Source organism: Lentisalinibacter orientalis (assembly GCF_040706535.1).
Classification (GTDB): Bacteria; Pseudomonadota; Gammaproteobacteria; order Steroidobacterales; family Woeseiaceae; genus Lentisalinibacter; species Lentisalinibacter orientalis.
The window spans coordinates 230,687-344,410 of the sequence record NZ_JAPDRJ010000004.1; the positions used below are offsets into that span (position 1 = coordinate 230,687).

Annotated in this window: 101 protein-coding genes, 2 tRNA genes, 1 other RNA gene, 1 pseudogene and 1 riboswitch (2 of these 106 only partly in view); of the genes and pseudogenes, 74 read left to right on the forward strand and 31 right to left on the reverse strand. The window is 67.9% G+C overall.

All coding sequences use genetic code 11. The features are described 5' to 3' along the window. Positions 1-615, forward strand: partial view of a 3-methyl-2-oxobutanoate hydroxymethyltransferase gene (panB, locus tag ACJMK0_RS15000; RefSeq protein WP_405239425.1) — the 3' portion only. It extends 216 nt beyond the left edge of the window; only the last 615 of its 831 coding nucleotides appear in the window; its start codon lies off the left edge, out of view; it ends in the stop codon at positions 613-615. A gap of 32 nt (positions 616-647) precedes the next feature. Beyond that, positions 648-1,496 carry a pantoate--beta-alanine ligase gene (gene panC, locus ACJMK0_RS15005; RefSeq protein ID WP_405239693.1) on the forward strand — a complete coding sequence of 283 codons (849 nt, stop codon included), beginning with the start codon at positions 648-650 and terminating at the stop codon, positions 1,494-1,496. A 16-nt stretch (positions 1,497-1,512) separates the two neighbouring features. On the opposite strand, the gene ACJMK0_RS15010 is transcribed toward panC, so the two are convergent. The 3 genes from ACJMK0_RS15010 to queG form a co-directional block, all read right to left on the reverse strand. Next, the gene (locus tag ACJMK0_RS15010; protein WP_405239427.1) at positions 1,513-2,532 is read right to left on the reverse strand and encodes a GGDEF domain-containing protein; all 1,020 of its coding nucleotides are present in this window, start codon (positions 2,530-2,532) and stop codon (positions 1,513-1,515) included. A 123-nt stretch (positions 2,533-2,655) separates the two neighbouring features. Then, positions 2,656-3,519 carry a PPK2 family polyphosphate kinase gene (locus ACJMK0_RS15015; protein ID WP_405239429.1) on the reverse strand — a complete coding sequence of 288 codons (864 nt, stop codon included), beginning with the start codon at positions 3,517-3,519 and terminating at the stop codon, positions 2,656-2,658. A gap of 20 nt (positions 3,520-3,539) precedes the next feature. Continuing rightward, the gene (queG, locus tag ACJMK0_RS15020) at positions 3,540-4,589 is read right to left on the reverse strand and encodes a tRNA epoxyqueuosine(34) reductase QueG (RefSeq protein WP_405239431.1); all 1,050 of its coding nucleotides are present in this window, start codon (positions 4,587-4,589) and stop codon (positions 3,540-3,542) included. Positions 4,590-4,705: 116 nt separating this feature from the next. On the opposite strand from queG, the gene ACJMK0_RS15025 reads away from it, so the two are divergent. The 15 genes from ACJMK0_RS15025 to ACJMK0_RS15095 all read left to right on the forward strand — a co-directional run bounded on the left by ACJMK0_RS15025 (position 4,706) and on the right by ACJMK0_RS15095 (position 20,153). After that, positions 4,706-6,178 carry an NAD(P)H-hydrate dehydratase gene (locus ACJMK0_RS15025; protein WP_405239433.1) on the forward strand — a complete coding sequence of 491 codons (1,473 nt, stop codon included), beginning with the start codon at positions 4,706-4,708 and terminating at the stop codon, positions 6,176-6,178. Then, positions 6,163-6,660 (forward strand): tRNA (adenosine(37)-N6)-threonylcarbamoyltransferase complex ATPase subunit type 1 TsaE, encoded by a 498-nt coding sequence (tsaE, locus tag ACJMK0_RS15030; RefSeq protein ID WP_405239434.1) that lies wholly within the window; start codon positions 6,163-6,165, stop codon positions 6,658-6,660. The genes ACJMK0_RS15025 and tsaE overlap by 16 nt, the downstream gene beginning before the upstream one ends. A 136-nt stretch (positions 6,661-6,796) precedes the next feature. Next, positions 6,797-8,092, forward strand: coding sequence for an N-acetylmuramoyl-L-alanine amidase (locus ACJMK0_RS15035; RefSeq protein ID WP_405239436.1), 1,296 nt, complete (start codon positions 6,797-6,799; stop codon positions 8,090-8,092). Between the two features lie 100 nt (positions 8,093-8,192). Further along, positions 8,193-10,001 carry a DNA mismatch repair endonuclease MutL gene (gene mutL, locus ACJMK0_RS15040; protein ID WP_405239438.1) on the forward strand — a complete coding sequence of 603 codons (1,809 nt, stop codon included), beginning with the start codon at positions 8,193-8,195 and terminating at the stop codon, positions 9,999-10,001. A gap of 47 nt (positions 10,002-10,048) precedes the next feature. Continuing rightward, positions 10,049-10,969 (forward strand): tRNA (adenosine(37)-N6)-dimethylallyltransferase MiaA, encoded by a 921-nt coding sequence (gene miaA / locus ACJMK0_RS15045; protein ID WP_405239440.1) that lies wholly within the window; start codon positions 10,049-10,051, stop codon positions 10,967-10,969. Between the two features lie 128 nt (positions 10,970-11,097). Next, a complete protein-coding gene (gene hfq / locus ACJMK0_RS15050; protein WP_405222396.1) occupies positions 11,098-11,343 on the forward strand; it encodes an RNA chaperone Hfq in 246 nt (81 codons plus the stop codon). 32 nt (positions 11,344-11,375) lie between these two features. After that, positions 11,376-12,701, forward strand: coding sequence for a ribosome rescue GTPase HflX (hflX, locus tag ACJMK0_RS15055; protein ID WP_405239441.1), 1,326 nt, complete (start codon positions 11,376-11,378; stop codon positions 12,699-12,701). Between the two features lie 26 nt (positions 12,702-12,727). Further along, positions 12,728-13,879 carry an FtsH protease activity modulator HflK gene (gene hflK, locus ACJMK0_RS15060; RefSeq protein ID WP_405239443.1) on the forward strand — a complete coding sequence of 384 codons (1,152 nt, stop codon included), beginning with the start codon at positions 12,728-12,730 and terminating at the stop codon, positions 13,877-13,879. Continuing rightward, complete coding sequence (hflC, locus tag ACJMK0_RS15065) at positions 13,879-14,754, forward strand: protease modulator HflC (RefSeq protein ID WP_405239445.1); 876 nt, start codon at positions 13,879-13,881, stop codon at positions 14,752-14,754. Before hflK ends, hflC begins: the two co-directional genes overlap by 1 nt. Before the next feature lie 60 nt (positions 14,755-14,814). Continuing rightward, the gene (locus ACJMK0_RS15070; RefSeq protein ID WP_405233568.1) at positions 14,815-15,006 is read left to right on the forward strand and encodes a DUF2065 domain-containing protein; all 192 of its coding nucleotides are present in this window, start codon (positions 14,815-14,817) and stop codon (positions 15,004-15,006) included. A 31-nt stretch (positions 15,007-15,037) separates the two neighbouring features. After that, the gene (locus ACJMK0_RS15075) at positions 15,038-16,330 is read left to right on the forward strand and encodes an adenylosuccinate synthase (protein ID WP_405239447.1); all 1,293 of its coding nucleotides are present in this window, start codon (positions 15,038-15,040) and stop codon (positions 16,328-16,330) included. 11 nt (positions 16,331-16,341) lie between these two features. Continuing rightward, positions 16,342-16,650 carry a GNAT family N-acetyltransferase gene (locus tag ACJMK0_RS15080; protein ID WP_405239449.1) on the forward strand — a complete coding sequence of 103 codons (309 nt, stop codon included), beginning with the start codon at positions 16,342-16,344 and terminating at the stop codon, positions 16,648-16,650. 30 nt (positions 16,651-16,680) lie between these two features. Further along, complete coding sequence (locus ACJMK0_RS15085; protein WP_405239450.1) at positions 16,681-17,751, forward strand: patatin-like phospholipase family protein; 1,071 nt, start codon at positions 16,681-16,683, stop codon at positions 17,749-17,751. A gap of 132 nt (positions 17,752-17,883) precedes the next feature. After that, entirely contained in the window at positions 17,884-19,611 is a 1,728-nt protein-coding gene (locus tag ACJMK0_RS15090; RefSeq protein WP_405239452.1) for an OPT family oligopeptide transporter, read from the forward strand. Beyond that, complete coding sequence (locus ACJMK0_RS15095) at positions 19,608-20,153, forward strand: hypothetical protein (protein ID WP_405239454.1); 546 nt, start codon at positions 19,608-19,610, stop codon at positions 20,151-20,153. Before ACJMK0_RS15090 ends, ACJMK0_RS15095 begins: the two co-directional genes overlap by 4 nt. Positions 20,154-20,163: 10 nt before the next feature. On the opposite strand, the gene ACJMK0_RS15100 is transcribed toward ACJMK0_RS15095, so the two are convergent. Beyond that, on the reverse strand, positions 20,164-20,946 hold the full coding sequence (locus ACJMK0_RS15100) for an SDR family NAD(P)-dependent oxidoreductase (RefSeq protein WP_405239456.1): 783 nt from the start codon (positions 20,944-20,946) through the stop codon (positions 20,164-20,166). A 60-nt stretch (positions 20,947-21,006) separates the two neighbouring features. Continuing rightward, the gene (locus ACJMK0_RS15105; protein ID WP_405239458.1) at positions 21,007-21,738 is read right to left on the reverse strand and encodes a hypothetical protein; all 732 of its coding nucleotides are present in this window, start codon (positions 21,736-21,738) and stop codon (positions 21,007-21,009) included. A gap of 237 nt (positions 21,739-21,975) precedes the next feature. On the opposite strand from ACJMK0_RS15105, the gene ACJMK0_RS15110 reads away from it, so the two are divergent. The 4 genes from ACJMK0_RS15110 (at position 21,976) to ACJMK0_RS15125 (ending at position 27,988) form a co-directional block, all read left to right on the forward strand. Then, positions 21,976-23,871, forward strand: a complete 1,896-nt coding sequence (locus ACJMK0_RS15110) for an acetyl-CoA hydrolase/transferase C-terminal domain-containing protein (RefSeq protein WP_405239460.1) — start codon at positions 21,976-21,978, stop codon at positions 23,869-23,871. Next, positions 23,868-24,356 carry an acyl-CoA thioesterase gene (locus tag ACJMK0_RS15115; protein WP_405239462.1) on the forward strand — a complete coding sequence of 163 codons (489 nt, stop codon included), beginning with the start codon at positions 23,868-23,870 and terminating at the stop codon, positions 24,354-24,356. The genes ACJMK0_RS15110 and ACJMK0_RS15115 overlap by 4 nt, the downstream gene beginning before the upstream one ends. 122 nt (positions 24,357-24,478) lie before the next feature. Continuing rightward, positions 24,479-24,928, forward strand: coding sequence for a hypothetical protein (locus ACJMK0_RS15120; RefSeq protein ID WP_405239464.1), 450 nt, complete (start codon positions 24,479-24,481; stop codon positions 24,926-24,928). A gap of 268 nt (positions 24,929-25,196) precedes the next feature. Further along, a riboswitch (cyclic di-GMP riboswitch) is annotated at positions 25,197-25,281 on the forward strand. A 154-nt stretch (positions 25,282-25,435) separates the two neighbouring features. Next, entirely contained in the window at positions 25,436-27,988 is a 2,553-nt protein-coding gene (locus ACJMK0_RS15125; protein ID WP_405239466.1) for a putative Ig domain-containing protein, read from the forward strand. Positions 27,989-27,997: 9 nt separating this feature from the next. On the opposite strand, the gene ACJMK0_RS15130 is transcribed toward ACJMK0_RS15125, so the two are convergent. After that, positions 27,998-29,305 carry an ATP-grasp domain-containing protein gene (locus tag ACJMK0_RS15130; RefSeq protein ID WP_405239468.1) on the reverse strand — a complete coding sequence of 436 codons (1,308 nt, stop codon included), beginning with the start codon at positions 29,303-29,305 and terminating at the stop codon, positions 27,998-28,000. Positions 29,306-29,454: 149 nt separating this feature from the next. On the opposite strand from ACJMK0_RS15130, the gene ACJMK0_RS15135 reads away from it, so the two are divergent. From ACJMK0_RS15135 to ACJMK0_RS15145, 3 genes are read left to right on the forward strand one after another with little or no spacing between them, the layout of a single operon-like run. After that, complete coding sequence (locus tag ACJMK0_RS15135) at positions 29,455-31,440, forward strand: BCCT family transporter (protein WP_405239469.1); 1,986 nt, start codon at positions 29,455-29,457, stop codon at positions 31,438-31,440. Positions 31,441-31,448: 8 nt separating this feature from the next. After that, entirely contained in the window at positions 31,449-32,819 is a 1,371-nt protein-coding gene (locus tag ACJMK0_RS15140; RefSeq protein ID WP_405239470.1) for a porin family protein, read from the forward strand. Positions 32,820-32,838: 19 nt separating this feature from the next. Next, positions 32,839-33,936, forward strand: coding sequence for an ABC transporter substrate-binding protein (locus ACJMK0_RS15145; protein ID WP_405239472.1), 1,098 nt, complete (start codon positions 32,839-32,841; stop codon positions 33,934-33,936). Positions 33,937-33,971: 35 nt separating this feature from the next. Here ACJMK0_RS15145 and ACJMK0_RS15150 read toward each other — a convergent pair. Further along, positions 33,972-34,058, reverse strand: a tRNA-Leu gene (locus tag ACJMK0_RS15150). Positions 34,059-34,158: 100 nt separating this feature from the next. Here ACJMK0_RS15150 and rnr point away from each other — a divergent pair. The 8 genes and pseudogenes from rnr (at position 34,159) to alr (ending at position 42,026) form a co-directional block, all read left to right on the forward strand. Next, positions 34,159-36,363 carry a ribonuclease R gene (gene rnr, locus ACJMK0_RS15155; RefSeq protein ID WP_405239474.1) on the forward strand — a complete coding sequence of 735 codons (2,205 nt, stop codon included), beginning with the start codon at positions 34,159-34,161 and terminating at the stop codon, positions 36,361-36,363. Continuing rightward, complete coding sequence (rlmB, locus tag ACJMK0_RS15160) at positions 36,356-37,132, forward strand: 23S rRNA (guanosine(2251)-2'-O)-methyltransferase RlmB (protein ID WP_405239475.1); 777 nt, start codon at positions 36,356-36,358, stop codon at positions 37,130-37,132. The genes rnr and rlmB overlap by 8 nt, the downstream gene beginning before the upstream one ends. A gap of 85 nt (positions 37,133-37,217) precedes the next feature. After that, positions 37,218-37,673: pseudogene (gene rpsF / locus ACJMK0_RS15165) on the forward strand (30S ribosomal protein S6); the annotation flags it as partial. A gap of 116 nt (positions 37,674-37,789) precedes the next feature. Next, complete coding sequence (rpsR, locus tag ACJMK0_RS15170) at positions 37,790-38,014, forward strand: 30S ribosomal protein S18 (RefSeq protein ID WP_405239477.1); 225 nt, start codon at positions 37,790-37,792, stop codon at positions 38,012-38,014. A 47-nt stretch (positions 38,015-38,061) separates the two neighbouring features. Then, complete coding sequence (locus tag ACJMK0_RS15175) at positions 38,062-38,955, forward strand: YybS family protein (protein WP_405239479.1); 894 nt, start codon at positions 38,062-38,064, stop codon at positions 38,953-38,955. A gap of 51 nt (positions 38,956-39,006) precedes the next feature. After that, positions 39,007-39,483, forward strand: a complete 477-nt coding sequence (gene rplI / locus ACJMK0_RS15180; protein ID WP_405239481.1) for a 50S ribosomal protein L9 — start codon at positions 39,007-39,009, stop codon at positions 39,481-39,483. 45 nt (positions 39,484-39,528) lie between these two features. Beyond that, entirely contained in the window at positions 39,529-40,923 is a 1,395-nt protein-coding gene (gene dnaB, locus ACJMK0_RS15185; protein WP_405239483.1) for a replicative DNA helicase, read from the forward strand. After that, a complete protein-coding gene (alr, locus tag ACJMK0_RS15190) occupies positions 40,920-42,026 on the forward strand; it encodes an alanine racemase (RefSeq protein ID WP_405239485.1) in 1,107 nt (368 codons plus the stop codon). The genes dnaB and alr overlap by 4 nt, the downstream gene beginning before the upstream one ends. A 7-nt stretch (positions 42,027-42,033) precedes the next feature. Here alr and ACJMK0_RS15195 read toward each other — a convergent pair whose 3' ends face one another. Together ACJMK0_RS15195 and ACJMK0_RS15200 are read right to left on the reverse strand one after the other, a co-directional pair. Continuing rightward, positions 42,034-42,774 carry an FHA domain-containing protein gene (locus ACJMK0_RS15195; RefSeq protein ID WP_405239486.1) on the reverse strand — a complete coding sequence of 247 codons (741 nt, stop codon included), beginning with the start codon at positions 42,772-42,774 and terminating at the stop codon, positions 42,034-42,036. Between the two features lie 64 nt (positions 42,775-42,838). Continuing rightward, positions 42,839-43,666, reverse strand: coding sequence for a Stp1/IreP family PP2C-type Ser/Thr phosphatase (locus ACJMK0_RS15200; RefSeq protein ID WP_405239488.1), 828 nt, complete (start codon positions 43,664-43,666; stop codon positions 42,839-42,841). A 536-nt stretch (positions 43,667-44,202) separates the two neighbouring features. Between ACJMK0_RS15200 and radA the strand changes: the two genes are divergently transcribed. After that, the gene (gene radA / locus ACJMK0_RS15205; RefSeq protein ID WP_405239490.1) at positions 44,203-45,561 is read left to right on the forward strand and encodes a DNA repair protein RadA; all 1,359 of its coding nucleotides are present in this window, start codon (positions 44,203-44,205) and stop codon (positions 45,559-45,561) included. A gap of 13 nt (positions 45,562-45,574) precedes the next feature. Here radA and ACJMK0_RS15210 read toward each other — a convergent pair whose 3' ends face one another. Then, positions 45,575-46,861 carry an HlyC/CorC family transporter gene (locus tag ACJMK0_RS15210; protein WP_405239492.1) on the reverse strand — a complete coding sequence of 429 codons (1,287 nt, stop codon included), beginning with the start codon at positions 46,859-46,861 and terminating at the stop codon, positions 45,575-45,577. A gap of 103 nt (positions 46,862-46,964) precedes the next feature. Next, a complete protein-coding gene (locus ACJMK0_RS15215) occupies positions 46,965-47,747 on the reverse strand; it encodes a cytochrome C assembly family protein (RefSeq protein ID WP_405239494.1) in 783 nt (260 codons plus the stop codon). A gap of 235 nt (positions 47,748-47,982) precedes the next feature. On the opposite strand from ACJMK0_RS15215, the gene ACJMK0_RS15220 reads away from it, so the two are divergent. From ACJMK0_RS15220 to sppA, 11 genes are all read left to right on the forward strand, one after another. Then, complete coding sequence (locus ACJMK0_RS15220) at positions 47,983-48,690, forward strand: MBL fold metallo-hydrolase (protein WP_405239496.1); 708 nt, start codon at positions 47,983-47,985, stop codon at positions 48,688-48,690. Between the two features lie 100 nt (positions 48,691-48,790). After that, positions 48,791-50,152: a signal recognition particle protein gene (gene ffh / locus ACJMK0_RS15225; RefSeq protein ID WP_405239498.1), complete on the forward strand. Its 1,362-nt coding sequence runs from the start codon at positions 48,791-48,793 to the stop codon at positions 50,150-50,152. Positions 50,153-50,340: 188 nt separating this feature from the next. Then, positions 50,341-50,598, forward strand: coding sequence for a 30S ribosomal protein S16 (gene rpsP, locus ACJMK0_RS15230; protein WP_405222306.1), 258 nt, complete (start codon positions 50,341-50,343; stop codon positions 50,596-50,598). A 23-nt stretch (positions 50,599-50,621) separates the two neighbouring features. Continuing rightward, positions 50,622-51,149, forward strand: coding sequence for a ribosome maturation factor RimM (rimM, locus tag ACJMK0_RS15235; protein WP_405239500.1), 528 nt, complete (start codon positions 50,622-50,624; stop codon positions 51,147-51,149). A 4-nt stretch (positions 51,150-51,153) separates the two neighbouring features. Beyond that, entirely contained in the window at positions 51,154-51,912 is a 759-nt protein-coding gene (gene trmD, locus ACJMK0_RS15240; protein ID WP_405239502.1) for a tRNA (guanosine(37)-N1)-methyltransferase TrmD, read from the forward strand. A gap of 37 nt (positions 51,913-51,949) precedes the next feature. Further along, positions 51,950-52,294, forward strand: a complete 345-nt coding sequence (rplS, locus tag ACJMK0_RS15245) for a 50S ribosomal protein L19 (protein ID WP_405239504.1) — start codon at positions 51,950-51,952, stop codon at positions 52,292-52,294. 69 nt (positions 52,295-52,363) lie between these two features. Then, the gene (locus ACJMK0_RS15250) at positions 52,364-53,239 is read left to right on the forward strand and encodes a TRAP transporter TatT component family protein (RefSeq protein ID WP_405239506.1); all 876 of its coding nucleotides are present in this window, start codon (positions 52,364-52,366) and stop codon (positions 53,237-53,239) included. Between the two features lie 43 nt (positions 53,240-53,282). Further along, entirely contained in the window at positions 53,283-54,317 is a 1,035-nt protein-coding gene (locus ACJMK0_RS15255; protein ID WP_405239507.1) for a TRAP transporter substrate-binding protein, read from the forward strand. Continuing rightward, positions 54,314-54,847 (forward strand): TRAP transporter small permease, encoded by a 534-nt coding sequence (locus ACJMK0_RS15260; RefSeq protein WP_405239509.1) that lies wholly within the window; start codon positions 54,314-54,316, stop codon positions 54,845-54,847. Before ACJMK0_RS15255 ends, ACJMK0_RS15260 begins: the two co-directional genes overlap by 4 nt. After that, positions 54,844-56,106, forward strand: a complete 1,263-nt coding sequence (locus ACJMK0_RS15265) for a TRAP transporter large permease (protein ID WP_405239511.1) — start codon at positions 54,844-54,846, stop codon at positions 56,104-56,106. The genes ACJMK0_RS15260 and ACJMK0_RS15265 overlap by 4 nt, the downstream gene beginning before the upstream one ends. Before the next feature lie 79 nt (positions 56,107-56,185). Then, positions 56,186-58,051, forward strand: coding sequence for a signal peptide peptidase SppA (gene sppA / locus ACJMK0_RS15270; RefSeq protein WP_405239513.1), 1,866 nt, complete (start codon positions 56,186-56,188; stop codon positions 58,049-58,051). A 42-nt stretch (positions 58,052-58,093) separates the two neighbouring features. Here sppA and tdh read toward each other — a convergent pair whose 3' ends face one another. Further along, positions 58,094-59,122, reverse strand: coding sequence for an L-threonine 3-dehydrogenase (gene tdh / locus ACJMK0_RS15275; protein WP_405239515.1), 1,029 nt, complete (start codon positions 59,120-59,122; stop codon positions 58,094-58,096). Between the two features lie 13 nt (positions 59,123-59,135). Further along, the gene (gene kbl / locus ACJMK0_RS15280; RefSeq protein WP_405239516.1) at positions 59,136-60,335 is read right to left on the reverse strand and encodes a glycine C-acetyltransferase; all 1,200 of its coding nucleotides are present in this window, start codon (positions 60,333-60,335) and stop codon (positions 59,136-59,138) included. Between the two features lie 93 nt (positions 60,336-60,428). Here kbl and ACJMK0_RS15285 point away from each other — a divergent pair, with 93 nt between their 5' ends. Together ACJMK0_RS15285 and putA are read left to right on the forward strand one after the other, a co-directional pair. Next, positions 60,429-60,815 carry an RNA-binding S4 domain-containing protein gene (locus ACJMK0_RS15285; protein ID WP_405239518.1) on the forward strand — a complete coding sequence of 129 codons (387 nt, stop codon included), beginning with the start codon at positions 60,429-60,431 and terminating at the stop codon, positions 60,813-60,815. A gap of 49 nt (positions 60,816-60,864) precedes the next feature. Then, positions 60,865-64,038, forward strand: a complete 3,174-nt coding sequence (gene putA, locus ACJMK0_RS15290; RefSeq protein WP_405239520.1) for a bifunctional proline dehydrogenase/L-glutamate gamma-semialdehyde dehydrogenase PutA — start codon at positions 60,865-60,867, stop codon at positions 64,036-64,038. Positions 64,039-64,151: 113 nt separating this feature from the next. Here the strand turns inward: putA and ACJMK0_RS15295 are convergent, their stop codons facing one another. From ACJMK0_RS15295 to ACJMK0_RS15330, 8 genes are read right to left on the reverse strand one after another with little or no spacing between them, the layout of a single operon-like run. After that, entirely contained in the window at positions 64,152-64,703 is a 552-nt protein-coding gene (locus ACJMK0_RS15295) for a SixA phosphatase family protein (protein ID WP_405239522.1), read from the reverse strand. Continuing rightward, positions 64,700-65,251, reverse strand: coding sequence for a putative Fe-S cluster assembly protein SufT (gene sufT / locus ACJMK0_RS15300; protein ID WP_405239695.1), 552 nt, complete (start codon positions 65,249-65,251; stop codon positions 64,700-64,702). Before sufT ends, ACJMK0_RS15295 begins: the two co-directional genes overlap by 4 nt. Then, positions 65,251-65,709 carry a Fe-S cluster assembly sulfur transfer protein SufU gene (gene sufU, locus ACJMK0_RS15305; protein ID WP_405239524.1) on the reverse strand — a complete coding sequence of 153 codons (459 nt, stop codon included), beginning with the start codon at positions 65,707-65,709 and terminating at the stop codon, positions 65,251-65,253. Before sufU ends, sufT begins: the two co-directional genes overlap by 1 nt. Before the next feature lie 2 nt (positions 65,710-65,711). Beyond that, complete coding sequence (locus tag ACJMK0_RS15310) at positions 65,712-66,971, reverse strand: cysteine desulfurase (RefSeq protein WP_405239526.1); 1,260 nt, start codon at positions 66,969-66,971, stop codon at positions 65,712-65,714. Beyond that, a complete protein-coding gene (gene sufD / locus ACJMK0_RS15315; protein WP_405239528.1) occupies positions 66,968-68,281 on the reverse strand; it encodes a Fe-S cluster assembly protein SufD in 1,314 nt (437 codons plus the stop codon). The genes ACJMK0_RS15310 and sufD overlap by 4 nt, the downstream gene beginning before the upstream one ends. Further along, positions 68,278-69,039, reverse strand: coding sequence for a Fe-S cluster assembly ATPase SufC (gene sufC / locus ACJMK0_RS15320; RefSeq protein ID WP_405239530.1), 762 nt, complete (start codon positions 69,037-69,039; stop codon positions 68,278-68,280). Before sufC ends, sufD begins: the two co-directional genes overlap by 4 nt. Before the next feature lie 12 nt (positions 69,040-69,051). After that, the gene (sufB, locus tag ACJMK0_RS15325) at positions 69,052-70,500 is read right to left on the reverse strand and encodes a Fe-S cluster assembly protein SufB (protein ID WP_405239532.1); all 1,449 of its coding nucleotides are present in this window, start codon (positions 70,498-70,500) and stop codon (positions 69,052-69,054) included. Between the two features lie 7 nt (positions 70,501-70,507). Beyond that, positions 70,508-71,002, reverse strand: coding sequence for an SUF system Fe-S cluster assembly regulator (locus tag ACJMK0_RS15330; protein ID WP_405239534.1), 495 nt, complete (start codon positions 71,000-71,002; stop codon positions 70,508-70,510). Positions 71,003-71,245: 243 nt separating this feature from the next. On the opposite strand from ACJMK0_RS15330, the gene ACJMK0_RS15335 reads away from it, so the two are divergent. Genes ACJMK0_RS15335 through ACJMK0_RS15355 form a run of 5 tightly spaced genes read left to right on the forward strand, consistent with a single transcriptional unit; the run spans position 71,246 to position 74,326 of the window. Continuing rightward, a complete protein-coding gene (locus ACJMK0_RS15335; protein ID WP_405239536.1) occupies positions 71,246-72,061 on the forward strand; it encodes an ATP-binding cassette domain-containing protein in 816 nt (271 codons plus the stop codon). 7 nt (positions 72,062-72,068) lie between these two features. Then, on the forward strand, positions 72,069-72,830 hold the full coding sequence (gene mlaE, locus ACJMK0_RS15340; RefSeq protein WP_405239697.1) for a lipid asymmetry maintenance ABC transporter permease subunit MlaE: 762 nt from the start codon (positions 72,069-72,071) through the stop codon (positions 72,828-72,830). A 13-nt stretch (positions 72,831-72,843) separates the two neighbouring features. Then, a complete protein-coding gene (gene mlaD, locus ACJMK0_RS15345; RefSeq protein WP_405239538.1) occupies positions 72,844-73,314 on the forward strand; it encodes an outer membrane lipid asymmetry maintenance protein MlaD in 471 nt (156 codons plus the stop codon). Next, the gene (locus ACJMK0_RS15350) at positions 73,311-73,970 is read left to right on the forward strand and encodes an MlaC/ttg2D family ABC transporter substrate-binding protein (protein WP_405239540.1); all 660 of its coding nucleotides are present in this window, start codon (positions 73,311-73,313) and stop codon (positions 73,968-73,970) included. Before mlaD ends, ACJMK0_RS15350 begins: the two co-directional genes overlap by 4 nt. Next, a complete protein-coding gene (locus ACJMK0_RS15355; RefSeq protein WP_405239542.1) occupies positions 73,967-74,326 on the forward strand; it encodes an STAS domain-containing protein in 360 nt (119 codons plus the stop codon). The genes ACJMK0_RS15350 and ACJMK0_RS15355 overlap by 4 nt, the downstream gene beginning before the upstream one ends. 49 nt (positions 74,327-74,375) lie before the next feature. On the opposite strand, the gene ACJMK0_RS15360 is transcribed toward ACJMK0_RS15355, so the two are convergent. The 3 genes from ACJMK0_RS15360 to ACJMK0_RS15370 all read right to left on the reverse strand — a co-directional run bounded on the left by ACJMK0_RS15360 (position 74,376) and on the right by ACJMK0_RS15370 (position 77,287). Further along, complete coding sequence (locus ACJMK0_RS15360; protein ID WP_405239543.1) at positions 74,376-75,857, reverse strand: beta-barrel assembly-enhancing protease; 1,482 nt, start codon at positions 75,855-75,857, stop codon at positions 74,376-74,378. A 135-nt stretch (positions 75,858-75,992) separates the two neighbouring features. Next, a complete protein-coding gene (locus ACJMK0_RS15365) occupies positions 75,993-76,463 on the reverse strand; it encodes a peroxiredoxin (protein ID WP_405239545.1) in 471 nt (156 codons plus the stop codon). 47 nt (positions 76,464-76,510) lie between these two features. Beyond that, positions 76,511-77,287 carry a glycine cleavage system protein R gene (locus ACJMK0_RS15370; RefSeq protein ID WP_405239547.1) on the reverse strand — a complete coding sequence of 259 codons (777 nt, stop codon included), beginning with the start codon at positions 77,285-77,287 and terminating at the stop codon, positions 76,511-76,513. Between ACJMK0_RS15370 and dapA the strand changes: the two genes are divergently transcribed. The 3 genes from dapA to ACJMK0_RS15385 all read left to right on the forward strand — a co-directional run bounded on the left by dapA (position 77,195) and on the right by ACJMK0_RS15385 (position 78,518). Continuing rightward, complete coding sequence (gene dapA / locus ACJMK0_RS15375; protein WP_405239549.1) at positions 77,195-78,091, forward strand: 4-hydroxy-tetrahydrodipicolinate synthase; 897 nt, start codon at positions 77,195-77,197, stop codon at positions 78,089-78,091. The genes ACJMK0_RS15370 and dapA overlap by 93 nt on opposite strands. Continuing rightward, on the forward strand, positions 78,088-78,372 hold the full coding sequence (locus ACJMK0_RS15380; RefSeq protein WP_405239551.1) for a hypothetical protein: 285 nt from the start codon (positions 78,088-78,090) through the stop codon (positions 78,370-78,372). The genes dapA and ACJMK0_RS15380 overlap by 4 nt, the downstream gene beginning before the upstream one ends. A gap of 55 nt (positions 78,373-78,427) precedes the next feature. After that, positions 78,428-78,518, forward strand: a tRNA-Ser gene (locus tag ACJMK0_RS15385). Between the two features lie 181 nt (positions 78,519-78,699). Here ACJMK0_RS15385 and ACJMK0_RS15390 read toward each other — a convergent pair. After that, positions 78,700-79,896 (reverse strand): aromatic ring-hydroxylating oxygenase subunit alpha, encoded by a 1,197-nt coding sequence (locus ACJMK0_RS15390; protein WP_405239553.1) that lies wholly within the window; start codon positions 79,894-79,896, stop codon positions 78,700-78,702. A 371-nt stretch (positions 79,897-80,267) separates the two neighbouring features. On the opposite strand from ACJMK0_RS15390, the gene ACJMK0_RS15395 reads away from it, so the two are divergent. The 6 genes from ACJMK0_RS15395 to ACJMK0_RS15420 are packed head-to-tail and all read left to right on the forward strand — an operon-like array spanning position 80,268 to position 88,049. Continuing rightward, positions 80,268-81,179: a BKACE family enzyme gene (locus tag ACJMK0_RS15395; protein WP_405239555.1), complete on the forward strand. Its 912-nt coding sequence runs from the start codon at positions 80,268-80,270 to the stop codon at positions 81,177-81,179. Continuing rightward, a complete protein-coding gene (locus ACJMK0_RS15400; protein ID WP_405239557.1) occupies positions 81,176-82,699 on the forward strand; it encodes a carnitine 3-dehydrogenase in 1,524 nt (507 codons plus the stop codon). Before ACJMK0_RS15395 ends, ACJMK0_RS15400 begins: the two co-directional genes overlap by 4 nt. A 4-nt stretch (positions 82,700-82,703) precedes the next feature. Continuing rightward, positions 82,704-83,867: an acyl-CoA dehydrogenase family protein gene (locus tag ACJMK0_RS15405; protein WP_405239559.1), complete on the forward strand. Its 1,164-nt coding sequence runs from the start codon at positions 82,704-82,706 to the stop codon at positions 83,865-83,867. A gap of 13 nt (positions 83,868-83,880) precedes the next feature. Continuing rightward, positions 83,881-84,666, forward strand: a complete 786-nt coding sequence (locus ACJMK0_RS15410; protein ID WP_405239561.1) for a carnitinyl-CoA dehydratase — start codon at positions 83,881-83,883, stop codon at positions 84,664-84,666. A gap of 13 nt (positions 84,667-84,679) precedes the next feature. Next, positions 84,680-86,737 (forward strand): acetate--CoA ligase family protein, encoded by a 2,058-nt coding sequence (locus tag ACJMK0_RS15415; RefSeq protein ID WP_405239562.1) that lies wholly within the window; start codon positions 84,680-84,682, stop codon positions 86,735-86,737. A 37-nt stretch (positions 86,738-86,774) separates the two neighbouring features. After that, entirely contained in the window at positions 86,775-88,049 is a 1,275-nt protein-coding gene (locus ACJMK0_RS15420; RefSeq protein WP_405239564.1) for an MFS transporter, read from the forward strand. A gap of 225 nt (positions 88,050-88,274) precedes the next feature. On the opposite strand, the gene ACJMK0_RS15425 is transcribed toward ACJMK0_RS15420, so the two are convergent. Then, on the reverse strand, positions 88,275-90,587 hold the full coding sequence (locus ACJMK0_RS15425) for a multiheme c-type cytochrome (RefSeq protein ID WP_405239566.1): 2,313 nt from the start codon (positions 90,585-90,587) through the stop codon (positions 88,275-88,277). 410 nt (positions 90,588-90,997) lie between these two features. Here ACJMK0_RS15425 and ACJMK0_RS15430 point away from each other — a divergent pair, with 410 nt between their 5' ends. After that, complete coding sequence (locus ACJMK0_RS15430) at positions 90,998-93,403, forward strand: fused MFS/spermidine synthase (RefSeq protein ID WP_405239567.1); 2,406 nt, start codon at positions 90,998-91,000, stop codon at positions 93,401-93,403. Between the two features lie 160 nt (positions 93,404-93,563). Here ACJMK0_RS15430 and ACJMK0_RS15435 read toward each other — a convergent pair whose 3' ends face one another. Further along, entirely contained in the window at positions 93,564-94,748 is a 1,185-nt protein-coding gene (locus ACJMK0_RS15435) for a DsbA family protein (RefSeq protein WP_405239569.1), read from the reverse strand. A gap of 149 nt (positions 94,749-94,897) precedes the next feature. On the opposite strand from ACJMK0_RS15435, the gene ACJMK0_RS15440 reads away from it, so the two are divergent. The 7 genes from ACJMK0_RS15440 to ACJMK0_RS15470 all read left to right on the forward strand — a co-directional run bounded on the left by ACJMK0_RS15440 (position 94,898) and on the right by ACJMK0_RS15470 (position 99,832). Further along, complete coding sequence (locus ACJMK0_RS15440) at positions 94,898-96,160, forward strand: EAL and HDOD domain-containing protein (protein ID WP_405239571.1); 1,263 nt, start codon at positions 94,898-94,900, stop codon at positions 96,158-96,160. A gap of 73 nt (positions 96,161-96,233) precedes the next feature. Beyond that, a complete protein-coding gene (gene hpf / locus ACJMK0_RS15445) occupies positions 96,234-96,566 on the forward strand; it encodes a ribosome hibernation-promoting factor, HPF/YfiA family (RefSeq protein WP_405222166.1) in 333 nt (110 codons plus the stop codon). A 79-nt stretch (positions 96,567-96,645) separates the two neighbouring features. Continuing rightward, positions 96,646-96,742: signal recognition particle sRNA small type (gene ffs / locus ACJMK0_RS15450), an RNA gene on the forward strand. 44 nt (positions 96,743-96,786) lie between these two features. After that, positions 96,787-98,442 carry a DNA polymerase III subunit gamma/tau gene (gene dnaX / locus ACJMK0_RS15455; protein WP_405239573.1) on the forward strand — a complete coding sequence of 552 codons (1,656 nt, stop codon included), beginning with the start codon at positions 96,787-96,789 and terminating at the stop codon, positions 98,440-98,442. Positions 98,443-98,488: 46 nt separating this feature from the next. Beyond that, entirely contained in the window at positions 98,489-98,815 is a 327-nt protein-coding gene (locus ACJMK0_RS15460) for a YbaB/EbfC family nucleoid-associated protein (RefSeq protein WP_405239575.1), read from the forward strand. Positions 98,816-98,822: 7 nt separating this feature from the next. After that, complete coding sequence (gene recR / locus ACJMK0_RS15465) at positions 98,823-99,425, forward strand: recombination mediator RecR (RefSeq protein ID WP_405233494.1); 603 nt, start codon at positions 98,823-98,825, stop codon at positions 99,423-99,425. Positions 99,426-99,469: 44 nt separating this feature from the next. Further along, on the forward strand, positions 99,470-99,832 hold the full coding sequence (locus tag ACJMK0_RS15470; protein ID WP_405239577.1) for a histidine triad nucleotide-binding protein: 363 nt from the start codon (positions 99,470-99,472) through the stop codon (positions 99,830-99,832). Positions 99,833-99,841: 9 nt separating this feature from the next. Here ACJMK0_RS15470 and rsgA read toward each other — a convergent pair whose 3' ends face one another. Continuing rightward, complete coding sequence (gene rsgA, locus ACJMK0_RS15475; RefSeq protein WP_405239579.1) at positions 99,842-100,762, reverse strand: ribosome small subunit-dependent GTPase A; 921 nt, start codon at positions 100,760-100,762, stop codon at positions 99,842-99,844. A gap of 80 nt (positions 100,763-100,842) precedes the next feature. Here rsgA and orn point away from each other — a divergent pair, with 80 nt between their 5' ends. The 3 genes from orn to ACJMK0_RS15490 all read left to right on the forward strand — a co-directional run bounded on the left by orn (position 100,843) and on the right by ACJMK0_RS15490 (position 102,820). Continuing rightward, positions 100,843-101,424 carry an oligoribonuclease gene (gene orn, locus ACJMK0_RS15480; protein ID WP_405239580.1) on the forward strand — a complete coding sequence of 194 codons (582 nt, stop codon included), beginning with the start codon at positions 100,843-100,845 and terminating at the stop codon, positions 101,422-101,424. 6 nt (positions 101,425-101,430) lie between these two features. After that, positions 101,431-102,039, forward strand: coding sequence for a DUF938 domain-containing protein (locus ACJMK0_RS15485; RefSeq protein WP_405239582.1), 609 nt, complete (start codon positions 101,431-101,433; stop codon positions 102,037-102,039). A 124-nt stretch (positions 102,040-102,163) separates the two neighbouring features. Next, complete coding sequence (locus tag ACJMK0_RS15490) at positions 102,164-102,820, forward strand: TIGR04211 family SH3 domain-containing protein (RefSeq protein ID WP_405239583.1); 657 nt, start codon at positions 102,164-102,166, stop codon at positions 102,818-102,820. A 15-nt stretch (positions 102,821-102,835) separates the two neighbouring features. Here the strand turns inward: ACJMK0_RS15490 and ppsA are convergent, their stop codons facing one another. Next, on the reverse strand, positions 102,836-105,199 hold the full coding sequence (gene ppsA, locus ACJMK0_RS15495; protein WP_405239585.1) for a phosphoenolpyruvate synthase: 2,364 nt from the start codon (positions 105,197-105,199) through the stop codon (positions 102,836-102,838). Between the two features lie 80 nt (positions 105,200-105,279). Between ppsA and ppsR the strand changes: the two genes are divergently transcribed. The 3 genes from ppsR to ACJMK0_RS15510 all read left to right on the forward strand — a co-directional run bounded on the left by ppsR (position 105,280) and on the right by ACJMK0_RS15510 (position 107,840). Continuing rightward, the gene (gene ppsR / locus ACJMK0_RS15500) at positions 105,280-106,104 is read left to right on the forward strand and encodes a posphoenolpyruvate synthetase regulatory kinase/phosphorylase PpsR (RefSeq protein ID WP_405239586.1); all 825 of its coding nucleotides are present in this window, start codon (positions 105,280-105,282) and stop codon (positions 106,102-106,104) included. Between the two features lie 70 nt (positions 106,105-106,174). Next, a complete protein-coding gene (locus ACJMK0_RS15505; protein WP_405239588.1) occupies positions 106,175-106,648 on the forward strand; it encodes a DUF1249 domain-containing protein in 474 nt (157 codons plus the stop codon). Between the two features lie 157 nt (positions 106,649-106,805). After that, complete coding sequence (locus tag ACJMK0_RS15510) at positions 106,806-107,840, forward strand: hypothetical protein (RefSeq protein WP_405239590.1); 1,035 nt, start codon at positions 106,806-106,808, stop codon at positions 107,838-107,840. Between the two features lie 13 nt (positions 107,841-107,853). Here the strand turns inward: ACJMK0_RS15510 and ACJMK0_RS15515 are convergent, their stop codons facing one another. Beyond that, positions 107,854-110,913, reverse strand: coding sequence for an efflux RND transporter permease subunit (locus tag ACJMK0_RS15515; protein ID WP_405239592.1), 3,060 nt, complete (start codon positions 110,911-110,913; stop codon positions 107,854-107,856). Positions 110,914-110,929: 16 nt separating this feature from the next. Next, positions 110,930-113,724: the 3' portion of an efflux RND transporter permease subunit gene (locus ACJMK0_RS15520; protein ID WP_405239594.1), read on the reverse strand. Its footprint extends 421 nt past the window's final position; the window shows 2,795 of its 3,216 coding nt (coding positions 422-3,216); its start codon lies beyond the right edge, outside the window; it ends in the stop codon at positions 110,930-110,932.

Sequence of the window (113,724 nt, forward strand, 5' to 3'; positions counted from 1 at the left end):
GTGGACGACATCATCTACCACACCCGCAACGTGGCCCGTGGACTGCAGCGGGCCTTCCTGATGGCGGACATGCCGTTCATGAGCTACACGGATCCGGCCCAGGCGCTGGACAACGCCGTGCGCCTCATGCAGGAGGGCGGCGCCATGATGATCAAGCTGGAAGGCGGGGCAGGCCAGATCGAGATCGTGCAGCACCTGGCTCGCCACGACATCCCGGTCTGCGCGCACCTCGGGCTGAAGCCCCAGTCCGTGCACAAGATCGGCGGGTTCCGGGTGCAGGGCAGGGAGCCGGGGGAGGCCGAGAAGATGGTGGACGCCGCGAAACGGCTGCAGGACGTCGGCGCCGACGTGGTGCTGCTGGAGTGTGTGCCGAACGAGGTGGGCGCGGCCGTGCGCGAACGGGTGGACGTGCCCGTGATCGGCATCGGCGCGGGGCCCGAGGTGGACGGCCAGATCCTCGTGCTCTACGACATCCTCGACATCACCCAGGGCCGCACGCCCCGCTTCGTGAAGAACTTCATGGCGGGCCAGCCTTCGCCGCTGGAGGCGCTGAAGACCTACGTGGCCGCGGTGAAGGACCGCAGCTACCCGGCGGCGGAGCATTGTTTCTCGTGAGCGCGGCGGACCGGAAGAGAGGGGGCGGCACGCTGCACGAGGTCAGCACGCCGGCCGAAGTCCGTGCCTGGACCGCCGAGCGGCGGCAGGCGGGCGAGCGCATCGCCTTCGTGCCCACCATGGGTAACCTGCACGAGGGGCACCTGAGTCTGGTGCGCCTCGCCCGCGAGTATGCAGAACGCGTGGTGGCGAGTATCTTCGTGAACCCCACCCAGTTCGGTGCCGGCGAGGACTACGGCGACTATCCGCGTACGCCGGAGGAGGACCGGCGGCTGCTCGCGAGCGCCGGGGCCGACCTCCTGTTCACGCCCTCGGCGGAGACGGTCTATCCCTTCGGCGAGGACGCGGCCACGCGCCTGCACGTGCCGGGCCTGTCGGAGGATCTCTGCGGCCGCTTCCGGCCGGGTCACTTCGACGGCGTCGCCACCGTGGTCTGCCGGCTCTTCTGCATGGTGGGGCCGGAGGTGGCCGTATTCGGCCAGAAGGACTACCAGCAGTTCCTCATCATCCGCCGCATGACCCGGGATCTGTCCATGCCCATCGGCATCGTACTCGGACCGACGGTGCGCGAGCCGGACGGGCTCGCGTGCAGCTCACGGAACCGCTATCTGACCGAGGCGGAGCGCGGTATCGCGCCGCTGCTGCATGCGGTGCTGGAAGAGGTGCGCGAGGCGTTGCTGAGCGGCGAGCGCGATTTCGCATCGCTGGAGGGCCACGCACTGGCCCGCCTGGAGACGAACGGCTTCGCGCCGGACTACGTGGGCATCCGTCAGGCGAAGGACCTGGCGGTACCCTCGGCCGGGAGTCACGAGCTCGTGGTGCTGGCCGCCGCCCGGCTGGGCCGTGCACGGCTGATCGACAACGTGCTGGTGCAGGTCTGAGAGACGCTCCGGAGGATCAGTCGGAGACGTAATTCCGCCCGTGGTGTTTGGCCCGGTACAGGGCGTCGTCGGCGCGTCTCAGCAGCGACGGGAAGTCGTAGTCGCGGGCGGTCTCGCATACGCCCATGGAGACGGTGACCGCCGAGCCGGGGCTTTCTTCGGCACCGGGCGCAAGGCCGCAGACCGCCTCACGCACCCGCTCGCCGACCGCCTTCGCCTCGCCGGCGGACAGCCCGGGCAGCAGGACCGCGAACTCGTCGCCGCCGAAGCGCGCCAGCAGATCGGACGGGCGGAAATAGCCCCGCAGCGCGTCGGCCACCTCGGACAGCACCCGGTCCCCGGCCACGTGCCCGTAACGGTCGTTGAACGACTTGAAGCGGTCGACGTCGATCATGATCAGCGAGGCGGGCTCGTCGTCCGCGCGGCAGCGCGACAGTTCCCGCGGGAACATGTCCTCCATCCAGTGACGGTTGTTGAGACCGGTCAGCGCGTCCGTGGTGGCATGGTGCTCGAACTTGCGCAGCGCGCCGATGCTGTCGGCCAGGAAATTGTTGTGCTGGCGCACTCTTTCGGACAGCACGGACAATAGATTCTTGGCGAAGGCATGAGAGGCGTCGACCAGGTTCCAGAGGACGTCCTTGTGGATCACCATGAGATGAGAATCCTCGTCCGCCACCACCCAGGCGGACGGATCCCGATTCTCGATGATCGACATCTCGCCGGCGCAATCGCCCACATCCAGGCTGCGCAGCGGCGGCGCATCCAGGTGGCCGACATGCACGCTCATGCTGCCGGAGAGGACGATGTAGACCGATTCGTTGGTGCAGTCGGGTGCCAGCACCACCTCGCCCCGGGAGGCGTCGCGGCGGTCGCAGGCCTGTAGCAACTCCTGCACGGCGTCGGCATTGACGCCGTGGAAGAGCCGCAGCCCCGCGAGCAGGGAACGCTTGTAATCCGAGTTGATCGTGGGGTCTTCTCGGTCCTGGCCGTCCCTGCGCCAGTGTCCCGTGGTCTTCTGCATCAGGCTGTCAGACATAGCCGCCCGGGCCATGAGCCCCCTGTGTTCGAGGCGTCAGATATACGCCAGCCCACCGGCAAAAACAACGACCAGGCGGGAAAAAGGCGCGCCGCGTCCCCGCCGGAGGTCAAAAGTGTGAACTCACTCGCTCTCCAGCATGGATTTCATCTGTTCGAAGGTGGAGGCCTCGGCGGCGCCGGCGACCGGATAACGCAGGTTCAGCGAACGGAGATTGTCGACGATGATCCCGGCGACCGCTGCGCGCATCTCCTTCTTGTCGTCGGCCGGAATGGCGTACCACGGCGCCCAGGGCCGGGAGGTGGCGTTCAGGGCCGCCTCGTAGGCGGCCATGTAATCGTCCCAGTGCTGGCGCTCGCGCACGTCGTGGGGTTCGAACTTCCAGTTCTTGTCCTCCTCGTTCAGGCGGTCCAGGAATCGTTGACGCTGCTCTTCGCGCGAGACGTTCAGCCAGAACTTCATGATCACGGTGCCGTTGCGCGCGAGATGCTTCTCCTGGTCGGCGATGGACTCCAGCCGCTGGTCCCAGAGGCCGTGCTGGTCGATCGCGCCCGGCAGCTGCTGGTTGTCCAGGATGTCGGGATGGACCCGCACGACCAGCACCTCCTCGTACTGGCTGCGATTGAACACGCCGATACGGCCCCGCTCCGGCAGTACCCGCGTCGTGCGCCAGAGGAAGTCGTGGTCAAGTTCGGTGGAACTCGGCTTGCCGAAGCTGAAGACCTGGCAGCCGGCGGGATTGACGCCGCTCAGTACCGCGCGGATGGTGCTGTCCTTGCCCGCCGCGTCCATGGCCTGGAAGACCAGCAGCACCGCGTAGCGGTCCTGGGCGTAGAGGACGCGCTGCAGTTCCGCCAGTCTCCTCACCCGTTTCTTCAGGCGCTTTTTCGCCGAGCCTTCGCCGTCCGCTATGCGGGTGGGTGTCTCGTCCACCCGGAAGCTGCCGTCGAAGGGGACCAGATAGGGGGAGGGACTTGCTTCGAACATCGGTGTCTCCGGTGGTCTCGTCAGGACAGGGTAGCCCCATGGCGGGCGAGCGCCCAGTCGACATGCTCGCGCACCATGGCAGACGGGTGATTCGCCCGGGCCCGCAGCGCATCCAGCACCTCGGCCGTCGTCTCCGCGTTGCCGAGCGCCACCGCGACGTTGCGCAGCCAGCACTCGTGGCCGATGCGGCGGATGGCGCTGCCTTCCATGCGGGAGAGCCATTCCTGCTCGTCCCAGAGGAACGCCTCCGCGAGCGCGATACCGTCCAGGCCGTGGCGGGGAGCGAAGTCGTCCTCCCGGGTGAGCTGCGCGAACTTGTTCCAGGGGCAGAAGAGCTGGCAGTCGTCGCAACCGTAGATGCGATTGCCGATGGCGGCGCGGAATTCCTCCGGGATCGAGTCGCGCAGCTCGATGGTGAGATAGGAGATGCAGCGGCGGGCGTCCAGCTCGTAGGGTGCGGTGATGGCGCCGGTGGGGCAGACGTCGATACACGCCCGGCAGGTGCCGCAGTGATCGGTGACGGGCTCGTCGGCGGGCAGCGGCAGGTCCGTGTAGATCTCGCCCAGGAAGAACCAGGAGCCGGCATCCCGGTTGAGCAGGTTCGTGTGCTTGCCGATCCAGCCGAGGCCGGCGTTTCTTGCCAGCGGCTTCTCGAGCACCGGCGCGCTGTCCACGAATACCCGATAGCCGAACTCGCCGACCTCGCCGCGGATGCGCTCGGACAATCTCTGCAGCCGCCGGCGCAGCACCTTGTGGTAGTCACGTCCGAGGGCGTAGCGGGAGACATAGGCTCTGGACGGGTGGTCCAGCAGCCGACGCGCATCCGCGGCCTGCTCGGGCAGATAGTCCATGCGCACGCAGATGACTCGTACGGTGCCGGGCACCAGTTCCGCAGGGCGGCTGCGCCGGGTACCGTGTTTCTCCATGTAGTGCATCGTGCCGTGGCGTCCCTCGGTCAGCCAGCGGGCGAGCCGGGCCTCGTCGGCAGCCAGTTCGGGCCGTGCGATGCCGCACTGCTGGAAGCCGAGTTCCTCGGCCCACGCGCGGATGCGTGCGGCGAGGTTTGCCATCGGCGGGATGCCGTCTGTCCGGTCTGTGCTCATCGGCGGCGGGGAAGCATACGGGTGGGGGCGGTTCACTGCCTGAGCCCAGTATAATGGCGTCCATGGACCCACTATTGAAGACAATGCCGCAGAGAGTCTACGACGCCGAGGGCGTGCGCGCGCTGGACCGCTGTGCGATCGAGCGCCAGGGCATCCCGGGTTACACGCTCATGTGCCGGGCCGGCACCGCGCTGCTCGCGGCCCTGGAGGCCGAGTTCCCGGCCTCGAACCGCCTGCTGGTGGTCTGCGGGGCGGGCAACAACGCGGGCGACGGCTACGTGCTGGCCAGGCTGGCCCGGGAGGAGGGCTATCACGTGGTGGTTGCCGCTCTGGTGCCGCCGTCCTCGCTCGGCGGCGATGCGGCCCGCGCCTGGCAGGACTTCGCGGCGGAGGGCCGCGAGGCCGTGGAGTGGGATCCGGCGCTGCTGGCCGATGCGGACCTCGTGGTCGACGCTATCCTGGGCACCGGACTGACCCGGGACGTCGACGGCCGCTTCGCGGCGGCCGTGGACGCCATCAACGAGGCCGCACTGCCGGTCCTCGCCGTGGACATCCCCTCCGGGCTCGATGCGGATGACGGGCGCATCCGCGGCACCGCCGTCGAGGCCGATGCCACGGTGACCTTCGTCGGCCTGAAGGCCGGTCTCGTCACCGGCGCCGGCCCGGATCTCTGCGGCCGCTTGCGCTACTCCGATCTCGACGTACCCGACGAGTGCGACGACGCGGCGGAGCCCGTGCTGCGGCGGCTGAGCGAGAGCTCCCTGGCGCGTCTCCTGCCGCGGCGTCCGCGCACTGCGCACAAGGGACGGTTCGGGCATCTCCTGATCGTGGGGGGTTCCCCCGGCATGGGCGGCGCCGTGCGTCTGGCGGGGGAGGCCGCGCTGCGCACCGGCGCCGGCCTGGTGACGATAGCCACTCACCCCGACCATGCCGCGGTCGTCACCGGCGGACGGCCGGAGCTCATGTGCCGCGGCGTGGCGCGTGGGGATGACCTGGAGCCGCTGATCGCCCGTGCCACCCACCTGGCCCTCGGGCCGGGGCTGGGCACCGGGGACTGGAGCCGCGAGATGTACGCGGCGGCGCTGGCCTCGGGCCTGCCGGCGGTCCTGGATGCCGACGCCCTCAATCTCCTGGCCGAGGCGCCGCGGCACAACGATGACTGGATACTGACGCCCCATCCCGGTGAGGCGGCGCGGTTGCTGGAGACCGACACTGCGGACGTGCAGGCCCGGCGGATGGCGGCGGCAGTGGCGATCGCCGAGCGCTACGGCGGCGTCGCCGTGCTGAAAGGAGCCGGCACCCTCGTCGCCGCCGGCGACGGTGAACTGCCGGCGATCTGCACCGACGGCAATCCGGGCATGGCGTCGCCCGGCATGGGCGACGTGCTGACGGGCATCGTGGGCGCCCTGCTGGCCCAGGGCCTCGAGGCCCGCAGTGCGGCGGAGGCCGGCGTACTGGTGCATGCGCTGGCTGGCGACGCCGCGGCCCGCGACGGCGAGCGCGGCCTGGTCGCCGGGGATCTCATCGCCGGGATACGGGCGTGGGTGAATCCCTGACCGCCGAGCTGGCCGAACTGGCGGATAGGGCGGCCACCGAGGCACTGGGCGGCGCGCTGGCCCGCGCGCTCCGCGGGCTGGGTGAGACCGGTTGCCTGATCCTGCTGCAGGGCGAACTCGGTGCTGGCAAGACCACCCTGGTGCGCGGGCTGCTGCGGGCGGCCGGGCATACGGGACCCGTGCCCAGCCCGACCTACACGCTGGTCGAACCCTACGAGATCGACGGCAGGCGCCTCTTCCATCTGGACCTGTACCGCCTCGCGGATGCGGAGGAGCTCGAGTATCTCGGCTGGCGGGACATGGAGGGAGCGATCGCGCTGGTGGAATGGCCGGAGCGGGCACCGGATCTGGCCGCCCGAGCCGACCTCGTGATCCGGCTGGCTCATGCAGACGGCGGCCGGCGCGTGCGGATGGAGCCGGTCACTCCCACCGGTGCGCGCCTCGCGGGGGCCGTGGAGGAGTCGATTTCCCACTTCAAGTAATCGCTGTATCTGGCTGGTTATCCAGCGAAAAACCCCTTGGAATTCTGTTCCGGATGAGTATACTGGCACGGCCTTATGTCGATTGCGCACGGCGACCGGGTTTATGCAGCGAGCGGGGATTCCATTTTTCTGGTCAGTGATCTGCGCAGCCCTGTGCCTGCTGGCCGTACCCGCGTCATCCGCCACGGTTGAAGACATCCGCCTGTGGTCGGAGGACGGCAAGACCCGCGTCGTACTCGATCTCAGCGCGCCGGCGGACCACACGCTGTTCACGCTGCCCCGGCCCGACCGGGTCGTGGTCGACGTGAGCAACAGCCGGCTCGCGGAACGGCTGGCCAAGCTGCCGCAAGGCACGGGCTACGTCCGCGGCATTCGGGCCGCGCGTCGGGACGGTGACGACCTGCGCATCGTGCTCGACCTGGAGCGTTCGGTACGCCCGCGCAGCTTCAGCGCCGGGCCCTACGGCCGCTACGGCGACCGGCTGGTCATCGACCTCGCGGAGCCCGGCATCCCGGAGCCCGTGAAGACGGTGCGCCCGCGCCCCGACGCCAAGCCCCGGGACCTGGTGATCGCCGTCGACCCCGGCCACGGCGGCCGGGACCCGGGCGCCATCGGCCAGGGCCGGACCCGCGAGAAGGACGTCGTGCTTGCCATCGGCCGCAAGCTCGCCGCCCGGATCGACGCCGAGCCCGGCATGCGCGCCGTGCTCGTGCGCAAGGACGACAGCCTGATCCCGCTGCGAGAGCGCATGGAGTACGCGCGGCGCAACCGCGCCGACCTGTTCGTCTCCATCCACGCCGATGCCGTGCGGGACAAGCGCGCGCGGGGCTCCTCGGTGTGGGTGCTGTCGATGAAGGGCGCGAGCGACGAGGCGGCCCATCTGCTCGCCGAGCAGAACAACACTCACCTGATCGGCGGTGTGGCACTCTCCGACAAGGACGAGGACCTGGCCTCCGTACTGCTGGACCTGTCCCAGAACGCCTCGCTGGGCGCCAGCATGGAGGTGGGCAAGAAGGTCATCGACGAGCTGGCCAAGGTGGGCACCGTGCACAAGCGCACCGTGCAGCAGGCCGGCTTCGCGGTGCTGAAATCACCGGACGTGCCTTCCATCCTGGTCGAGACGGCGTTCATCTCCAATCCCAGCGAGGAGCGCAAGCTGACGGACCGGAATCATCAGGACCGCCTGGCCGACGCCATCCTCGGCGGTATCCGCAACTACTTCTACGCCAACCCGCCGCCGGACTCCTGGGTGGCGCAGGCCGTCCGCGACGGCCGCGAGCCCGAGGTCAAGCACGTGATATCCCGCGGCGACACGCTGAGCGAGATCGCCACTCGCTACAACGTGAGCGTCTCCTCCATCCGCGCCGTGAACAATCTCGCCGGCGACCGGATCCGTATCGGCCAGGTGCTGCGCATCCCCTCCGACGGCTGACCCGACGGCGCTCATACGAACGACCGGCCGCCTGGCGGCTGGTCGGGGCTTTGTGACAGAATCCCCCGACGGGCCAACGGTTGCGCCCGGCACCCGCATTATGGCCATCCGAGTACTGCCCGAACACCTGGTGAATCAGATCGCCGCCGGCGAGGTCGTCGAGCGGCCGGCTTCCGTGGTCAAGGAGCTGGTGGAGAACAGTCTCGACGCCGGCGCGCGCCGGATCGAGGTGGACATCGAGGCGGGCGGATCGCGCCTGATCCGGGTGCGCGACGACGGTGCCGGCATCCCGGAGGCGGAGGTGGGGCTGGCGCTCGCCCGGCACGCCACCAGCAAGATCGACAGCCTGGACGATCTCGAGGCCGTCGCCTCGCTCGGTTTCCGGGGCGAGGCGCTGCCGAGCATCGCCTCCGTGTCCCGCCTGTCGCTGACCTCCCGCGCCGCCGCCGCCGGCAGCGCGTGGCGGGTGGGTGCCGACAACGGCGCCGTATCGCAGCCGGTCCCCGCGGCACATCCGGAGGGGACTACCGTCGAGGTGCGGGACCTGTTCTTCAACACACCGGCCCGGCGTCGGTTTCTGCGCACGGAGAAGACGGAGTTCCAGCACATCGACCGGGCGCTGCGCCGTCTCGCGCTGTCCCGCTTCGACGTCCTGTTCAGCCTGACCCACAACGGGCGCAGCGTGATGCACCTGCCCGCCGCCACGGACGGCGCCGGCCGGCTGCGGCGGCTGTCCCAGGTGCTGGGCGAACGTTTCGCGGCAGAGTGCATCGAGGTGGAGCGCGAGGCGCAGGGTATCGCGCTGGCCGGCTGGCTGGCCCTGCCCACCTATTCCCGCAGCCAGGCCGATCTGCAGTACAGCTACGTGAACGGACGCGCGGTGCGCGACAAGGTGCTCATGCATGCCGTGCGCCACGGTTACCGGGACGTGCTCTTCCACGGCCGCCACCCGGCCTACGTGATCAGCGTCAGTCTGGACCCGGCGCGGGTGGATGCGAATGCCCATCCCGCCAAGCACGAGGTCCGCTTCCGCGACTCGCGCAGCGTGCACGAATTCGTCTTCCGCAGCATCGAGGAGGCGCTGGCCGGCACCCGCCCGGGCGCACGCCCCGCCGCCGCGGCCGTCGCTGCCCCGGCGACGCTGCGGGAATTCCGCCAGTCGGCCATGCCGCTGGCGGCCGCCGACTGGCCTGCCGGGGAATCGGGAGCCGCAGAGCCGCTGGCCGCCTACGCGGCGCTGGCCGGCAGCGGGGCGCCGGCCGGCAAAGACCAGTCCGGCGCCGCGGCGACGGACGGGCAGACGCGGTCTCCGGCGGCCGGCGCGGTGCCGCCGCTCGGGTACGCGCTGGCCCAGCTGCACGGCATCTATATCCTCGCGGAGAATGCCGACGGGCTCATACTCGTGGACATGCATGCCGCCCACGAGCGCATCACCTACGAGCGTCTGAAGCGGGCCTTCGCCGACCGCAACGTGGTGCGGCAGCCGCTGTTGGTGCCCCGGACCGTGGACGTCTCCCGGGCCGAAGCCGACCTGGCCGAGCAGCACGCGGACGAGTTCCGCGAGGTCGGCCTGGTGCTGGATCGCCACGGGCCGGAGTCGGTCGTGATCCGGGAGATACCGACGCTGCTCGCCGCCTCCGCGGCGGAGGAGCTGGTCCGTGACGTGCTGGCGGACCTGGCCGAACACGGCACCAGCAGCCGCATCGCCGGCCACGTGGACGAGCTGCTCGCCACCATGGCCTGCCACCATTCGGTGCGGGCCAACCGCTCCATGACCGTGCCGGAGATGAATGCCCTGCTGCGCGCCATGGAGACCACCGAACGCGCCGATCAGTGCAATCACGGGCGGCCGACCTGGACGGCGCTGGGTCTGCGCGAACTCGACCGGCTGTTTCTGCGGGGACAGTGACTCGCGCCAGTGCAGAGCGTTCCCCGGGCGGCCCCGTGATCTGCCTGATGGGGCAGACCGCGGCCGGCAAGACGGACATCGCCGTGGAACTCGCGCGCCGCCTGCCGGTGGAGATCGTCAGCGTCGATTCGGCGATGGTGTACCGGGGCATGGACATCGGCACCGCCAAGCCCCCGCCCGGCGTGCTGGCCGAGGCGCCCCATCGGCTGATCGACATCCGCGAACCGGAGGAGGCCTATTCCGCCGGTGAGTTCCGCCGCGATGCGCTGGGCTCGATCCGCGAGATCCGCGGGGCCGGCCGTATCCCCCTGCTGGCGGGCGGCACCATGCTCTATTATCGGGCGCTGACCCGGGGGCTGTCCGAGCTGCCCGGGCGGGACGCGGCCGTGCGTGCGGCCATCGACGCGCGCGCGCGCGCCCTCGGCTGGCCCGCGCTGCACGGCGAGCTGGCCCGGGTCGACCCGGAAGCCGCGGCGCGCATCGAGCCCGGCGATGCGCAGCGCATCCAGCGGGCTCTCGAAGTCTGGGAGCTGAGCGGGAGGCCGCTGTCCGACTGGCACCGGGAGCCGGCACCGCCGCCGCCTGCCGGTCGTTTCATCCGCCTTGCGCTGGTGTTCGGCGACCGGGACGTGCTGCGGGAGCGGATCCGCCGGAGACTGGAGGCGATGCTCGAGGCCGGCTTCGTCGCCGAGGTCGAGACGTTGCTGGCCCGGCCCGGGCTCACGGCCGACGCCCCCGCGCTGCGGGCGGTCGGTTACCGGCAGCTGGCGCGCCACCTGTGCGGCGAGACGACGCTCGCAGAGGCGCGCCGGGAAGCGGAGGTGGCGACGGCCCGTCTCGCCAAGCGTCAGCACACCTGGATCCGCGGGGAAGGCGACACGGAATGTCTGGACCCCCTTGATCCGGCCACGCCAGGCCGCATATCGGCAGCGATAGAGGCACACATCGGTTGTCCCGACGGGCGCTGACTCGTGGCACCCTGTGGTATGCTCCCGGTGCCTGCTTGGGTTGAGGCACCCGCACCGGTTCGCCCGCGCCCCGTACACGGCGGCGGGCCGGGGCCGGCGGGACAACGATAACAATAAGGAGTAGGAGGATGGCCAAGGGCCAGTCTTTGCAAGATCCGTTTCTGAATATCCTGCGCAGGGAAAAGGTGCCGGTATCCATCTACCTGGTGAACGGCATCAAGCTGCAGGGACAGATCGATTCGTTCGATCAATTTGTCGTATTGCTGAAGAACAGTGTCAATCAGATGGTGTACAAGCACGCCATCTCGACGGTCGTGCCGTCGCGCAACGTCCGCCTCCCTGCTGCCGACGAAGGTGGGGATGACGCCGACTGAGCGGAGCAGCACGTTCTCCCCGGAGGTTCCACTTGTTTGAACGCCCGAAGAGCGGCGAGCGTGCGATTCTGGTCAATGTTGAGTTCGGCGCCCGGCCGGACCCGGAGGAGTGCCAGGAGCTCAGGGAGCTCGCGCTGTCCGCCGGTGCCGAGGTGCTGGACACCGTCGACGTTTCCCGGCGCTCGCCCGAACCCCGCTACCTGATCGGCAGCGGCAAGGTCGACGAGCTGGCCGATCGCGTCGCGGCGGACTGCGCCGAGCTCGTGATCTTCGGTCACGATCTCTCGCCCAGTCAGGAACGCAACCTCGAGAGCCGCCTGCGTTGCCGGGTGCTGGATCGCACCGGCCTGATCCTGGACATCTTCGCCCAGCGTGCGCGCTCTCACGAGGGCAAGCTGCAGGTGGAGCTCGCCCAGCTGCGCCACATTGCCACCCGGCTGGTCCGCGGCTGGACTCACCTCGAGCGCCAGAAGGGCGGCATCGGGCTGCGCGGCCCGGGCGAGACCCAGCTCGAGACCGACCGCCGGCTGATCCAGGACCGCATCCGGCGCATCCAGGCCCGGCTGGAGAAGGTGGACAGCCAGCGCGAACTCGGCCGGCGCAACCGCCTGCGCGGCGAGGTGCCGACGGTCGCGCTGGTGGGCTACACCAACGCCGGCAAGTCGACGCTGTTCAACCGGCTGACGGAAGCCCGGGTCTATGCGGCGGACCAGCTGTTCGCCACGCTGGACCCCACGCTGAGGCGGCTCGAGCTGCCCGACGCCAGCGAGGTCGTGCTGGCCGACACGGTCGGTTTCGTGCGCGATCTGCCGCACGAACTCGTCGCCGCATTCCGCTCGACGCTGAAAGAGACGCGGGATGCGAGCCTGATCCTGCACGTGATCGATGCCAGCGATCCGCAGCGCCTCCCGCGCATCCGCCAGGTCAACGAGGTGCTGGAGCAGATCGGCGCGCGGGATGTGCCGCAGATCAGGGTGTACAATAAGATCGATATTCTCGGGCGCCGGCCGCGGCTGGAGTCCGACGATGACGGCGATCCACGCGGTGTCTGGCTCTCCGCCCGCACGGGCGAGGGTCTGGATTTGCTGCTGGAAGCTCTCCGGGTAAAGTTCCGTTCCCGCCGGGTAAGCGGCAGGCTGCGGCTCGCGCCTTCGGAAGGGCGCCAGCGCTCCGTACTCTACGGCGCGGGCGCCGTGGTGGCAGAGGAGCCCGCCGAGGACGGCGGGTGGTGGCTGGAGCTGGACATGGATGCGACAGATTTCGCCCGGTTCTGCGCCCATGAGAATATCGCCGGGGACCGCCTCGAGCCGTACCGTGAGGACGGCGGGGCGGGCGTCGAACAACGCGCGGCGTCGTGACGCCGGCAGAGGATTGAACGAAGCACATGGCCTGGAACGAATCTGGTAAGGGCGACGATCCCAAGGACCCGTGGGGCGGGAGGGATCAGGGCCCGGCCGACCTGGACAAGATCATCCGCGACTGGCAGCGCCGGCTGCGGGCCGCGTTCGGCGGCAAGGGCGGCGGCGGCGGTGGCGGCGGGCCGGGCGGCGGCAATACCGGCATCGCCATCATCATCGTGCTGGCGCTGGTAGCCTGGGGGCTCACGGGCCTGTACCGCGTTGACGAGGCCGAACGTGGCCTGGTACTGCGCTTCGGCGACTATCAGACGACGACCATGCCGGGGCTGCACTGGCATATCCCGTATCCCGTCGAGACGGTGGAGAAGGTGAATGTCGGCGCGGTCAGCCGCTTCGAGCAGACCTCCCAGATGCTCACCGGCGACGAGAACTTCGTGCTGGTGGATCTGGCCGTCCAGTACCGCAGGATCGACCCGATCGCCTTCCGGTTCAATGTGCGCAATGCCGACGAGACGCTGGACGAGGTGAGCGAGAGCGCCATCCGCGAGGTCGTCGGCAAGAGCACGCTGGACGAGATCCTGCTCGAGAACCAGGCGGAGATCGCCGACCGGACCCAGGAGCTCATCCAGCGCACACTCGACCTGTATGAGGCCGGAATCAGCGTGATCTCCGTCAATCTGCAGAAGGTACAGTTTCCCAACCAGGTGAGGGATGCCGTCCAGGATGCGGTGAAGGCGCGGGAGGACAAGGAGCGCCTGCGTCTGGAGGCAGAAGCCTACCGTAACGACATCATCCCGCGGGCGCGGGGTCAGGCCGCGCGCATGCGCGAGGATGCCCTTGCCTACCGGGACCGGCTGATCGCCAACGCGGAAGGTGAGGCGGCCCGCTTCGAGCTGCTGCTGGCGGAATATCAGGCGGCGCCGGAGGTGACCCGGGAGCGCCTCTACATCGAATCCATCGAGGACGTCCTGCAGCGTTCCAACAAGATCCTGCTGGACGCGGAGGGCAGCGGCAATCTGCTGTATCTGCCGATCGACAAACTATTGCAACGTGAGGGCCGCGGCGCTGAGGGAGACGGCGGTTCCACGGCGCAGTCGACGACGAATTCGCTGTCGCAGATGCGAGAGCAAAGCGATCCCAGAACCCGCGACGACCCCCGCGCCAGGAGGACCCGCTGATGAGTAACGCCCGATTCATCGTCGTCATCGTCCTCGGTCTGGCACTGGTGATCCTCGGCCTCTCGGTCTTCACCGTCGACGAGCGCGAGTATGCGCTCAAGTTCCGGTTCGGCGAGGTCATCGCTTCCGATTACGAGCCCGGCCTGCATTTCAAGATGCCGATCGTCAACAACGTCCGGAAGTTCCCGCGGCAGATCCTGACGCTGAACAATCCACCCGAGGAAGTGATTACCGCGGAGAAGAAATCCGTGTTCGTGGACTTCTTCGTGAAGTGGCGCATCCGGGATGCGAGGCAGTACTACGTGTCCACGGGCGGCAACGAGGTGATCGCCACGGGCCGGCTGCTGGAGATCCTCAAGGCCGATCTGCGAAACGAGTTCGCCAAGCGAACGGTGCGCCAGGTGGTCTCCCTGGAGCGTACCGTGCTCATGGACGACATCGTGGTCGCCGCGGCGGAGACGGCGACCGAGTTCGGGATCGAACTGGTCGACGTGCGGGTGAAGCGTATCGAGTTCTCCGAGGACGTGGCGGAGTCGGTGTACCGGCGCATGCGCCAGGAGCGCGCGACGGTGGCCACCGAGCTGCGTGCCGAAGGCGCCGAGGAGGCTGAACGCATGCGCGCCGATGCCGATCGCCAACGCACGATTCTCATCGCCGAGGCAAACCGGGAGGCGCAGCAGATCCGCGGTGAGGGCGACGCGATTTCCGCGGAGGTCTATGCCCGCGCCTTCGATCGGGACAGGGAGTTCTATGCTTTCTATCGCAGCATCCAGGCCTATCGGAACTCGATAGGCCTGACCGGCGACCTGCTGGTGCTGGACCCCGACGGCGACTTCTTCCGTTACCTGAACGACGCCGGCGGCGCCCAGCGCTGACCGGCCGCCGTTGCCGCTGTATCCGGGCAGAGCCGGTGAGCGCCCGAACGGAGACGCCGCATGCAATGGAGTGATCTCTGGGCGGCATTCGCCCTGTATCTCGTGCTCGAGGGGCTGCTGCCTTTCGCCAGCCCGCGCCGCTGGCGCGAGGCGCTGGTTGCCATCGCCGAACTCGACGACGGCAGTATCCGCCGGATAGGGCTGGTCAGCATGGTCGCCGGGCTTGTGCTGCTGTACTTCGTACGCTACTGAATAGGCCTCACAACCGGGGACAACGAACATCATGGGCAGAAACGTAGTCGTCATCGGCACCCAGTGGGGCGACGAGGGCAAGGGCAAGATCGTCGATCTGCTGACCGACCGGGTCGCGGCCGTCGCGCGCTTCCAGGGCGGCCACAATGCCGGCCACACGCTCGTGATCGGCGCCGAGAAGACCGTGCTGCACCTGATTCCTTCCGGCATCCTCAGGGAAGGGGTCCAGTGCCTGATCGGCAACGGCGTGGTGCTGTCCATGGATGCGCTGGTGGAGGAGGCCGACGCCCTGATCGAGCGTGGCGTGCCGGTCTACGAGCGTCTGCGTATCAGCCCTTCCTGCCCCCTGATACTGCCGTCCCACGTGGCGCTGGACCGGGCGCGGGAAAAGGCGCGTGGCGCGGCGGCCATCGGCACCACCGGCCGGGGCATCGGCCCCGCCTACGAGGACAAGGTGGCGCGCCGTGCGCTGCGGGTCTCCGATCTCTACATGCGCGAGCAGTTCGCCTCGCGACTCGGCGAGGTGCTGGACTACCACAACTTCGTGCTGAAGCACTATTTCAACGCGACGACGGTGGACTTCACCGAGACGCTGGATCGGGCGCTCGAGCTCGCCGAGACCATCGCGCCCCTCACCGCCGACGTGACCCGCATCCTGCAGGAGCTCACCGAGGCCGGCGAGAGCGTCCTGTTCGAGGGCGCCCAGGGCGCCATGCTCGACATCGACCACGGGACCTACCCGTTCGTTACTTCCTCGAACACGGTGGCGGCCGCAGCCAGCACAGGCACCGGCATCGGCCCGCGCTCCATCGACTACGTGCTGGGCATCGTGAAGGCCTACACCACCCGGGTGGGGGCGGGGCCGTTCCCCACCGAGTTGTTCGACGACCAGGGCGAGCGCATGGCGAAGGTGGGCGCGGAGTTCGGCGCCACGACGGGGCGCCCGCGCCGGGTAGGCTGGTTCGATGCCGTGGCCCTGAAGCGCTCCATCGTCAACAACAGTGTGGCGGGCCTGTGCGTCACCAAGCTGGACGTGCTGGACGGCATGGAGACCATCCGCGTCTGCACCGGTTACCGCATCGGCGACGACACCATCGACACCCCGCCGGTCGCGGTGGACCGGTATGCCGACATCGAGCCCGTCTACGAGGACATGCCCGGCTGGACGGAGTCCACGGTGGGCATCACCGACTACGACGCGCTGCCCGCGAATGCCCGCAGTTATCTCGCGCGCATCGAGGCGATCGTGGGCACGACCATCGACATCATCTCCACCGGTGCAGACCGGGAACAGACCATCGTACTGAGGCACCCCTTCGACTGAGCGAGGAACCGATGGAAGACAGTAACGCCGACAGCAGACCGGAGGTCGAGGTCATCCACAACACGGCCGAACGCCGTTTCGAGACCGAAGTGGACGGCCATCTCGCGTACGCCGATTACCGGATGGACGGCGACGTGATGCATTTCACCAGCACGCAGGTGCCGGAGGCGATCGGCGGCCGCGGCATCGCGGGCCGGCTGGTGCGCACGGGCATGGACTACGCCCGGGAACACGGCCACGGCGTCGTGCCGGCCTGCTCCTACGTGGCCGCGTGGCTCGAGCGTCATCCCGAATACGAGGACCTGCGCGCCGCGGGCTGACGGGCCGCGCGCCGGGGCAGGAACGGTCTCTTGGCGGGGCGCGCGCTGCGATTCCTGGCCGGCCCGGGCGCGCTGGCCGAGATCCGCGAGCACGGCCTCGACCCGGAGCGCATCCGTCTGCTGGCCGGTGCCTCCGGCGGCGCAAAATGGCTGGTTCTGTACGGACTGGACCGGGTCATCATGCGCGAGCTGCTGCCGCGCCTGCGGGGCGCCGTGCATCTCATCGGCTCCTCCATAGGCACCTGGCGTTTCGCCTGCTACGCCCAGTCGGATCCGCTGGCGGCCATCGACCGCCTGCGTGACGGCTACATCTACCAGCACTACAGCGAACGGCCGGACCGGGCGGAGATCACGGCGAAGAGCCGGGAGATACTCGGTCATGCGCTGGGGCCCCGCGGGCCGCAGGAGATACTCTCCCATCCGGTGCTGCGCACCCACGTGATGACCGCCCGAGCCCACGGGCCGGCGGCCTCGGAGCGCGGCGCGATGCTGACGGCGGGCCTGGCGCTGGCCGCCGCCGGCAACCTGCTGAGCCGCCGCAGCCTGCGGGCGTTCTTCAGCCGCGCGCTGTTCAGCGATCCCCGAGCGGAGGCGCCGTTCCTGCACGCCGACGATTTCCCGCTGCGGGTGCACGCGCTCACCGAGCAGAACCTGGCACCGGCGATCCTGGCGAGCGGGGCCATTCCGCTGGTGATCGAGGGCATGCGCGATATCCCCGGCGGCGTGCCCGGTGTCTATCGCGACGGCGGCATCATCGACTATCACCTCGACCTGCCGCTGTCCGCGGTCGACGGCATCGCGCTCTATGCCCATTTCTATCCCCACGTCATCCCGGGCTGGTTCGACAAGCGCCTCTCCTGGCGCCGCCCCGCGCGGGAGCACATGGACCGGGTGCTGCTGATGGCGCCCTCCGACGATTTCGTCGCGGGCCTGCCGGGCGGGCGCATCCCGGACCGCCACGATTTTCGCCGCTACGATCCGGCCACCCGAGAGCGTCACTGGAAGAGGGCGGTGGCCGAGAGCGAGAGGCTGGGAGACGAATTCGCGGAGGTGCTGGAGAGCGGCCTGGCCGCGGAGCGCATCGAGCCCCTGCTGCCCTGACTGCCCTGAGACCCGGTCCGCGCGCGAGCCGCGGAGGAGCCGCGCATGAGCCGCGCATGAGCCATGATAGACTCCGCCCCGACCGGGGTCCGGCAGAGGCCTGACAGCGGACCCCGCAGAGGAGCGATGGCCATGAACAATGCCGCGGGACCGGTGCCCATGCAGGGCGCTTATCCGGAGCTCTCCTGGCCGGCGGTGATCGTCGGCTGGTTCCTCGGCGTCATCATCGCCATCTCCATCGGCTACGCGGCGCTCATCCTCGGCTTCTCCATCGAGGGCTCGGAACTCGCCGCCATCCTCGGCTTCGGCATCCTGCGCGGCCTGCTGCGCCGGCGCAGCATCATCGAGAACAACATCGCCCAGACGGTGGCCAGCGCGGTGAACGGCGCTTCCTCCGGCATGATGTTCTCCGTGCCGGCGATCTTCATCCTCGGTCACGGCGGCGACTTCAACCCCTACATCCTCACCTTCGGCTGCATCGCCGGCGCCTACCTCGGCATCGCCTTCATCATCCCGCTCAGGAAGCAGATGATCGATTTCGAGCGCCTGACCTATCCCGGCGGCGTGGCGGTGGCCACCATCCTGAAGTCCCCGGGCGCCGGCGTGCGCAAGGCGGCGATCCTGCTGGGCGCCGCCGCCGTGAGCGCGGCCGTGCATTTCGCCACTCAGCTGACCGGCGTCTCCGACTGGGACCTCGGCTCCCGCCTGGGCATGCCGGAATACATGAACGGGGTCTGGTACCTGTCGTTGCTGACCGTGGGCGTCGCCTTCATCGCGGGCAAGGGCGGCGTCGCCTTCATCATCGGCGGCTTCGTGACCTGGTGGTTCATCGCGCCGATGCTGGCCGCCAACGGCCAGCTGCCGGTCGACCCCGCCACCGGGCAGACCATCACGGACCCGGGCTTCCTGCGCTCCGCGCTGTTCCGGCCCATCGGTATCGGCATGCTGATCGGCGGCGCGGTCATGGGCGTGGTACTGGCGTTCCCGCTGATCCGCTCGGCGGTGCGTTCCATGCAGAGCGCCGCCAAGGTCGAGTCCGCGGTGTCCGGCGACGAGATGCCGATCAAACTGCTCTACGGCGCCATCGCGGGTGCGGCGCTGCTGCTCGCAGTTATCGCCGTGTCCTCCACGGAGGCCGTCGGGCTCGGCCGGGGCCTGCTGATGGCGCTGCTCGGCACGGTGTGGATCTGGATGGCGGGCGTCATCCTGTCGGAGGCCATCGGGCGCACCAACTGGTCGCCGCTGTCGGGCATGACGCTGATCGGCATTACGCTGCTGATCGTCGCGACCAGCGGCCTGGACCGGGCGGACGCGATCGTCGCCGCCATCATGGTCGGCGCGGCCACCTGCGTGGCCATGTCCCAGGCGACCGACCTGATGCTGGACCTGAAGACGGGTTACCTGGTGGGCGCGACTCCGCGGATGCAGCAGATGGGCCAGTTCATCGGCGCCTGGCTGGGCCCGCTGGTCGTGATCGTGCTGATCTTCGTCCTGGACAACGCCTACGGCCTCGGCAGCGAGAAGCTGCCCGCGCCCCAGGCGCAGGCGCTGGCCAGCACGGTGGAGGGCATCCTCGGCGGCGACGTGCCCGTGCAGAAATACGTGGCCGGCGCGGCGCTGGGCGCCATCCTCTCGGCGCTGCAGGGCGGGCTCGGCATCACCGTGGGCCTCGGCTTCTACCTGCCGTTCAACATCGTGCTGACCTACGCGCTGGGCACGCTGCTGCGGCTGGCGTCGGACCGCAAACTCGGCCAGCGCTGGAGCGAGGATACCGGCATCCCGATCGCGGCCGGACTCATCGTCGGCGAGGCGCTGGTGGGCGTCGGCTTCGCCATCTACTACGTGGTGGCAGCGGCATGACGCGGCTGGGTTACCTGTTGCTCGCGGCCGGATTCCTGTTCGGCGCCTATTTCGCGTCCACGGATGCCGATACGACCGAATGGGCCTGGTTCCTGCCGGCCGCGCTGGCGGGGGCCGCCGGCGTGGTGATGGTCAAGCGGGCCACCCGGGCCGGGGCGACGGCGGATCACGTGCTGGAGGGCAACCGCCGCGACCTGACCGAGAGCCTGACCGGGATCTGCGCCAACCTGGAGCAGCTGTACGGCGACCGGGACTCGATACCGCCGCACAGCATGCGCTTCGAGATCGACCGGCTGTTCCGCGACGACCTGATCCGTTTCGTCGACGCCCGCCACAGCCTGTCCCATCTCTACGGGCTGCAGGTCTATGCAGACGTCATGAGCGAGTTCGCCGCGGGCGAGCGCTACCTCAACCGGGTGTGGTCGGCTTCGGCGGACAACTACGTGGACGAGGTGATGCTCTACCTTGGCAAGGCGCGGGATCAGTTCCTGCGGGCGAAGAAGCTGCTGGACGGCATCGTCGAGAACAACGGCTCGCGCTGACCCCGGTGCCTCAGAAGACGGTGTAGCCGCCGTCAAGCACGATGGTGTCTCCGGTGTGGAAGGCGGAGGCGTCGCTGGCCAGATAGGCCGCGATGCCGGCGAAGTCCTCCGGGTCGCCCCAGCCCTTCATCGGCACCCGCGATATCACCTTCTCGTTGAACCGGTCCCACTGCTGGGCGTCTGCCGTGAGTTCGCTGCGCACCCAGCCCGGGCAGATCGTGTTCGCGCGGATCCGGTGCGCCGCGAGTTCGACCGCCATGGCCCGCACCATCGAGACTACGGCCCCCTTGGTGGCGCCGTAGTGCTCGTTGCGCGCGGCACCGTGGATGGCGGCGGTGGAGGCGATGGCCACCAGCGAGCCGCCCGGCTCGCCGGCCTGCGAGCGCGCCACCATGTGCCGGGCGGCCTCGCGCAGCGTGAAGAAGACGCCGTGCACGTTGACCGCCTCGATGCGCTCGAAGTCCGCGGCCGTTATCTCGAACAGGTCGCGCCGCGGGATGCCCATGCCGGCGTTGGCGATGGCGGCGTCCAGCCGGCCCAGTTGTTCGGTGATCCGTCGCACGCCGGCGGCCACGGCGGTCTCGTCGGCGACGTCGATCACGTCGGTCAGCACACGGACGCCGGCGGCGGACAGGCGTTCCGCGGCCGAGGCGTTCTTGCCCTCGTTGCGCCCCCAGATCACCACGTCGGCGCCCTGGCGGGCGCAGCCCTCCGCCATGCCCAGGCCGATTCCCCCGTTGCCGCCGGTGACGAGTACCACCTTGCCGCTCAGGTCGAACAGATCTTTCGCCATCACTGCGCTCCCGCTGTGCCTGTCGGGCAGGCTAGCGCCGCGCGGCCGCCGACGCCAGCGTCAGTGCCCGGCGCCGGCGGCGGCCGAGCTGGCCTTCTCGTCCGCGCTGCGGGGTCCGGCGTAGCGGAAATCCGCGTAGGTCAGCAGGATGTCGCGCTCGATGCTCTTCAGGCCGAATGCGGCGCTGCCTCGCACCTCGGTGGTGACCCGTGCGGGCATGTAGGCCCGGCGGTCCAGTCGTATCATCTCGATTCGCGTGTTGAACCGCTCGATCTTCGCGATGACTTTGGCGCGGAACGGCTCGTCGCTGTAGAGGCGGAAGGACTCGACGTAAGGGACCGACTTCAGGATGGTCATCTCGCCCCGCAGGTGCTTCGCCATGTCTTCCCGGTCCGTCGCGCCCGCCGCCGGGCGGAAGCGCCACGTGACCCGCTGGTCGTCTTCCTCGAGCAGCTCCCAGCCATCCTCCGCCGCCAGGCCGTCGAAGTCGTTGTCGCCGGGCCGTCCCTCCTCGCGGGCGAGGCGCCGCTCGACTTCCTCGGCGTAGTCGCGGAACTCGGCCTCCGTGGGCTCGCGGTCGTCCACGGACACCAGCTGCCATTTCGGCTCCGCGGCCGGATCGAATCGTTCTACCCGGGTGCCGTCGTTGTCCTCGCGGGTGCGCGTGAACGCCCATTCTCCGGTCACCCGGGGCATGTTGGCGAACGCCTCGCGCGCGATCGGAGGCACTTCGGCCGCAGCCGGCAGCGCGGCAGCGGCGGCAAGGACGGCCAGAACTGCCAGGGCTGCCATGCCGGGGCGGCCCGGAACGGCGTTCTCGGCGCTTGTGATGCGGCTCGGGCGCGATTGCATCGATACCTCCGGCGGGTTTCGGGTGACCCGCATGTGTTTGACTGGCGCGTGCAGGTATTGTTCGCAACAGGATACCGGACCGATGCGGACCATTATGCGACATCAGCACCCTCGTCATCGTCGTTGTCATCGTCGTCGCCCGCGCCGCTGCGCGGGCCGCCGTCCGCGGTGCCGCCCGTGAGCGCCGTCTGGCAGGACCCGGCGGCGCTCGCGGACGCGATCATCGCGCGGGTGGGCCGCCACATCGTGCTGGGGCTGCCGGTCGGGTTGGGCAAGGCGGTCCACGTCGCCAACGCCCTGTACGAGCGAGCGGCGTCGGATTCGTCGATCCGGCTCACGATCTTCACCGCGTTGACGCTGGAGGTCCCGCGGGCGCACGGCGATCTGGAGCAGCGTTTCCTGGCGCCGCTGGTCGAGCGGCTGTACGCGGGCTGGCCCTCGTTGCGCTATGCGCAGGCGATCCGCGCCGGCACGTTGCCGCCGAACATCGAGGTGCGGGAGTTCTACTTCCGGCCGGGGGCGTATCTGGGTACCCCGTCCGCACAGCAGTCATACACCAGCATAAACTACAGCCAGGTCGTCACGGAGCTGATGCGCCTCGGCGTGAACGTGGTGGGGCAGCTGGTTTCGGCGCGCGAGGAGAGCGCCGGCCGCTACAGCCTGAGCTGCAATCCGGAGATCTCGCTGGATCTCCTGCCGGCCTTCCGCGAGGCGAAGGCGGCCGGCCGTGAGCTGACGATGGTCGCGCAGGTTAACCGGCAGCTGCCGTACATGACCGGCGACGCGGAGGTGTCGGCGGACGTATTCGACTTCGTTCTGGATGCGCCGGAATGGGAGTTCCCGCTGTTCGGGCTGCCGAATCGGGCCGTCGGGGCGGCCGATTACGCCACCGGGATGCACGTGGCGAGCCTCGTGCCGGACGGCGGCACCATCCAGCTCGGCATCGGCTCGCTGAGCGATGCGGTGGCTCATTGCCTGGCGCTGCGCAACGAGCAGCCGGCGCTTTTCCGCGCCGTGCTCGAGCGGCTGCCCGGCGGCAGCGCATCGCCCCGGCGCGCCGTGCTGCCGATCGAGACGGCACCGTTCCGCGAGGGGCTGTACGGTTCCAGCGAACTCATCAGCGACGCCCTGTTCTCGCTGTTCGAGCGGGACATTCTGCGGCGGCCGGCCGATGCCGGGGACGAGACCGTCCTGCATGGCGGTTTCTTCATCGGCTCATCGGCATTCTACGAGGCACTGCGGCGGTTGCCGGAGGAACGCCGCCGGCTCGTGAACATGACCAGCATCTCCCGGGTGAACACGCTGTACGGCGACGAGGAACGCAAGCGCCGCCAGCGCCGGGACGCCCGCTTCGTCAACGAGACCATGATGGCCACCCTGCTGGGGGCCGCCGTATCCGACGGGCTCGAGGGCGGCCGGGTGGTGAGCGGCGTAGGGGGGCAGTTCGACTTCGTCAGCATGGCCCAGGCGCTGCCCGACGGACTCTCCGTCCTCATGCTGCGCGCGCGCCGCCTGCACGACGGCAGGCCGCAGTCGAACATCCGCTGGTCCTACTCCCATGCGACGGTGCCGCGCCATTACCGGGACGTCTTCGTCAGCGAATACGGGATCGCCGCGACCCGCGGCCGACCCGATCGGGAGGTGGTCGCGGGGATGCTGGACATCGCGGATTCCGCGTTTCAGGACGAGTTGCTGGAATCTGCCAGAGCGGCCGGCAAGGTACCGGCCGATCACGCCGTTTCCGCGGATGCGCGGCGCAATACGCCGGAGGCACTCGAAGCGGTGTTCGGCGCTCAGGACGTGGCGCCCCATTTCCCGCCGTATCCCCATGGCACCGACCTGACGACCGTCGAGCAGGATCTCGCCGGGGCGCTCACCTGGCTCGAGGGCGCCACCGCGCGGCTGCCGGATCGGCTGCGTGTGGCGCTCGCGGCGCTACGCCCCGGCGGCTATCGCCGGTACGAGGATCACCTGGAACGGCTGGATCTGGGGTCGCCCGAGGGTGTCGGACAACGGATAATGCGGCGTCTCGTCGTGCTGGCACTGGACAGATCCAAGCAGGAGGGGCCATGAGCATACCCGGTCGAGCGCCCTCGCATTCCGCCGTCGAGCAGAATGTCTACAAGATTTTTCCCAACGACCTGAATTCGGAGCAGACCGTGTTCGGCGGCCTGGTGATGGCCCTGTGCGACCGCACGGCCCTCATCGTGGCGGAGCGCCACAGCGGCAATACCTGCGTCACCGCCGCGGTGGACAGCCTCAACTTCCTCTCTCCCGCACGCACCGGCGAGACGCTGGTGGTGAAGGCCTCCGTCAATCGCGCCTGGAATACCTCGATGGAGATCGGCGTGCGGGTGGTGGCCGAGAACAGCCGCAGCGGCGAGGTCCGACACGTGGTATCCGCCTACCTGACCTTCGTGGGTCTCGACGAGACCGGCCGTCCCACGGCGGTGCCGGACGTCCTGCCGGAGACCGACGACGAGAAACGCCGCTACCGTTCGGCGCAGGTGCGACGCGACGCACGGCTGCGCACGCGGGACAGCCTGCGGACCATCTAGCGGATCATCTGGCGGCCACTTCCGCCGCCGCCGTTTTTTCCAACCGTGTTATTCTCGGCGCTCCGGCCTGCCGTCGCGGACCGGACGACAACGACAACAACGAAGTATCAAGAGAGAGAATCATGCGTACATTGAGACTAACGGTTGCGGCTATCGTGCTCGCTTTTTCCTCGACGGCGATGGCCGAGCTGGAGCCCTGGAAAGACTACGACATCAGCGACTCCGTCTATCAGATCTCGGCGATCAAGGTGAAGCCGAACATGATGGATACCTACCTCGAAGGGATCCGGGACACCTGGGTGGCAGCCAACACTCTCGCCAAGGAACTCGGCCACATCGAGGACTATGCCATCTACGCGAGCCAGCTTGCCGAGAGCGGGGATTTCAATCTGCTGCTCGTGATCAAGTTCGCCGATACGGCGGCGCTCGCGCCTTCCAAGGAACGCTATGAGGCGTTCATGGCGAAGTGGAGCGAGGAGCAGGAGAAGCGCTCCGAGCAACTCGTACAGAATTATCCGGCGATGCGTGAGATCACCGGTGCCTACCTCATGCGCGAGATCACCATGAAGTAGGATCGCTGCGCGATTCCGCAAGGCAAAGGCCCCGCCAGCGTGCGGGGCCTTTCTTTTCTGGTTATGGCAAATTCCGACGTCCCGCCGCGTTGCGTAGCCCACGCGCACGACCGCACACGACATAACTCATCGCGGTCCGCCGCAGTGCTTTTCGGTATCTGCGTGTCGGCGATTTGAGACATGTTGCGCTCCACATAATCGGTGCTAGAGTCCGTCCTCAACAGACAGTCTCGAACACCGAGGTCTGCTGACGACAGAGAATCGAGTTAGTTGAAAATGGCAAACCGATCGAAAGGTCGGGACGCAAAGCCACCGGTCTACGGGCGAGAGCCTAAGACAGCGGGGTTGCCAACAGGAACAGGGCGCTCACCGGCCTCATGCCGGCGTCCCAACAACAAGAGCGTCCGTTCGCCGACCCCCGGCAGCGTTTCGATTCGACATTAGCCCGCAGCCTGAAGCTGCGTCTTCCGATCGGAGAGCCCGCCCGACACAGGCAGGAGTGCCGTTATGCGCCCATATTCCGCGCCAGCAATATTGAACAGGCTGCTGATTCTTCCCGTGATGTCGCTCGCGCTGAGCGGCTGTCTCATGGAAGAGGAAGTGGCGGAGCAGCCGATCGCGAACGACCCCGGCGGTGCCACCGGCGAGATCCTGCGTGATCACGAACTGTCGGGTAGCGTGGGTGACGGGCCCATCGTCGGTGCGACGGTGCGCATCGTTGCCGCCGACGGTACCGATCTCGGCAGCATGAACAGCGATGCCAGCGCGGGCTACAACATCACCGTGCGCACTAAGGGCAAACACTATCCGCTTTCCATCGACGCACGGGGCGGCACCGATCTGGTCACCGGCCTGGTGCCGGACTTCGTGCTGAAGAGCGTGGCGCTGGAGCCGGGCAAGAAGACCGTGTCGAACCTGAACCCGTTCAGCACGCTCGCGGCGGAACTCGCAGCCGAACTGCCGGGCGGTCTGACGAAAGAGAACCTCGCCATCGCGCTGAACCGCGTGACGACGAAGCTGAACAGCGGTCTCGTCACTCTGACCGGAGAACCGGTCATGACCCAGGCCATAGACGCCGCCACCATCGCGGAGATGGTGAAGGCTTCCGAGACGCTGGGCGAGACTATCCGACGCACCCGGGACTCGCTCATCGCCGTGGGCCGCCAGGTGGACGGCGACGCCGTCGTGGCCGCGATCGCCTCGGATCTCACGGACGGCAAGCTCGACGGCGCCGGCGGCGCGAAGGCGGATGCGCGCATCGCTGCCGTGGCGACGGTGGCCGCGACGCAGACGTTGCTGGAGGCGATCGCCAACCGCCTGCAGGTCAACGGCGTCGACGCCATGGGACCGATGGACGATTCCATCCGCCAGGTGATGCCCAATGCCGCGGGCGCCACCACGACGGAGGTGCCCGTGAGCGCCGCGGCGCTGGAGCAGGTCCGGATCGGCCTGGCGGCGGCCAAGGCCGTGATGCCCGCGCCGGAATTCGACGATCTCGAGGCGGTGCTCTCCGGCCTCGACCCCGGCATCTCGCCGAAACAGATCGAGGGCATCGTGCCCCGTGAGTCGGTGGAGTTGCTCGACAACACGATCATCGCCGTGGCCGACGGCAGCCAGGACGAGCTGGATACCGTGAACGGCACCACACGGAACGACGGCGACACGCCGTCGACGAACAGCCCGCCGACGATCAGTGGCGACCCGCCGACGGTCGTTACGGAAGGCGAGCGCTACAGTTTCGCGCCGACCGTGTCGGATCCGGACGGTGATGCCCTCATTTTCGAGATCGCCAACCGTCCCGCGTGGGCGAGTTTCGACGCCGGCACCGGCGAGCTATTCGGGACGCCCGGCGCCGGCGACGCGGGCTCTTATGCGGACATCACCATCACCGTCAGCGACGGGGAGGCGACCGCCACGCTGGGTCCGTTCGCGGTGGAGGTGCGGCAACTGGTGACCAACACCGCGCCGACCATCGGCGGCAGCCCGCCCGCATCGGTCAGCGAAGGCGCATCCTACAGCTTCACGCCGAGCGCCAGCGATGCGGACGGCGATACGCTCAGCTTCGATATCGTGAACATGCCGGCGTGGGCCAGTTTCGATACCGCCAGCGGCCGGCTCTTCGGCACGCCTGCAGCGGGCGACGCCGGTGTCTACGCGGACATCACCATTGCCGTCACGGACGGAGAGGCGCAGGCCGCACTGGGGCCGTTCGCGATCGAGGTGCGTGCGGTGGCGAGCAACAGCGCGCCCGTCATCTCCGGCAGCCCCGCCACGTCGGTGGACGAGGGGGCGGCCTACGAGTTCACGCCGAGCGCCAGCGATGCCGACGGCGACGCACTCGTCTTCGATATCGCGAACATGCCGTCCTGGGCGTCCTTCGACACGTCGACGGGCCGCCTCGCGGGCACGCCGGCCAGCGGCGACCGAGGCACCTACGGCAATATCGTGATCAGCGTGAGCGACGGCCAGGACTCGGCCTCGCTGCCGGCCTTCACGATCACCGTGCAGGCCGTGGCCACCAACTCGGCACCCACGATCTCCGGCAGCCCGGCGACGGCGGTGACGGAAGGCAGTCAGTACAGTTTCACGCCGGCTGCCAGCGACCCGGACGGCGACAGCCTCAGCTTCTCCGTCACGAACAAGCCGTCCTGGGCCGCGTTCGATACCGGCACCGGGCGCCTGTCCGGCACGCCCCAGGCCGGCGACGTGGGCACCTATGCCGACATCGTCATCAGCGTCAGCGACGGTCAGGAATCCGCGTCCCTCGGCGCGTTCTCGATCACCGTCGAGGCCATCGCCATGGGCTCGGTCACGCTGAGCTGGTCGCCGCCCACGGAGAACACGGACGGAACGGCGCTGACGGATCTGGCCGGATACCGCATCTACTGGGGCACGACGTCCGGCAGTTATCCGAACTCGGTGACCATCGACAATCCGGGCGTGACTACCTATGTGATCGAGAACCTGGTGCCGGATACCTACGAGTTCGTGGCGACGTCCTACAACACGTCGGGCGTGGAGAGCGACTACTCCGCCCCTGCCACGAAGACGGTCCAGTAGGGCGGCCCGTCAGACGATTTCGGGGCGGCGCAGGATCTCCAGCGGTATGAGCTGCTTGGTCTCGTCGTATTTCTCCAGCAGCTCGTGCTGGTCCTCGCCGCCCAGGTAGACATCCGCGATGTTGTAGCTGTAGCTGTCCTGGAATGGGAGTTCCTCCAGCGACTGCCCGTCGCTGACGTGGCACTCGAAGCGTGCCTCGGGGAACCGCTCCTCCAGCAGCTTCTCGTCGCCCGGCCCCGGCGCATGGGCGACGACGCCGTCCTCGAAGACGCGCATCATGAACTTGGCGGCGACCTTGTGATTGCCCTCCCGGTGGGGCGGCCGCGGCCGCTCGCCGAGGGCCAGGTCGATCACCACCTGCTGGTGCGAGGCACCGTCCACCAGCGCGAACAGCGGGCAGTGCGACTGGGAGATGCGGCCGTTGATCTCGAGCAGCGCCAGGTCGTCGCTGTCCCGGTCCCAGTAGAATTCCGCGTTGAACGGTGCGTCGTCATAACCGAAGCCGTCCAGGATCTCGGTGGTGATCTCCTTCATCCGCTCCTGCGTGTCGCGGGGGACGGAGGAGGGATACTGGTAGCGTGACAGCACGCTCTGCACGTGCCGGTCGCGGATGGTGTCCACGACGCCGTAGATCTCGAACTCGCCCCGGTAACGGTAGCCTTCCAGCGTGCACTGACGACCCTTCGAGATGATCCCCTCGGCGATGCAGTGGTAACCGTCGATGCCCTCGATCTCCCCCGGTATGTCCGCGAACCCCATGAGGTGATTCACCGGCTCGCCGAACAGGTGGATGTTCTTGCGGATCTTCGGCAGCGCCTTCTCGAAGTCCTTGCGGTCGTCGATGAGGAAGCCCAGGTTGGACGAATGAGCGGTGACGGGCTTCAGCCAGAAGGGGAAGTCGAGGTGGAGATCGGACAGCGGGTCGTCGGCGAACGGATTCACCGCCGCGAAGGGCGGCACGACGTCCGGCGCCACGCGCTTCTGTTCCACCCGCGACCAGTACTTGTGCTCGCATATCAGCGCGGCTTCCACACTCGGGCCGGGCTGATCCAGCCGCTTGCGGAGTATCGGCGTCATGACCGTGCTGGGAAAGTCCCAGTGGGTGATGACGGCGTCGACCGAACCGTCGAACTCCTCGAGGATCCGTTGCGCCTTCGGCAGCATCTCGTCGGTGGGGTGCAGGTCTGCCCGCGTCGCCTCTTCGAAAGTGAGTAACTGATGGAAGCAGAACTCGTCCGCCCGCGGCAGCGATTCGAGGTCGGCGCGATGGAAGTCGTCGAGACCGAATACGAAGATGTTCCTGCGTCGTTCGTTCATGGCTGATACCGTCCTGTCCGGAGTTTGTGTCGCGCTCGCGGCATCGTGGCACCAGGCGCCACAACCCTACTCTAACCGTTCCAAGGCGCGGCGCGCTGCGTTTGGTCATTGAAGGTGGAGGGGCATTTTGGGTTAACATTGTAATTCTGATGGTCTCTGAAACCTCTTCGGACCAGAGCAAGGTCCGCGTCCGTCTGAACCCGCCGGTTTTCATCGGTGCGGCCGGCCTCATACTCGTCTTCGTCCTGTTCAGCGCGATCTGGCCGCAGACGGCGAACACGGTCTTCTCCGCCATCCAGGGCTGGATCACCGACACCTTCGGCTGGTTCTACATGCTGGCGGTCGCCACGTTCGTGATCTTCTGTCTCGGCATCGCCTTCAGCGGCTACGGTAGCATCAAGCTGGGCCCGGACGACTCGCAGCCTGACTACAGCTACGGCTCGTGGTTCTCCATGCTGTTCAGCGCGGGGATGGGCATCGGCCTGATGTTCTTCGGCGTGGCCGAGCCGGTCACCCACTTCGCCAATCCGCCGACCGGCGCCGGCGGCACCGTGGAAGCCGCGCGCGAGGCGATGAAGATCACGTTCTTCCACTGGGGCATACACGCGTGGGCCATCTATGCGGTGATCGGGCTGGCGCTGGCCTACTACTCGTTCCGGCACAGCCTGCCGCTGACCGTGCGCTCCGCGCTGTATCCGCTCATCGGCGAGCGGATCCACGGCCCGATCGGCCATGCGGCCGATATCTTCGCCGTGCTGGGCACGATGTTCGGCGTGGCCACATCGCTGGGCCTCGGCGTGCTGCAGGTCAACGCGGGCCTGGCCTACCTGTTCGACGTGCCGGAGAGTGTCCCGGTGCAGATGCTCCTGATTACCGTGATCACGCTGATGGCCACGGTGTCGGTCGTCGCCGGCCTCGATGCCGGCATCAAGCGGCTCAGCGAATGGAACCTCCTGCTCGCGCTGATTCTGCTCGTCTTCGTGCTCGTTGCCGGCCCCACGGCGTTCCTGCTGACGGTGGCGGTGCAGAACACCGGCGCCTATCTCAGTGAAGTGGTGAACAAGACCTTCACGCTCTACGCGTACGAACCCAATGAGTGGATCGGCGGGTGGACGCTGTTCTACTGGTCATGGTGGATCGCCTGGTCGCCCTTCGTCGGCATGTTCATCGCGCGGGTCTCGCGGGGGCGCACCATCCGTGAATTTGTCGTCGGCGTGCTGTTCGTGCCGGTCGGCTTCACCTTCATCTGGCTGAGCTTCTTCGGTAATTCGGCGATGGAACTCGATCTCGGGGCGGCCTCCGGCGCGCTCAGTGCCGCCGTGCAGGAGAATCTGCCCACGGCGCTGTTCCGGTTCTTCGAATACTTCCCGTTTTCGCTGATCGCCTCGCTGATCGCCACCGTGCTCGTGGTGACGTTCTTCGTGACCTCGTCGGACTCCGGCTCGCTGGTGATCGACATCATCACGTCCGGAGGCTCCGACGACAATCCGGTCTGGCAGCGGACATTCTGGGCCCTGCTCGAGGGCGTGGTGGCGGCGGCCCTGCTGCTGGCCGGCGGACTCACGGCCCTGCAGACGGCCTCCATCACGGCGGCCCTGCCGTTCACGTTCATCATGCTGGTGGTGTGTTACGGCCTGCTGCAGAGCCTCAGGCTCGAGCGGATGCGACAGATCAGCCAGGACATGTCCGTCGGCATCCAGATCCGCGAGGCCGCGATTCCGTGGCGTCAGCACCTGCGCTCGATCATCCGCATGCCGAAGCGCGAGCAGGTGGCGCGCTTCCTGCGTACGACGATCCATCCGGCGCTCATGGAGGTGGCCGAAGAGCTCCGGGAAGCCGGTTACGACGTCGAGGTGACCGTCGATGACGACGAGGCGGCGCTGGCCGTCCGCCACGGCGAGGAGCGGGAGTTCCTCTACGCGGTGCGGCCGCAGACCTACACCGCCCCTTCCTACACGCTGGCCGAGACGCGGGAGCGCAAGGGCGACGGGCCAAGGCATTACTTCGGCGCGGAGGTCCATCTGCTCGAGGGCAGTCAGCACTACGACGTCATGGGCTACACCAAGGAGCAGATCATCGGCGACGTGATCTCCCAGTACCGCAAGCACAGCCACTTCCTGCAGCAGGTGCGCTAGGGCTGGCCGTGGGAACAGGCGGAGCCACGGCATACCGGCATCCCGCAACCGGTGCGGGGCGGAGGCGCGGGAGGTGGCTCCCGGGCGTCCTCTGCCTGGCCCTGGCGCTGCAGGCGACGGCCCAGCCGGCGCAGGGCACCGACGTCGACGCCCTGGCGGCCGAACTCGAGACGCTCAAGGAGCGTCTCGCCGAACTGGAAGGCCTGCGTGAACGGGTGCGGGTGCTGGAGCAGCAGCTCCGGGAAGCCCGCGCGGGGGAGGGCAGGCTGGCGGACGCCGATCAGAAGCGGGATCTGGCGGTACTCGCGGAGGAAGACGCAGCGGCGGCGGAGGCGGGCGAAGATGGCATCGGCCTCGGCGGCGCCCTGCGCTTCAACCTGTTCTGGAACGACTTCGACGAGACCGTCGAGAGCAAGCGCGGCGCGGCGGGGCTGGATCTGTTCCGGATCAGCGCCGACGGCGGTCTGCGCAACCTGCTGCTCTCCGTCGAATACCGCTTCTATCCGTTCATGCAGGTGATCCACCACGGCTGGGTCGGCTACGAGTTCGAGGACGAGAGCCGCCTGCAGGTCGGCATCACCCGGGTGCCGTTCGGGCTGCTGCCCTATGCCGCCCATAACTTCTGGTTCGGCGCGCCCTACTACCTGGGCCTGTCCGACGACTACGACCTGGGCGTGAAGTACCGGCGGACGGACGGCGCCTGGGAGTGGCAGGCCGCCTTCTTCAAGAACGGCGAACTGAGCAACCCGGCCGACCTCGACCGCTACTCCCTGGACGTGGTCTCCGCGGGCGACAGCGCCAACGAGGAAGCCAACCAGGGCAATCTCCGCGCCGCCTATACCTTCGGCACCGGCACCTCGTGCAGCCACGAGGTGGGCGTCTCGGCCCAGTTCGGAGAAATCTACAACGCGGCGACGGACAGGAGCGGCAGCCACTGGGCCGGCGCCGGCCACCTGGATACCCGCTGCGGGCGCTGGAACCTGCAGCTGCAGGCGGCACGCTATGGCTATTCGCCGAAGAACCCGCCGGGCGTGCCGGACGACACCATCCGACTCGGCGGTTTCGGCTCGTCCTACGACGTGGCCTCCCGCGCGTCGGTACTGGTGGCCAACGTCGCGTACAACCTGCCGGTGCCCTGGACCGCCGTCGACCAGGTCACCTGTTACAACGACTACAGCATCGTGGTGAAAGACGACGACCGCTTCCGGGACTCCCAGCTCAACACCACGGGTTGCCTGGTTGGCGTGGGGCCCCTGTACGTGTATCTCGACCTGATCCGGGCCGAGAACATGATCTTTTTCGGCGACGGATCCCTCGCCGGCGGCGACGAGTCCGGCTGGGACACGAGGTTCAATATCAATGTGGGCTATTACTGGTAACCGGGGCGCATCGCTCCGCATGCTTCGCCGTCCTGCGCTGGCAGGTCTCGCGGCGGTGCTGCTCGGCGCGTGGACGCCCGCCACGGCCGCGGACGACGAACTCACGGTCGTCTCCTGGGGCGGCGCCTACACGCGCAGCCAGATCCTCGGCTTCGTGCGGGACTTCGAGCAGAAGACCGGCATCGACGTGGAGATGGTCGACTACGCGGGCGGCATCGAGGAGATCCGCTCCCAGGTGCGCGCCTGGAACGTGAAATGGGACATCGTCGACCTGCAGCTCTATGACGCCATCCGCGCCTGCGATGACGATCTGCTGGTCGAGATCGACCCCGCGACCCTGCCGCCGGCGCCGGACGGCACACCCGCCGTCGAGGACTTCCTGCCCGACGCGCTGATGCGCTGCGGGGTCGGCAATCTGGCCGGCTCGACCGTCGTGGCCTGGGATCACAGCCAATTGGAGCGGCCGCCGCAGCGTCTCGAGGATTTCTTCGATCTGGGGGCCTTCCCCGGCCGGCGCGGCCTGCGGCGCACGCCACAGACGAATCTCGAGTGGGCCCTCATCGCGGACGGCGTGCCGCCGGACCGCGTCTACGAGGTGCTGGAGACCGAGGAGGGCGTCGACCGGGCCTTCGCGATGCTGACGAAGCTGAAGCCCCACATCGAGTGGTGGCGTCTCGGGGAGGAGGCGGTGCGCCTGCTCGAGACCGGCCGGGTGGTCATGACCAGCGCCTACAACGGGCGCATCCATAGCGCCGCCGAGCGGGGCGAGCCGTTCTCCATCCTGTGGGACCACCACGCCCGTTACATCGACGTGTGGGCCATCCCGAAGCACACGGAGAACCTGGAGGCGGCGCTCCGTTTCCTGCGCTTCGCCACCTCCACGCAGAGCCTCGCGGCCCAGGCCCGCTATATTCCCTACGGACCGCTGCGCCGTTCGTCGCTGGACGTGCTCGAGCCGGCGGTGAAGGTGAATCTGCCGACCGGGCCCGACAACCTGGAGCAGATGTTCCAGACGGATGCGGCCTGGTGGGCGGAGCATCTGCCCGAGCTGCAGACCCGATTCGATCGCTGGGTGGAGCGGCCGGTGATGGTGCCGAAGGAGTGGCCGGCGCGCTGAGTCCGGGCGGCTGCCGCGGGTACGGCGACCTGGAGTGGTGCCCAGGAGAGGACTTGAACCTCCACGGGGTTGCCCCCACTAGCACCTGAAGCTAGCGCGTCTACCAATTCCGCCACCTGGGCAGGCGCGGAGCGCGTAGAATGCGCCCCGACGGAGGCGCGAGACTCTACTCAAGGGCGTTACCCTTGTCAATCGCGCCCGATATCCGAACAAGGAATGATTTTGGCTAAACGGAACAGGAACAGACAAGGCGGCGGACGCCGCCGCAAGAGCGGCCAGGAAGGCCAGGAGACGAACACCTACCGGCACCCGGTGCCGGACCGGCGGCAGATTCTGGACACGCTGGAGTCGAAGGGGCGGCCCCTGCACTTCGACCAGATATCCGAGGCCTTCGGCCTCACCGAGAGCAAGCACCGTCGCGCCCTCGGTGAACGGCTGAAGCGCATGATCACCGGCGGGCAGCTGATTCTGAACCGGAATCAGGAATACTGCCTGACAGAGCGGCTGCAGCTGGTGCCCGGCGTGGTCCAGGCGCATCCGGACGGCTTCGGCTTCCTGATCCCGGACGAGGGCGGCGAGGACGTGTACCTCTCGCCCCGGGAGATGCAGGAGGTCATGCACGACGACCGCATCGCCGTGAAGGTAATCCGGCGCGACCATCGGGGCCGCCCGGAAGGCAAGGTCATCGAGGTGCTGGAGCACCGCACCCGCGAAATCGCCGGGCAATACATCCGCGAGCGCGGCATCGGGCTGGTGTTGCCCGACAACCCGCGCATCCAGCAAAGAATACTGATTCCCCGGGAAGAGGCGGCCGGCGCGAAGCACGGCGAGATGGTGGTGGCCGAACTGGTCGACTTCCCGTCCCGCCAGGAGCAGCCCACCGGCCGCATCACCCGCGTGCTCGGGGCGCCCGGGCAGCGGGGTATGGCCACCGATCTCGCCATCCACGCGCACGGTATTCCCCATCAATGGCCGGCCGGAGTGCGTGAGGAGGAGAAGGCCTTCGGCAAACACGTGCCGGCTTCGGCCAAAGAGGGACGGCGCGACCTGCGCGATCTGCCGCTGGTCACTATCGACGGCGCCGATGCCAGGGACTTCGACGACGCCGTCTTCTGCGAGCCGGTGGAGAACGGCTGGCGTCTGCTGGTGGCCATCGCGGACGTGGGCCACTACGTCGCGCGCGGCTCGGATATCGACCGGGAGGCGACCAAGCGCGGCACGTCGGTCTATTTCCCGGACCGGGTGGTGCCCATGCTGCCGACGGTGCTGTCCAACGGGCTGTGCTCGCTGAATCCCAAGGTGGACCGGCTCTGCCTGGTCTGCGAGATGATCGTGGGGCCCGGCGGCAAGGTGCGCCGCTCGACGTTCTACGAGGGACTGATGCGCTCCGCCGCCCGGCTCACTTACGAGCAGGTGGGCAACCTGATCGAGGGCGCGACGCCCCGCGATGCCGGGGTGCGCGACGAGATCGTGCCGCACATCCGCAACCTGCACGACCTCTACCGGGCCTTCGCGAAGGCCCGGGCCCGGCGCGGCGCGCTGGAGCTCGACATCCCGGCCGTCAGGATCGAGCTGGACGAGGGCGGCGAGATCGAGGCGATCCGGGCCTTCGAGCGCAACGACGCGCACCGGCTCATCGAGGAGTGCATGATCGCGGCCAATGTCGAAGCCGCGAAGTATCTGCGCCGATACAAGGTGCCGACGCTGTTCCGCGTCCACGCAAAGCCGGATCCGGAGAAATTCCAGGACTTCCGCGAGTACCTCCTCGGCCTGGGGCTGAAGGTGCCGCATCCCGAACACGTGGAGGCGAAGGACTTCGGCAAGCTGATGCAGGAGGTCCAGGACCGGCCCGACTCCCAGGCCATATCCATGGCGCTGCTGCGCTCCATGGCCCATGCCGAGTACACGCCGGAGAACATCGGCCACTTCGGCCTTGCCCTGAACGCCTACGCCCACTTCACCTCGCCGATCCGCCGTTACCCGGACCTGCTGGTGCATCGGGCCATCAAGCATCTCGCGAACGGCGGCAAGCCGAAGGCGTTCCCCTACGAGCGGGGCGACATGGAGCGGCTGGGGCAGCTCACCTCGGCCCACGAGCGCCGGGCCGAGGACGCCACCCGGGAGGTCGAGGCCTGGCTGAAGTGCCAGTTCATGGAAGACAAGATCGGCAACCGATACGAGGGCGTGGTGACGGGCGTGACCCACTTCGGCCTGTTCGTGCAGATCCCCGAGTACCAGATCGACGGCCTGGTGCACGTCTCCACCCTCGGCAACGACTACTACGAATACGACGCGGGCTCCCAGCGCCTGGTCGGCAGTCGCAGCGGCAAGGCGTACGCCCTCGGCGACGAGCTGCCGGTGACCGTCAACCGGGTCGACATGGATACCCGGCGCATCGACTTCCGGCTCGCCGACGGCGGTGACTAGCGCCCGCTTCAGCGCCGGCATCCATGCCGTGGCGCGCCTGCTGGAGGAGGACCCGGGCCGGGTCCGCCGGCTGCTCGTGGACCGCCGGGTGGACAACGAGCGCATCCGGGGGTTGCTGGAGAGCGCCGGCGCTGCCGGCGTCGCGGTGGAGCGGGTGGCACGTAACCGGCTGGATGCGCTCGCTGCCGGCACCCGGCATCAGGGCGTGGTGGCGGAACTCCGGGGCGCCTCGTCGCTGGACGAGGCAGCGCTGCGCACGCTGGTGGAGACGCGTCTGACGGCCGGCGAGACCCTGTTGCTGCTGGTGCTGGACGGGGTGCAGGACCCGCACAACCTGGGCGCCTGCCTGCGCACGGCGGACGCCGCCGGGGTGGACGCGGTGGTCATCCCGCGCCGCCACGCCGCCGGCATCACGCCGGCGGTCCGGAAGGTGGCGACGGGCGCGGCCGAGTCCGTGCCGCTGGCCCGGGTGGAACGCCTGCCGCGGGTGATCGACTGGCTGCACGACTACGGGGTGCGCGTGATCGGCACCGCGGACGGCGCCGAGGCCGGCCTCTACGACACGGACCTCACCGGTCCGGTCGCCCTCGTGCTGGGCGGCGAGGAGCGGGGCATGGCGGCGGCGGTCGCGGAGCGCTGTGATGCGGTGATCGCGATCCCGATGGCTGGCAGCGTGGAGAGCCTGAACGTGTCCGTGGCGGCCGGGGTGTGCCTGTACGAGGCCTGTCGGCAGCGCCGCTCGATTGCGTCCGAGCCGGGGCTCGGTTAATATTCGCGGCCCGCCTGAGCGCGGGAATCCACATAACCTCTTGCCGCACCGGAAGGCGGGCGGCTGTAATCCGAAAGGGGATACGATGAGACACTACGAGATCGTGTTTCTGGTCCACCCTGACCAGAGCGAACAGGTACCGGCCATGGTGGAACGGTACGAGAGCATGATCACCGACGGCGGCGGCAATATTCATCGCCTCGAAGACTGGGGCCGTCGCCAGCTCGCCCATCCCATCGCCAAGGCCCACAAGGCCCACTACGTGCTGATGAACATCGAGTGCGCCAGGGAGACGCTCGATGAGCTCACCGGTGCGTTCAAGTTCAACGACGCGGTGCTGCGCCACCTCGTGATCAAGCGCGACAAGGCCGTCACCGAGGCCTCGCCGATGGCCAAGGCCGTCGAGGACGAGAAGGCCAAGGAGCGCGAGGCCCAGCGTCGTCGCGACGCCCGCGCCGAGGCCGAGGCCCGCGCCCGGACCGCCGAGGAGGACGAGAAGGCCGAGGACGAGCAACCGGAAGAGGAAGAGGGCGAGTCTGAGGAGGCGAGCGCGGAACCGGCCTCTGCCGATGAGAGCGGCGAGGAAGCCGCCCCGGAGACGTCCACAGAAGACAGCGAGACGGCGAAAGCCGGCTCCGCCTGAACAGGAGTTTTGCCATGAGTCGCTATTCCCGCCGGCGCAAGTACTGCCGTTTCACCGCCGAAGGCATCGAAGAGATCGACTACAAGGACATCGGCCTGCTGAAGAGCTTCATCACGGAGACGGGCAAGATCGTCCCCAGCCGGATCACCGGCACGAAGTCTCATTACCAGCGGCAGCTGTCCACCGCCGTGAAGCGCGCCCGCTACCTGGCGCTGCTGCCTTACACCGACCGTCACTGACGGCCGGGCCGCCGGCCTCTGCGAGCACAAGGCCGGCGGCGGGTCTCATGCGACAGATCGCTGTCTGGATTACGGCCCGCTTCCATCGTGCGGTGCTGGTGATCGCGGCGCTGTTCCCGGTGCTGCCGGTGCTGAGCGGAGCGACGACCGTGCTGACGGTGCTTGCCCGGGGCCTGCGCGAGGGAGTTGCCGCGGCGGTGCTGGCTTCGGTGCTCCTGATCGCCGCCGTCGCGTTGATGCAGGACTTCCAGATGTCCCTCGTGTGGTATCTGGCGCTGGTGCAGGGCGGCAGTCTGGCCGCCGTCTGGCTGCTGGTCTCCACCCGCTCGCTCACGCTCACGGCGCAGGCGCTCGCGGTCCTGATGCTGGTGGGTGTCGGCGTGTTCTACGCACGGGTGGACGACGTGGCCGGCTTCTGGCGGCCGTTCCTGGAACAGTTCGCCGGCAATATCTCCGAGGCCGGCGGCATGGCCATGGACGCCTCGGCATTCGTGGCGACCGCCCAGGTGCTGATCACCGGGCTGGCGTTCGGCATGACCTGGGTCGGCACGATGCTGGTGATCCTGCTGGGCTACGCGCTGTACGCGCTGCTGCCGGAGCGCGAGCCTGTATTCGGCCGCTTCCGGGAGCTGAATCTGGGGCGCACGCTGGCGCTGGCCACTGCCGTCATCAGCGTGGCGGCGACGCTGACCGGCTCGCCCTGGCTGGTGAATTCGGCGCTGGCGCTGCTGGTGGCGTTCGTCGTGCAGGGCCTCGCGCTGGTGCACGGCCTGTTCGTGGCCCGGCAGTGGCCGCCGGCGCTGCTGATCGTGATATATGTACTGGCGATACTGCCGTCGCCGGTCTCCGGTGCCGTCATCGGGATGCTGTCCCTGGGCGGCTACCTCGACGCCTGGATAGACGTCCGCCGGCGCGTGCCGGCCGTCTCCGGGAGCGAATGAATCTGGTAACGTAGGCTGCCTGGCGCAGCACTCTGACAACGGGTGAACGGAATGGAAGTGATACTGCTCGAGAAGATCGAAAACCTCGGCACCATCGGCGACAAGGTGACCGTGAAGTCCGGCTACGGCCGCAACTACCTGCTGCCGCAGGGCAAGGCGACGCTGGCCACGAAGGCGAACGTGGCGAAGTTCGAGGCCATGCGCGCGGAGCTGGAGAAGCAGGCCGCCGACGAGCTGGACGCCGCCAAGGCGCGGGCGGAGAAGCTCGCCGACATGCGCGTCGAGATCCCGGCCAAGGTGGGTCCGGAAGGCAAGCTGTTCGGCTCGGTGGGCACGGTCGAGATCGCCGACGCGGTGACCGCGAAGGGTGTGGAGATCGAGCGCGCCGAGGTGCGGCTGCCGGAAGAGGGCCCGTTGCGCGAGGCGGGCGAGCACACCATCGGTGTGCACCTGCACGCCGACGTCGACGTCGAGATCACCGTGGTGGTGGTACCGGAGGAGCCGGAGACCGGCGCGCCGGGCGCGTAACTGCCCCAGGCAGCAGCGGTCAGCGAGGTCGGCGACGCAATTTCAATGGTCCGGGCACTGGAAGAGCAGGAGGCACGCGAGGCGGCGGAGACGCGACTGCGCACGCCGCCCCACAGCATGGAGGCCGAGCAGTCACTGCTCGGCGGTCTGATGCTGGACAATGCCGCCTGGGACAAGGTGGCGGACATCATTACGGCGCAGGATTTCTACCGCAAGGACCACCAGCTCATCTTCGACGCCATCGGGCGTCTGTCCGAAAGCGGCCAGCCCTCCGACGCGGTGACGCTGCATGAGCACCTGGACAACCGGGGCGAGCTGGCCAGGGTCGGCGGCCTCGACTACCTGGCCACGCTGGCCAACGAGACGCCGAGCTCGGCCAACGTGCGCGCATACGCGGAGATCCTGCGCGAGCGCTCCGTGCTGCGCCAGCTGATCTCGGCCGGCAACGAGATCGCGGGGAGCGCGTTCACCACGGAAGGGCGCACGGCCGGCGAACTGGTGGACGATGCCGAGCGCCGGGTCTTCGAGATCGCGGAACAAGGCTCCCGGCGGGGCGGTTTCAAGAGCCTGAAGTCCATCCTGCCGGAGACCATCGACCGGATCGACATGCTGCATCAGTCGGACGGCGATATCACCGGCATCTCCTCCGGCTACACCGAGTTCGACAAGTTGACCGCGGGCCTGCAGAACGGCGATCTGATCATCGTCGCCGGCCGCCCGTCGATGGGGAAGACGACCTTCGCCATCAACATCGCTGAAAATGCCGCCATCGGCGCGAAAGTGCCGACCGCCATCTACTCCATGGAGATGAGCGCCGATCAGCTCGCCTTCCGCATGATCTCCTCGCTCGGCCGGGTGGACCAGAGCCATCTGCGCACGGGCCGCTTCCCCGACGAGGACTGGTCCCGCATCAACACGGCCGTGCAGCTGATGTCCGACGCGCCGATCTTCATCGACGACACTCCTGCCCTGTCGCCCACCGAGATGCGGGCCCGTGCCCGGCGGCTGAAACGCGAGCACGGCCTCGGCCTGGTCGTGGTGGACTATCTGCAGCTGATGCAGGTGCCGGGCAACAAGGAGAATCGGGCCACCGAGATCTCGGAGATCTCCCGCTCCCTGAAGGCGCTGGCCAAGGAGCTGTCCGTGCCCGTCATCGCGCTCTCGCAGCTCAACCGCAGCGTCGAGCAGCGCCAGGACAAGAAGCCGGTGATGTCTGATCTGCGCGAGTCCGGCGCCATCGAGCAGGACGCGGACATCATCTGCTTCATCTACCGGGACGAAGTCTACGATGCCGACTCGCCGCGCAAGGGCATCGCCGACATCACCATCGCCAAGCAGCGCAACGGCCCCACGGGCGACTTTCCGCTCACCTTCCTGGGGCGCTTCACCAAGTTCGAAAACTGGGCGCCTGACGCCTGGGGCGACGGACCGTATCAGTGAGGGCGACGGCCTGCGCGCGGGTGCATACCGGCGCACTCAGGCACAACCTGGCCGAGCTGAAGAGACGCGCACCAGACTACCGGGTGATGGCCGTCATCAAGTCGAACGGCTACGGCCACGGGCTGGTGGCGGCCGCTACGGCGCTCGACGCGGCCGACGCCTTCGCGGTGGCCCGCATGGAGGAGGCGCTGCGGCTGCGTGAGGCCGGCATCGACAAGCCCCTGGTGCTGCTGGAGGGCGTATTCGACACCCACGACCTGACGCTCGCGAGGGCGCAGCGGCTCGAGCTGGTGGTCCATAGTGGCGAGCAGGTCGGGCTGCTGAGCGGCGCGTCGCCGGAGCTGCCCCTGACGGTGTGGCTGAAGGTGGACACCGGGATGCACCGGCTCGGCATCGACCCGGCACAGGTGCCGGAGGCGGTGCGCGCCCTGCGGGCTTCGCCCGCGGTGGCCGAGCTCAGGCTCATGACCCATTTCGCCCAGGCCGAGCGGCTGGAAGACGGAATGACACCGGCACAGATCCGTTCCCTGCAGGCGGCCGCCGACGGCTTCGACGGCGCGGTCACCCTGGCCAACTCCGCGGCCATCCTGGGCTGGAAGCCGGACCTGGACGCCGTGGCGGCAGACCATCCGGGGTTCGGTCCCGCCTGGATCCGGCCCGGTATCTGCCTGTACGGCATATCCCCGTTCGCCGACGAGACGGGCGCGGAGCTCGGCCTCGAACCCGCCATGGAGTTCCTCTCCACGCTGATCGCGGTCAAGCCGGTGGCCGCCGGCGAGCGGATCGGCTACGGCGGGCGCTACCGGGCGGAGCGCGACATGCGCCTCGGCATCGCGGCCGTCGGCTACGGCGACGGCTATCCCTGGTGCATGCCCGACGGCGCCCCGGTGCTGGTGGCCGGCCGGCGCGCGCCCATCGCCGGGCGTGTGTCGATGGACATGATCACCGTCGATCTCAGCGATCTGCCCGAGGCGGTGGTGGGCGACGAGGTGACGCTGTGGGGCAGGGGGCTGCCCGTCGAGGAGGTGGCCCGCTACGCCGGCACGATCCCCTACGAGCTGGTCTGCCGGGTCACGGAGCGGGTGATCAAGGTCACCGAATAGGCGGGACTCAGGTCAGGAAGAAGCCCATCTTGACGCCGGCGAGCTGAAGCACGTCGTTGTCGGCCAGCTTGCGGGCCTGGGGCCCGATCGACTCCCCGTTGACCCGCGGATAGTCGCCTTCCTTGCCGCTCTCCACGTGCACCACGTAGTAGCCTTCGGCGCGCCGCGTGATGGCAGCCACCTGCACGCCGGGCCTGCCCAGCGTGGTCAGCGCCTTGGTCAGCTCGAGCTCACGCCCGGCGAACGCGCCCGAGAGCACCTGCAGCTTCGCGGTGGGCAGCGCCGCCGGCGCCGGCGCCGCGTCAGAGGCGGCCGTGGCCGTGTGGGCCGCTTCGGGCTCCGGCGCGACGCCCGCCGCCTGCTCGACGGCCTTCTGCGCCTCGTCGATGCGTTCCGGCCGGTGCTGACTCGGCGGAATCACCATCGTCTTCTCGAATTCGTCCTGTTCCGCCTCGTTGGCCTGCTGGTCCACGAAGCGCAGCTGGTGATGACCGATGGTGATGGTGTCGCCGTGCTGAAGCGCGTGCTTCTTGATCAGCTTGCCGTTGACGTACGTGCCGTTGGTGCTGTTCAGGTCCTCGAGGAACGAGTCGTTGAGGATATTGATGATCAGCGAATGGTGGCCGCTCACCGCCGGGTTGTCGATGCGCACGTCGTTATCGGGCAGCCGCCCGATCGTGTAGCGCTCCTTGGTCATGTTGTATTCGGCCAGTACCTGGCCGTCCAGACTCAGAATCAACCGTGCCATTTGCTGTCACTCGCTCCTGCCGATGGTGCAAGACGCCCGACGCCCGGGGGCGAAATCCTTGCGATCATTGCCGGAAAAGTCCGGAAATTCTGTCGATCAGTCCGCGTTTTGCGGGGAAAGACTCCAGGACCCTCGCCAGCATGATGGAAACGTTGTCCCGGCCGCCGTGGTCGTTCGTGAGCTGGACCAATTGTTGACCAACCACATCAAGACTAGCACTAAACGTACTGATAGTTAAATGAATATCTTCATCTTCGACCATGTCCGGCAGCCCGTCCGAGCAGAGCAGATAGACGTCGTCCTTCTCTACCTCGTACTCCTGGACCTCCACCTCGACCGCCGGCTCCACGCCGAGAGCCCTTGTAACATAATTCCGGTTCGTTGACCTCTGCGCCTCTTCCGGCGAATAGAAGCCGCGGTCCACCAGTTCCTGCAGCAGGGAGTGGTCCAGCGTCAGCTGCTGGAACTGATCGGCGCGCAGGCGGTAGGCACGGGAGTCGCCGACGTGCGCCACCGAGATCCGGTCGTCGAAGAACAGGGAGGCGACGATGGTGGTGCCCATGCCCTCGCACTGGGGCTGGCTCTGGGCGGTCTGGTAGATGATTTTGTTGGCCCGGGCGATGGCATCGCGCAGGACGATGGTCTGGCGCATCAGCCCGGAGGTGGGCTCCACCTCGCCGCGGTTCTCCCGGTTGGTGGCCTCGCTGACCAGGTCGAAGACCGTCTTCACGGCGATGCCGCTGGCGACCTCGCCGGCGTTGTAGCCACCCATGCCGTCGGCGAGCACCATCAGCCCGATGTCGGGCTGGGTGGCGATGGCATCCTCGTTGTGATCGCGCACCTTGCCGGTGTCCGTGATCTCGGAGAATCGGATCTTCCCCTTGAGGCTCATTCTGCTTGCCTGTCTACCGGTCCAGGTTGTGCGTGCTGTCGTTCTCGCCGCGGGAAGTCAGCGCCATGCTGGCGCGCCCGCGTGCCGGTTCCGGTTCCCTGGCAAGTGCCTCTCGTCCATTGTTCTCCCGGGCAGGCCGTCCCGCCGTGCGGCCGGCCGGCCTGAGCGCCGCGTATCGTCGGTGCCTAGCATGTGCCCGGTCCGCCATGATGGGTGCCTCGATCGGGAGCACTCCCTGTGCCAATCGGATAAGGGTAACACCAACTGAACATAAGTCGGAACGCCCCGCGGCACGTCGGTGTCCCGGCCGGGGCGACCGGTCGGCGGCATTCGCGGAGGGCGGCACGGCAGAAGAGGCCGGCGCCGCGATCGTGTCGGTCGCTGCTGATTTCATCGTGGAATTACCCGGCGGCAAGTATAGGGCAGGCGCCGCGGAATTATTGAGATACCGTTACCACTTTGGCCTGCGAACCGGTGCGCGCGGCGGTGCTATCATCCCCGCTTTTCCCGGACCGGCGGCAGGCCGGCAGCGAGCCATGGCGAAGACACGGACCGCCTACGTCTGTTCCTCCTGCGGCGCCCACAGCGTCAAGTGGCAGGGCCAGTGTGCGGACTGCGGCGACTGGAACACCCTGAGCGAGGTGCGCCTCGCGCCCGGCGGCGGCACGGCGTCGTCCGGTACCGGTGCCGATCTGGCGGCGCTCGCCACACTTGCCGAGGCGGGCGCCGAAGAGCGGGAGCGCACCACCACCGGTTTCGGCGAGTTCGACCGGGTACTCGGCGGCGGGCTGGTACCGGGCGCGGTCATACTCCTCGGCGGCGATCCCGGCGTCGGCAAATCGACGCTGCTGCTGCAGGTGGCGGCGCGGCTGCGGGGTGCGCTGCCGGTGCTCTACGTGAGCGGCGAGGAGAGCCTGCGGCAGGTCGCCCAGCGGGCCCGGCGGCTGGGCGTGGCAGACAGCGATCTGCACCTGCTGGCCGAGACCCGCCTCGACGTCATGCTGGATGCGGTCACGCGCTCGCGGGCCTCCGTGCTGATCGTCGACTCCATGCAGACCATCACGGCCGACGGCCTGGACTCGGCGGCGGGCAGCGTCAGCCAGCTGCGCGAGTGCGTCGCGCGTCTGGTACGCCTGGCCAAGGAGCGCGACGTCGCCGTGTTCATCGTCGGCCACGTGACGAAGGAGGGCGCCATCGCCGGGCCCCGGGTGGTCGAGCACATGGTGGATACGGTGCTCTATTTCGAGAGCGATCCCGCCAGCCGCTTCAGCATGGTCAGGGCGGTGAAGAACCGGTTCGGTGCGGTCAACGAGATCGGCATGTTCGCCATGGGCCCCGAGGGCTTCCGCGAGGTGAAGAATCCGTCCGCCATCTTCCTTTCCCGGGACACGGCCGAGACCGCCGGCGGTGTGGTGACCGTGGCCTGGGAGGGCAGCCGGCCCATGCTGGTGGAGGTCCAGGCGCTGGTGACGGAGAGTGCGGGCGGTTATCCGCGCCGGCTGTCCCAGGGCCAGGACCAGAACCGGCTGAATCTGCTGCTGGCCGTGCTGCAGCGCCACGGGGGACTGTCGCTCGCCGGCGACGACGTCTTCGTCAACGTGGTCGGCGGCATCCGCATCGCCGAGACCGCGGCCGACCTGCCGACCCTGCTGGCCGTCGTGTCGAGCCTGAAGGACCGGGTGCTCGACCGGCGCACCATCAGCTTCGGCGAGATCGGCCTGGCAGGCGAGGTGCGGCCCGTGCGCTACGGCGAGGAGCGGCTCGCCGAGGCGGCGAAGCAGGGCTTCAGGCGGGCCATCGTCCCGAAAGCGAACGCCCCCCGCCGGGCCCTGGAGGGCATGGAGGCGATACCCGTGTCGCGGCTTTCCGAGGCCCTGGACGCGGCCTTCGGCTGACCCGGCCGGCCGCTCAGTCCGCGCCGGCGGCCAGCCGCGGCGGCTCCCGCTCCCGGATGCGCGCGGAGCGCACCATGTTCTCGCTGGTTGCCAGGATCTCCACCGGGTAGGCGTTCAGCTCGAGCAGGGTGCCCGGTTCCGGTATGGTCTCGAGCGTCTCCAGGATCAGCCCGTTCAGCGTCTTCGGCCCGTCCGTCGGCAGCTGCCAGCCGAGCAGTCGGTTCAGCTCGCGCACGTTGGCGCTGCCGTCGATGATCCAGCCGCCCGCGCCGTCCGGCTGCAGATCCGGATGCTGGTCCGAGGGCACCGTGCGGAACTCGCCGACGATCTCCTGCAGGATGTCCTCCAGCGTCACCATGCCCTGGATGTCGCCGTACTCGTCGACCACCAGCGCGAGGCGGCGCTTGCGCTGCTGGAACTGGACCAGCTGGGTGCTGAGCGGCGTCCCCTCCGGCACGTAATAGGGTTCCTGCAGCGCCTCCACCAGGTCATCGCGCGTGAGGTCCGCCTTGCGCAGGGCAGTGACGAGCCGCCGGATGTGCAGAATGCCCACCACGTTGTCGAGGCTGTCCCGATAGGCGGGCAGCCGCGTGTGCTGGCTGGCCTGGATCTGATCCAGGATCTGCACCATCGGCTCCTCCAGGTTGATGGCGATGATCTCGTTATGGGGCACCATGATGTCGTCCACGGTGACCTTCTCGAGGTCGAGGATGCTGGTGAGCATGCGCCGGTAGCGCCGCGAGATCATCGCGCCGGCCTCGTTGACCACGGTGCGCAGCTCTTCGCTGCTGAGCGAGTGGGACTGCACGTCGTCGTGACGGACGCCGAACAGGCGCAACACCGCGTTGGCCAGCAGGTTGGTGAGCCAGACGAACGGGTACAGCACGCGCAGCAGCGGGTAGTAGATGTAGGCTGCGGGCAGCGCCACGCGCTCGGGGTGCAGGGCGGCCAGGGTCTTCGGCGCCACCTCCGCGAAGATCAGGATCACCAGCGTCAGCAGGCCGGTGCCGATGGCGATGGCCGCCTCGCCGCCGAGGCGCAGGGAGATCAGTGTCACCAGCGACGCCGCCGAGATGTTGACCAGGTTATTACCGAGGAGGATCAGGCCGATCAGGCGATCGGGCCGGCGCAGCAATGCCTCCGCGAGCCGTGCGCCCCGGTGGCCGGAGCGGGCGCGGTGTCGCAGGCGGTAGCGGTTCAGGCTCATGAGAGCCGTCTCGGTGCCCGAGAAGAACGCCGACAGTATCAGCAGCAGCCCGAGTACACCGAACAGGAAGCCCAGAGGTTGGTCTTCGGTCAAAGAGGGGGCACCCCGTCTCCTTTCAACTAGATAGCAGGCAGTTGACCAACAGGGCAGCGTCGCTGTCAAGCGCGCGGGTCGCGGCATGGCCGCGGCGCCACGCTCAGCCCCAGGGTCGGTGCAGGATGTACTCGAGGACGATCTTGCTGCCGTAGTAGGCGAGCACCAGCGTGAAGAAGCCGCCGAGGTAGAGATAGATGGCGCGCCGGCCGCGCCAGCCGGCGAGCTGGCGCCCGACCAGGAGCACGCCGAACAGGCCGAGCGCGATGAACGAGAGGACACTCTTGTGCAGCAGGTGCTGGGCGAACAGGTTCTCGACGCGCACCAGGCCGCTGAACACGGCCAGGAGCAGGCAGAGGAAACCGGCCGTGGCCACGCCGTAGAGCAGCGACTCCATGGTCTCCAGCGGCGGCATCAGCCGCGTGTAGAGCCCCATCCTGGCTTTGCGCAGCAGCCGGTCCTGGTGCAGGGCGGCGAAGGCGAGCACCGCGCCCACCGCGAGCAGGCTGTAGGCGAACATCGACAGCATGACGTGGGTGCGCAGCTGCCAGTTGAGACTGGCGGTGACGTTGGCCTCGTCGCTGAAACCGGTGCCGAGAGCCGCCACGCCCGCCACCAGGAACAGCATCGCCGACAGCCCTCGCAGCCGCTCCCTGAGTGCGGCCAGCGTGGCCAGTATGGCGACCTGCCAGCCGGCGAGGGACGTCATGCTGAAGATGCTGAGCCGCAGTGCGTCGCCCACCAGGATCTCCCGTGCCAGCATCTGTTCGTGGGCCAGCAGCCCCGCCAGCGCCAGCGGCAGGGAGAGCCAGAACAGAACCTCGTGCCGATGCTCGTATTTCGGCATCTGACCGGCCGCCAGCAGGCAGCCTGCACCGGCGTACAAGGCGAGAACTGTGATTTGAAACACGGAAACCCTGGGAGGCGTCAAATAGGTTTAGAAGCACCGAAATCATCGCACATGGTGTCCCTGTTTAGAACCCTGTCATCCCGACGCACAGGCGCGCAGCCGGCCAGGGACGGGTGAGCTTCGAGCAGAGACCGGAGCGGGTCGAAAGCCTATGCGGATCAGGATCATGGGATGCAGCGGAGGGATAGGCGCGGGGACGCGCACTTCCGCAATGCTGATCGACGACGACGTGCTCCTGGACGCCGGCACCGGCGTCGGCGATCTGCAGCTCGACGAGCTCTCGCGCATCCGCCACGTCTTTCTCACGCATTCCCACCTCGACCATATTGCGGGGCTGCCGCTGTTCCTCGACAGCGTGTTCGACAGCCGTGACGGCGAGCAGATCACCGTCTACGGCCGGCGCGAGACTCTGGAGGCGGTGCAGAAGCATCTGTTCAACTGGGTGATCTGGCCCGACTTCTCCGTGCTGCCGACGGAGGAGGATCCCGTGCTGCGCTATCACGTCTGCAATCCCGGGGATACGGTGGCCATCGGCGCGCGGGAGTTCACCGCCGTGGACGTCGCCCACAGCGTCCCGGCCCAGGGCTACACCATCAATGACGCCGGCAAGGGCTTCGCCGTGAGCGGCGATACCGGCACCAACCGCACCCTGTGGCCCATACTGAACTCCCTGCCGGAGCTGCGGGCGCTGGTGATCGAGGTCTCCTTCCCCAACGCGCAGGAGAATCTGGCCAGGGAATCGGGCCACTACACGCCGAGCACGATGGCCGAGGACATCGCCCAGCTCCGGCACACGCCGGACATCTGGCTTACGGCGATGAAGCCCGGCGAGGAAGAGGTGATCCTGCACCAGGTGAAGGAGGCGTTGCCCCTGCGCCGGGTCGAGATGCTGTCCCGGGGCGCCGTACTCGACATCTGATATCCGGTTTTCCGGCCGGCTGCCGAACCGCTAGAATAAGCCGCTGTCAAAGGCCTCTCACGGCCTCCAGTCATCATTCACGCCCGCGGGCGACGGCAGCATGTTCGACAATCTCAGCGACCGACTGAGTGGTGCGGCGAAATCCCTCACGGGCAAGGGCCGCATCACCGAGGACAACATCAGGGATACCCTGCGGCAGGTGCGCATGGCCCTGCTGGAGGCCGACGTGGCCCTGCCGGTGGTCAAGGACTTCATCGGCCGGGTGCGTGAGCGTGCGCTGGGGGAGGAGGTCTCGCGCAGCCTCACGCCGGGTCAGGCCTTCGTCAAGATCATCCAGGCGGAACTGGAGCGCGTGCTGGGCGGCGAGACCGCGCCGCTGGACCTGCGCGCGCAGCCGCCGGTGGTCATCCTGCTGGCCGGCCTGCAGGGCGCGGGCAAGACCACCACGGCGGCGAAGCTCGCCCGCCGCCTGATCGAGAAGGACAAGAAGTCCGTTGCCCTGGTCAGCGTGGACGTGCATCGGCCGGCCGCCATCCTCCAGCTGGAGCGCCTGGCCGGAGAGGTGGGCGCCGAGTGGATCCCCTCCGAGGCCTCCGAGGCACCCACGGCCATCGTGCAGCGGGCGCTGGAGGCGGCCCGGCGCAGCTTCGCGGACGTGCTCATCGTGGATACCGCCGGCCGCCTGCACGTCGACGACGAGATGATGAGCGAGGTCCGGGCCGTGCACGAGCTGGCCTCGCCCCACGAGACGCTGTTCGTGATCGATGCGATGGCCGGCCAGGACGCCGTGAACGCGGCCCGGGCCTTCGCCGAGGCATTGCCGCTCACCGGCGCCATCCTCACCAAGGCGGACGGCGATGCCCGTGGCGGCGTCGCCCTGTCGGTGCGCGAGATCACCGGCAAGCCCATCCGCTTCATGGGCGTCGGCGAGAAGACGGACGCGCTGGAGGTGTTCCATCCCGGCCGCATGGCCACCCGTATCCTCGGCATGGGCGACGTGCTCTCGCTGGTGGAAGAGGTCGAACAGAAAGTCGACCGCAGGAAGGCGGAGAAGCTCGCCGGCAAGATCGCGAAGGGCAAGGGCTTCACGCTGGCCGACATGCGCGATCAGTTCCAGCAGATGCTGGAGATGGGCGGTCTCGAGTCGCTCATCGACAAGCTGCCGGGCATGGGCAAGATCAACCCGGCGGCGCTGAAGGGCCAGGCCGACGACAGCCAGCTGCGCCGCCAGATCGCCATCATCAATTCCATGACCCCCGGCGAGCGGCGTTTCCCGAAGACCATCAACGGTTCGCGCAAGCGGCGTATCGCCGCGGGCAGCGGGGTGCAGGTGCAGGACGTGAACCGGCTGCTGAAGCAGTACACCCAGATGGAGAAGATGATGAAGCGCTTCTCAAAGGGCGGCATGAAGAAGCTGATGCGGGGCATGCCCGGCGGGGGCATGCCGCCGATGGGCCGCTAGTGCTGCCAGAGCCCGCATCGGCAAGTCGTAGTGCAGGGGAGTTCTTTCGCTTTAGTTCTTCACTTTTTCCCGCATTGCAGTAGAATGGCGTGTTTACTCGGGCGCCGGGCCGGGCGATTGCCTGCGCCCGCGTCTATGGTTTCCAGAAAACGATTTCAGATTTGAGAATGGGCGAGGTCCATTAGTACATGGTCAGCATCCGGTTAACCAGGGGAGGGGCGAAGAAGAAGCCCTTCTACCACGTCATCGTGACAGACAGCCGCAACCGGCGGGACGGCCGCTACATCGAGCGGCTCGGCTTCTTCAACCCGCAGGCGAAGGAGGACGAGGAGTCCCTGCGCCTCGACGTGGCCCGTGTCGAGCACTGGATCGGTCAGGGCGCCCGGCCGTCGGAGCGGGTGGCTTCGCTGCTGAAGCAGGCCCGCAAGACCGCCGCCAGCGCCTGAGCCGCATCCCGCCCGCCGGGGCCGTGAACGAACGCGATCCGGCGGGGACCGACGACCTGGTCACCCTGGGCCGGATCAGCGGCGTCCACGGCATACGGGGCTGGGTGAAGGTGTTTTCGTACACCGACCCCAGGGAGAACGTGCTCTCCTACCCGGAGTGGTGGCTGATCAGGGGCCGGGAACGACGCCTGGTGCGGGTACGGGACGGCCGCGCCGGCGGCCGCACGATCACCGCCGCGATGGAGTCCATCGAGGACCGTGACGCGGCAGAGGAATGGGTCGGGGCCGAGATCGCCGTCGAGCGCTCGAGCCTGCCGGACCCCGGAGAAGGAGAATACTACTGGGCCGATCTGATCGGCCTGGAAGTGCGCGACAGCCGCGGCGAGCGGCTCGGCCGGGTCGGCCAGATGCTGGAGACCGGCGCGCACGACGTAATGGTGGTCGAGCGCGGAGAGGGAGAGGATCTGCTGATCCCCTTCGTGATCGACCGGACGGTGAAGGCGGTGCGCCTGGAAGCGGGCTGCATCGTCGTCGACTGGGAGTGGAGCTGACCCCGTGCACATCGAAGTGGTCAGCCTGTTCCCGGACGAGGTTCTGACCGTCGGCCGCTTCGGCGTCGTCGGTCGGGCTGTGGACAGCGGGCTGGTATCGCTGGGCGCGGTGAATCCGCGGGATTTCGCCGACGACGTGCACCGAACGGTGGACGACAGGCCCTACGGCGGCGGCCCGGGGATGGTGATGAAGTTCGGCCCGCTTGCGGACGCGATAGACGCGGCCCGCGGGCGGACGGGAGACGGGGCCCGGGTGGTGTACCTGAGTCCCCAGGGCAGGCGCTTCGACCAGGGCCTGGCGCGGGAGTACGCGGCGCGGCCGGCCCTGGTGCTGGTGGCCGGACGCTACGAGGGCGTCGACGAGCGGCTCATCGAGGCCGTGGTCGACGAGGAGGTCTCCGTCGGGGACTTCGTCCTCAGCGGCGGCGAGATCGCGGCCATGGCGGTGATCGATGCCACGGTGCGACTGCTGCCGGGGGCGCTGGGCGACGCGGAGTCTGCGGTGCAGGATTCGTTCGAGGCCGGACTGCTCGACTGCCCGCATTACACCCGTCCGGAGGTCGTGGACGGCCGGCGGGTGCCGGCGGTGCTGACTTCGGGCGACCACCGGGCCATCGCCCGCTGGCGCCTGAAGCAGTCGCTGGGCCGAACCTGGGCGCGGCGGCCGGATCTGCTGCGCGACAGGCAGCTGACGGACGAGGAGCGCGAGCTGCTCGAGGAATACAAGGCCGAGGCAGGTGATGCCGCGGCCGGAATACGGTAAGACATTCAACATTCGACTGAGACAGCAGGAACAAGCCATGAGCAAGGTCATCGACGCTTTGGAGCAGGAACAGATGCAGCGCGAGATACCCGAGTTCGCCCCGGGCGACACGGTAGCCGTGCAGGTGCGCGTCAAGGAAGGCGACCGGGAGCGTCTCCAGTCCTACGAGGGCGTGGTGATCGCCAAGCGCAACCGTGGCCTGAACTCGTCCTTCACGGTGCGCAAGATGTCCCATGGCGAGGGCGTGGAGCGCGTCTTCCAGACCTACAGCCCCTCCATCGGCGACATCATCGTCAAGCGCAAGGGCGACGTGCGCCGCGCCAAGCTGTACTACCTGCGCGGACGCACGGGCAAGGCGGCCAGGATTCGCGAGAAGATCTGACGGCGCCGCCGTGGCCCGTGATCCCGATTGCCGGAGGAACGAAGCCTGCCGGCTGGGGTCACAGCTGACATGACGGAACGCTCCCGCAAAAAGACCCGCGCGGGCCTCGTCGCCCTCATGGCGGCGGCCCTGGGCTCGACCGGCTGTGCCTCGCTGGTTTCCTCCGCCGCGTCCGGGTTCGCCGACAACCTGAGTACGGCCGTGCTGAACCAGACGGATCCGGAGACGGTGCGCGACGGCGCGCCGGCCTATCTGCTGCTGCTGGACAGCCTGGTGGAGGGCAATCCCGACGATCCGGCGGTTCTGCAGGCCGCCGCCGAGCTCTATGCCTCCTACGGCGCGGTGTTCGCCGACGACCCGGAGCGTGCCCGGCGCCTCACCGAACGCGCCCGCAGCTACGGCGAGCGCTCCCTGTGCCTCGAGTACCGGCCGGCCTGTGCCTGGGACGAGCAGGACTACGACGCCTTCGAGGAGACCCTGGACGGCCTGAGGCCGGGTGACGCCGACGCGCTGTACAGCTATGCGCTGTCGTCGCTGGCCTACATCCGCGCGCACAGCGACGACTGGAACTCGCTGGCGGAGCTGCCGCGGATGGAGGCGGTACTGGAGCGCCTGCTGACGCTGAACCGCGGCGAGTACGACGCGCAGCTCTATACCTATCTCGGCATCCTCGCGACGCTCCGTCCGCCGTCTCTCGGCGGCGAACCGGAGCTCGCGCGAAACTATTTCGAGCGCGCCATCGAACTCACCGGGGGCAGGGATCTGTCGGTGAAGGTGGAGTACGCACGCGGCTACGCGCGCCTGCTCTACGAGCGGGACCTGCACGACCGGTTGCTGAACGAGGTGCTCGAGGCCGATCCGGTAGTGCCCGGTTACACCCTTACGAACACGCTGGCCCAGCGCGACGCCGAGGTGCTCCTCGAGAGCGCCGACGCGTATTTCTGAGCCCGGACTCCGAGCGAAGAGCCACTCACAGGGAGTGCAAGCCATGAATGCCCGAATCATCGCCGTCATCACCCTCATCGCGCTGCTGCTGGTCGCCGGTACGGCGTCCGCCGTCGATCTGAAGATCGCCACCATCGCCCCCGAGGGTTCTACCTGGATGAAGGACATGCGGGCGGCGTCCGCGGAGATCGCCGAGCGCACCGACGGGCGGGTGAACATCAAGCTCTACGGCGGTGGCGTAATGGGCGACGACAAGAAAGTGCTGCGCAAGATCCGCATCGGCCAGCTGCACGGCGGCGTCTTCACCGCCAACAGCATGGAGCAGTACTACCCGGACCTGAACATCTACGGCCTGCCGCTGCTGTTCGAGAACGATGCCGAAGTGCAGTACGTGCGCGAGCGCGTCGACCCGAAACTCGAGGCCGGGCTCGAGGAGGCCGGCTTCGTCAGTTTCGGTTTCGCGGGAGGCGGCTTCGCCCGTTTTCTCTCCAACACGCCGGTGCGCTCGGTGGATGACCTGAAGGGCAAGAAGGTCTGGGTGCCGGAGGGCGACCAGATCAGCTACCGGGCCATGGAGGCGCTGGACCTCTCGCCGGTCACCCTGCCGGTGACCGACGTGCTGACCGGTCTGCAGACCGGTCTGATCGATATCGTCGCCTCGCCGCCGGTGGCGGTGCTGGTGCTGCAGTGGCACACTAAAGTGGATTACCTGACCGAGCTGCCGCTTCTCTACACGCTCGGCTATCTCGCCATCGACAAGCGCGCGTTCTCGCGCCTCTCCGAGGCCGATCAGGCCGTGGTCGACGAGGTCATGAACCGCGTCTACGAGAATTTCGACCGCATCAATCAGGCCGACAACGAGCAGGCGCTGTCTGCCCTGGCCAATACCGGCGTGGACTTCGTCGAGCCGGTGGACGGCGCCATCGACCGCTGGCGTGAGCCGGTCATGGCCGCGAACGAGAGCCTGGCGGAAGAGGGTTATCTCTCGCCGGAGCTGCTGGACGAGGTGCAGGCGCTGCTGGCCGAGTACCGGACCCGGGCTGCCGCGACGGCCCAGGCGGACGGCGACAGCCCGTGACGGAGGCGCCCGGGCGTCTCGGCGGGCGTCTGAGCGAGCGCCTGGAGCGTGCAGGCCGGCTGCTGGAGGACGTGGTCCTCATCGTGCTGCTGTCGGCCATGATCCTGCTGGCCACCACCCAGATCATCATCCGCAATGCCTTCGACTTCAGCTTCGTCTGGGCCGATGAGGTCCTGAAGCTGATGGTGCTCTGGGTGGCCCTGTTCGGCGCGGTGGCCGCCAGCCGGGCCGACAAGCACATCAGCATCGACGTCGTCTCACGGTTCCTCTCGCCGGGGCTGCGCCTGATCTCCGAACTGGTGGTCAACGTCTTCACCGCATCGGTCTGCGCCCTGCTGGCCTGGCATTCGGGACGCTTCGTCTACACGGCATGGGAGTTCGGCGACCAGCTGGTGGGCGGGCTGCCCGCCTGGTGGTTCCAGATCGTCATGCCGATCGCCTTCGGACTGATGGCCTGGCGCTATCTGCTGTTCACCGGCTCGAGCGCCGTCCGCCTCGGCAATCGCCTGCGTTACCGGGAGCCCGGATGATCCTGTTCGGTATCGTCCTGCTGCTGCTGGCGCTGTTCGGCGCGCCGCTGTTCGCGGTCATCGCCGCGAGCGCCATGTGGGGCTATTACCAGGCGGACATCGATCTCTCCGCCGTGGCCATCGAGTTCTTCAGCGTCGGCACCATGCCTTTCCTGCTGGCGATACCGCTGTTCACGTTCGCGGGCTTCGTGCTGAGCGAGAGCGGCGCGCCCCGCCGGCTGGTGCGCATCACCCGCGCCCTGCTGGGCTGGATGCCAGGCGGGCTCGCCATCGTCTCGCTGGCGGCCTGCGCGTTCTTCACGGCCTTCACGGGCGCCTCGGGCGTCACCATCATCGCGCTCGGCGCCATCCTGTATCCCGCGCTGACTCAGGCCGGTTATCCGGAGCGCTTCAACCTGGGCCTGGTTACCAGCGCCGGCAGCCTGGGCCTGCTGTTCGCGCCGTCGCTGCCGCTGATCCTCTACGGCGTCGTCGCCCAGCAGTCGATCGACGAGCTGTTCCGGGCCGGCGTGCTGCCGGGCCTGCTGATGTTGATCATGCTCTCGGGCTGGAGCCTGTGGGTGAACCGCCACCAGCGCCAGCCCCTGTCGGAGTTCTCGTGGCGCGAGGTGGCCGGCGCCGTGCGCGAGTCCGCCTGGGAGATACCGCTGCCGGTCGTCGTGCTGGGCGGCATCTACTCCGGACTCATCGGCGTCTCCGAGGCGGCCGCCGTGACGGCGCTCTACGTGGTATTCGTCGAGGTCTTCATGCTGCGGGAGATCCCGCTGCGCGAGCTGCCGAGGATCATGCGTGAGTCCATGCTGCTGGTGGGCGGCATCCTGGTCATCCTCGGCGTCTCGCTGGCCTCGACCAACATCATGATCGATGCCGGGGTGCCCCAGAAATTGCTCGCCATCGTGGAACAGTTCGTGAGCGGGCCCCTCACCTTCCTGCTGCTCCTGCTGGTGTTCCTGCTGATCCTGGGCGCCATACTGGATATCTTCTCGGCGCTGGTGCTGGTGGTGCCGCTGATTCTGCCGGTCGCCGCGCAGTACGACATCCACCCGATCCATCTCGGCATCATCTTCCTGGCCGCGATGCAGCTCGGCTATCTCACGCCGCCGGTGGGCCTCAACCTGTTCATCGCCAGTTATCGCTTCGATGAGCCCATCGTCCGCGTCTACCTGGCAACGCTGCCGTTTCTGTTGATTCTGCTGATCTCGGTCATCATCATCACCTACGTGCCGGCGCTGTCCCTGTGGCTGCTGCCGGGCGTCTGAGCGCGGCCTGCTGGCGGCGCCGGCGTCATTGACCGAATTCGATACAACGGCGCAGGCGCGCCGGACGAGGAGTGAGAGCATGGCCCTGGGAAAAGCCCTGATGAGAGTCCTGCGAGCCCTGTGGCGCGGGCTGGACGGCATCCGCAAGATTCTGCATCTGCTGGTGCTGCTGTTCCTGTTCGCGCTCGTGGTCGCGGCCCTGTCGCCGCCGGTGGCCGAAGTGCCGCGCAAGGCGGCGCTGGTGATCGCGCCGGAGGGCTACCTGGTGGAGGAGTTCGAGGGCAACCCGGTGGATCGCGCCCTCGCCGAGGCCATGGGCGACGGCGTCGGCCAGACCCGGCTCCGTGACGTACAGGACGCCCTGGCGTGGGCCGCGGAGGACGACCGCATCCCGGCGGTGGTGCTCGAGCTGGACGCGTTCCTCGGCGGCGGGCTGACCAAGTTGCAGGCGGTCGCCAACGCCATCGAGACGTTCAAGGCGTCCGGCAAGCCCGTGATCGCCATGGGCAACGCCTACACCCAGGCGGGCTACTACATCGCCGCACATGCCGACGAGGTGTGGCTGCAGGATCAGGGCATGGTGTTCCTGCAGGGCTACGGCATCTACCGCAACTACTTCCGCGATGCCATCGACAAGCTCGGCATCGACTGGAACGTGTTCGCTGCGGGCACCTACAAGTCCTACGCGGAGCCCTTCACCCGCAACGACATGTCGGAGGCCGCGAAGACGGCCAACCGGGACCTGCTGGGCCAGCTCTGGCAGGCCTGGCTCGGTGGCGTGTCCGCCGCCCGGGGCCTGGACGCCGCCCGGCTGCAGGCGGGTATCGACAACCTGCCCGGGGAACTCGAGGCGAGCAACGGCCGTTTCGCCGACATGGCGGTCAGGCTGGGCCTGGCAGACCGGGTAACCACCCGGGCCGAGTTCCGCGAGCACATGATCGGCATCGCCGGCACCAACGGCGGGCAGGAAGACAGCTACCGCTCCATCGGCATGGATGCCTACCTGGACGGCCAGCGGCTGCTGCGCGGGGACGAGGCGGGCGCGAGCAACGTGGCGGTGGTCGTCGCGTCCGGTCCGGTGGTGGAGGGCGATGCGCCGGCCGGCAACATCGGCGGCGAGTCCACCAGCAACCTGATCCGGCGCGCGACAGAGGACGACTCGGTCAGGGCGCTGGTCCTGCGCGTCGACAGCGGCGGCGGCAGCACGTTCGCCTCGGAACTGATACTCGACGAGATCCAGGCCTTCAAGGCCACGGAGCGGCCGGTGATCGTCTCCATGAGCAGTGTGGCCGCCTCGGCCGGCTACTGGATATCGACCGCCGGCGACGAGATTCTTGCGCACCCCACGACCATCACGGGCTCCATCGGCGTCGTGGGCATGTTCCCCACATTCCAGCGCACGCTGGAGAAGGTGGGCATCAATACGGACGGAGTGGGTACGACGGCGCTGGCCGGCGCGCTGCGCCCGGACCGTGCCCTGGACGAGACGCTCCGGCGCACGATCGAAATCACGGTGGATACGACCTATCGGGACTTCGTCGACGGTGTCGCCGAGCAGCGCGGCCTGAAACGCGAGACGGTCGGCGACATCGCCGAGGGCCGGGTCTGGACCGGCCAGGACGCGCTGGAGTTCGGGCTGATCGACCGTTTCGGGGACCTGGACGATGCCATCGAGGCGGCGGCGGAGCGCGCCGGGCTCGCGGAGGGCGAGTACGGCGTGAAGTACGTGGAGCGGCCGCTGACGCCGGGCCAGGAGTTCCTGCTGCAGCTGCTGAACTCCCGCATCGGTCCGACGGTGGCGGGGGTGGCCGCGACCGGCTATGCCGGCCGTGGCTCGCCGCTGGCGCCGCTGGTGACCGCCGTCGAGGACGCGTGGCGCGGCATCGCCCGGTTCAACGATCGCCGCGGGACGTACGCCGACTGCTTCTGCGACGTCCTGCGCTAGTGAACGACCCCGCCGGCTGCGGCAGCCGGCGGGAGGCGGGCGTCAGGCGTGCCAGTCGAGCACGACCTTGCCGGACTGGCCGGACGACATCGTCTCGAACGCCTCGCCGTAGTCGGCGAGGGGGTAGTGGTGCGTGATGATCGGGCCCACGTCCAGTCCGCTCTGCAGCATGCTCGACATCTTGTACCAGGTCTCGAACATCTCGCGGCCGTAGATGCCCTTCACCATCAGGCCCTTGAAGATGATCTGGTTCCAGTCGATGGCGGTGTCCTCGGGCGGGATGCCCAGCAGCGCCACCCGGCCGCCGTGGTGCATGACTCGCAGCAGCTCGCGCAGCGCGGACGGCTGCCCGGACATCTCCATGCCGACGTCGAAGCCCTCGGTCATGCCGAGTGACTGCATGGCGTCGTCGATGGAATCCCGCCTGACGTTCAGCGTCATGGAGGCGCCCATCTGCCGCGCGAGGTCCAGGCGGTAGTCGTTCACGTCGGTGATCACCACGTGGCGGGCGCCTGCATAGCGGCAGATGGCCACCGCCATGATGCCGATCGGGCCCGCGCCGGTGATGATCACGTCCTCGCCCACGAGGTCGAAAGAAAGGGCGGTGTGGGTGGCGTTGCCCAGCGGGTCGAGTATGGCCGCCATATCGTCCGTGATGGCCTCGGGCAGTTTGAAGACGTTGAAGGCGGGGACCGAGATGTACTCGGCGAAGGCACCGGGGCGGTTCACGCCCACGCCCACGGTGTTGATGCACAGGTGACGCCGGCCGGCACGGCAGTTGCGGCACACGCCGCAGGTGATGTGACCTTCGGCCGAGACCCGGTCGCCCGGTTCGAGGCCGCGCACCTCGCTGCCCACCTCGACGATGCGGCCGCAGAATTCGTGTCCCACGGCCATGGGCACCGGGATGGTCTTCTTCGCCCAGTCGTCCCACTGGTAGATGTGGATGTCCGTGCCGCAGATGGCGGTCTTGGACACCTCGATGAGGACGTCGTTGTGGCCGACCTCGGGCTCCGGGATGTCCTCGAGCCAGATGCCGGGTTCGGCGAGCTTCTTCACCAGTGCTTTCATAACGCCTCCGCTGTCAGCTTATGACGCCGAGTTCCCGGCCCACGGCCGCGAAGGCGTCGATGGCCCGGTCGAGGTGTTCCCGGTCGTGTCCGGCGGACATCTGGGTGCGGATGCGCGCCTTGCCGTGGGGCACCACCGGATAGGAGAAACCGATCACGTAGATGCCGTGGTCCAGCAGCCGGTCGGCCATCTGCGTAGCCAGGCGCGCATCGCCCAGCATCACCGGGATGATGGGGTGCTCGCCCGGCAGCAGGTCGAAGCCGAGCGCCTCCATGCGGCTGCGGAAATACTCCGCGTTCGCGGCGAGCTTCTCGCGCAGCCCGCTGTCGGACTCGAGCAGATTCACCACCTCGATGGAGGCGGCGGCGATCACCGGCGCCAGCGTGTTCGAGAAGAGATAGGGTCGGGAGCGCTGCCGCAGCCAGGCGACGATCTCCCGGCGCCCGGCGGTGAAGCCGCCGGAGGCGCCGCCCAGCGCCTTGCCCAGCGTGCTGGTGATGATGTCCACCCGGCCCATCACGTCGCGATACTCGTGGGTGCCGCGGCCCTCCCGGCCGAGGAAACCGGTGGCGTGGCAGTCGTCGATCATCACCAGCGCCTGGTACTCGTCGGCCAGATCGCAGATGCGCTGCAGGTCGGCGATGGTGCCGTCCATAGAGAAGACGCCGTCGGTAGCGATAAGGCGCACGCGCGCGTCCTTCGCGGCTCGCAGCTGCGCCTCCAGGTCCGCCATGTCGTCGTGCCGGTAACGGTAGCGCTGCGCCTTGCACAGGCGGATGCCGTCGATGATGCTGGCGTGATTCAGCTCGTCGCTGACGACGGCGTCCTCCGGCTCCAGCAGGGTCTCGAACAGACCGCCGTTGGCGTCGAAACAGGACGGGTAGAGGATCGTGTCCTCGGTGCCCAGGAAATCGCTGATGCGCTCTTCCAGCTCCTTGTGCACGGTCTGGGTCCCGCAGATGAAACGCACCGAGGCCATGCCGTAGCCGTGCTCGTCGATGGCCCGGCGGGCCGCGGCGACGATCTGCGGATGGTTTGCCAGGCCCAGGTAGTTGTTGGCGCAGAAATTGATGACGTGGCGCGTGTCGCCGTCCTCGCGCACGTCGATCTCGGCCTGCTGGGGCCCGGTGATGACCCGTTCCTCCTTGTACAGACCCTGTTCCTTCAGCTCTTCGGTCGCTTCGGACAGCGATGCCAGAAACGCTTCTTTCACGGCGATACTCCTTGCTTGCGCTGGGCCGGAGTATATCAGCCGTGGCCATCGCAGCCTCTGGAGTATGGGCCGGCGAGGCGCGACAATGCGGGCATGAGCGAAGACGCATTGCGCATCGACAAGTGGCTCTGGCACACCCGGTTCTTCAAGACCCGCGGGCTCGCCGCGAAAGCCGTCTCCGGCGGGCACGTGCACGTCAACGGCGAGCGGGTGAAGGCGTCCCGCATGGTCAGGGTCGGCGACCGGCTGGAGATCACCCGGGACCGGCTGACCTGGCGGCTGACCGTGCTGACGCTGCCCCCGCGCCGGGGTCCCGCCAGGGAAGCCGAGGCCTGCTACCATGAGGAAGAGGGGAGCCGGCGGGAGCGCGAGGCGCTGATCGAGACGCTGCGCCAGGACCGTCGCGCCATGCCGCGCACGGACGGCCGGCCGGACAAGCACACGCGGCGCGAGCTGCGCCGACTGAATCGCAAGGCCTGAACCGGTCGTTCGCCGGGACGAAGGCTGCGCACGAGCGAAGGGCGCTATCTTGAACAGGGAAACCGCAACGGGCGCCGGTCGGCGCCTTCCGGATCAGCCGGCCGCGGCCTCGCCGCTGGACGGGGCCATCAACGAGCGCTACCTCACCGACGAGTCGAACGTGGTGGCGGAACTGCTGGAGCGCGCCGACGCCGGGCAGGCGCTGCGCGAGCGGGTGCGCGAGACGGCGGTGGAGCTCGTGGCCCGGGTGCGCGAGACGGAGCGCCGCCACGGCGGGCTGGACGCATTCCTGCACAAGTACGACCTGTCGTCCCAGGAAGGCGTGGTGCTGATGTGCATCGCCGAGGCGCTGTTGCGCATACCGGATGCGGATACGGCCGACCGGCTCATCGCCGACAAGCTGACCTCGGGCCGCTGGGAGGAACACCTCGGCAGCAGCGAGTCGTTGTTCGTCAACGCTTCCACCTGGGGACTGATGCTGACCGGCCGGCTCATGCGGCTCGACGAGGCCACCATCCGCAACCCGGCGAAGTTCCTCGGCAAGCTGACCAGCAAGGCGGGCGAGCCCGTGGTGCGGCAGGCGATGCGCCAGGCCATGAAGATCATGGGTCACCAGTTCGTGATGGGGCGCGATATCGAAGAGGCGCTGGAGCGGGCCGGCGAGGGCGGCAACCGGCGCTACCGCTATTCCTACGACATGCTCGGCGAGGCGGCGCTCACGGCAGAAGACGCCGAGCGCTACTTCCGGGCCTACGCCGGCGCCATCGAGGCGATCGGCGGCGCGGCCGGCGACGACGTCATCGCGGCTCCGGGCATCTCGGTGAAACTCTCCGCCCTGCATCCGCGCTACGAGTTCACGCAACGGGGGCGGCTGCTGGATGAACTGGTGCCGCGTCTGGCCCGGTTGACGGAGATGGCCCGGGACGCGGGGATACCGCTGACGGTGGATGCGGAGGAGGCGGACCGGCTGGAGATCTCGCTGGAGATCTTCGCAGCCGTCGCCGAGAGCACCTCGGCGGCGGGCTACGACGGCCTGGGTCTCGCCGTGCAGGCGTACCAGAAGCGGTCGCTGCCGGTGATCCGCTGGCTGGCGGAGCTGGCCGGGCGCACCGGCCGGCGCATCCCGGTGCGCCTGGTGAAAGGGGCGTACTGGGACACCGAGATCAAGCGCGCCCAGGAGCAGGGGCTCGAGGGCTATCCCGTGTTCACCCGCAAGGCCAACACCGACGTCTCCTTCCTCGCCTGTGCCCGCGAGCTGCTGGATGCCGGCGAGCGGCTCTATCCCCAGTTCGCCACCCATAACGCGCATACGCTGGCGAGCATCCTGCACCTGGCGGGGCAGCGGCGGGACTACGAGTTCCAGCGGCTGCACGGCATGGGCGAGGAGCTCTACGAGCAGGTGGTCGACCCGGAGCGCTACGACCGGCCCTGCCGCGTGTATGCACCGGTGGGCAGCCACGAGGACCTGCTGCCGTACCTCGTGCGCCGGCTGCTCGAGAACGGTGCCAATACCTCTTTCGTCAACCGCATCGTGGACGAGGAGGCGCCGGTGGAGGAGATCGTGGCAGATCCGGTCGAAGCGGTGCGGAGCCTGTCGTCCTATCCCCATCCGCGCATCCCGCTGCCGGCCGCCATCTACGGCGAGGAGCGGCGGAATTCCCGCGGGCTGAACCTTGCCGACCGGGCCCTGCTGGGCGGCTGGCTGGAGCGCATGCAGAAGGCCCTGGATGGCGGTCACCATGCGCGCCCGCGGGTGGCCGGCCGCGCGCTGTCCGGACGGCCGGTGGAGTCGCGCAATCCGGCGCGCACGGGCGAGGTCGTGGGCGTGGTCGAGTACGCGGACGGCGCCGCGGTGGACCGGGCGCTCGGGACCGCGTCCGCGGCCTGGTACGACTGGAATGCGACCGATGCGGCGACGCGAGCCAATATCCTGCGGCGTGCCGCCGACCTCTACGAGGAGGAGGCGCCCGCCCTCATGGCGCTGTGCGTGGCCGAGGCGGGCAAGAGCATCGGGGACTCCCTGGGAGAGGTCCGCGAGGCGGTGGACTTCCTGCGCTATTACGCGGCGCGCGCGGAGGCACTGTTCGCCGCGCCGCTGCCGATGGCCGGGCCGACCGGCGAGCGCAACGAGCTCAGGCTGCAGGGCAGGGGCGTGTTCGTCTGCATCAGCCCGTGGAACTTCCCGCTGGCGATCTTCACCGGCCAGGTGGCGGCGGCGCTCGCGGCCGGCAATACGGTGCTCGCGAAGCCGGCCGAGCAGACCTCGCTGATCGCGGCCCGGGCGGTGGACATCCTGCACCGGGCCGGCGTGCCGGGCGAGGTATTGAATTTCCTGCCCGGCGAGGGCGGGGAGGTGGGTGCGGCGGCCGTGGCCGACCCGCGTGTGGCGGGGGTGGCCTTCACCGGCTCCACGGAGACGGCGCGGCTGATCAACCGGACGCTGGCCGAGCGGCCGGGGCCCATCGCGGCGTTCATCGCCGAGACCGGCGGACAGAACGCGATGCTGGTCGACAGTTCCGCGCTGCCGGAGCAGGTGGTCAAGGACGCGGTGTATTCCGGGTACAACAGCGCCGGCCAGCGGTGCTCTGCGCTGCGCATCCTGTGCGTGCAGCGGGACATCGCGCCACGGGTGATCGAACTGCTGACCGGCCACATGGACGAGCTCAGCGTGGGCGATCCTGGCCTGCTGAGCACCGACGTGGGTCCGGTCATCGATGCCGGGGCGCAGGAGATGCTGGAACGATACGTGGCCGACATGGGCGCGAGGTCATCTCTGGTGCACCGTACGACGCTCGGCGAGGGCACGGGCGGCGGCACCTTCGTGGCGCCGACGGCCATCGAGATCGAGCGTATCGATCAGCTGGGCCGCGAGGTTTTCGGGCCCGTGGTGCATATCTACCGCTATCGCGCGCGAGATCTGCGCAAGACCGTCGAGGCGATCAACGCCACGGGGTACGGCCTGACCATGGGCGTGCACAGCCGCATCGACCGGCGAGCGCGGGACATCGCCGCCTGGGCCCGGGTGGGGAACCTGTACGTCAATCGAAACATGATCGGTGCGGTCGTGGGCGCTCAGCCCTTCGGCGGTCAGGGCCTGTCGGGCACCGGCCCGAAGGCCGGCGGACCGCATTACCTGCTGCGCTTCGCCACGGAATGCAGCGTCAGCAACAACACCGCGGCGGTCGGCGGCAACGCAACCCTGCTATCCCTCGCCGCCGAGTAGGAGGTGCCGGACCGAACTTTTCCAACTTATTTCAGTTTTCGGGTCGCGGCGCATCTGCGCGATGGAATCGGATCAGAATAAGTTCAGAAAGTTGGAAAAGTTCGGTCCGGCACCTAATCGGTGCGGTCGTGGATTCTTTTTGGGTAGTCGTAGGCGATCAGGCGGAACTCGGCGGTGAAGAACTCTCGCCAGTCCTTTGCCTCGGCGCCCACGGTGACGAAGCCGGCCGTGACCAGGTTGTCGGTGAGGCCCGGAAGCAGCCTGTTCACCAGGTCGGTGAGCCCCGGGTTATGGGCGCAGATCAGCAGGTGGTTGAAGCTCCCGTCCTGGCGGCCGATCACCTCCACCAGGGTCCCCGCGCTGGCGAGGTACAGGTCTGCATCCCGCTGCAGGAACTCGCGCGGGTAGCCGATCACCCGGGCGACTGCCTTCGCAGTGGCCCACGCCCGTTTGGCAGGACTGCTGACGATCAGCGAGGGACGGACGCCGGCCGCCTGCAGGCGCCGGCCCATGTCGGGAGCGTCCTCGCGGCCCCGGCTGCTGAGCGGCCGGTCGAAGTCGGACACGGAATCGTCCTTCCAGCTCGACTTCGCATGGCGCAACAGCGTCAGCGTCTTCTCCCGGTCCCCCGGCGGCTGGGAGGGATGGCCGCGCTGCTCGATCACATCATGCCCGTCTGCAGCCGCGCCTCGTCGCTCATCATCGACTGGTTCCAGGGCGGGTCGAACACCAGTTCCACCCGCACGTCCGCCACCGTCGGGATGACGGACACCTTCTCGCGCACGTCCTCGACCAGGATGTCGCCCATGCCGCAGCCGGGCGCGGTCAGCGTCATGTCGATGTCCACCCGCCGCTCGCCCTGGCCGAGACGGCTGATCTCACAGCGGTAGATCAGCCCCAGGTCGGCGATGTTCACCGGGATCTCCGGGTCGTAGCAGGTCTTCAGCTGGGACCAGATCACGGCCTCCAGCTCCTCGTCGGTGGCATCCTCGGGCACCTCCGGCGGCGGCACCGGCTCCTTGCCCAGCGCATCCGCGTCGGCGCCGGCGATCCGGAACAGGTTGCCTTCCAGGAAGATGGTGAAACTGCCGCCGAGCGCCTGGGTGATGTGGGCCGTGGCGCCCTCGCGCAGTGTCACCTCTTCGCCCATGGGTATGATCACCGCCCGCACGTCGCGGGTGAGGGTGACCGGTTCGCTGTTATGCCCGAACATCATGATTCAGTGCTCACCTTTCCTTCGTGTCTCGTCAGTGCCGCGCGCAGCGCATGCCAGGCCAGGCTGGCGCATTTTACCCGGGACGGGAAATCCCGCACCCCGGCCAGCGCCTCCAGCTTGCCGAGCCCGTCGCCGGCATCCTCGCCGCGGAGCATCGCCTGGATGCCGTCCGCCGCGTCCAGCGCCTCGGCCTCGGAGTGGCCGTACACGGTCTCGGTCAGCAGCGAGGCCGAGGCCATCGATATGGCACAGCCGCTGCCCTCGAACGCAGCATCCCGCACCTCGCCGTCCTCGACGCGGAAGTACAGATGCAGCTTGTCGCCGCACAGCGGATTCACGCCTTCCGCTTCGTGCGTGTAGCGCTCCGGCCGTCCGAAATGGCGCGGATGGCGGGCATGGTCCAGGATCAGCTCCCGGTACAGCTCCCGCAGTTGCCCGGCCGAGGATTCCGCCACGGTCAGCCTCCGAAGATCTCTTTCGCGCGCCCCAGCGCCGCCACCAGCCGGTCCACGTCTTCCCGGTTGTTATAGAGCCCGAGCGAGGCCCGCGCGGTGCCCGGCAGGCCGTAACGCTCCATCACCGGCATGGCGCAATGGTGACCCGTGCGGATGGCGACGCCGAGCTGGTCCAGGATAGTACCCAGGTCGTGGGGATGGATGTCGTCCAGCATGAACGAGACCACGCCCACCTTGTGGGGCGCCGTGCCGATGATGCGCAGCCCCTCCACGGTGGCCAGCTGCTGGTTCAGGTAGGCCAGCAGTTCGGTCTCGTAGCGGGCGACCTCGGCCGGCCCGATGCCGGCCAGGTAATCCACCGCCGCGCCGAGCCCGACGGCACCCGAGATGTTCGGCGTGCCGGCCTCGAACTTGTACGGCAGCTCGTTCCAGGTGCTGCCCTCGAAGGAGACGGTGAGGATCATGTCGCCGCCGCCCTGCCAGGGAGGCATCTCCTCCAGCAGCGCCTCCCGGCCGTACAGCACGCCGATGCCGGTGGGGGCGTACATCTTGTGGCCGGAGAAGGCGAAGAAATCGCAGCCGAGCTCCTGCACGTTCACGGGCCCGTGGGGCACCGCCTGGGCGCCGTCCACCAGCGTCACGATGCCGCGCTCGCGGGCCAGCGCGATGATCTCCCGCGCGGGCGTGATGGTGCCGAGGGCATTCGACGTATGGGAGAAGGCGATGAGCTTCGTGCGCTCGCCGATCAGCGCCTTCAGTGCCTCGAGGTCCACCGCGCCGGCGTCGTCGATGGGGGCGACGCGCAGCACCGCGCCGGTGCGCTCGCAGAGCATCTGCCAGGGGACGATGTTGGCGTGATGCTCCAGCCAGGTGATCAGGATCTCGTCGCCGGCGCCGATGTTCTCCGCGCCCCAGCTGTTCGCCACCAGGTTGATGGCCTCCGTGGTGCCCCGCGTGAAAACGATCTCCGAGGTCGAGGCCGCGTTGATGAATCCGCGGACCCTCTCCCGCGCGCCCTCGTAGGCTTCGGTCGCGCGGTGGCTCAGCGTATGGACTCCGCGGTGCACGTTGGCGTGGTCGCACTTCTCGTAGTGATCCACGGCCTCGATCACGGCCAGCGGCCGCTGGGAAGAGGCGGCGCTGTCCAGGTAGGTCAGCGGCTGACCGTTCACCTCCTGGAACAGGATCGGGAAGTCCGACCGGCGGGCCTCGACGGCCGCGGTGGCGAGATCGCCCGCTATCTGATTCTCCTGAGCACTCACAGCAACGACTCCAGTTCGTCGAATTCCGGCAGGCCGCCGACCAGCATGCGCTCCATGCGCCGCGCCAGCGCCGGCGAATTCGTGCGGCCGAGCAGCTCGCGCAGGAACGCGAAGATCAGCAGGTGACGGGCGCTCTCCGTGTCGATGCCCCGGGAGCGCAGATAGAACAACGCGGTCTCGTCCAGCTGGCCGACCGTGGCGCCGTGGCTGCACTTGACGTCGTCGGCATAGATCTCCAGCTCCGGTTTGGTGTCGACTTCCGCCTTGTCCGAGAGCAGCAGATTGCGGTTGGACTGGGCCGCGTCGGTGCCGTCGGCGCCGGCATGCACCATCACCTTGCCGTTGAACACGGCCCGGCTGCGGTCCTTCAGCACGCCGCGGTAGTCCTCGGTGCTGACCGTGTCCGGCGCCTCGTGGTCGATGCGGGTGTGGTTGTCCACGTGCTGATCGCCGCCCGTCACGTAGATGCCGTTCAGGCTGACGGCGGCTTCGCGGTCGGTGAGACGCACCATCGTGTCGTGGCGCACCAGGCGGCCGCCCAAGTCGAGGCTGTGGCAGTCCAGTCGGGCACGCGCCGCCAGCGTGGCATGCAGGCGGCTTATCTGGAAGCTCTGCGCCGGCTGTCGCTGCAGCCGGAAGTGCTCGATGCGTGAGGCCTCGTGCTGGACGATGTCGGTGACCACGTTCGTGAAGCGCCGCGCGTCCGTCTCGCCGGCATAGTGTTCCACGATCGTTGCGCGGGCATGCGCCCCGGCCTCGACGACTATGCGCGGGCTCGCCACGGCGCTCGCCTCGCCGGTGACCACGAAGACGAGGTAGAGCGGGCGGTCGAGCACGGCGGTGTCGGCGAGGGACAGACGCAGCCCGTCCGTGAGGAGGGCGCCGTTCAGTGCCGTCATCGCATCCGCGGAGGCGCCGGCGGCGCTCTGCGGCGGCAGACCCGTCTTCAGCAGCGGCTCCACGGAGACGCCTTCCGGCAGCGCGTCCGGCAGGGAGTCGGCGTCCAGGCGTCCGTCGACGAATACCACGGAGTGCGCATCGAACTCGCCGAGCACCTCCCGCGCGAGCGCCGCCGCCCGGCGCTCCGCTGTCTCGCCCGGCGCCTCGGTGGTGCCTGCCAGCCAGTCGTCGCTGAAATCCGCGAGCGGCGCCAGGCTGGTGTACTTCCACTCCTCCTGGCGCACGTGGGGGAAACCCGCCTCCAGAAATCGTTCGAGGTTCGTCTCGCGGAACCGGGCCAGCCAGTCGGGTCCCGGCCGGGCCTCGACGGCCTGACGCAGCCGCTTCTCGTCGAGGGACGGTGCCTTCATGCGTTCGCCGCCTCGCGCAGCCAGTCGTAGCCGCGCTCCTCGAGTTCCAGCGCCAGGTTCTTGTCGCCGGAGCGCACGATGCGTCCCCGGGACAGCACGTGTACCGCGTCGGGCTCGATATAGTCGAGCAGGCGCTGGTAGTGGGTGACCATCACGATCGCCCGATCCGGCGTGCGCAGGGAATTCACGCCCCCGGCAACGACCTTCAGCGCGTCGATGTCCAGGCCCGAGTCCGTCTCGTCCAGCAGGCACAGCGCCGGCTCCAGCACTGCCATCTGCAGGATCTCGTTGCGCTTCTTCTCGCCGCCGGAGAACCCCTCGTTCACGCCCCGGTTCAGGAAGCTCTGGTCCATCTGCATGAGGCTCATCTTCGAGCGCACGAGCTTCAGGAAGTCGATGGCGTCCACCTCGGGCTCGCCCCGGGCCTTGCGCACCGCGTTCAGGGCGGCCTTCAGCAGGTAGGCGTTGTTCACGCCCGGGATCTCCACCGGGTACTGGAAGGCGAGGAAGACGCCTTCCCGGGCGCGCTCCTCGGGATCCATCTCCAGCAGGTCGCGGCCGCGGAAGCGCACTTCGCCGTCCGTGACCTCGTAGTCGTCGCGGCCCGCCAGCACGTGGGCCAGCGTGCTCTTGCCCGAGCCGTTCGGGCCCATGATGGCGTGCACCTCGCCGGCGTTCACCGTCAGGTCGAGGCCGCGGAGGATCTCGGTGTCCTCGACGGTGGCGTGCAGATTGCGGATTTCGAGTAAGGGTTCCATGTAGTGTCCTCGTCAGCCCACGGCGCCTTCCAGGCTCACGTTCAGCAGAGCCTGGGCTTCCACGGCGAATTCCATGGGCAGTTCCTTGAAGACTTCCTTGCAGAAGCCGTTCACGATGAGATTGACGGCATCCTCCTCGGAGATGCCGCGCTGGCGGCAATAGAACAGCTGGTCCTCGCCGATCTTCGACGTGGTCGCCTCGTGTTCCACCTTTGCCGAGGGGTTCTTCACCTCCACATAGGGGAAGGTGTGCGCGCCGCACTCCTTGCCGATCAGCAGCGAGTCGCACTGGGTGTAGTTGCGCGCCCTGTGCGCGCCCGGCATCACCCGCACGAGGCCCCGATAGGCCTGCTGGGCGCGGCCGGCGGAGATGCCCTTGGAGACGATCGTGCTGGAGGTGTCCTTGCCGATGTGGATCATCTTGGTGCCGGTGTCGGCCTGCTGCAGGTTGTTGGTGACCGCCACCGAGTAGAACTCGCCCACCGAGCGGTCGCCCCGCAGGACGCAGCTCGGATACTTCCAGGTGATGGCCGAGCCGGTTTCCACCTGGGTCCAGGAGATCTTGGAATCGTCCCCGCGGCAATCGCCCCGCTTGGTGACGAAGTTGTAGATGCCCCCTCTGCCTTCCTCGTCGCCGGGATACCAGTTCTGCACGGTCGAGTACTTGATCTCCGCGTCCTTCATGGCGACCAGCTCGACGACGGCCGCATGCAGCTGGTTCTCGTCCCGCATGGGGGCCGTGCAGCCCTCGAGGTAGCTCACGTGGCTGCCCTCCTCGGCGACGATCAGCGTGCGCTCGAACTGGCCGGTATTGGCCGCGTTGATGCGGAAATAGGTGGACAGCTCCATGGGGCAGCGCACGCCCTTCGGCACGTAGACGAAGCTGCCGTCGGTGAAGACCGCAGAGTTCAGCGCCGCGAAGAAGTTGTCCCGGCGTGGCACCACGCTGCCGAGGTACTTGCGGACCAGTTCCGGGTGCTCACGGATGGCCTCGGAGAACGAGCAGAAGATCACGCCGGCCTCGGACAGCTTCTCCTTGAACGTGGTGGTGACCGAGACGCTGTCGAAGACCGCATCCACGGCCACGCCGGCCAGGCGCGCGCGCTCGTGCAGGGGGATGCCCAGCTTGTCGTAGGTCTCGAGCAGCTTCGGGTCCACCTCGTCCAGGCTCTTCGGGCGGTCCGCGTCGGACTTGGGCGCCGAGAAATAGGAGATGGCCTGGAAATCGATGGGCGGATGCTGCACGTGCGCCCAGTTCGGCTCGCGCATCTTCAGCCAGTGCCGGTACGCCTGCAGCCGCCACTCCAGCATCCACTCCGGCTCGTCCTTCTTCGCCGAGATCATGGCGATGACGTCCTCGGACAGGCCGGGCGGCACGGTGTCCGCCGCGATGTCCGTGTAGAAGCCGTGCCGGTACTTGCTCTTGACCAGTGTCTCTACTTCGGTGCTCTTGGTAGCCATAGTGCGCTCAGTGTGTGTCCGTGTTGTCTTCCCGGCCGATGTCTGCGGTCGCCGCGGTGGCGGCAGGCATGGGCACGAGCGTGAATGTGGGGATGGCGGGGCGCGGTTTCTGCAGCTCGGTGAGGCTGATACCCGCCAGCGCCCGCCGGATCTGCAGGTTGATCTGCTGCCAGGAGCTGCCCACGCTGCAGTTCTCCTCGAGCTCGCAGCTGGATTCCCGGCCGCTGCACTCGGTGATGGCCAGCGGGCCCTCCAGGGCGTCGATGATATGGGCTGCGCTGATTGCTTCCGGCGCCTGCGCCAGCCGGTAGCCGCCGTTCGCGCCGCGCTCGGAGGCCACGAGGCCGGCGCGGGCGAGCTGTTTCAGCAGCTTGCTGACGGTGGGGGCGCCCAGCCCGGTCGCCGCGGCGATCTCGCTGGCGCTCTGCAGCTCATGGTCGGCGTCCGCCAGGTACGCGAGGACCACGGTCCCGTAATCGGTGAGTTTCGAGATTCTCAGCATTGCGGCTCTCTCGATTGATGGATCGGGGCTGAAGCCGACCGACGGGTCGGGGCTGAAGCCCGGCGACCGATCGGGGCTGAAGCCCCTCCTACAGTCTATAGGGGACCATTTTAGTACTAATTGGTTTCCGGTGCCAGATCGCGGGCGCATTCCGGGCGGCCCGGGGCAGGGTATTTTGCTATCCTCTGCCGTTTGCGCAACGCCCGGACCCGGGCCCGGCGCACCGGCGGCACAGGGACGGAGATGACCCAGAAGACGGAAAACGTGGTCGAGATCCGCGGCCTCTGCTATTCGCGGGGCCAGCGCCAGATATTCGATCATCTGGATATCGACATCAAGCGGGGCAAGGTCACCGCCGTCATGGGCCCCAGCGGCACCGGCAAGACCACGCTGCTGCGTCTGATCACGGGGCAGCTCGTGCCCGACCGTGGCACGATCGTGGTCGATGGCGAGGACGTCTCCAAACTCAACCGGAGCGGCATCTACCGGATGCGCAAGAAGATCGGCATGCTGTTCCAGAACGGCGCGCTGCTCACGGATTATTCAGTGTTCGAGAATGTGGCCTTCCCGCTGCGCGAGCACACCAATCTGCCGGACCGCCTCATCCGCCATATCGTGCTCACCAAGCTGCACGCGGTCGGGCTGCGCGGCGCGGCCGCCCTCATGCCGTCCGAACTCTCCGGGGGCATGGCGCGGCGGGTGGCGCTGGCCCGTGCCATGGTCATGGATCCGGAGATTCTCATCTACGACGAGCCGTTCGTGGGACTCGACCCCATCTCGATGGGCGTGATCGTGCGTCTCGTCCGGCGCATGAACGACATCCTCGGCATCTCCAGCATCGTGGTCAGTCATGACGTGCAGGAGATCAGCACGGTTGCCGACGTGAGCTATCTGATCTCGGACGGCAAGGTGGTGGCGTCGGGCAGCCCGGAGGAGCTGAGCGGCGCGCCCTCGGAGCTGGTCAGGCAGTTCATGCACGGCATGGCGGACGGCCCGGTGCCGTTCCATTACCCGGCGCCGGACTACGCGGAGCAGCTCCTCGGCCGCGAGGGCGACTGATACCGTGCTGCGGGAGCTCCTTTACGCGCTGGCCGGCTTCCTGCAGACCTTCGGTCAGCTGCAGCTGTTCTTTCTGCGCCTCGTGGCCGCGACCCCGCGGGCGATCTGGCGCCGCTTCCCGCTCGTCGTGCAGCAGGTCCACAATACTGGAGCGCTGTCGCTGCCCATTATCATCACCTCCGCCTTCTTCGTGGGCGCCGTCCTCGGCCTGCAGGGTTACGACAACCTGTCCCGATTCGGTTCCGAGGATGCGCTGGGTGTGTTCGTCGCGCTGTCGCTCATGAAGGAACTCGGCCCCGTAGTCACGGCGCTGCTGTTCGCCGGGCGGGCCGGCACGGCGCTCGCCTCGGAGATCGGTCTCATGCGAGCCACGGACCAGCTCTCGGCCATGGAGATGATGGCCGTGGACCCCATCCGGCGGGTGGTGATGCCCCGGTTCCTCGGCGGCGTCATCGCCATGCCGCTGCTCGCGGGCATCTTCAGCGCGGTGGCGATCTTCGGCGCCTACATGGTGGGCGTCGTGCTGATGGGGGTTGATATCGGCGCCTTCTGGGCGCAGATGAGGGAGAGTGTGGAGCTGGCCGACATCATGGAGGGCGTGGTCAAGAGCGTCGTCTTCGGTGTGGCGGCCAGCCTGCTCGCCGTGTTCGAGGGTTACAATGCCCTGCCGACGGCGGAAGGGGTCGGCAGGGCGACGACGCGCACGGTGGTCATTTCCTCCATCGCCGTGCTCGTTCTCGATTTTCTGATTACCGCCGCCTTGATGTGAAGGGACAGCGCTTATGCAACAGACCAGAGCCGTAGAGATCAGCACCGGGTTGTTCGTGTTCCTGGGCTTCGCCGCGCTGTTCTTCCTGATCACGCAGACGACCACCATCGGCGGTTACGTGCAGGACGACACCTACGAGGTGACGGCCCGGTTCGAGAATGTGGGCAGCCTGAAGGTGCGCTCGCCGGTGAGCATGGCCGGCGTTACCATCGGACGGGTGAATGCCATCGAGTTCGACCCGCAGCGACTGGATGCGGTCGTGACCATGCGTATCGAGAACCGCTACGACCAGATACCGGAGGACTCCGACGCCAGCATCCTCACCGCCGGATTGCTCGGCAGCCAGTACATCGGGCTCCAGCCAGGCGGCTCGGAGATGTACCTGGAGGACGGCAGCGAGGTGCTGTTCACCCAGTCCGCGGTGGTGCTGGAAAACCTGATCGGCAAATTCCTGGTGAATATGGGTTCGGGAGGCAACGAATGAGAATGTGGATGACGACCCTGGCGCTGCTGGGGGTATTGCTGAGCCTCCCGGGTGTCGCCCGGACGGAGGAGGATCCGACAGCCGTGATCGAGACCGCGGTGGACGAGCTCTCGCAGGCCCTCGAAGGCCGCAAGCTGGAGCTCTCGGAGAACCGACAGGAGCTGTACGAGGTGATCGACGGCATTCTGCTGCCGCGCTTCGACCGCCGCTACGCCGCCCAACTCGTGCTGGGCCGCTACTGGCGCACGGGCAGCGAGGAGCAGCAGGAGCGCTTCATCCGGGCCTTCTACCAGGCTCTGCTCGAGCGCTATGCCGACGGCGTGCTGGAGTTCGACGAGGAGCGCATCGAAGTGCTGCCCTTCCGCGGCGACGCCGAGGAACGGCGTACTACGGTCCGGACCGAGGTCAAACTGGACGACGGCAGCAAAGTACCGGTGAACTACGGCCTGGTGAAGCGCGACGACGGCTGGAAGGTCTATGACGTGACCGTCGAGGGCATCTCCTACGTGCGCAATTTCCGCACCGAGCTCAACGCGGAGATCGCCAGCAAAGGGCTGGAGCCCGTCATCCAGCGCCTGGAGCGCGAGGCGGGTTTGCGCGAAGGCGAGGGCGGGGACTCCGGGTCCGCCGACGCGGAAGGCACGGGCGAGGAGTGAGCGAGCGCTGGGAGTTCCGTGACCTCGGCGAGGGTCGTTTCGCGCTGGACGGCGAGATGACCTTCGGGACGGCGGCCGCGATACTGCGGGAGAGCATCGAGTACTTCGCCGATCACACGCTGCTGGAAGTGGATCTGGGCGGCGTCACGAAGACCGACAGCGCGGGCCTGGCACTGCTCCTGGAGTGGATCACCTGGGCCAACCACACCGTGCGCGAGATTCACTTCCGCCGTATACCGGAGAAGGTCACCAACATCGCCCAGACCAGCGACGTGGAGGAACTCCTGAGCGTGGGTGAGCGCTGGGTGGGATTCATCGAGGACCGTGGGGGCGAGGAGAGCGCCGCGCCACCCTGAGTCTCCGCGGTCGGTGCGCCGCTCGAACGCCGCTCGATCCCGGCTGCCGTCAGCCGATCCCCGGATTCCGGCCGGGATCGTTCCGTGCCACCTCCCTGAGCTGCTCCTCGCTCAGGTATTCCTTGATGAAATCGATACGGGCCTCGAAGCGCGCGCGCTGGATCGGTTCGGTCTCCGGCAGCTCCAGCCCCCGCGACAGGAAGCCCACGGCCCGCACGAGGTCGCCGATCATGATGTTGTACTCGGACAGGTAGTAGTGGGCTTCGGCGGTCTCGCCGGCCGCGATGGCGGCCCGGGCGATCAGCCGCACCTGCTCCGGCGTGGGCGGCGTGTTGTTCAGCAGGTCCAGCAGCATGTCGTGGGCCATGTCGCCCCGGCCCAGCTGCAGCAGCGTCTCGGCGTAGCTGATCACCAGTGGCACATTGCGTGGGAACAGCTCGCGGGCGTTCGCATAGGTGGACAGCGAGGCCATCTCGTTGTCGTTCGCCATCTGCGCCTCGGCCAGGCCGATGTGGTAGGCGATCACGTCCTCGTTGCGGTCGATCAGCCGCTCGAAGATGCGCTGCGCCTCGGCCGGCCGGTCCATGCGCAGCAGCACCAGCGCCTCGCCGTAAAGCGCGGCATCGCCCGCCGGCGCGGATTCGCGGAAGTAGGTGAGGGCATCCCGGGGCGAGGTGCGGCCCTGGGCGATGATCCGCGCCTTGGTCAGGCCGTAGCCCATCGTTTCCTCCACCTCGGCCACGTTCAGGGCGGCCGCCCGGGCGCGGGTCTCGGCGATGCGGGCGCTGGACACCGGGTGGGTGCGGAGGAATTCGGGGACGCTGCTGGCGAACGGTCCCGACCGACGGCCGATGGTGGCGAAGAAGTCGGGCATGCCCTGGGGGTCGAAGCCGGCGGCGGCCATCGTGGCGACGCCGACCCGGTCCGCCTCGTACTCGTTGCGGCGGGTGAAATCGATCCGGTTCTGCACCAACATGCCCTGGGCGCCCATGATGGCGCCCTGGGTGGCGTCGCTGCCCCCATCCGCGGCCATGCCCACAAGGATAGCGCCCAGCATGGTGGCCAGCGTGATGATGCTGGCCCGCGAGTTGTTGTAGATGGAGCGCGCGATGTGGCGCTGGGTGACGTGGGCGATCTCGTGGGCCAGCACGCCGGCCAGCTCGCTCTCGTCCTCCGTCGCCTCGATCAGGCCGGTGTGCACGCCGATGAAGCCGCCGGGCAGGGCGAACGCATTGATGCTGGGGTCGTCGACGACGAAGAACTCGAAATCCTGCTCGCCGTCGTTGGCATGCGCCACCAGCCGGTGGCCGATCGCCTCGATATATTCGGTGATCTGGGGGTCGTCGACGACCCTGCCCCGGTTCCTGAGCTCGCGCATGATGGCGCGGCCGATGCGGGCCTCCTCCGACTTGGGCAGCATGGCGTTGGCCGGGCTGCCGATGTCCGGCAGGTCGGCGGCCGCCAGCAGAGGGCCGCCGCTCGCGAGCATCGCCGCCAGCGGCGCGATCAGCAGCATGGTCCTGCCGGCCATAGCGGCCAGTTTTCGGAGGTCAGCCAACATGGAAGATAGGACAATGACCGGCATATTGCGTTCCCGATTATACGCCGGCCGTTCGTGGCAGACCGTCAGGAAGTGTCAGCGGGAGGTACGGACGGGGCCTGGGCGTCAGGCCAGCTCCTTCGCCGCCTCCAGCACTTCCTCGGCGTGGCCCTTCACCTTTACCTTGCGCCATTCCCGCCGCAGCTTGCCCTGGTCGTCGATCAGGAAGGTGCTGCGCTCGATGCCCATGACCTTGCGCCCGTACATGTTCTTCTCCTTGATCACGTCGAACTGGCTGCACAGCTGCTCCTCGGCATCGGACAGCAGGTCGAAGGGGAACTCGTGCTTGGCGCGGAACTTCTCGTGGGAGCCGATCGAGTCACGGGAGATCCCCAGGATCACCGTATTGGCCCGCTTGAACTTGCCGTGCAGATCGCGGAAGTCCTGGCCCTCGGTGGTACATCCGGGGGTGGAGTCCTTCGGGTAGAAGTACAGCACGACATTCCTGCCGCGCAGATCCTTCAGGCGAACCGTCTTGTCGCCCGTTGCGGGCAGCTTGAAGTCCTTGACCACCTTGCCGATCTCGGGTGCGCTCATCGGGGTCTCTCCTCCTGCAATGGAATCCGTGCCGGGCGGCGCCGGCGTCAGGCTTTCACCGGTTCGAGTATGGCGTCCAGGTTGTACTGATCGCACATCTCCATGAACTCTTCGCGAAGCTGGGCGATGTGGATGCGCTCCGGCACGCTGATGTTCATCTGCACGGAGAACATCGGCGCGCCGGTGTGGGCGGCCGCGTAGCTGCGGGTGCTGAGCTCGGCGATGTCGATGCCCCGGCTCGAGAAGAAGCGGGCGATATTGAACACGACTCCCTGCTGGTCGAGGCAGACGACGTCCACGGCGTAGGGCAGGCTGTCCCGCTTCTCCATCCGCTCCCGGGTCTGGCGCAGGGTGGCGTTGATCCCGTGCTCTTTCTCGAGCTTGCCGAGCTCGGTCTCCAGCCGGTTCACGGTATGCCAGTTGCCGGAGACCAGCAGCAGCATGGCGAATTCCTGGCCGAGGGTGCTCATGCGGCTCTCGATGATGTTGCCGCCGCACTCCAGGATGGTCTCCGTCAGGTCCTGAACTACACCGGTTCGGTCGTTTCCGATAGCTGAAATAACAATAAGTTGAGACATTTTTCTCGAATAGGTTATGGGTCTGGCGCGGCTGGCTGGTCGCCGCAGTGTACTGTGATTGTAGCGGCGTGCAAGCAATTGATTTGCCGCGCACTCTTGCCGCGGACCGGCCCCGGCCAGTACCATCGCCGGCTTGTTCACGCGGAGTAATCCATGATCCAGGGCAGCCTGGTCGCGCTGGCGACGCCGTTCACCGATGCCGACGAGGTCGACTATGGGGCGCTCGAGCGCCTGATCGATTTCCATTGCGAGGCGGGGACGGACGGCCTGGTCATCGCCGGCACGACGGGTGAATCGGCCACGCTCCTCAAAGAGGAGCACGCCGAGCTGGTGCGCCGCTCCGTGGAACTCGCGGACGGACGCATCCGGATCCTGGCCGGTACCGGCTCCAACTCCACCCGCCAGACCCTGGCGCTGTCGCAGGCGGTCGACGGCGCCGGCATCGACGGGTTCCTGATGGTGGTGCCGTACTACAACAAGCCGACCCAGGAGGGCATGTTCCGGCACTTCTCGACCGTGGCGGATGCCGTGAGCAAGCCCGTGATGCTCTACAACGTACCCGGCCGGACGTCTTCGGACCTGTTGCCGGAGACTGTGGCCAGACTGGCGGCGCACGAGCGCATCTTCGGCATCAAGGACGCCACCGGCGACATTCGCCGGCTGCAGGCGATGCAGGCGGTCTGCCCCGCGGATTTCCGCTATTTCAGCGGCGACGACTTCACCAGCGCAGACTTCCTGCTCGGCGGCGGTCACGGCGTGGTGTCGGTGACGGCGAACGTGGCGCCGGCTCTCATGGCGGAGCTGTGCCGGGCGGCCGCGGCCGGCGACGAGGCGACGGTGCGCGAGATCGACGCGCGCCTGCAGCCGGTGAACAAGGCCATGTTCCTGGAGTCGAATCCCATCCCGGTCAAGTGGGCCCTGCATCGCATGGGCTTCATGGGTACGGGCATACGGCTGCCGCTCACGCCGCTGGACGCGCGCTTTCGGCAGCAGGTGGACGAGGCACTCAAGGGCGCCGGCATCATGTCGGGCGCGGAGACGAACGAATGAAACGACTCATCCTCTGGCCGGCGATGGCGGTGCTGCTGAGTGGCTGCTTCGGGCTCGGCCTGGGCGGCGACGACTGCAGCAAGTCCAAGCCCTACCAGCAGAGCCGGCTCACGGATCCGGTGAAGGTGCCGGAGGGCCTGAGCGGCCTGGACGAAGGTCGGGACCTGGAGGTGCCGGTAGCTTCGACGCCGCCGGGCGCCGGGGAGGGCCGCTGCCTGGAAGAGCCGCCGCCGTTCTCCCAGCGCATGGCCGAGACCCGCGGCGACGACGAGGAAGATTGAACTGGCGGGGCCGCTGCAGTAATCTGCGCGCCCGCTTTAGCGGGATGAGAATTCCGGAGAGGTGGCCGAGTGGTCGAAGGCGCATGATTGGAATTCATGTATAGGGTAACCCCCTATCGAGGGTTCGAATCCCTCCCTCTCCGCCAAAAAACAAGAAAAGGGCCCTCGCGGCCCTTTTTTTGATTTTCGCTGAACCGGGGTTCGAACCCTCGATATCAGACAATCGGGTTCGAGCCGCCCGCAGGGTGAGCTTGCGAAGCAGGCGAATCAATCCCTCCCTCTCCGCTACTCCATAGATGACGAAGAAGGCGCGGCGCCGGCCCGGCGTCACTCCATGAGCTTGCGATTCTCCTCGGCAACCTGCCCGAGGGCGGGCGCTGCGTCGAGCGTCGTCACCGGCACGAGCCGGCGGACCATTTCGTGGAAGCGCCAGATACCGCTCTCCTCCGAGGACAGCGGCCCGGGGCGGTAGCCGGTCGTCGCCAGACCTTTCTGTACCCGTTCGCACAGGTCGCGATCCTCGTCGTTGATCGAACCGTTGATATCGAGGTTCAGGTGACGGAGCTTCTGCTCCTCGCGGGTCGGGTTCGGGTGGCCGTAGAAGAGCGCGCGGACCAGGGTCTTGTCATGCCCCAGCGGCATGATCTGGAAAATGTCCAGCAGCTCGGGGTAGAGGTCGATGCCCAGGTTGCCGGAGAGGCCGAACTGCACCCAGCGATTGTGCAGATCCTCCGGGATTCGCTCGAAGGCGGCGGGAAACAGCTCCTGGTATCGGCGCTCGGCGTCGACGGTCGAGGGCTTGTCCCGTATGGCGAACACGCCGTAACTCAGGCCGCTGGTCAGCTCTTCGCCCTCGTCCGTGCTCTTCACCAGGCGGTTGAGACCGGGGTGCCCGACCGGGATATGGTAGTTCTCGAGGTAATTGTCCCAGGCCACCTTCCAGTTACATTCCCAGACCTGCTGCACCGGTTCTGCGCAGGCCACGTAGGAACCGGTGTCGTACTGCTCGAAGTACTCCGCCGTGTGCGCGAACTGCTCCGCCACGCTCGGGCCGTCGCCACGGACGCGCACGAACAGGAGCCCGTGGAAATCCTCCAGCTGGATCTCGTGCAGCCCGAACTGCCCGCGGTCGATCTCGGCGAAGTTCTCTTCCCGGGGGATACCGAGCAGGGAACCGTCGAGTTGGTAGGTCCAGCCATGGTAGGGACATTTGACCACGCCGCGGCAATGTCCCTTGCCCTCGAATATCCGCGAGGCCCGGTGCCGGCAGACATTGAGGAAAGCCCGCAGCTCACCATCCTTGCCGCGCAGCACCACCGCACTATCGCGGCCGAAATCGACGGTCACGTAGTCGCCGGGCTCCGGTACTTCGTTCCGATGGCCCGCCAGCTGCCAGCGGCGCAGGAAAAACGCCTCGTATTCCAGATCGAGGACTTCGGGGTTCAGGTAGGTCCAGGGCGCCAGCGGTTCGCCGACTTTCTCGGGGTTGCGCAGGGGCCTGATTTCCGCGGATTTGGTGGCCATTTCGTCTCCTTTCGCCTCTCCATACTAGCGCAGGCGGGCGGATGGCGGCGAATCAGGCACCGGCAGTGCCGGTTTACGCGGTGTAGAGAAAGGCACAGGCCGGCATCCCGGACCTTCGGTTTCGGTACCGGCGTCCGCATCCGGCTTGTGGCCCGAAATCGGATCATCTATGGTGAAAAGGCACATCGATCAGATGCGAGCTCATGCTCATCCAGGGACCCTACAAGAAAGTGCTCGACTGGTGGCCGCCCCCCGCGGCTCGCTGGCTCGCCCAGCAATAACCACGACGATAACGTCACGGCGCAATGCCCGGAATGTCCGAGGGGCATGCCGTCCGTTCAGAACAGTCGCACTGATCAGGGGGTTCCTCAATGCCATTGGAAATCAATCGCGAAGTCTTCATTACCTGTGCGGTCACCGGCTCCGGCGGCACACAGGACAAGTCACCGCATGTGCCGCGCTCGCCAAAAGAGATTGCCGACAGCGCCATCGAGGCGGCACGTGCCGGCGCTGCGATCGTGCACTGTCACGTGCGCGAGCCGGAGACCGGCAAGCCGTCACGCCGCGTTGACCTGTACCGCGAGGTCACCGAGCGCATACGTGAAGCGGACACCGACGTCGTCATCAACCTGACTGCCGGCATGGGCGGGGACCTGGTGCTCGGTTCTCCGCAAGCGCCGTTGCCGCTCTCCGAGGCCGCTACCGACATGGCTTCCGCAGAGGAACGCGTCGAGCACGTGGCCGAATGTCGCCCCGAGATCTGCACGCTGGACTGCGGCACGATGAATTTTGCCGAGGCCGACTACGTCATGACGAACACGCCCGGCATGCTGCGGGCCATGGGCAAACTGATGACGGACCTCGGCGTGCGCGTGGAGATCGAGGCCTTCGATACGGGCCACCTGTGGCTCGCGAAGCAGCTGGCCGCCGAGGGCATCATCGAGGCGCCGCACCTGGTGCAGCTCTGCATGGGTATTCCCTGGGGCGCGCCCGACGATCTGCACACCTTCATGGCCATGGTCAGCAACGTGCCCAGCGACTGGCACTTCTCCGCCTTTTCGCTGGGGCGCAACGAGATGCCCTACGTGGCGGCGGCCGTGCTGGCAGGCGGCAACGTTCGGGTCGGCCTGGAGGACAACCTCTATCTCCGCAAGGGCGAGCTGGCGAGCAACGCCCAGCTGGTCGAGAAGGCCGCGCGGATCATCGAGGATCTCGGTGCGACCGTGATGCCCCCGGAGGCCGTCCGCAGCAAACTGGAGCTCACCAAGCGGGCACCCCGATGACCGCCGCGACAGGCCGGCGCCGCAAGGCGGCCCTGCTGGGCGGCGGCGTCATCGGCGGCGGCTGGGCGGCCCGGTTCCTCCTGCACGGCTGGGATGTCGCCGTCTACGACCCGCATCCGCAAGCCGTGACGCGTCTTGCCGACGTGCTCGCCAATGCGCGGCGTTCCCTGCCGGCACTGGCCGATGCGCCACTGCCGCACGAGGGCGAGCTTACTTTCTGCGCACAGGCAGCCGACGCGGTCCGCGACGCGGACTGGATCCAGGAGAGCGTGCCCGAAGACCTCTCGCTCAAGCACGAGGTCATCGCCGAGGCGCAGGGCGCCGCGCCGCCGGATACGGTCCTGGGTTCGTCGACCTCCGGCTTCAAACCGAGCGAACTCCGGCAGGGGGCGGCGGATCCCGGGCGCATCCTGGTCGCGCATCCGTTCAATCCGGTCTACCTGCTGCCGCTCGTCGAGGTGGTCGCGGGTCCGGAAAGCGACGGTGCCGTCGTCGCCGGCGCGATGGATCTGCTCGCGTCGATCGGCATGCAGCCGCTCAGGGTGCGGCGTGAGATCGAGGCGCACATCGCGGACCGCCTGCTCGAGGCCGTCTGGCGCGAGGCGCTCTGGCTGGTGCGGGACGACGTCGCGACGACGGCCGAGGTGGACGATGCGATCCGGATGGGGTTCGGCCTGCGCTGGGCGCAGATGGGACTCTTCGAGACCTACCGGCTGGCCGGTGGCGAAGAGGGCATGGCGCATTTCATCCGCCAGTTCGGCCCGGCGCTCAAGTGGCCCTGGACGAGACTGATGGATGTGCCGGAGCTCGACGAGGCGCTGGTCGCGAAGATCGCCGGTCAGTCCGACGCGCAGTCAGGAGCCTGGAGCATCCGCGAGCTCGAGGCGATCCGGGATCGCAACCTGGTCGGCATCCTGCGCACGCTCAAGGAGCGCGATTGGGGTGCCGGCCGGACGCTGAATGCTCACGATCGCTACCTGCGCGAGCGGGCGCCGCCGGCCGACGCTCAGGCCTATGCTCAGGCCGACGGACAGACCGACGAGAAGGCGCCGCTCAGGTTGCTGGAACTCACCGTGCTGCCGGCCTGGATCGACTACAACGGGCACATGACCGAGTACCGCTACGTGCAGGTCTTCAGCGACAGCTGCGAGGCGCTGTTGCGGCGCGTCGGCATGCATGACGAATACGTTTCCGCAGGCTGCAGCTGGTACACGGCCGAGACGCACAACCAGTACTTCGACGAGGTGGGCGCAGGCGCGGCGATGTATACGACGGCCCAGGTGCTGGCGACGGACGGCAAGCGGTTGCATGTCTTCTTCCGTCTCCATGCCGTCGGCGATGACCGCCTGCTCGCCACACTCGAGGCCATGTACCTGCACGTGAATACGGCGCATGGGAGGGTCGAAAAGGCCGCTGACGCTGCGTCGGCAGCGCTGCGGGAGCTGGCAGCCGCGCATGCAGCGCTGCCCGTCCCCGAAACGGCAGGCCGCAGCGTGGGCGACCACAAACAGAGGCTTTGATGACATGAATTTCGAACTGACCGAAGAACAGCAGCTGATCGTGGATACGACCCGCGCGTTCGTCGAGAACGAACTCTATCCGCACGAGGCGGAGATCGAGCGCACTGGCCATCTCGACATGGACCTCGTCCGGGAGATCCAGCAGAAGGCAATCGAGACCGGGCTCTATGCCGCCAACATCCCCGAGGAATTCGGCGGCGCCGGCCTGGACACGCTGACCTGGCTGCTCTACGAGAAGGAACTCGGCCGGGCGAACTATGCGCTGCACTGGACGGCCGTGGCGCGGCCGTCGAATATCCTCTGCGCCGGCACGCCGGAGCAGCGGGAGAAGTACCTGCAGCCCTGCGTGGCGGGGGAGCAGTGGGACTGTCTGGCAATGACGGAGCCCGGGGCGGGCTCCGACCTGCGCGGCATGAAGGCGACGGCGAAGCGCGACGGCGACGACTGGATACTGAACGGCACCAAGCACTTCATCTCCCACGCCGATATCGCTGCGTTCTCCATCGTCTTCATGAAGACGGGCGAGGAAGACGGCCCGCGCGGCAAGCGCGCGCTGATCACGGCCTTTTTCGTCGACAAGGAAACGCCCGGATTCACGGTGCGCGACGGCTATCGCAACGTCTCCCACCGCGGTTACACCAACGCTATCCTGGAGTTCGACGACTGCCGGATTCCGGCCGAGAACGTGCTGGGCGAGGTGCACGGGGGCTTCCAGGTCGCCAACGACTGGCTCGGCGCGACCCGGCTGCAGGTGGGCGCCACCTGCCTCGGGCGGGCCGACAGGGCCTTCGGTCACTCGCTGGCATACGCCGCCGAGCGGGAGCAGTTCGGACAGCCGATCGGCAAGTTCCAGGGCGTCTCCTTCAAGCTCGCCGACATGGCGACCGAGATGAAGGCGGCCGAACTGATGATCCTCGAGGCGGGCTGGAAATACGACCAGGGCACCGTGACCGATGCCGATATGGCCATGGCGAAGCTGAAGGCCACCGAGATGCTGGCGTTCGTCGCCGACGAGGCGATACAGATCCATGGCGGCATGGGCCTGATGGAAGAACTGCCGCTGGAGCGCATCTGGCGGGATGCCCGCCTGGAGCGCATCTGGGAGGGCACCTCCGAGATACAGCGTCACATCATCAGCCGCGCGTTGCTGCGGCCACTCGAGAAGTAGGGGACGGACGACCATGAGCAAAGAGGACGTACGGACGCGGATCGACGGTGGGGTACTCGAAGTCATCGTCGACCGGCCGAAAGCGAACGCCATCGACCGCGCGACCAGCGTCGCGATGGGAGAGATCTTCGCGGATTTCCGCGACGACCCGGATCTGCGGGTCGCTATCATTTCGGGCGGAGGAGAGAAGTTCTTCTCCGCGGGCTGGGACCTGAAGGCGGCCGCTTCCGGTGAAGAAGCAGACGGCGAGTACGGTGTCGGTGGCTTCGGCGGCATGCAGGAGCTCGAGGATTTCAACAAGCCGGTAATCGCGGCCGTGAACGGCATCTGCTGTGGCGGCGGCCTGGAGATCGCGCTCTGCGCCGACATCATCATCGCGGCCGACCATGCGACGTTCGCGCTGCCGGAGATCCGCTCCGGCACCGTGGCCGACGCGGCCTCGATCAGGCTGCCGAAGCGAATCCCGTATCACATCGCGATGGAGATGCTGCTGACCGGGCGCTGGCTGGATGCGGAGGAAGCGCACCGCTGGGGTTTCGTCAACGAGGTCGTGCCGGCCGGCAAGCTGATGGAGCGTGTCTGGGAGGTGGCCCGGGTGATCGAGTCCGGACCGCCGCTGGTCTATGCGGCGATCAAGGAAGTCGTCCGCGAGGCGGAGAACATGAAGTTCCACGACGCGTTGCGCAAGATCATTAACAGCCAGTTCCCGACCGTGAAGACGCTGTATTCGAGCGAGGACCAGCTCGAGGGGGCCCGCGCCTTCGCAGAGAAGCGCGACCCGGTCTGGAAGGGCCGCTAGGGGAGGCGGGTGCGTGCCTGAATCCGATGCGCTCAGGCGCCTGTTGAGCCCGCGGTCGGTGGCCGTCATCGGCGGCGACAGCGCGGCGGAGGTCGTGCGTCAGTGCCGGAAGATCGGCTACACCGGTGAGCTGTGGGCATTGAACCCCCGACGGGAGGAACTTGCGGGCGTCGCCTGCGTGCCGCGGGTGGCCGATCTGCCGGGCGTGCCGGATGCCAGCTTCGTCGCGGCGCCGCCGGAGGCCACGCTTGCCATCATCCGCGACCTCGCCGCGGCCGGAGCGCCGGGCGCGGTCTGTTTCGCGGCGGGCTTCGCCGAAACCGGGGCACTCGGCGCCGGACGGCAGCGGGAGCTCGGGGAAGCGGCCGGCGACATGGCGATCATCGGCCCGAACTGCCACGGCTACCTCAACTATCTGGACGGCGTCGCGCTGTGGCCGGACCAGTACGGCGGCCGCCGCTGCGAGCGGGGCGTCGCGCTGATCGCGCAAAGCGGTAATGTCGCCATGAACCTGACGATGCAGCGCCGTGGGATCGACTTCTCCTACGTCATCTCGGCAGGCAACAACAGCGCGCTCGGCATGCACGACTACATCGACGCCCTGCTCGAGGACGAGCGGGTCACGGCCATCGGCCTGCATGTCGAGGGGCTGACCGATATCCCGGCCTTCTCCAGGTCGGCGATACGCGCGCTCGAGAAGGGTGTGCCGATCGTCGCCTTCAAGGCAGGCCGTTCCGCCCGCGGTGCGGAGATAACGATGAGCCATACGGGTTCACTGGCAGGTTCCGACGGACTGTACACGGCGCTGTTCTCCCGGCTCGGCATCGCCCGCTGCGATACGGTGTCCCGGTTCCTCGAGACGATGAAGTTCCTCTCGCAGTGCGGGCCGCTGCCCGGGGCGACCATAGCCTCGCTCAGCTGCTCGGGAGGCGACGCGACGATCGTCGCCGACAACGCCGAACGGCTCGGCGTCCCGATGCCGCCATTCGCCGACGAGAGTGCGAAACGCCTGAAGGCGCTGCTCGGCCCGAACGTCAGCATCTCGAATCCGCTGGATTATCACCTCTACGTATGGGGCGATCTCGACAAGCTGACCCGTTGCTTTACCGAAGCTCTGAGCAACGATGTCGCCTGCGCGCTGCTGGTCCTCGATTATCCGCCTGGCGAGGATAACGACGATGCCAGCTGGCAGGTCGCCGAGCGCGCGCTGCAGGCGGCGGTCGAGGCGACCGGCTGCCGCGCCGTCATCGTCTCGTCATTGCCGGAAACGATGTCCGACACCGTCCGCGAGCGGCTCAAGGATGCCGGTCTGACGCCGATGCAGGGCATAGAGGACTGCCTGTTCGCGATCCGGGCGGCGGCGGACGTCGGTGCGGCGCAAGGCGCGCCGGGCCGGGTCATGCCCGTGACTGCCGCGCAGCCAGGCAGCGGCGAGGCGGTCCTGCTCGACGAGTGGCAAAGCAAGCAGGAGCTGGCCGCGGCCGGTATCCGCGTGCCTGAAGGTCGGATCTGCAACCCGCGCGAAGTCGCCGAAGCTGCGACCGAAATCGGCTACCCGGTGGTCCTCAAGGGTCTTGCCGAGGGGCTGGCGCACAAGAGCGAGGCCGGTGCCGTCGTCGTCGGCATCGAGACCGAGCCGGCGTTGTTGGGCGCCGCGGCAGGCCTCGCGGGAGAGTTCGAGTGCCTGCTGATCGAGGAGATGGTCGCGCCGAGCATCGCCGAGCTGATTGTCGGCTTCAGTCGGGATTCGTGCTTCGGGTTGACCATGCTGATCGGCAGCGGCGGGGTCAACGTCGAACTATTGCAGGATACGGTCTCGCTACTGCTGCCGGTGACCCGGGAAGAGATTGCCGCGGCGATCGGCCGTCTGAGAGTATCTGCGCTCATCGCCGGCTATCGCGACGCGATCGCCGGCGATCTCGACGCGCTGATCGATGCAGCAGACAAGCTGGCAGCCTATGCCGTCGCCAACGCAGACCGGATCCTTGAGCTGGACGTCAACCCGCTGATCGTCACGCCCACAGGGGCCGTTGCCGCCGACGGGTTGATCCGGATGACCGAAAGCCGGTAGAACCGGGCCTGTCGGATGACTGCCTCGCGGAGGCGCCATGAGTCTGCGATCGAGCACGGGCTTCGCGCTCCTGGGCGCGGCACTGGTCGCCATCAGTTACGGACTGGCGCGCTTCGCCTTCGGGCTGTTCGTTCCGCCGATCCGGGCCGAACTGGCGCTCACGCCCTACGAGATCGGCATCATCGGCGCCTTGCCGCTGATCAGTTTCCTGCTGGCGACGCTGGTGGCGCCATTGGCGGCCAATCGTCTCGGAGCCCGGCTCGCCGCAGTGCTGTCGGGCCTGTTCGGCGTCGGCGGCCTGACGCTGATCAGCCTCGCCTCCGGCGCCGTCTCGCTCGGCGTGGGTGTCTTCGCCTGCGGTATCTGCACCGGTCTGATGATGCCGGCGCTCACGGCGGCCATGCGCGCAGCGGTGAGGCGCAGGCAGCACGGGCGCGTCAGCGCGGTCATGAACGCCGGCACCAGCGTGGGCGTGGCGGTGGCCGTGCCGGCGGTGCTGTTCATGGCAGGAGCCTGGCGTCTTGCCTACGCCTCCTTCGCGGTTCTTGCCGCCGCCGGCGTGGTGGCCGCCTGGCGCTTCATTCCCGCGGCATCGCCCATCGTGCCGTCCAATGCCGCGCCGCCTCCCCCCATCAGCAAGCTGCAGTGGTCACGCCTGCTCGAGCTCTCCCTGTTCGCATTCGTCATGGGATTCATCGCGTCGGCGTACTGGCTCTTCGCGCCCGACCTGGTGGTCACCCTCGGCGCGTTGCCGGCCGGCGCAGCCGGATGGCTGTGGCTCGCAGTAGGCATAGCGGGCCTGGGCGGCGCCGTGGTCGCTGACCTGGCCGACCGCAACAATCCGCCGATTACACACGCATTGATGCTGATGATGCTGTCGGCGAGCCTCGCGCTGCTCGCCGCCAGTCCCGGTCGGCTGATGCTCGCCACGTTTTCGGCGCTCGTCTTCGGCCTGGCCTACATGAGTCTCACGGGGCTGTACCTGATGACCGGCATCCGCCTGTTGCCGGGTCGGCTGGCGATGGGGCCGGTGCTGCCGTTCGTTGCTGTTGCGCTCGGTCAGGCGGCCGGCTCACCCGTGGTCGGCGCGCTGGTGGGCGATATCGGCTATGCCGATGCGTTTGCCCTGCTGTCGGCCATCGGCATCAGCGTGGCCGTCCTGTCGCCGTTCTACCCGGGCGCCATCGAGCCGGAGCCGGAAGAGGAGGCCGAGGAACAGGACACCGGCCTGCAGGCGGCATTCGATCAACAACTGCAGGACGAGGAAGGCGAGCCGTTCCGATACGACACGCAGGCGGACGAAGACGGGTAAGCGCCGAGAATTCGCACCTTCTGCGGCCTCCGGTTCGATGTAATGACCGATCACGCGGTCGAGGTGCTACTGTCGTGCCTCATCATCGTTCCACGCGCCAGCGCGAGGCAGAGGAGGGGACAGACGCAAAGAAAAGGCCGGGAGATCGCTCTCCCGGCCGGAACGTTTTACTTCTTTGTTGGTGATGTGGGGTGGGCCTTTGCGGCCCACCCCGGTCACCTTGGTTTACCGCACTGCGTCGATTATCGTTTCGCGGCCCTCAGGGAATTCCTGCGGGGTCCAGCTGTTCTGGTACGCATGCGCCTTGATGGCAGCCTCGATCGACGGATCGCCGCTGCGGTGGCACGTGACGCAGGAGGACGTCTGGGCACCCTCGAGCACGTCGTTGACCTGATCACCGAACGGGGGTTCACCCGTCTCGATGGTCGAGGCCATTGCGTCCAGCGCGCTCGGCAGGATGGCGAAGCCGTCCACGTGGCAGGCGCCACAGGCGTTCAGCGCGCGCGGATAGGTCGGGCTGTGGAACGTGTGGTTCTGCAGCACCGGGTTACCCGTGCCGTCGTCCGAACCGAAGACCGGCAGATCACTGCCTGAACCCGGCCAGTTGAACAGCTGCGACTCCTCGCCGGCCCAGGCGTAGATGCCACGACCGCGGTAGATCACGATCGGTGCCGTCGTTTCGCCGGCCGAGTGGACCGCATGCAGCATTTCCTTCATGCCGAAGTTCTGCCCGGCAAGGCCGTCATACGACTCAGAGGCATCGACGTCGAAGGTATCGACGCGGACGTACTGGTCGTTGGCAGCCGTGTTGTGGCAGAGGTAGCACATGTCGACGTTATCGACACGGTTGCCACCGTGCTGGTACATCGAACCGACGTGGCACTGCAGGCACTCGCCCGAGTCGACCACGGCCCGACGTGCAGGCGCCGGAGCACCGTCACCCACCGTCCAGTCGTAGGTCGGCGTGAAGGCACGCACTGCCATGAGCGCGCCGCCGCCGAGCACGCTCGGAAGACGCGGTTTGCCCTGGATGGCTAAACGGCCGTACATGGCGTCGGTCTCATCGACCGGAACTACCGTCGTCGCGACGCCGCCGGCGCAGGTCGTATTGTCGACCGACACGCCTACCTGGGGCCCCGGCTGACCGGCGCTATTCGGGTTGGTGCCGAGGATGTAGTCGCCGCCCTGCGCGTAGTTACGCAGGATACTCAGGTTGCCGTTGCCGTCGGCGAAGAACACCGGGGCGCCGGCGCCTGCCGTGGCGTTACAGGGGTCGACGCCAACGCCGTCGTAGCTCGCCGTCCAGGAGATCGCCAGCTCAACACCGTCGTCGACGACGTCGGTGATCTGCCAGTCGATCTTCGCGCCTTCGGTCACGGAGGTGTCGACGCCATCGAAGATGATGCCGCCACGTTCCGTCGTCAGGCCGTTGTGGTAGTCGGCTACGGTGGCGCCCGCGGTGGAGCCGTTATGGCACTGCCCGCAGTCTGCCGTCTCCGGATTCGGGATCGTCAGGTGGAAGTCGAGGCCACCTTCGAAGCCGAAGCCGTCCATGCTGCCATGGCAAGTGAAGCAGCCGGCCCCGTTGACCGGCATGGCGTTCGCAGCCTCGAGGGCGGAGACGCCCGCTGCCGGGACGACACTGCTGTCGCTGTGGCAGACGCTGCAATTGGTCATGTAGGTCGGATAGGTGACGTCATATACGGTGTCACGCCGCGACAGGAACTCGCCATCCGGGAAGTTGTGCGAGTTGTGGATGCCGTGAATGATCTCGGCCACTGCACCGTAGGACGGACGTTCGTCGTCAGGGGTTGCCGGATCATCGCTGCGATGGCAAACCACACAGGCGTCCACGGTCATGGGGGCGGAGTAGTGCCCACCGCGATTTTCGGGATCGAAGCGACCCGTTTCACCGCTGTCGCCGTGGCAGTCGACACACGCCTGGTTACTGGCGAGGCCGGCGCGCCCGAGGGGTGCCGGATAGTCACCGTAGGCCACGACCTCGAGGTCGTTGGCGCCGGTGCGCAGAATGGCCAGATAGCGAAGGTCTTCGCCGCCGAAGCGGGCCACGCCGTCGACGATCCGTATGCTGTAACTGCCGTCGCCGTTATTGGTGAACAGCGTCGGGTCAAGCTCGATTTCGTCGGTCAGGGTGGTGCGGTTGGTGCCATCGCCGGTGTATGCACGATAGAACGTTGCGTCGGTAGCAGGGGCACCGTCGACCTCGGCGCTGAAGCTCATCACCAGGTCCGCGCCGTCAGGCGTGACGGCGAAGTTGTCGAATGCTCCGAGCTCCATCAGCGCGTGGGCTACCGTGGCGTCGGCGTAGGAGCCGTCGCTATGGCAGACCGAGCAGGACTCGACTGGCGTTACAGCCGCATCATTGCCCGGAGGGCCTTCAGGCCCCGTGGGTCCCGTGGGGCCCTCGGGTCCCGTCGGGCCGGCTGCGCCCGGCGATCCGTCATCGCCTTCGCAACCGGCTAATCCAAGAAAGGCGGCAAGCACGATGGTTGCCACCAGTTTCCAGTTTGCTTTCATTGTTGTCTCCAAAGGAAGTCAGGGCGCGACCCCATACAAGCGCGCATCCCGTATTGCTCCCTCCGAAGACCCCAATCGGAATGCTCAGAGCGAATTTTGAATACATGGAACCGCGTATCCAATCAGGATAAGTACGCAGGTGAAATCTGAGCGGCAACAGTGATTTGAGCCACATTAGCAATGATTCGCATTCTGCATATCGTTCCCGAACCTGCCGGTCGTCGAATGCGTCGGATGGCTGCCCGGTGCCCGCTCCGGGGATCGACGCGCGACGCGTCCACGCACTAGGGGTTCTTCCGAGTGCCTGCGGCATTCGCCATGCGGCTAAGATGCTGCCACGGCCGCGGGCTTTGCGCCCGGCGCGACGGGTGCGGCGCGGGACATCCAACCTGGCCAGAGGGCTCACGCTGATGGTTTGGACCCTGAGCAACAGGCTGCTCTTTACAGCTATCTTTGTCTCGGGCGCTTCGGCGCTGATCTACCAGCTGATCTGGGTGCGCCTGCTGGGGCTCGTCTTCGGCGTCAGCAGCTTCGCCGTCGCCACGGTGGTTGCCGTGTTCCTGCTGGGATTGGGACTCGGCAGCTACTACTTCGGCAAGTGGTCGGAGCGCACCCGCGACCCGCTGCGCATCTACCTCTACGTGGAGCTGGGTATCGCAGCCACCTCGCTGCTCGCTTTCGTGGTGATCGAGACGCTGCCCGTCTACCGCTATCTGTACGAATATGCCTATAACAATCTCGGCTTTTACGGCCTCTCGCTCGCGCGGCTGCTGCTATCGACCCTGGTGCTGCTGCCGCCGGTGTTCCTGATCGGCGGCAGCATGCCGCTGCTCGCCAAGTATTTCCTGCGTAACCCCGAGGAGCTTGGCTCCAGCTTCAGCAGACTCTATTACGTCAACACGCTCGGCGCCGCCGCCGGCGTCCTGCTGACCGGCTTCGTGCTGGTGCGCTGGCTGGGTGTGACCGGCACGCTGATGACTGCCGTCGCCGGCAACCTGCTGGTCGCCCTGATCATCGGCCTGAGCAGGCGCGGCGCGCAGGATCCGGATCCGGTCGGCGGCGAGAAGGCGCCGTACTCCTACATGCTGGTCTTCCTGTTCCTCGCCGGCTTCATCTCGCTGGGCTACGAGATGCTGTGGGTGCGCATCCTCTCGACCTACGGGCTGTCGACCTCGCAGGCTTTCGCGCTGATCCTCGCCGGCTTCCTGCTCGGTTTCTCGGTCGGAGCATGGATCGTGGCGAGTAGGGTGGACCGGCGTCGCGATCTCGAGTCCTGGTTCAGCGCCGTGTCGATCGTGACGGCCCTGAGCGGCGCCGTGGTATTGCTCATCTTCCGCCAGTTCGAGCAGCTGACCATCATGCTGGCGGATGCGACCCCGGCCGGCCAGCTCACACTTGGCATGGGCCTGGCGTTCACGGTCTCGTTCATCCCGGCGGTGTTCATGGGCATCCTGTTCCCGCTGGGCGTGCGCATCTACGCCCGGGACGTGGACCGCATCGGCGCGAAGGCCGGCGCCACGTTCTTCTCCAACACACTCGGCTGCGTACTCGGCAGCCTGCTGACGGGCTTCGTGCTGATTCCCTTCGTGGGCATGTGGAATACGACGCTGATCCTTGTCAATCTCAGCCTGCTGATCGCGCTGGCGTTCCTGCTGCGCGGCGACCGGCCAGCCAGGATGCAATGGGTATCGCTGGTGGTGGTCGCCGCCGTCGCCAACCTGCTGGTGTTCGCCGACAGCAAGTCCTTCCATGCCGAACTCAGGGGCCGCGACCTGGTGACCGCGGCCGAGGGTTTCGACGTCATCTATTATGCGGAGGGCCTGTCGGGCACGGTCACCGCCGTCGAGCGGGACGCCTATCGCGGCCTGTTCGTCGACGGCCAGAACGTCTCCGGGACCGACCTCGTGCTGCTCGCCGACTCGAAGATGCTGGCCCACGTGCCGCTGCTGCTGGCCGAGGATCCGACGGTGGCGCTGACGGTGGGCTACGGCACCGGCACCACTTCCGGCAGCATGCTGCTGCATGACGTCGAGGTGCATGCGGTCGAGATCGAGCAGAAGATCATCGACGCGGCGCCGCTGTTCGGCGATGTCAACTACCACTCCTATGCGGACCCCGATCTGAGACTCGTTCTCGATGACGCCCGCAACTACATCGCCGCCACCGATCAGGCGTTCTCCGCCATCGTCACCGACGTGACCAACCTCAAGTACAAGCGCAACCCGTACCTGTACACGCGCGAGTACTTCGAGATCATGCGCGATGCTCTGACCCCCGAAGGCGTCGCCGCCGCCTGGCTGCCGGTCGGCGGCCTGTCCTTCGAGGATCTGCGTATCCTGATCGCTACCTTCGACGACGTCTTCCCGCACACCACGGCCTGGTATTTCACCCAGTTTCCGACCCACTTCATCATCCTGGTCGGCACGCCGGAGCCGACCCGGGTGAACCTGCCGCAGCTGCGGCAGAGGATGCAGGCGGTCGAGCGCGACCTGCGCAGCCTCGAGGTGGACAACGTCTACGAGCTCGCCAGCATGTTGCTGCTCGGCGAGAGCGACGTCGACGCGCTGGTCGCCGGCGCGCCCTTGCACACGGATAACCGGCCCATCCTCGAGTACTCCGACATGGCTCTCTACAATGTGGAGGACGTGGCGCCGAACCTGGGCCGGCTGCTCGAGTACCAGCAGGAGGACCTGCTCGAGTACTTCATCGGGACCGAGCGGGAACTCAGCGCGCTCGAGGATCACTTCAGGCTCTATACCCGCTATTATCAGAACTACATCGAGCTGTACGAGCAACAAAGCGATCCGCGCGGATAGGAGCGCGAGACCGCAGGTCCGGCACCCAAACCGCCGGAGAAAGGTAAGAGAGGGCCCTCGGGCCCTCTTTGCGGACATCGGACGAGGTGCGGAGCCTTCGATCTGGCAGGGCCGATTACCCGACGCTTCCGCCGATGCACCTTGCGGTCCGGACCCTGGTCTATGCGGTCGCTTTCCCGGTCCCGGCGCCGGACTGCCCGAGCACTTCGTCCTCGACGGCCCACAGGCGGTCCTGGCCCCAGACGGCCGCGTCGCCGACCCGGAAGCTGGGGACGCCCCACAGGCCGAGCCCGAGCAGTTCCTCCTGGTTGGCCTCGGCGACGGCTCGCCAGTCGTCGCTGTCGAGGTGATGACGCGCCTGCTGCCAGTCCAGGCCGGCTTCCGTGACGATGCGCGCCAGGCCCCGGTCGCTGCCGGCATCGATGCCTCTGGACCACACGCCGCGCATGAAGGCGAGGCAGTATTCGTAGCCGCGCCCCTCCGCGATGACCCAGGGCAGCAGGGAATAACCGCGTTCCACCGGTTTGCCCAGGGGGTCGGCGATGCGGCCGAACGCCACACCGAGTCGCCGGGCTTCGCGGGCGACGTCGGTGACGATGTAGCGGCTCTTCATCTTCGGCACCGGCAGTCCCCGCATGCGCATCGGCAGCACGTAACGCAGCTGCAGCCGGGCGCCGCAGGCGTCGGCGAGGGTCCTGACCCGCTCCGCGGCGATGTAGGTATACGGACTGCGGAACGACAGGAACCAGTGAATGTCCGGCGGTCGCGCGGAGGCGGGCGGGGCTGCCGCGGGCGAGGGCACGGCCGGTGGCGCGAACAGCGGTTCGCCCGGCGCGCCGGTGCGGCGCGCTCCCAGATCGGCGAGCCGCGACTCCAGGTAGTGCAGCCTGTCGAGGCCCCAGTACCACTCGCCCTCGTAATGCAGCGTGGCGCCGAGATAGTGGCCGAGCTGCTCGCGACGCGCATCTCCCCCGGTTCGCGCACCGGCGATCAGTTCCCGGACCGCCGCATCCTCCGCATCCGGATCCAGCCCGGCGCGGGCCGCGAGGCGGGCGGCATCGACACGGGCCCATTCGACCAGTCGCTCGCGCTCCGGCGCTGCCCAGTCGGGCGGCGGGCCGACGAGCCAGACTCTCAGTTCCGCGTCGTAGCGCTCGACGAAACCGGGCAATGCCTGCGCGAGCAGGCGCGAATGGGGGTCGTCCGGCTGGTGGAAGTACTCCACGACGTGGGGGCGTCCTTCCCTGCGCCGGCGCGCCTCCGCCCTTCTTCGCAGCTTCCGGAGGCGCGCCTCGCCGAGGAAGGACTCGGTCAGGCGCGAGACGATCGCCGTCTTCAGTGACATTCGCTGGTTCCCCCGTGGACGTTCCATCGGGATGGTAATCGAAGGGTGTCATTACGACCATTGCGACCAGGCCGACCACCGCCACAACCGCGCCCAATCTGTGAACCGGGTCCGACCGGCCCGTCAGGCGTGCCGCTAGACTGCAAGCCATGTCAGCGATTCCCCTAACAGACGCCACCGCGGGCGGGCAGGCGACTCCCTTCGTCCTCGGCCGCCAGCCCATCCTCGACCGCAGCGGCAACACCGTCGCCTACGAGCTTCTGTTCCGGTCGCCGGGCGGCGAGCCTTTCCCCGGCGACCAGCTGGCCACGGCCCGCGTGGTCACCCAGGCGTTTTCCGAGCTGGGCCTCGAGGCGGTCCTCGGCGCCTGCCGCGGCTATATCAACTTCGATGCCGAGAGCCTGCATTCGGAGCTGCCGGAGGCGCTGCCGCCGGAGCGCATCATGCTGGAGATCCTGGAGAGCGTGGAGATCACGCCCGATCTCGTGCAGCGCTGCTCCCAGCTCAGGGGGCAGGGTTTCCGCTTCGCGCTGGACGACGTCACGCGCCTGGACGACTCCCACGAGGCGATACTGCCGCTGGTCGACGTCATCAAGGTGGACGTGCACGAGGTCGCGACGGATGAGCTCGGCGACATCGTCCGGGCCGTGCAGCGGCCCGGCATGCAGCTGCTTGCGGAGAAGGTGGACACGCCGGACCGTGCGGCGCAGTGCAAGCGCCTCGGTTTCGACCTGTTCCAGGGCTTTTTCTTCGCCCGGCCGGTCCTGCTCGAGGGGCGCGCGGCGGACCCGTCACGCCAGAATCTCATCCGCCTCCTGCAGCAGATCCTGGGTGACACCGAGATCGCGGACATCGAGGAGACGGTGAAGCACCTGCCGGAGCTGGGCTACAAGCTGATCCGGCTGGTGAATTCCGCGGGCATGGGACTGCGCCACAGGGTCGACAGCCTGTCCCACGCGCTCGTGCTCCTGGGCCGCCGCCGGCTGCAGCGCTGGCTCCAGGTGATGCTGTTCGCCCAGGACGGCAACGCGGACTTCCCGAGCCCGCTGCTGACCCTGGCGGCTGCGCGGGGGCGGCTCATGGAGCTGATGTCGGAGCGGGTAGCCCCCGACCCGGCCTATGCCGACCGGGCGTTCATGACGGGCATCCTGTCCCTGCTGGACACGCTGATCGGCGCGCCGCTGGCCGATATCCTGGCACCGCTGCCGCTGCAGGACGACGTGCGCGACGCGTTGCTGTGGCGCAGCGGCGACCTGGGGCTGCTGCTGTCGCTGACCGAGGCCCTGGAGCGGGACGAGCCTGCCGGGGCGGCACAGCTGGTGGAGCAGTGCGGCGGCCTGGATATGGAGGTGCTGGCGCGGCTGCAGGTCGACGCCATGAGCTGGGCCGCCGACGTCGGCCGGGCCGACTGACGCGGCCGTATCGCACGCGAGGGACTCTGTTACGCTGTGGCCAGATACTCCCTGTGACGAAAGGAGCGCAGCAGTGCAGACACCACCGGAGATCCACTTCCACGACATGGACCGCTCGGAAGCGGTGGAACAGGCCGTCAGGGAACGCGCGGCCAAGCTCGAGAAATTCTACGACCGCATCACCAGCTGTCATGTATACGTGCACGCCGTGCAGCGCAATCAGCGGCAGGGCAACGTCTACGAGGTGCGCCTGGAGGTGCGGGTGCCGGGGACGGAGCTGGCCGTGAGTAACCGGCCCGGAGACCGTCACGCCCACGAGGACGTCTACGTGGCAGTGCGCGATGCCTTCGATGCCATGGAGCGCCAGCTCAAGGCCTGGAAAGAGAAGGCGTCCGCCACCGGCTGAAACCCGGCCGCCGCGAGGGCGCCGCCGCCGACGGGGGATGAATCCTCGCCGGATCACTGAGATAATGACGCCTGGTCCGCGTCGGTTGCCCCGCGACGGTCAGCCGTGAACCCCGTCAGGCCCGGAAGGGAGCAGCGGCAGCGGTGACACCGGGTGCCGGGGACGAGCTGGCGCGGGCCTCTTCATTCTCTATCTGTAGGAGGGCCTTCAGGCCCGACCAATGAGCTACCTCGTCCTGGCGCGCAAATGGCGTCCCCGTGCCTTCGGGGACATGGTCGGTCAGCAGCACGTGCTGCAGGCGCTGACGAACGCGCTGGCGAGCGGCCGCCTGCACCATGCCTACCTGTTCGCCGGCACCCGGGGGGTGGGCAAGACCACCATCGCCCGCATCCTCGCGAAGGCACTGAACTGCGAGCAGGGTGTGGGGCCGGATCCCTGCGGTGAATGCAGCGCCTGCACCGAGATCGACGAGGGCCGCTTCGTCGATCTGATCGAGGTGGACGCGGCCTCCCGCACCAAGGTGGACGATACCCGCGACCTGCTGGACAACGTGCAGTACGCGCCGGCGCGGGGACGCTACAAGGTGTATCTCATCGACGAGGTGCACATGCTCTCCATGCATTCCTTCAACGCGTTGCTGAAGACGCTGGAGGAGCCGCCGCCGCACGTGAAGTTCCTGCTGGCGACGACGGACCCCCAGAAGCTCCCGGTGACGGTGCTGTCGCGCTGCCTGCAGTTCAACCTGAAGCGCCTCACGCCGCAGATGATCGGCGAGCACCTGGCGCGGATCTGCGAGGCCGAGCAGGCGGAGGCGGAGCCGGAGGCGCTCGCGCTGATCGCCCGGGCGGCGGAGGGCAGCGTGCGCGACTCCCTGAGCCTGCTCGACCAGGCCATCGCCTACGGCGGCGGCGCCGTGCGCGAGGACGAGACCCGCGCCATGCTGGGCACGGTCGACCGCCAGCACGTGACGGGCCTGCTGGATTCCCTGGCCGCCGTGGACGGCGCGGGGCTGCTCGCCACAGTGGCCGCCATCGACGAGCAATTCCCCGATTACGCGCGGCTGCTGGACGAGATTGCGGCGGCCCTGCAGCGCATAGCCGTCTACCAGCTGGTGGGCGCGACGGACCTCGAGGAGGCCGACGAGGAGATGGTCGCGACCTATGCCGAGCGCTTCACGCCGGACGACGTGCAGCTCTATTATCAGGTCGCCATCACCGGCCGGCGGGATCTGCCGCTGGCGCCGGACCCCCGTGCCGGGTTCGAGATGACGCTCCTGCGCATGCTCGCCTTCCGGCCCGCCGGTGCCGACGGGCAGGCGTCAGGGGGCGGCCGGCCCGCTGCCCGCTCGCTCTCGCCGGCGAAGACCGTGTCGGGCGAGCCGGCGGCGCCCGGGCCGGCGAAGGAGCGGAAGGGCGGGAAGCCGCCCGCGCCGGCGCCGAAAAAGCCGGCGGGTCAGACGCCCGAAGCGGGTCCCCGGCACGCCGGATTCTGGTCGGAACCGGACTGGCATCGTCTGGCGGGCCAGCTCGAGATATCCGGTTCCGTGCGCCTGCTGGCAGCCAACTGCGCATTCCTGGCCCGGGAGGGCAACGGGGTGCAACTGCAGCTGGACGAGCGCAGCGAGACGCTGCTCACCGAACCCCGGCGGCGTACGCTGGAGAAGGCCATGGCCGACTACTTCGGCGAGCCGCTCAAGGTGAGCATCCGGGTGGGCGGCGCCGAGGAGACCCCGGTGCAGCGGGAGCGGCGCCTGGAGGCCGAGCGCCTGGAGGCCGCGAAGAAGGGGCTGGAAGAAGATCCGAACGTGCGCATACTCCAGGACATGTTCGGTGCGGAGCTGCAGCCCGACACGGTGCGGCTGAAAGATCAGGACTGACGGACACAAGACGGACACAAGACGGACAATAGCGGAGGCAGAACGAATGAAGGGTGGACTCGGCCAGCTGATGAAGCAGGCCCAGCAGATGCAGGAGAAGATGCAGCAGGCTCAGGAGGAGCTGGCGAGCATCGAGGTCACCGGCGAGTCCGGTGCCGGCATGGTGAAGGTCATCATGAACTGCCGGCACGAGGTGCGCCGCGTGACGATCGACGACGAGCTGATCGGCGACGACCGGGAGATGCTGGAGGACCTCGTCGCCGCGGCGATGAACGATGCCATCCGGCGGGTGGAGGAGACGACCCGGGAGAAGATGTCCGGCCTTACCTCGGGCATGGGCCTGCCGCCCGGGATGAAGCTGCCCTTCGGTTGATCGCAAGATGGTCTACTCGCCACTGCTCGTCCAGCTCATAGAGACGCTCCGCTGTCTGCCCGGCGTCGGGCAGAAGTCGGCGCAGCGCATGGCATTCCATTTGCTGGAGCGCGACCCGGACGGGGCCGGCCGGCTGTCGACGGCACTCGCTGAGGCGGTGGCGGGCATCGGCAAGTGCGAACGCTGCCGTATGTTCTCCGAGGAGCCGGTCTGCCCGGTGTGCCGGGACGCCTCCCGGGACGCAAGCCAGCTCTGCATCGTCGAGATGCCGGCCGACGTCATGGCCATAGAAGACCATACCGGTTACCGGGGGCGGTATTTCGTGCTGCTGGGACACCTGTCGCCGCTCGACGGCATCGGCCCGGAGGAGCTGGGTCTGGGCCGCCTCGAGTCCCTGCTCGAGGAGGGCGACGTGGAGGAGGTCATCATCGCCACCAACCCCACGGTGGAGGGCGATGCCACGGCGCATTATCTGGCCGAACTCGCGGCGCGGCGCGGCATCGGGGCCAGCCGCATCGCCCACGGCGTGCCCATTGGCGGCGAGCTGGAATACGTGGACGGGGGCACCCTGTCCCACGCCTTCGCCGGCCGGCGCGCCATCGGCGCCTGAGCCGGGGGGCGGCCAGGGCCCGGCGAGAGAACGAGGAGGTCGAGATGAGCGACGACAAGAGAGACCCGGACTGCCTGTTCTGCAAGATCGCGGCCGGTGAGATCCCCGCCGAGCCGGTCTACGAATCCGACACCGTCATCGGTTTCCGGGATATCAATCCGCAGGCGCCGACCCACGTGCTGTTCATCCCGCGGGAGCACATCCCGACCATCAACGACATCGACCCGGCGCACCACGCGCTGGTGGGCGAGCTCTTCGGTGCCGCGAAGTCCGTGGCGGCCGAGGAGGGCCATGCCGACGACGGTTACCGGGTGGTCATGAACTGCAACGAGGGCGCCGGCCAGAGCGTCTTCCACATCCATCTGCACCTGCTGGCCGGACGCCGGCTCGGCTGGCCGCCGGGCTGAGGGCGCCGCTCAGTAGTCGTCCCGGCGCAGCTGACGGGTGAGGTTCAGCAGCCGCCTGTAGCTCGTGTAGCGCCGCTCGCTGATGGCGCCGGATTCCACGGCCGCAAGCACGGCGCAGCCCGGCTCGGCGCGGTGCAGGCAGTCGTTGAACCGGCAGCCGGCCGAGGCGGTCCGGATCTCCCGGAAGCCGGCGCCCACGTCCACGTCCGCCGCAATATGCGGGGCGAAGTCCCGCACGCCGGGAGAGTCGATCAGCCGTCCGCCGCGGGGCAGGGTGATCATCTCCGCGGCCACGGTCGTATGACGGCCTTCCCGCCGCGCCTCCGACACCGCGGCGATACGCTGTCCGGCACCGGGGACGACGGCGTTGATGAGGGAGGACTTGCCGACGCCTGACTGGCCCACCAGCATGCTGACGTGCCCGGCCAGCAGCTCCGAGAGCGCGCCGATGCCGACGCCGGCCTCGGCGGAGACCCTCAGCACGGGGTAGTCCAGCGCCTCGTAGACGGCCAGCTCCGGGGGCTCGATGTGATCCAGGTCGGTCTTGTTGAAGACGACCGCGGCCTCGATGCCCATCAGCTCGGCGGCACAGAGGTAGCGGTCGACGATGAAGAAATCGGGCTCCGGCAGCACCGCGGCGGTCACCGCGAGCTGGTCGAGATTCGCGGCCAGCGTCTCGGGCCGCCCGCGGCTGTCGATGCGGGCCAGCACGTTGTCCCGCGGCCCGACGGCCGTGACCAGCCAGTCCCCCTCGCCCGCGATCGGCGCCGCCTCCACCCGGTCGCCGCATACCACCCGCAGCCGTTTGCCCTTGGTGCGGGCGGGCAGCTGCCGGCCGTCGGCCGACTCCAGTTCCAGCCGATGGCCGCGGGCCGCGGTGACGGTGAGGTGACGGTCCGAAGAACTGTCGTGGGCTCGTTTCTTCGTCATGGCCGAAGTATAGGCCGTGCGGTCCGGCCGCGTGCGCCCCTCTGCTACACTGCCGGCAGTTTTGCGGCACGGCGGAGCCTATGACGGACGAGAGAATGGCAGGGAAGGGCCGGGGCAATCTGATCTGGATCGATCTGGAGATGACGGGCCTCGATACGGTGAACGACCAGATCATCGAGATCGCCACCATAGTCACGGACACGGACCTCAACGAGATTGCCGAAGGCCCGGTGCTGGCCATCCACCAGCCCGACGAGGTGATGGCGCGCATGGACGAATGGAACCGCACCCAGCACGGCGGCTCCGGGCTCACGCAGCGGGTGGCGGAGAGCCGGGTGACCGAAGCCCAGGCCGAGCAGGCGACGCTCGCCTTCCTGCGTCAGCACGTCGAGGCGGGCACCTCGCCGATGTGCGGCAACAGCATCTGCCAGGACCGGCGTTTCCTCGCCCGCTGCATGCCCGAGCTGGAGGCGTTCTTCCATTACCGCAACCTGGACGTGAGCACGCTGAAGATACTGGCCGGCCTGTGGGCGCCGCCGGTCGCCGCCGGCTTCCAGAAGGAATCCAGCCACCGCGCGCTCGACGATATCCGGGACTCCATTGCGGAGCTGCGCCATTACCGGGAGCACCTGTTCTCCGTGGCGGCGATGCAGACCGGCTGACACCGCATGACCGTGGAACCCCCGTTCTCGCCGGCCGCGGAGCGTAACCGCCGGCCGATCCTCTCGGTATTGCGCCGCCACCTCGCACCCGGCTGCCGCGTGCTGGAGATAGGCGCCGGCACCGGCCAGCACGCTCGCTTTTTCGCCGCCGAACTGCCGGAGGTCCGCTGGCAGACCAGCGACATGGCGCCCAACCTGCCGTCGCTGGCCGCCGGCCTGCAGACGCCCCACGCACCGCCGCTGCCGCCGCCCGTGGCCCTGGATGTATTGCGGGACGACTGGCCGGACGGCCCTTTCGATGCCGTCTACGCCGCCAACACGGCCCATATCATGAGCTGGCCGGCGGTCTGCGCCATGCTGGCGGGCGCCGCCCGCGTGCTGCGGCCGGACGGTCTGCTGCTGATCTACGGCCCGTTCTCACGGGGCGGCCGCCATACCAGCGAGAGCAACCGGCGCTTCCACCGGCAGCTGCGGGGCAGGGACCCTGCCATGGGTATCCGGGACCTCGACGACGTGGACGCCGAGGCTGCCGGGCACGGGCTGGAGCGGGAGGCCGAATACGCGATGCCGGCCAATAATCTGCTGCTGGTCTGGCGCCGGGCCGCGGCAGGCTGATCCGCTGCGCGACCGCTGGCACCGCGTCCGGGCTTGCTTTATAGTCGGCCCTGATGCTCCCGGTCGGGGGCAATTCGACTTGGGTTTCAGGAACTTGAATACACTCCTTAACAAGATGCCTTTCTTGGCGGCGCTGCTGCTTGCGCTGCTGGCACAGAGCGTCGCGGCGCAGACGCGCTACGTCTCCGACGAGTTCGAGATCACGCTGAGGACGGGGCCGAGTACGGCGAACCAGATCATCCGCATGCTGGAGAGCGGCACCCAGCTCGAGATGCTGGAGCAGGACCCGGACAGCGGCTACACGCGCGTGCGCACGCTCGGCGGGACCGAAGGCTGGGTGATCAGCCGTTATCTCATGGCGGAACCGGCGGCGCGGGATCAGCTCGCCGACATGCGTCAACGGCTGGAGACGATCCGCAATCAGAGCGGCGACCTCGGCGCGCAGCTGGACGACCTCACCCGCGCCAAGCAGGAGGCCGAGGCGCGCATCCGGACGCTCGAGGCCGAGAACAAGCAGCTCGAGGCGGAGCTCGCGGAGATTCGTCGGACGGCCTCCAACGTGCTCGGCATCAATGCGGAGAACAACGCGCTGCGCGAGCAGCTCTCCACGGCGGAGGTGCAGATCGCCGCCCTGCAGCAGGAGAACGGGGAGCTTGCCAGCCGGCGCAACCGGGACTGGTTCATCGCCGGTGCCGCCGTGCTGCTGGCCGGCGTGCTGGTGGGCATCATCGTGCCCAGGATCCGCTGGCGCAAGCGCTCGCGCTGGAGCGACAGCTTCTGAGGATTGTGGCCGGCGTCAGACCTTCTCGCCGGCCAGGAACAGCCAGGTCTCGATCACGGTGTCCGGATTTAGGGACATGCTCTCGATGCCCTGATCGAGCAGCCAGTAGGCGAGATCCGGATGGTCCGACGGACCCTGTCCGCAGATGCCCACGTACTTCCCCTGACGGCGGCAGGCCTCGATGGTCATGGCGAGCAGGGCCTTCACGGCGTCGTCCCGCTCGTCGAAGACGTCGGCCACGAGGGCGGAGTCACGGTCCAGCCCGAGGGTGAGCTGGGTCATGTCGTTGGAGCCGATGGACATGCCGTCGAAGTGCTCCAGATAGCGGTCGGCCAGCAGCGCGTTGGTGGGCAGCTCCGACATCATGATGACCTTCAGGCCGTTCTCGCCCCGGGCCAGGCCGTTCTTCGCCAGCAGTTCCACCACCTCGCGGCCCTGCTCCACGGTGCGCACGAACGGCACCATGATCTGGACGTTGGTCAGGCCCATCTCGTTGCGCACCCGTTTCAGCGCCCGGCATTCGAGCTCGAAGCAGGGCTGGTATTCCGGGTCCACGTAGCGGGCGGCGCCGCGGAACCCGAGCATCGGGTTCTCCTCGTGGGGCTCGTAGGGCTCGCCACCGATGAGGTTGGCGTATTCGTTGGTCTTGAAATCCGACAAGCGCACGATGACCGGGCGCGGGTCGAAGGCGGCGGCGATAGTGGCGATGCCCTCGGCCAGTTTCGCGACGAAGAACTCCACCGGCTCGCCGTAGCCGGCCATCTGCTCTTCCACCGCCTCGCGGGTGTCGGCGTCCAGCTTGTCGAACTCGAGCAGCGCCCGCGGGTGGACGCCGATCATGCGGTTGATGATGAACTCCAGGCGCGCCAGGCCGACGCCGTGATTCGGGATGCCGGCGAAGTCGAATGCCCGGTCCGGATTGCCCACGTTCATCATGATCTTCACCGGGATGTCCGGCAGCGAGTCGAGTTCGATCTTCTTCTTCTCGTATTCGAGCTTGCCGTCGTAGACGTAGCCCTCGTCGCCCTCGGCGCAGGAGACCGTGACCTCGCGGCCGTCGGCGATCTGCTCCGTGGCGTCGCCGCAGCCGACCACCGCCGGTATGCCCAGTTCCCGGGCGATGATGGCGGCATGGCAGGTGCGCCCGCCGCGGTTGGTGACGATGGCGGCGGCGCGCTTCATGACCGGTTCCCAGTCCGGGTCCGTCATGTCGGCGATCAGCACGTCGCCGTTCTGCACCCGGGTCATCTCCTCGATGCTGCGGATGACCTTGGCGGGGCCTATGCCGATCTTCTGGCCGATACTGCGGCCGCGGCTGAGAATGTCCGAGCGTGTCTTCAGTGAAAAGCGCTGCAGGGTACGCCCGCTGCGGCTCTGCACCGTCTCCGGGCGCGCCTGCAGGATGTAGATCCGGCCGTCCTCGCCGTCCTTGCCCCACTCGATGTCCATCGGGCGGCCGTAGTGCTCCTCGATGGTCACCGCCTGCTTCGCCAGCTCGATGACGTCCTCGTCGCTCAGGCAGAAGCGTTGCGACTCCGCCTCGTCTACGTCCACCGTCTCCACGGTATGGCCCGGGGCGGGGTTGTCGCTGTAGACCATCTTGATGGCCTTGCTGCCGAGGCTGCGGCGCAGGATCGGGTCGTGACCGTCCTTCAGCGCCTTCTTGTAGACGTAGAACTCGTCCGGGTTGACGGCGCCCTGCACCACGGTCTCGCCGAGTCCGTACGAGGCGGTGATGAACACGGCGCCGCGGAAGCCGGACTCGGTGTCCAGCGTGAACATCACGCCGGAGGTGCCGACGTCGCTGCGCACCATGTGCTGGATGCCGGCCGACAACGCTACCAGGGAATGGTCGAAGCCGTGATGCACCCGGTAGGCGATGGCCCGGTCGTTGAACAGCGAGGCGAACACCTTGTGGATGGCCTCGATGAGCCGCTCGAGGCCCTTCACGTTCAGGAAGGTCTCCTGCTGTCCCGCGAAGGAGGCGTCAGGCAGGTCTTCGGCAGTGGCCGAGGAGCGCACCGCCACGGCGATATTCTCGCCGCCGGTCATCTCTTCCCAGGCCGTGGTGATGTCCTCGCGCAGCCGCGGCGGCAGGGGGGTATCCATGATCCACTGCCGGATCTCGCTGCCGGCGGCGGTGAGGTCCTTGATGTCGTCGACGTCCAGCGTGTCGAGGCGCTGGTTGATGCGGTCGGCGAGTCCTTCGTGTCGGAGGAAGTCCCGGTAGGCCTCTGCGGTGGTGGCGAAGCCGCCGGGGACGGTGACGCCGGCGGCGGCGAGGTTGGCAATCATCTCCCCGAGGGATGCGTTCTTGCCCCCCACCCGGTCCACGTCGCCCATGCCCAATGCATCGAGCGGAACTACATAAGGCTCCAAAGTCGACTCCCTTGTGTTATCGACCCGAACGTGCACAATCCAACGACGCTCGCTACGGACCTCGCGCCGCGGATCGAACCATGGGCCAAAGAACCGTCTTTTTTCTGTCCGACCAGACCGGTGTCACGGCCGAGACACTGGGTCACAGCCTGCTCACCCAATTCGACAGCCAGGATTTCCGGCAGGTGACTTTGCCATTTATCGACAATGATGACAAGGCACTGGCTGCGCTGAAAAAAATCAACGATTCCGCCCGCCGTGACGGCATTCGGCCGATCGTATTCAGCACTCTCGTACACGATAATCTGCGCCGCATCATACAGGGTTCGGAAGGCCTGTATCTCGATATTTTCGACGCCTTCCTCGGCGACCTGGAGGAGGAGCTGCAGCAGGAATCGTCCCATTCGGCGGGCATGGCCCACGGCGTTTCCGATCCCAACGTCTACATGAAACGCATCGAGGCGACCAACTTCGCGCTCGCCAACGACGACGGCGCGACGGTGCGCAACTACGAGCAGGCCGACGTGATCCTGGTCGGCGTATCGCGCTCAGGCAAGACGCCCACCTGCCTGTATCTCGCCCTCCAGTATGGCGTGTTCGCGGCCAATTTCCCCCTCACCGAGGAGGAATTCGAGAGCGGCGAGCTGCCCGCGACGCTGCTGAAGCACCGCGGCAAGCTGTTCGGGCTGACCATCGCCCCGGCGCGGCTGCAGCAGATCCGCCGCGAGCGCCGCTCACGTGGCCGCTATTCCAGCGCACAGCAGGTGCGCTACGAGCTGCGGGAGGCGGAGAAGCTCTTCCGCCGCTACAACATTCCCCACATCGACACCACCGAATTCTCCATCGAGGAGATCTCCAGCCGCATCCTCGACAGCACCGGACTGGAACGGCGCACGCGTCCCTGAAGCACGCCTCGCGCCACACGTAAACCTTGATTTTTACGGTCTTTTCTGGGCGGGCAGGAGTCCGCCTGCCGTGTGCTATATTCCGCCCATGATCGCCGACAGCCTCATCCTGCCGCAGACCGTCGTGCGGCCGCGCAGCTTCGCGGGCCTGATGACGCTCTACGAGAGCAACTACCTGCGACTGCTGCGCATGGCGCCGGCGCTGCGCGCCATGAAAGGCGGCCACGTCTCCCGGGTCGGCGGCGACTGCGACCTGCACCTGAGCGTGCTGGAACGCACGCCCTATACCTCGACGCTCGCCATGACCTACCGCTTCGAGGAGGCGGGCGGCAGCGTCGCCGATCCCGATCTCACGGTACGGGTGTACTTCGACGGCTGCCTGGCAGAGGCCATGCATCTCGCCGACCAGCACCATCACGAGCTGTTCCGGCGCCTCGCCAGCCAATTCCGCCGCGAACTCGACAGCCGCTGGGCGCGTAACGTCATGCTGAACAAGTGGCTGGAATACTGCCTCGACCGGGGTCACGCGTTCCCCGCCGACTGACCGCCGCCGCCCCGCCGCGTGAGCGGCGCTGCCCGCCTCCGAAAGTGTCGATCCGGTCATGGTACCGCCGCGAGGATGGTGCCAGCATGCGCCCTATCGGAACGGTCCCCGCTCCCCGAACGGAGGTGCGGGTCCCGATTATGTCAAGGGCCCGGCTATGGCAGCACTGGCACAACTCTTCGGTTCTCCGGAGGCGCACGTCGAGCAGGACGACGACAAGCTCCTGCATCTGTACTGGAATCGCGCGGAGCTGAAGAAGGAATACTCGCGGCTGCGCAAGGAGCGCTACGAGCTGCTGGATCAGCTCAAGGTGCAGGAGGGGCGCAACGCCCGCCTGCAGCAGAAGCTCGACGGGCTGGAGGAGCTGCTGGCCGACCGTACCGCGGCGAACCGCGCCGTGGTGTTCTACCAGATCCGCGGCGTCTGGAAGCGCTGCCATGCCCGTCTGGAGAAATTCGCCGGCCAGATGGCCGCCCAGGTGACCGAGCGCGAACGGAAGCGTCTGCTGGCCGCCTGGGCCACGGAACAGACGGCGTTGCGCCGCGAGGCGGCGGGACGCCTCGACCGGGCGCGGGCGCGGCGGCGGGAACTGGAAGCGGCGCTCGCCGACATCGAAGAGCGCACGGCCGCACTGGCGGGATTCTGGAACTTCTTCCGCCGACGGTCGGTCCGCGCCGAGCGGGGGCCGGTCGAAGCCGAGCTGGAGGAGGTCGCCGCCGCGGCGGATGAGCTCACCCGGGAATACGGCCGGCTGCAGAAGGCGACGCCGCCCGACTATCCGGGGCTGTCCGTGCAGGGACGGCGGCTGGTCAATTGCATGGTGATCGCCCTGGCCGAGTACCTCTACGGGCACTTCTCGGCGTTCGGCTTCACCGAGATGGCGCGTTCCGCCATGGAGCGCACGCCCGGCAGCATCGACTACGGCAGCGAGCGCGACTGCGACATGCTGCTGACACGCCTGAGCGCGCGCCTGAAAGCACTCGACGAGGCCGAGACGGGCGCGGAATTCGCCGCCGAAGTCCGCCGGCGCACCCAGGTCCTCAGCCAGCGCGCCCGTTACGAGCGGCGGGCGGACACGGTGCCGGTGCCGGAATCACTGGATGCCCCCGGCGAGTCGGCGGATATCAACGAGCCCGACGTCAACGTGCTGGCCGAGGAGTTCTGGCACGTTACGGACGTGCTGTTGTCCTGACCGTCCCGCCGCGTCACGCGGCAGCCGAGGCGCCGGCCCGCGCGTACCGGCGCACGCGTCCCACCCAGTTCCTGGCCCGGTCCAGGCTCACGTAGACCAGCGGTACCAGCAGCAGCGAGGTGACGGTGGAGAAGGCCAGCCCGCCGATGATCGCCCGCGCCATCGGGAAATAGGACGGGCCGTCGCCGCCGATCTTGGTGGTGGAGATGGCCAGCGGCAACAGGCCGAGGATGGTGGTGGCCACGGTCATCAGGATGGGGCGCAGCCGGTCCCGTGCGCCTTCCAGCACCGCCTGCTCGCGGGGCATGCCCGCCCGGCGCAGGTTGTTGATGTGGTCCACCAGCACGATGCCGTTGTTCACGACGATGCCGATCAGGATCATGATGCCGATCATCGCCATGAAGCTCATGGTGGTGCCGGTGAGGGCCAGGAACCAGATGACCCCGGTGATCGAATAGATCAGCGAGACCATGATCGAGACCGGGTAGAGCACGGACTCGAATAATGCCGCCATCACGATGAAGATGAGCGCGACCCCGAGCAGGATGTTCTGCATGAGCAGTTGCTGGGTCTCGTCGCTGCGGTCCACGCCCTCGCCGAAGCTCCAGCCGTAGCCGGGGGGGTAGTCGATCTGGTCCATCAGCTGCTGCACCACCGGCCGGATCTCCGAGAGCGAGCTGTCGGTGTCGATGGAGCCCGAGATCTTCACAGAGGTCTTGCGGTCGGTACGGCGGATCTGGCGCGGCCCGGTGCGCTCGTGCAGGTCGGCGACCGCCCCCAGCAGCACCCGCTCGCCCGATGGCGTCATGATCGTCAGATTGGCGAGCTGTTCCATCGTCTGGCGATCGTCCTCGCGGAAGGCGAGCCGCACGCCGATCTCGCCGTCCGGCGTGCGGAACTCGCGCAGCGGCTGGCCCCGCATGGCGACGGCGACCGCCTGGCCGACCGTCTGGCTGGTGAGTCCGATCCGGGCGGCACGCTCCCGGTCCACCACCACCTGGACCTCCTTCGGTCCCGCGGTCAGGTCGGACGTGAGCCCCTCCAGACCCTCGACGGTGGAGAGCACGCGCCAGGCCTCGCCGGCGAGTTCCGCGAGCCGCTCGGTCGACTCGCCGGTGAGCGTGATGCCGAAGCCCGGGCCGCCGCCCTGCTGCTGCCACTGGAAGTCGGGCCGGCCGATGACCAGCTCCGGCATCTCTTCCAGGATGGTGTCCATCACCGTCTGCGCGTCCATGGTGATCGCATCGCCCTCGGTCAGCAGGATGCTCGACTGCGCGCGGCCGGTGTCGTAATAGCTGTAGACGGATTCGATGTCGAGCCGCTCGGCGTTCTCGAACAAAAACGCCTCCATGCGGTTGACCGCCATCTCCACCCGCTCCACCGGGTAGATGTCGTCGATGTGATAGATGAGTTCCAGCCGCCGCGACGGCTCCTGGGGAAACATGTCGGTCTGCAGCATGCCGAGGCCGATGGGCGCCGCGGGCGAGGCCAGGACGATCACCGCGGCCAGCGCAGACCAGCGGGGGTGGCGCAGCGTCCACGCAAGCGCGCGGCTGTAGCGATCGGTGAGGGCGGCCATGGCGCTGCCGGCTTGCGGTGGCGGCGGCGCCGGCACCCGGCTGGCGAGCAGCGGTATGAGGGTCTGGGAAACCAGCAGCGAGAGCACGATGGCCACCGAGATGGTGACGCCGACGTGCCACAGGAACACGGTGATGTCGATCTGCTCGCCGAACACGATCGGCAGGAACACGCACACCGAGGTCGCCGTGCTGGCGATCACGGCGAGCCCCACCTCGTCCACACCCTCAAGCGTGGCACGCCGCGGATCGTCGGGGTACTCCTGCCGGTAACGGAATATGCTCTCGGTGATCACCACGGAGTTGTCCACCAGCATGCCCACCGCGAGCATCAGCCCCATCAGCGTGAGGATGTTCAGCGTGAGGCCGCTGAAGTACATCACGCCCAGCGTGATCACCAGTGAGACCGGCACTGCCAGCATGACGATCAGGGTGGTCGTGACCTGGCGCAGGAAAAGATAGAGCACCAGCACGGCGAGCAGCGAGCCGATCAGGCCGGCCTGCAGCAGGTCCGCCAGGGAAGAGCGCACGCTGTCCGCCTTGTTGTCGATGTTGAAGATGCGGATGCCCCGCATCGACGGCAGCTCGGCGATCTTCTCTAGTTCCTCGTTGACCCGGTCCGCCACCTCCACCATGTTCGCGCCGCTGGCCCGGGTGACGCCGAGCCCCACCGCCTCGCGGCCGTCCAGGTGGCGGCCGTAGTCGCGCTCCTCAGGCACCAGCCGGATGTCGGCGATGTCGGCGAGGCGCAGGTTGCCGCCGTCGATGATCAGGTCGCCGATCTCGGCCAGGTTCCGCAGTTCGCCGTCCGAGCGCAGGGTCCAGCGCTGCTCGCCGCTCTCCAGCCGGCCTGCGCTGACCGAGAAGTTGCTCCGCTGCAGCAGTTCGTAGAGTTCGTAGAGGTTGATGCCGTGGGCGGCGACCCGGCCCGAGTCGAGCAGGATACGTACTTCGGGGGGCTCGACGCCCTGCAGATCCACTTTGGATACCCCTTCGATGCGCTCGATGCGGCGTTTCAGCACGCGGTCGAGCATCAGGTACTCCCGGGACAGGTCCCGGTCGGAGGACAGGCGCAGCGTCATGATGGGCTCGTCGTTCAGCGAGCCGCTGTAGACCATGATGCGCTTCAGGTCGGGGGGCAGTTCGTCGCGTATGGCATCGAGCTTCACCCGTGCCTCCACGGCCTCGGTGGCGGCGTTGGAGTTGAAGCCGTACTCCATCCAGATTCGCGCGCCGTCCGCCCCGGAGGTGGAGTTCATCCGCTTGACGCCGGAGAGGGTGGACAGCGCGGCCTCGGCGGGCCGTGTGATCAGCCGCTCCACTTCCTCCGGTGTGGATCCCTCGTAGGGGATGTTGATGAAAAAGCCCGGCCACTCGATATCCGGGAATTGTTCGAGCGGGAGCAGCCGGGACGAAATCAGGCCGATGCCGGCCAGCGCCGCGAAGATCATCGTGACGGTGACCGGCCGGCGCAGTGAGAATTCCGTATGGCGCATTCCCTGGCCCTCCGCGTCAGGCCCGCTGCGGAGCCGGGGCGGGCGCGTCGGCGGATTGCGGCCGTTCGTCGCGTTCCACCAGCGAATAGACGACCGGGATCACCAGCAGGGTGAGCAGCGTGGACGTGGTCAGTCCGCCGATTACCGTGATGGCCATCGGCGCGCGGATCTCCGCGCCTTCGCCGAAGCCGAGCGCCATGGGCAGGAGGCCGAGTGCCGTGGTCAGCGTCGTCATCAGGATGGGCCGCAGGCGGCTGCGGCCGGCCTCCAGGATGGCTTCGGTCTTGGCGACGCCGGCGCGGCGCAGCTGGTTGATCAGGTCGATCAGCACGATGGCATTGTTCACGACGATGCCGGCCAGCATGATGACGCCGATGAAGGCCACCACGTTGATGGTGGTGCCCGTGAGATACAGCGCCAGCACCGCGCCGACCAGGGCCAGCGGAATCGTGAACAGGATTACGAACGGATGGCGGAGCGACTCGAACTGGGAGGCCATCACCAGGTAAACCAGGAACACGGCCAGCAGCAGGGTGAAGCGCATGGACGCCAGCGAATCCTCCATCTCCTCGCTCTGGCCGACGATGTCGGTGGTGAGTCCGGCCGGGAGCGGCAGCGAGGCGAGGATGCGTTCGGCGGCCTCGGCGGCGGCGCCCAGGTCACCGTAGGCGATGTTGGCGGAGATCACGGCGGCGCGCTGCTGATCGAGACGGCGGATCTCCGCGGGTCCCTCGGCCAGGACAATCGTGGCGACGTCGTCCAGGGTCACCGGACGCTCGCTGGCCGGGTTGACGATGAGTGCTCCCACGTCCTCCAGCGACGCCGCGGAGCGATCGACGCTGCGCACCATGACGTCGATCTTCTTGTCCTGCCAGCTGTAACGCGTGGCGAGGTTGCCGCGGACGCTGTTCACCACCTGGTCGGCCACGTCGCGGACCGACAGGCCGAGCTTGGCCGCCAGCTCCTGGTCGAAGGCGATCTGGATCTCCGGATTGCCCGCCTCGATGCTGGAGCGCACGTCCGTGTAACGTCCGTCGGCGCGCAGCGCGCCGGCGATGCGGTCGGCGGCGGTGCGCAGGCGCGCGAGATCGAAGCCGGTGATCACCACCTCCAGCGGCGTGGCCAGCGACAGCAGCTCCGGCCGGCTGAAGTCGTACTGCACGCCCGGCAGCGTCGCTATGTCCTCGCGTATCCGGGCCATGGCGCGGGACTCGCCGTCGCGCCCGGCGCCGGCCGCCATGCGCACGGTGAGGCTGCCGGTATGCTCGCCGGCGTCCACCGGGCTCGCATCCAGGCGGTTGCCGCTGCCCGCCACCGAATAGGTGCGCTCCACGCCCGGCACGTCCGCGGCGGCCCGCCAGGCCGTCAGCAGCGCCTGGTCGGTGGCGGTGAGCGGCGTGCCCGGGGCGCGGCGAAGGTTGACGGAGAACTCGCCCTGGGAGAGCTGGGGGATGAGTTCCGTGCCGAGCCTAGGCACCAGGGCGACCGAGCCGAGGAAGATGAGGGCGGCGGTCACGAGGACGACGGCCCGGTGGGTGAGGGCCCACGGCAGCATCCGCTCGTAGAGGCCGGCGGCGGCCCGGTTGAAGCCGCTGAAGAACAGTACCAGCGGCGTCAATAACAGCCGCATGCCGGCGGCGAGCAGATGCCAGAGACGGCCGGCGATGCGTCCCACCCAGCCGAGCGCGCGGCCGATCCGGCCCGGCGGACTGGCGTCCATCGCCTCCGCGTAGCCCTGGCGGCCGCCGGAGGCGGCGAGCATGGGGATGAGCACCACCGCCAGCAGCAGGGAGAAGAGCAGGGCGTAGGTCACCGTCAGCGACTGGTCGCGGAACAGCTGGCCGGCGATGCCGGTGACGAAGACCATGGGGAAGAACACGGCCACCGTCGTCAGGGTGGCGGCAGTCACGGCCGTGGCAACCTCGCCGGCGCCCTCCCGGGCCGCCGCGAGCACGCCGCGACCGCCCTCGCGCTTGCGCACGATGTTCTCGAGCACGACGATGGAGTTGTCCACGAGCAGGCCCACGGCGAGCGCGATGCCGCCCAGGGACATGATGTTGAGGCTCAGGCCCGAGAGATACATCAGCGCGAAGGTGCCGATCACGGAGATCGGGATGGCGAGGCCGATGATCACCGTGGCCCGGGCGTCGCGCAGGAAACCGTAGAGCACCAGTACCGCGAGCAGCCCGCCGAGCAGCGCGGCAGTCACCACCTGGTCGATGGCGGCGCGGATGAAGCCGGACTGATCCTGGATGGTCACCACCTCCAGGCCGTCCGGCAGGTCGTCCGAGAGCGAGTCCATGCGTTCCGCCGTGCGGCCGGCGATCTGCACCGTGTTGCCGTCGCCTTCCTTGTAGACGGCCAGCTCCACCGCCTCGGCGCCGTCGACGCGGGTGATGGCCTCCCGTTCCTTGAAGCCCCGCGTCACCTCGGCGATATCGCCGAGGTAGACGGGCCGGCGCTCGCGGGTGGCGATCACCGTGCTCGCGAACTCCTCCACGGACTGGTATTCGTTGATGGTGCGGACGAGGAAGCGCTGGTTGCCCTGTTCCAGGCTGCCGCCGGAGAGATTCGTGTTCTCGGCCCGGATGCGTTCCGCCACTTCCTCGATGGACAGGTCCAGCTGGGCCAGGCGCTCCTGGTCGACGAGAATCTCGATCTCCTCCTCGAGGCCGCCGCTCACCTTCACTGCGGCCACCCCTGCCACGTTCTCCAGGGCGGGCTTCAGCTCGTCTTCGGCGAGCCGCCGCAGGCGCTTCAGTTCGTCGGCGGAGAGGACGGCGCTGGCCGCGTCTGCGCCGGCCCGGCGCA

Excerpts from the sequence above, each read along its gene's own strand:
- ACJMK0_RS15025 (WP_405239433.1), top strand. The coding sequence starts at position 4,706 with ATGCCGCAGAGAGTCTACGACGCCGAGGGCGTGCGCGCGCTGGACCGC.
- ACJMK0_RS15515 (WP_405239592.1), bottom strand. The coding sequence starts at position 110,913 with ATGCGCCATACGGAATTCTCACTGCGCCGGCCGGTCACCGTCACGATG.
- ACJMK0_RS15015 (WP_405239429.1), bottom strand. The coding sequence starts at position 3,519 with ATGTTCGAAGCAAGTCCCTCCCCCTATCTGGTCCCCTTCGACGGCAGC.
- rplI (WP_405239481.1), top strand. The coding sequence starts at position 39,007 with ATGGAAGTGATACTGCTCGAGAAGATCGAAAACCTCGGCACCATCGGC.
- ACJMK0_RS15420 (WP_405239564.1), top strand. The coding sequence starts at position 86,775 with ATGAGTCTGCGATCGAGCACGGGCTTCGCGCTCCTGGGCGCGGCACTG.
- ACJMK0_RS15120 (WP_405239464.1), top strand. The coding sequence starts at position 24,479 with ATGCGTACATTGAGACTAACGGTTGCGGCTATCGTGCTCGCTTTTTCC.
- hfq (WP_405222396.1), top strand. The coding sequence starts at position 11,098 with ATGGCCAAGGGCCAGTCTTTGCAAGATCCGTTTCTGAATATCCTGCGC.
- ACJMK0_RS15430 (WP_405239567.1), top strand. The coding sequence starts at position 90,998 with ATGGTTTGGACCCTGAGCAACAGGCTGCTCTTTACAGCTATCTTTGTC.
- sufB (WP_405239532.1), bottom strand. The coding sequence starts at position 70,500 with ATGGCTACCAAGAGCACCGAAGTAGAGACACTGGTCAAGAGCAAGTAC.
- ACJMK0_RS15095 (WP_405239454.1), top strand. The coding sequence starts at position 19,608 with ATGACGCGGCTGGGTTACCTGTTGCTCGCGGCCGGATTCCTGTTCGGC.
- ACJMK0_RS15090 (WP_405239452.1), top strand. The coding sequence starts at position 17,884 with ATGAACAATGCCGCGGGACCGGTGCCCATGCAGGGCGCTTATCCGGAG.
- ACJMK0_RS15265 (WP_405239511.1), top strand. The coding sequence starts at position 54,844 with ATGATCCTGTTCGGTATCGTCCTGCTGCTGCTGGCGCTGTTCGGCGCG.
- ACJMK0_RS15335 (WP_405239536.1), top strand. The coding sequence starts at position 71,246 with ATGACCCAGAAGACGGAAAACGTGGTCGAGATCCGCGGCCTCTGCTAT.
- ACJMK0_RS15440 (WP_405239571.1), top strand. The coding sequence starts at position 94,898 with ATGTCAGCGATTCCCCTAACAGACGCCACCGCGGGCGGGCAGGCGACT.
- ACJMK0_RS15125 (WP_405239466.1), top strand. The coding sequence starts at position 25,436 with ATGCGCCCATATTCCGCGCCAGCAATATTGAACAGGCTGCTGATTCTT.
- ACJMK0_RS15510 (WP_405239590.1), top strand. The coding sequence starts at position 106,806 with ATGGCAGCACTGGCACAACTCTTCGGTTCTCCGGAGGCGCACGTCGAG.
- rplS (WP_405239504.1), top strand. The coding sequence starts at position 51,950 with ATGAGCAAGGTCATCGACGCTTTGGAGCAGGAACAGATGCAGCGCGAG.
- ACJMK0_RS15360 (WP_405239543.1), bottom strand. The coding sequence starts at position 75,857 with ATGGCCGGCAGGACCATGCTGCTGATCGCGCCGCTGGCGGCGATGCTC.
- mutL (WP_405239438.1), top strand. The coding sequence starts at position 8,193 with ATGGCCATCCGAGTACTGCCCGAACACCTGGTGAATCAGATCGCCGCC.
- ACJMK0_RS15390 (WP_405239553.1), bottom strand. The coding sequence starts at position 79,896 with ATGGCCACCAAATCCGCGGAAATCAGGCCCCTGCGCAACCCCGAGAAA.
- ACJMK0_RS15105 (WP_405239458.1), bottom strand. The coding sequence starts at position 21,738 with ATGGCAGCCCTGGCAGTTCTGGCCGTCCTTGCCGCCGCTGCCGCGCTG.
- mlaD (WP_405239538.1), top strand. The coding sequence starts at position 72,844 with ATGCAACAGACCAGAGCCGTAGAGATCAGCACCGGGTTGTTCGTGTTC.
- queG (WP_405239431.1), bottom strand. The coding sequence starts at position 4,589 with ATGGCAAACCTCGCCGCACGCATCCGCGCGTGGGCCGAGGAACTCGGC.
- ACJMK0_RS15130 (WP_405239468.1), bottom strand. The coding sequence starts at position 29,305 with ATGAACGAACGACGCAGGAACATCTTCGTATTCGGTCTCGACGACTTC.
- ACJMK0_RS15460 (WP_405239575.1), top strand. The coding sequence starts at position 98,489 with ATGAAGGGTGGACTCGGCCAGCTGATGAAGCAGGCCCAGCAGATGCAG.
- hflC (WP_405239445.1), top strand. The coding sequence starts at position 13,879 with ATGAGTAACGCCCGATTCATCGTCGTCATCGTCCTCGGTCTGGCACTG.
- sufC (WP_405239530.1), bottom strand. The coding sequence starts at position 69,039 with ATGGAACCCTTACTCGAAATCCGCAATCTGCACGCCACCGTCGAGGAC.
- ACJMK0_RS15220 (WP_405239496.1), top strand. The coding sequence starts at position 47,983 with ATGCTGATCGACGACGACGTGCTCCTGGACGCCGGCACCGGCGTCGGC.
- sppA (WP_405239513.1), top strand. The coding sequence starts at position 56,186 with ATGGCCCTGGGAAAAGCCCTGATGAGAGTCCTGCGAGCCCTGTGGCGC.
- ACJMK0_RS15255 (WP_405239507.1), top strand. The coding sequence starts at position 53,283 with ATGAATGCCCGAATCATCGCCGTCATCACCCTCATCGCGCTGCTGCTG.
- ACJMK0_RS15485 (WP_405239582.1), top strand. The coding sequence starts at position 101,431 with ATGACCGTGGAACCCCCGTTCTCGCCGGCCGCGGAGCGTAACCGCCGG.
- ffh (WP_405239498.1), top strand. The coding sequence starts at position 48,791 with ATGTTCGACAATCTCAGCGACCGACTGAGTGGTGCGGCGAAATCCCTC.
- ACJMK0_RS15100 (WP_405239456.1), bottom strand. The coding sequence starts at position 20,946 with ATGGCGAAAGATCTGTTCGACCTGAGCGGCAAGGTGGTACTCGTCACC.
- ACJMK0_RS15175 (WP_405239479.1), top strand. The coding sequence starts at position 38,062 with ATGCGACAGATCGCTGTCTGGATTACGGCCCGCTTCCATCGTGCGGTG.
- ACJMK0_RS15195 (WP_405239486.1), bottom strand. The coding sequence starts at position 42,774 with ATGGCACGGTTGATTCTGAGTCTGGACGGCCAGGTACTGGCCGAATAC.
- ACJMK0_RS15145 (WP_405239472.1), top strand. The coding sequence starts at position 32,839 with ATGCTTCGCCGTCCTGCGCTGGCAGGTCTCGCGGCGGTGCTGCTCGGC.
- recR (WP_405233494.1), top strand. The coding sequence starts at position 98,823 with ATGGTCTACTCGCCACTGCTCGTCCAGCTCATAGAGACGCTCCGCTGT.
- ACJMK0_RS15135 (WP_405239469.1), top strand. The coding sequence starts at position 29,455 with ATGGTCTCTGAAACCTCTTCGGACCAGAGCAAGGTCCGCGTCCGTCTG.
- ACJMK0_RS15330 (WP_405239534.1), bottom strand. The coding sequence starts at position 71,002 with ATGCTGAGAATCTCGAAACTCACCGATTACGGGACCGTGGTCCTCGCG.
- ppsR (WP_405239586.1), top strand. The coding sequence starts at position 105,280 with ATGGGCCAAAGAACCGTCTTTTTTCTGTCCGACCAGACCGGTGTCACG.
- sufT (WP_405239695.1), bottom strand. The coding sequence starts at position 65,251 with ATGTTCGGGCATAACAGCGAACCGGTCACCCTCACCCGCGACGTGCGG.
- miaA (WP_405239440.1), top strand. The coding sequence starts at position 10,049 with ATGGGGCAGACCGCGGCCGGCAAGACGGACATCGCCGTGGAACTCGCG.
- hflK (WP_405239443.1), top strand. The coding sequence starts at position 12,728 with ATGGCCTGGAACGAATCTGGTAAGGGCGACGATCCCAAGGACCCGTGG.
- ACJMK0_RS15200 (WP_405239488.1), bottom strand. The coding sequence starts at position 43,666 with ATGAGCCTCAAGGGGAAGATCCGATTCTCCGAGATCACGGACACCGGC.
- dnaX (WP_405239573.1), top strand. The coding sequence starts at position 96,787 with ATGAGCTACCTCGTCCTGGCGCGCAAATGGCGTCCCCGTGCCTTCGGG.
- dnaB (WP_405239483.1), top strand. The coding sequence starts at position 39,529 with ATGGTCCGGGCACTGGAAGAGCAGGAGGCACGCGAGGCGGCGGAGACG.
- ACJMK0_RS15285 (WP_405239518.1), top strand. The coding sequence starts at position 60,429 with ATGAGCGAAGACGCATTGCGCATCGACAAGTGGCTCTGGCACACCCGG.
- ACJMK0_RS15250 (WP_405239506.1), top strand. The coding sequence starts at position 52,364 with ATGACGGAACGCTCCCGCAAAAAGACCCGCGCGGGCCTCGTCGCCCTC.
- ACJMK0_RS15435 (WP_405239569.1), bottom strand. The coding sequence starts at position 94,748 with ATGTCACTGAAGACGGCGATCGTCTCGCGCCTGACCGAGTCCTTCCTC.
- dapA (WP_405239549.1), top strand. The coding sequence starts at position 77,195 with ATGATCCAGGGCAGCCTGGTCGCGCTGGCGACGCCGTTCACCGATGCC.
- ACJMK0_RS15115 (WP_405239462.1), top strand. The coding sequence starts at position 23,868 with ATGAGCATACCCGGTCGAGCGCCCTCGCATTCCGCCGTCGAGCAGAAT.
- ACJMK0_RS15470 (WP_405239577.1), top strand. The coding sequence starts at position 99,470 with ATGAGCGACGACAAGAGAGACCCGGACTGCCTGTTCTGCAAGATCGCG.
- ACJMK0_RS15370 (WP_405239547.1), bottom strand. The coding sequence starts at position 77,287 with ATGGAAATCGATCAGGCGCTCGAGCGCCCCATAGTCGACCTCGTCGGC.
- ACJMK0_RS15365 (WP_405239545.1), bottom strand. The coding sequence starts at position 76,463 with ATGAGCGCACCCGAGATCGGCAAGGTGGTCAAGGACTTCAAGCTGCCC.
- ACJMK0_RS15380 (WP_405239551.1), top strand. The coding sequence starts at position 78,088 with ATGAAACGACTCATCCTCTGGCCGGCGATGGCGGTGCTGCTGAGTGGC.
- rpsR (WP_405239477.1), top strand. The coding sequence starts at position 37,790 with ATGAGTCGCTATTCCCGCCGGCGCAAGTACTGCCGTTTCACCGCCGAA.
- ACJMK0_RS15400 (WP_405239557.1), top strand. The coding sequence starts at position 81,176 with ATGACCGCCGCGACAGGCCGGCGCCGCAAGGCGGCCCTGCTGGGCGGC.
- ACJMK0_RS15350 (WP_405239540.1), top strand. The coding sequence starts at position 73,311 with ATGAGAATGTGGATGACGACCCTGGCGCTGCTGGGGGTATTGCTGAGC.
- tdh (WP_405239515.1), bottom strand. The coding sequence starts at position 59,122 with ATGAAAGCACTGGTGAAGAAGCTCGCCGAACCCGGCATCTGGCTCGAG.
- ACJMK0_RS15010 (WP_405239427.1), bottom strand. The coding sequence starts at position 2,532 with ATGTCTGACAGCCTGATGCAGAAGACCACGGGACACTGGCGCAGGGAC.
- ACJMK0_RS15075 (WP_405239447.1), top strand. The coding sequence starts at position 15,038 with ATGGGCAGAAACGTAGTCGTCATCGGCACCCAGTGGGGCGACGAGGGC.
- ACJMK0_RS15395 (WP_405239555.1), top strand. The coding sequence starts at position 80,268 with ATGCCATTGGAAATCAATCGCGAAGTCTTCATTACCTGTGCGGTCACC.
- rpsP (WP_405222306.1), top strand. The coding sequence starts at position 50,341 with ATGGTCAGCATCCGGTTAACCAGGGGAGGGGCGAAGAAGAAGCCCTTC.
- rsgA (WP_405239579.1), bottom strand. The coding sequence starts at position 100,762 with ATGACGAAGAAACGAGCCCACGACAGTTCTTCGGACCGTCACCTCACC.
- ACJMK0_RS15080 (WP_405239449.1), top strand. The coding sequence starts at position 16,342 with ATGGAAGACAGTAACGCCGACAGCAGACCGGAGGTCGAGGTCATCCAC.
- ACJMK0_RS15070 (WP_405233568.1), top strand. The coding sequence starts at position 14,815 with ATGCAATGGAGTGATCTCTGGGCGGCATTCGCCCTGTATCTCGTGCTC.
- ACJMK0_RS15405 (WP_405239559.1), top strand. The coding sequence starts at position 82,704 with ATGAATTTCGAACTGACCGAAGAACAGCAGCTGATCGTGGATACGACC.
- ACJMK0_RS15425 (WP_405239566.1), bottom strand. The coding sequence starts at position 90,587 with ATGAAAGCAAACTGGAAACTGGTGGCAACCATCGTGCTTGCCGCCTTT.
- radA (WP_405239490.1), top strand. The coding sequence starts at position 44,203 with ATGGCGAAGACACGGACCGCCTACGTCTGTTCCTCCTGCGGCGCCCAC.
- ACJMK0_RS15410 (WP_405239561.1), top strand. The coding sequence starts at position 83,881 with ATGAGCAAAGAGGACGTACGGACGCGGATCGACGGTGGGGTACTCGAA.
- sufD (WP_405239528.1), bottom strand. The coding sequence starts at position 68,281 with ATGAAGGCACCGTCCCTCGACGAGAAGCGGCTGCGTCAGGCCGTCGAG.
- orn (WP_405239580.1), top strand. The coding sequence starts at position 100,843 with ATGACGGACGAGAGAATGGCAGGGAAGGGCCGGGGCAATCTGATCTGG.